The organism is Micromonospora sp. NPDC048063, assembly GCF_043202855.1.
Classification (GTDB): Bacteria; Actinomycetota; Actinomycetes; order Mycobacteriales; family Micromonosporaceae; genus Micromonospora.
In genome coordinates this window covers 112,035-223,662 of the sequence record NZ_JBIDBG010000001.1, presented here as the reverse complement: position 1 = coordinate 223,662, position 111,628 = coordinate 112,035, and the positions used below count along the sequence as shown (strand labels likewise).

At 74.9% G+C, this 111,628-nt stretch carries 101 protein-coding genes, 3 pseudogenes and 1 riboswitch (2 of these 105 only partly in view); of the genes and pseudogenes, 32 read left to right on the top strand and 72 right to left on the bottom strand.

Annotated features, from left to right (window positions below; genetic code table 11):
* Window positions 1-1,136: the 3' portion of an MDR family MFS transporter gene (locus tag ACGFZ2_RS01060; RefSeq protein WP_393448810.1), read on the top strand. Its footprint begins 121 nt before the window's first position; only the last 1,136 of its 1,257 coding nucleotides appear in the window; the start codon falls outside the window, past its left edge; it ends in the stop codon at window positions 1,134-1,136.
* A 36-nt stretch (window positions 1,137-1,172) separates the two neighbouring features.
* Here the strand turns inward: ACGFZ2_RS01060 and ACGFZ2_RS01055 are convergent, their stop codons facing one another.
* Entirely contained in the window at window positions 1,173-2,057 is an 885-nt protein-coding gene (locus tag ACGFZ2_RS01055; protein WP_393266160.1) for a hypothetical protein, read from the bottom strand.
* A 157-nt stretch (window positions 2,058-2,214) separates the two neighbouring features.
* Between ACGFZ2_RS01055 and ACGFZ2_RS01050 the strand changes: the two genes are divergently transcribed.
* Window positions 2,215-2,784, top strand: coding sequence for a GNAT family N-acetyltransferase (locus ACGFZ2_RS01050; protein WP_393266163.1), 570 nt, complete (start codon window positions 2,215-2,217; stop codon window positions 2,782-2,784).
* Window positions 2,785-2,818: 34 nt separating this feature from the next.
* On the top strand, window positions 2,819-3,547 hold the full coding sequence (locus ACGFZ2_RS01045) for a helical backbone metal receptor (protein ID WP_393266166.1): 729 nt from the start codon (window positions 2,819-2,821) through the stop codon (window positions 3,545-3,547).
* A gap of 41 nt (window positions 3,548-3,588) precedes the next feature.
* Here ACGFZ2_RS01045 and ACGFZ2_RS01040 read toward each other — a convergent pair whose 3' ends face one another.
* Entirely contained in the window at window positions 3,589-4,539 is a 951-nt protein-coding gene (locus tag ACGFZ2_RS01040) for a TerC family protein (protein WP_393448807.1), read from the bottom strand.
* Between the two features lie 324 nt (window positions 4,540-4,863).
* Window positions 4,864-5,562 carry a CBS domain-containing protein gene (locus ACGFZ2_RS01035; RefSeq protein ID WP_393448804.1) on the bottom strand — a complete coding sequence of 233 codons (699 nt, stop codon included), beginning with the start codon at window positions 5,560-5,562 and terminating at the stop codon, window positions 4,864-4,866.
* A 214-nt stretch (window positions 5,563-5,776) separates the two neighbouring features.
* Here ACGFZ2_RS01035 and ACGFZ2_RS01030 point away from each other — a divergent pair, with 214 nt between their 5' ends.
* Together ACGFZ2_RS01030 and ACGFZ2_RS01025 are read left to right on the top strand one after the other, a co-directional pair.
* Window positions 5,777-6,349, top strand: a complete 573-nt coding sequence (locus ACGFZ2_RS01030) for a hypothetical protein (protein WP_393448801.1) — start codon at window positions 5,777-5,779, stop codon at window positions 6,347-6,349.
* A 240-nt stretch (window positions 6,350-6,589) separates the two neighbouring features.
* The gene (locus ACGFZ2_RS01025; RefSeq protein ID WP_357699385.1) at window positions 6,590-6,982 is read left to right on the top strand and encodes an FKBP-type peptidyl-prolyl cis-trans isomerase; all 393 of its coding nucleotides are present in this window, start codon (window positions 6,590-6,592) and stop codon (window positions 6,980-6,982) included.
* 83 nt (window positions 6,983-7,065) lie between these two features.
* Here ACGFZ2_RS01025 and ACGFZ2_RS01020 read toward each other — a convergent pair whose 3' ends face one another.
* From ACGFZ2_RS01020 to pdhA, 6 genes are all read right to left on the bottom strand, one after another.
* Window positions 7,066-7,416 (bottom strand): STAS domain-containing protein, encoded by a 351-nt coding sequence (locus ACGFZ2_RS01020; protein ID WP_393266173.1) that lies wholly within the window; start codon window positions 7,414-7,416, stop codon window positions 7,066-7,068.
* Window positions 7,417-7,673: 257 nt separating this feature from the next.
* Window positions 7,674-8,939, bottom strand: a complete 1,266-nt coding sequence (locus tag ACGFZ2_RS01015; protein WP_393448798.1) for an Ig-like domain-containing protein — start codon at window positions 8,937-8,939, stop codon at window positions 7,674-7,676.
* A 319-nt stretch (window positions 8,940-9,258) separates the two neighbouring features.
* A complete protein-coding gene (locus ACGFZ2_RS01010) occupies window positions 9,259-10,923 on the bottom strand; it encodes a right-handed parallel beta-helix repeat-containing protein (protein WP_393266591.1) in 1,665 nt (554 codons plus the stop codon).
* A gap of 137 nt (window positions 10,924-11,060) precedes the next feature.
* On the bottom strand, window positions 11,061-12,428 hold the full coding sequence (locus ACGFZ2_RS01005) for a dihydrolipoamide acetyltransferase family protein (RefSeq protein WP_393448795.1): 1,368 nt from the start codon (window positions 12,426-12,428) through the stop codon (window positions 11,061-11,063).
* Window positions 12,425-13,441, bottom strand: a complete 1,017-nt coding sequence (locus ACGFZ2_RS01000) for an alpha-ketoacid dehydrogenase subunit beta (RefSeq protein WP_393448792.1) — start codon at window positions 13,439-13,441, stop codon at window positions 12,425-12,427. Before ACGFZ2_RS01000 ends, ACGFZ2_RS01005 begins: the two co-directional genes overlap by 4 nt.
* Window positions 13,441-14,607 (bottom strand): pyruvate dehydrogenase (acetyl-transferring) E1 component subunit alpha, encoded by a 1,167-nt coding sequence (gene pdhA, locus ACGFZ2_RS00995; RefSeq protein ID WP_393448789.1) that lies wholly within the window; start codon window positions 14,605-14,607, stop codon window positions 13,441-13,443. Before pdhA ends, ACGFZ2_RS01000 begins: the two co-directional genes overlap by 1 nt.
* Before the next feature lie 105 nt (window positions 14,608-14,712).
* Here pdhA and ACGFZ2_RS00990 point away from each other — a divergent pair, with 105 nt between their 5' ends.
* Window positions 14,713-15,219: an Lrp/AsnC family transcriptional regulator gene (locus ACGFZ2_RS00990; RefSeq protein WP_393448786.1), complete on the top strand. Its 507-nt coding sequence runs from the start codon at window positions 14,713-14,715 to the stop codon at window positions 15,217-15,219.
* 106 nt (window positions 15,220-15,325) lie between these two features.
* On the opposite strand, the gene ACGFZ2_RS00985 is transcribed toward ACGFZ2_RS00990, so the two are convergent.
* The 3 genes from ACGFZ2_RS00985 to ACGFZ2_RS00975 all read right to left on the bottom strand — a co-directional run bounded on the left by ACGFZ2_RS00985 (window position 15,326) and on the right by ACGFZ2_RS00975 (window position 17,083).
* A complete protein-coding gene (locus tag ACGFZ2_RS00985) occupies window positions 15,326-16,297 on the bottom strand; it encodes a DNA polymerase domain-containing protein (protein ID WP_393266189.1) in 972 nt (323 codons plus the stop codon).
* 96 nt (window positions 16,298-16,393) lie between these two features.
* On the bottom strand, window positions 16,394-16,720 hold the full coding sequence (locus tag ACGFZ2_RS00980; RefSeq protein ID WP_350707556.1) for a hypothetical protein: 327 nt from the start codon (window positions 16,718-16,720) through the stop codon (window positions 16,394-16,396).
* 132 nt (window positions 16,721-16,852) lie between these two features.
* Window positions 16,853-17,083 carry a hypothetical protein gene (locus ACGFZ2_RS00975; protein WP_357699478.1) on the bottom strand — a complete coding sequence of 77 codons (231 nt, stop codon included), beginning with the start codon at window positions 17,081-17,083 and terminating at the stop codon, window positions 16,853-16,855.
* Window positions 17,084-17,205: 122 nt separating this feature from the next.
* Here ACGFZ2_RS00975 and ACGFZ2_RS00970 point away from each other — a divergent pair, with 122 nt between their 5' ends.
* From ACGFZ2_RS00970 to ACGFZ2_RS00950, 5 genes are all read left to right on the top strand, one after another.
* Window positions 17,206-17,676 carry a hypothetical protein gene (locus tag ACGFZ2_RS00970; protein ID WP_393448783.1) on the top strand — a complete coding sequence of 157 codons (471 nt, stop codon included), beginning with the start codon at window positions 17,206-17,208 and terminating at the stop codon, window positions 17,674-17,676.
* 68 nt (window positions 17,677-17,744) lie between these two features.
* The gene (locus ACGFZ2_RS00965) at window positions 17,745-18,476 is read left to right on the top strand and encodes a histidine phosphatase family protein (RefSeq protein WP_393266194.1); all 732 of its coding nucleotides are present in this window, start codon (window positions 17,745-17,747) and stop codon (window positions 18,474-18,476) included.
* Window positions 18,460-19,329 (top strand): NAD(P)H-hydrate dehydratase, encoded by an 870-nt coding sequence (locus ACGFZ2_RS00960; protein WP_393448780.1) that lies wholly within the window; start codon window positions 18,460-18,462, stop codon window positions 19,327-19,329. Before ACGFZ2_RS00965 ends, ACGFZ2_RS00960 begins: the two co-directional genes overlap by 17 nt.
* Window positions 19,330-19,477: 148 nt before the next feature.
* On the top strand, window positions 19,478-20,956 hold the full coding sequence (locus tag ACGFZ2_RS00955; RefSeq protein ID WP_393266198.1) for a S8 family serine peptidase: 1,479 nt from the start codon (window positions 19,478-19,480) through the stop codon (window positions 20,954-20,956).
* Between the two features lie 114 nt (window positions 20,957-21,070).
* Window positions 21,071-21,571, top strand: coding sequence for a hemerythrin domain-containing protein (locus tag ACGFZ2_RS00950; RefSeq protein ID WP_393266200.1), 501 nt, complete (start codon window positions 21,071-21,073; stop codon window positions 21,569-21,571).
* Between the two features lie 42 nt (window positions 21,572-21,613).
* Here the strand turns inward: ACGFZ2_RS00950 and ACGFZ2_RS00945 are convergent, their stop codons facing one another.
* Window positions 21,614-22,465, bottom strand: a complete 852-nt coding sequence (locus ACGFZ2_RS00945) for a metallophosphoesterase family protein (protein WP_393266202.1) — start codon at window positions 22,463-22,465, stop codon at window positions 21,614-21,616.
* A gap of 129 nt (window positions 22,466-22,594) precedes the next feature.
* A riboswitch (ZMP/ZTP riboswitch) is annotated at window positions 22,595-22,684 on the top strand.
* Between the two features lie 17 nt (window positions 22,685-22,701).
* Between ACGFZ2_RS00945 and ACGFZ2_RS00940 the strand changes: the two genes are divergently transcribed.
* On the top strand, window positions 22,702-24,138 hold the full coding sequence (locus ACGFZ2_RS00940) for a glycine hydroxymethyltransferase (RefSeq protein WP_393448777.1): 1,437 nt from the start codon (window positions 22,702-22,704) through the stop codon (window positions 24,136-24,138).
* Between the two features lie 95 nt (window positions 24,139-24,233).
* Here the strand turns inward: ACGFZ2_RS00940 and araB are convergent, their stop codons facing one another.
* The 6 genes from araB to ACGFZ2_RS00910 form a co-directional block, all read right to left on the bottom strand.
* The gene (gene araB / locus ACGFZ2_RS00935; RefSeq protein ID WP_393448774.1) at window positions 24,234-25,904 is read right to left on the bottom strand and encodes a ribulokinase; all 1,671 of its coding nucleotides are present in this window, start codon (window positions 25,902-25,904) and stop codon (window positions 24,234-24,236) included.
* Window positions 25,905-26,123: 219 nt separating this feature from the next.
* Complete coding sequence (locus ACGFZ2_RS00930) at window positions 26,124-26,384, bottom strand: hypothetical protein (RefSeq protein WP_357699352.1); 261 nt, start codon at window positions 26,382-26,384, stop codon at window positions 26,124-26,126.
* Between the two features lie 125 nt (window positions 26,385-26,509).
* Complete coding sequence (locus ACGFZ2_RS00925) at window positions 26,510-27,463, bottom strand: carbohydrate kinase (protein ID WP_393266208.1); 954 nt, start codon at window positions 27,461-27,463, stop codon at window positions 26,510-26,512.
* Window positions 27,464-27,515: 52 nt separating this feature from the next.
* Window positions 27,516-28,355 carry an ATP-binding cassette domain-containing protein gene (locus ACGFZ2_RS00920; RefSeq protein WP_393266211.1) on the bottom strand — a complete coding sequence of 280 codons (840 nt, stop codon included), beginning with the start codon at window positions 28,353-28,355 and terminating at the stop codon, window positions 27,516-27,518.
* The gene (locus tag ACGFZ2_RS00915) at window positions 28,352-29,380 is read right to left on the bottom strand and encodes an ABC transporter permease (protein WP_393266213.1); all 1,029 of its coding nucleotides are present in this window, start codon (window positions 29,378-29,380) and stop codon (window positions 28,352-28,354) included. Before ACGFZ2_RS00915 ends, ACGFZ2_RS00920 begins: the two co-directional genes overlap by 4 nt.
* 86 nt (window positions 29,381-29,466) lie before the next feature.
* A complete protein-coding gene (locus tag ACGFZ2_RS00910; protein ID WP_393266216.1) occupies window positions 29,467-30,552 on the bottom strand; it encodes a substrate-binding domain-containing protein in 1,086 nt (361 codons plus the stop codon).
* Window positions 30,553-30,791: 239 nt separating this feature from the next.
* Between ACGFZ2_RS00910 and ACGFZ2_RS00905 the strand changes: the two genes are divergently transcribed.
* Both ACGFZ2_RS00905 and ACGFZ2_RS00900 read left to right on the top strand, forming a co-directional pair.
* Entirely contained in the window at window positions 30,792-33,350 is a 2,559-nt protein-coding gene (locus tag ACGFZ2_RS00905; RefSeq protein WP_393448771.1) for a GH32 C-terminal domain-containing protein, read from the top strand.
* Window positions 33,351-33,429: 79 nt separating this feature from the next.
* Window positions 33,430-34,485: a LacI family DNA-binding transcriptional regulator gene (locus tag ACGFZ2_RS00900; RefSeq protein ID WP_393266222.1), complete on the top strand. Its 1,056-nt coding sequence runs from the start codon at window positions 33,430-33,432 to the stop codon at window positions 34,483-34,485.
* Here ACGFZ2_RS00900 and ACGFZ2_RS00895 read toward each other — a convergent pair.
* The 5 genes and pseudogenes from ACGFZ2_RS00895 to ACGFZ2_RS00875 all read right to left on the bottom strand — a co-directional run bounded on the left by ACGFZ2_RS00895 (window position 34,463) and on the right by ACGFZ2_RS00875 (window position 40,518).
* Window positions 34,463-35,806 carry a PLP-dependent aminotransferase family protein gene (locus ACGFZ2_RS00895; protein ID WP_393448768.1) on the bottom strand — a complete coding sequence of 448 codons (1,344 nt, stop codon included), beginning with the start codon at window positions 35,804-35,806 and terminating at the stop codon, window positions 34,463-34,465. The two genes, ACGFZ2_RS00900 and ACGFZ2_RS00895, sit on opposite strands and share 23 nt — an antisense overlap.
* A gap of 3 nt (window positions 35,807-35,809) precedes the next feature.
* Window positions 35,810-36,937 (bottom strand): alpha-hydroxy acid oxidase, encoded by a 1,128-nt coding sequence (locus ACGFZ2_RS00890; protein WP_393448765.1) that lies wholly within the window; start codon window positions 36,935-36,937, stop codon window positions 35,810-35,812.
* Between the two features lie 73 nt (window positions 36,938-37,010).
* Window positions 37,011-37,955, bottom strand: a pseudogene (locus tag ACGFZ2_RS00885) (alpha/beta hydrolase); the annotation flags it as partial.
* On the bottom strand, window positions 37,952-39,172 hold the full coding sequence (locus ACGFZ2_RS00880; RefSeq protein WP_393448762.1) for a cytochrome P450: 1,221 nt from the start codon (window positions 39,170-39,172) through the stop codon (window positions 37,952-37,954). The gene ACGFZ2_RS00880 and the pseudogene ACGFZ2_RS00885, both read right to left, overlap by 4 nt.
* 68 nt (window positions 39,173-39,240) lie before the next feature.
* Window positions 39,241-40,518, bottom strand: coding sequence for an SGNH/GDSL hydrolase family protein (locus ACGFZ2_RS00875; protein WP_393266593.1), 1,278 nt, complete (start codon window positions 40,516-40,518; stop codon window positions 39,241-39,243).
* 343 nt (window positions 40,519-40,861) lie between these two features.
* Here ACGFZ2_RS00875 and ACGFZ2_RS00870 point away from each other — a divergent pair, with 343 nt between their 5' ends.
* Genes ACGFZ2_RS00870 through ACGFZ2_RS00860 form a run of 3 tightly spaced genes read left to right on the top strand, consistent with a single transcriptional unit; the run spans window position 40,862 to window position 44,094 of the window.
* A complete protein-coding gene (locus tag ACGFZ2_RS00870) occupies window positions 40,862-42,457 on the top strand; it encodes a class I adenylate-forming enzyme family protein (protein WP_393448759.1) in 1,596 nt (531 codons plus the stop codon).
* Complete coding sequence (locus ACGFZ2_RS00865; protein ID WP_393448756.1) at window positions 42,454-43,689, top strand: MFS transporter; 1,236 nt, start codon at window positions 42,454-42,456, stop codon at window positions 43,687-43,689. Before ACGFZ2_RS00870 ends, ACGFZ2_RS00865 begins: the two co-directional genes overlap by 4 nt.
* Window positions 43,690-43,698: 9 nt before the next feature.
* Window positions 43,699-44,094, top strand: a complete 396-nt coding sequence (locus ACGFZ2_RS00860; protein WP_393448753.1) for an MmcQ/YjbR family DNA-binding protein — start codon at window positions 43,699-43,701, stop codon at window positions 44,092-44,094.
* Between the two features lie 39 nt (window positions 44,095-44,133).
* Here ACGFZ2_RS00860 and ACGFZ2_RS00855 read toward each other — a convergent pair whose 3' ends face one another.
* Window positions 44,134-44,604 carry a dethiobiotin synthetase gene (locus ACGFZ2_RS00855; protein WP_393448750.1) on the bottom strand — a complete coding sequence of 157 codons (471 nt, stop codon included), beginning with the start codon at window positions 44,602-44,604 and terminating at the stop codon, window positions 44,134-44,136.
* A 67-nt stretch (window positions 44,605-44,671) separates the two neighbouring features.
* Window positions 44,672-45,694, bottom strand: coding sequence for a S1 family peptidase (locus ACGFZ2_RS00850; RefSeq protein WP_393448747.1), 1,023 nt, complete (start codon window positions 45,692-45,694; stop codon window positions 44,672-44,674).
* A gap of 198 nt (window positions 45,695-45,892) precedes the next feature.
* On the opposite strand from ACGFZ2_RS00850, the gene ACGFZ2_RS00845 reads away from it, so the two are divergent.
* Window positions 45,893-46,597: an SGNH/GDSL hydrolase family protein gene (locus ACGFZ2_RS00845; protein WP_393266248.1), complete on the top strand. Its 705-nt coding sequence runs from the start codon at window positions 45,893-45,895 to the stop codon at window positions 46,595-46,597.
* Between the two features lie 31 nt (window positions 46,598-46,628).
* Here the strand turns inward: ACGFZ2_RS00845 and ACGFZ2_RS00840 are convergent, their stop codons facing one another.
* Window positions 46,629-48,149 (bottom strand): flavin-containing monooxygenase, encoded by a 1,521-nt coding sequence (locus ACGFZ2_RS00840; RefSeq protein ID WP_393266250.1) that lies wholly within the window; start codon window positions 48,147-48,149, stop codon window positions 46,629-46,631.
* A gap of 319 nt (window positions 48,150-48,468) precedes the next feature.
* On the opposite strand from ACGFZ2_RS00840, the gene ACGFZ2_RS00835 reads away from it, so the two are divergent.
* Entirely contained in the window at window positions 48,469-49,431 is a 963-nt protein-coding gene (locus ACGFZ2_RS00835; RefSeq protein ID WP_393448744.1) for an AraC family transcriptional regulator, read from the top strand.
* A gap of 45 nt (window positions 49,432-49,476) precedes the next feature.
* Here ACGFZ2_RS00835 and ACGFZ2_RS00830 read toward each other — a convergent pair whose 3' ends face one another.
* The 13 genes from ACGFZ2_RS00830 to ACGFZ2_RS00770 all read right to left on the bottom strand — a co-directional run bounded on the left by ACGFZ2_RS00830 (window position 49,477) and on the right by ACGFZ2_RS00770 (window position 61,501).
* Complete coding sequence (locus ACGFZ2_RS00830) at window positions 49,477-50,070, bottom strand: hypothetical protein (RefSeq protein ID WP_393448741.1); 594 nt, start codon at window positions 50,068-50,070, stop codon at window positions 49,477-49,479.
* Window positions 50,071-50,259: 189 nt separating this feature from the next.
* A complete protein-coding gene (locus ACGFZ2_RS00825) occupies window positions 50,260-51,618 on the bottom strand; it encodes a hypothetical protein (RefSeq protein WP_393448738.1) in 1,359 nt (452 codons plus the stop codon).
* 3 nt (window positions 51,619-51,621) lie between these two features.
* The gene (locus ACGFZ2_RS00820) at window positions 51,622-52,590 is read right to left on the bottom strand and encodes an alpha-ketoacid dehydrogenase subunit beta (protein WP_393448735.1); all 969 of its coding nucleotides are present in this window, start codon (window positions 52,588-52,590) and stop codon (window positions 51,622-51,624) included.
* Window positions 52,591-53,562 (bottom strand): thiamine pyrophosphate-dependent dehydrogenase E1 component subunit alpha, encoded by a 972-nt coding sequence (locus ACGFZ2_RS00815; RefSeq protein WP_393448732.1) that lies wholly within the window; start codon window positions 53,560-53,562, stop codon window positions 52,591-52,593.
* The gene (locus ACGFZ2_RS00810) at window positions 53,559-54,356 is read right to left on the bottom strand and encodes a DUF3050 domain-containing protein (RefSeq protein ID WP_393266269.1); all 798 of its coding nucleotides are present in this window, start codon (window positions 54,354-54,356) and stop codon (window positions 53,559-53,561) included. The genes ACGFZ2_RS00815 and ACGFZ2_RS00810 overlap by 4 nt, the downstream gene beginning before the upstream one ends.
* 1 nt (window position 54,357) lies before the next feature.
* Window positions 54,358-55,287 carry a phytanoyl-CoA dioxygenase family protein gene (locus tag ACGFZ2_RS00805; protein ID WP_393448729.1) on the bottom strand — a complete coding sequence of 310 codons (930 nt, stop codon included), beginning with the start codon at window positions 55,285-55,287 and terminating at the stop codon, window positions 54,358-54,360.
* Window positions 55,284-56,396: a 4-hydroxyphenylpyruvate dioxygenase gene (gene hppD, locus ACGFZ2_RS00800; RefSeq protein WP_393448726.1), complete on the bottom strand. Its 1,113-nt coding sequence runs from the start codon at window positions 56,394-56,396 to the stop codon at window positions 55,284-55,286. The genes ACGFZ2_RS00805 and hppD overlap by 4 nt, the downstream gene beginning before the upstream one ends.
* Window positions 56,397-56,467: 71 nt before the next feature.
* Complete coding sequence (locus tag ACGFZ2_RS00795; RefSeq protein ID WP_393448723.1) at window positions 56,468-57,706, bottom strand: beta-ketoacyl-[acyl-carrier-protein] synthase family protein; 1,239 nt, start codon at window positions 57,704-57,706, stop codon at window positions 56,468-56,470.
* Window positions 57,703-59,319: a class I adenylate-forming enzyme family protein gene (locus ACGFZ2_RS00790; protein WP_393448720.1), complete on the bottom strand. Its 1,617-nt coding sequence runs from the start codon at window positions 59,317-59,319 to the stop codon at window positions 57,703-57,705. Before ACGFZ2_RS00790 ends, ACGFZ2_RS00795 begins: the two co-directional genes overlap by 4 nt.
* Window positions 59,316-59,831, bottom strand: a complete 516-nt coding sequence (locus ACGFZ2_RS00785; protein ID WP_393266595.1) for a beta-ketoacyl synthase chain length factor — start codon at window positions 59,829-59,831, stop codon at window positions 59,316-59,318. The genes ACGFZ2_RS00790 and ACGFZ2_RS00785 overlap by 4 nt, the downstream gene beginning before the upstream one ends.
* Window positions 59,832-59,914: 83 nt before the next feature.
* A complete protein-coding gene (locus tag ACGFZ2_RS00780) occupies window positions 59,915-60,997 on the bottom strand; it encodes a beta-ketoacyl synthase N-terminal-like domain-containing protein (protein ID WP_393448717.1) in 1,083 nt (360 codons plus the stop codon).
* Window positions 60,990-61,235: an acyl carrier protein gene (locus tag ACGFZ2_RS00775; RefSeq protein WP_350685990.1), complete on the bottom strand. Its 246-nt coding sequence runs from the start codon at window positions 61,233-61,235 to the stop codon at window positions 60,990-60,992. The genes ACGFZ2_RS00780 and ACGFZ2_RS00775 overlap by 8 nt, the downstream gene beginning before the upstream one ends.
* Entirely contained in the window at window positions 61,235-61,501 is a 267-nt protein-coding gene (locus ACGFZ2_RS00770; RefSeq protein ID WP_393266285.1) for an acyl carrier protein, read from the bottom strand. The genes ACGFZ2_RS00775 and ACGFZ2_RS00770 overlap by 1 nt, the downstream gene beginning before the upstream one ends.
* Window positions 61,502-61,516: 15 nt before the next feature.
* On the opposite strand from ACGFZ2_RS00770, the gene ACGFZ2_RS00765 reads away from it, so the two are divergent.
* Window positions 61,517-62,278, top strand: a complete 762-nt coding sequence (locus ACGFZ2_RS00765; protein WP_393448714.1) for a 4'-phosphopantetheinyl transferase family protein — start codon at window positions 61,517-61,519, stop codon at window positions 62,276-62,278.
* Here the strand turns inward: ACGFZ2_RS00765 and ACGFZ2_RS00760 are convergent.
* From ACGFZ2_RS00760 to ACGFZ2_RS00715, 10 genes are all read right to left on the bottom strand, one after another.
* Entirely contained in the window at window positions 62,209-63,600 is a 1,392-nt protein-coding gene (locus tag ACGFZ2_RS00760; protein ID WP_393448711.1) for a class I adenylate-forming enzyme family protein, read from the bottom strand. The genes ACGFZ2_RS00765 and ACGFZ2_RS00760 overlap by 70 nt on opposite strands.
* Window positions 63,601-64,242: 642 nt before the next feature.
* On the bottom strand, window positions 64,243-64,566 hold the full coding sequence (locus ACGFZ2_RS00755; RefSeq protein WP_393266293.1) for an antibiotic biosynthesis monooxygenase family protein: 324 nt from the start codon (window positions 64,564-64,566) through the stop codon (window positions 64,243-64,245).
* On the bottom strand, window positions 64,563-65,813 hold the full coding sequence (locus ACGFZ2_RS00750; RefSeq protein ID WP_393448708.1) for a beta-ketoacyl synthase N-terminal-like domain-containing protein: 1,251 nt from the start codon (window positions 65,811-65,813) through the stop codon (window positions 64,563-64,565). The genes ACGFZ2_RS00755 and ACGFZ2_RS00750 overlap by 4 nt, the downstream gene beginning before the upstream one ends.
* Window positions 65,810-67,078, bottom strand: coding sequence for a beta-ketoacyl-[acyl-carrier-protein] synthase family protein (locus ACGFZ2_RS00745; protein ID WP_393266299.1), 1,269 nt, complete (start codon window positions 67,076-67,078; stop codon window positions 65,810-65,812). The genes ACGFZ2_RS00750 and ACGFZ2_RS00745 overlap by 4 nt, the downstream gene beginning before the upstream one ends.
* Window positions 67,079-67,133: 55 nt before the next feature.
* Entirely contained in the window at window positions 67,134-67,538 is a 405-nt protein-coding gene (locus tag ACGFZ2_RS00740; RefSeq protein WP_357701335.1) for a cupin domain-containing protein, read from the bottom strand.
* Window positions 67,531-68,283, bottom strand: coding sequence for an SRPBCC family protein (locus tag ACGFZ2_RS00735; RefSeq protein WP_393266302.1), 753 nt, complete (start codon window positions 68,281-68,283; stop codon window positions 67,531-67,533). Before ACGFZ2_RS00735 ends, ACGFZ2_RS00740 begins: the two co-directional genes overlap by 8 nt.
* On the bottom strand, window positions 68,280-69,659 hold the full coding sequence (locus ACGFZ2_RS00730; protein ID WP_393266305.1) for an acetyl/propionyl/methylcrotonyl-CoA carboxylase subunit alpha: 1,380 nt from the start codon (window positions 69,657-69,659) through the stop codon (window positions 68,280-68,282). The genes ACGFZ2_RS00735 and ACGFZ2_RS00730 overlap by 4 nt, the downstream gene beginning before the upstream one ends.
* Before the next feature lie 11 nt (window positions 69,660-69,670).
* Window positions 69,671-70,168: an acetyl-CoA carboxylase biotin carboxyl carrier protein gene (accB, locus tag ACGFZ2_RS00725; RefSeq protein WP_393448705.1), complete on the bottom strand. Its 498-nt coding sequence runs from the start codon at window positions 70,166-70,168 to the stop codon at window positions 69,671-69,673.
* Window positions 70,165-71,898: an acetyl-CoA carboxylase carboxyltransferase subunit alpha gene (locus ACGFZ2_RS00720; RefSeq protein ID WP_393448702.1), complete on the bottom strand. Its 1,734-nt coding sequence runs from the start codon at window positions 71,896-71,898 to the stop codon at window positions 70,165-70,167. The genes accB and ACGFZ2_RS00720 overlap by 4 nt, the downstream gene beginning before the upstream one ends.
* Window positions 71,895-72,233 carry a TcmI family type II polyketide cyclase gene (locus ACGFZ2_RS00715; protein WP_350707477.1) on the bottom strand — a complete coding sequence of 113 codons (339 nt, stop codon included), beginning with the start codon at window positions 72,231-72,233 and terminating at the stop codon, window positions 71,895-71,897. Before ACGFZ2_RS00715 ends, ACGFZ2_RS00720 begins: the two co-directional genes overlap by 4 nt.
* Before the next feature lie 415 nt (window positions 72,234-72,648).
* Here ACGFZ2_RS00715 and ACGFZ2_RS00710 point away from each other — a divergent pair, with 415 nt between their 5' ends.
* From ACGFZ2_RS00710 to ACGFZ2_RS00695, 4 genes are all read left to right on the top strand, one after another.
* Window positions 72,649-73,455 carry a BTAD domain-containing putative transcriptional regulator gene (locus ACGFZ2_RS00710; protein ID WP_393448699.1) on the top strand — a complete coding sequence of 269 codons (807 nt, stop codon included), beginning with the start codon at window positions 72,649-72,651 and terminating at the stop codon, window positions 73,453-73,455.
* A gap of 124 nt (window positions 73,456-73,579) precedes the next feature.
* Window positions 73,580-73,927: a TcmI family type II polyketide cyclase gene (locus ACGFZ2_RS00705; RefSeq protein WP_393448696.1), complete on the top strand. Its 348-nt coding sequence runs from the start codon at window positions 73,580-73,582 to the stop codon at window positions 73,925-73,927.
* Window positions 73,928-73,940: 13 nt separating this feature from the next.
* Window positions 73,941-75,290 (top strand): FAD-dependent oxidoreductase, encoded by a 1,350-nt coding sequence (locus ACGFZ2_RS00700; protein WP_393448693.1) that lies wholly within the window; start codon window positions 73,941-73,943, stop codon window positions 75,288-75,290.
* A gap of 234 nt (window positions 75,291-75,524) precedes the next feature.
* Window positions 75,525-76,727, top strand: a complete 1,203-nt coding sequence (locus ACGFZ2_RS00695; RefSeq protein ID WP_393448690.1) for a hypothetical protein — start codon at window positions 75,525-75,527, stop codon at window positions 76,725-76,727.
* Between the two features lie 205 nt (window positions 76,728-76,932).
* Here ACGFZ2_RS00695 and ACGFZ2_RS00690 read toward each other — a convergent pair whose 3' ends face one another.
* Window positions 76,933-77,760: a hypothetical protein gene (locus ACGFZ2_RS00690; protein WP_393448687.1), complete on the bottom strand. Its 828-nt coding sequence runs from the start codon at window positions 77,758-77,760 to the stop codon at window positions 76,933-76,935.
* Between the two features lie 251 nt (window positions 77,761-78,011).
* On the opposite strand from ACGFZ2_RS00690, the gene ACGFZ2_RS00685 reads away from it, so the two are divergent.
* Window positions 78,012-78,218, top strand: coding sequence for a hypothetical protein (locus ACGFZ2_RS00685; RefSeq protein WP_393266324.1), 207 nt, complete (start codon window positions 78,012-78,014; stop codon window positions 78,216-78,218).
* An 83-nt stretch (window positions 78,219-78,301) separates the two neighbouring features.
* On the opposite strand, the gene ACGFZ2_RS00680 is transcribed toward ACGFZ2_RS00685, so the two are convergent.
* Complete coding sequence (locus tag ACGFZ2_RS00680) at window positions 78,302-79,483, bottom strand: Cmx/CmrA family chloramphenicol efflux MFS transporter (RefSeq protein ID WP_393448684.1); 1,182 nt, start codon at window positions 79,481-79,483, stop codon at window positions 78,302-78,304.
* 789 nt (window positions 79,484-80,272) lie between these two features.
* Window positions 80,273-81,106 (bottom strand): TetR/AcrR family transcriptional regulator, encoded by an 834-nt coding sequence (locus tag ACGFZ2_RS00675; RefSeq protein WP_393448681.1) that lies wholly within the window; start codon window positions 81,104-81,106, stop codon window positions 80,273-80,275.
* A 210-nt stretch (window positions 81,107-81,316) separates the two neighbouring features.
* On the opposite strand from ACGFZ2_RS00675, the pseudogene ACGFZ2_RS00670 reads away from it, so the two are divergent.
* Window positions 81,317-82,843 (top strand): annotated as a pseudogene (locus ACGFZ2_RS00670) (MFS transporter); the annotation flags it as partial.
* A 348-nt stretch (window positions 82,844-83,191) separates the two neighbouring features.
* Here ACGFZ2_RS00670 and ACGFZ2_RS00665 read toward each other — a convergent pair.
* From ACGFZ2_RS00665 to ACGFZ2_RS00650, 4 genes are all read right to left on the bottom strand, one after another.
* A complete protein-coding gene (locus tag ACGFZ2_RS00665; protein WP_393448678.1) occupies window positions 83,192-84,814 on the bottom strand; it encodes a right-handed parallel beta-helix repeat-containing protein in 1,623 nt (540 codons plus the stop codon).
* A gap of 195 nt (window positions 84,815-85,009) precedes the next feature.
* On the bottom strand, window positions 85,010-87,103 hold the full coding sequence (locus tag ACGFZ2_RS00660; RefSeq protein ID WP_393448676.1) for an amino acid transporter: 2,094 nt from the start codon (window positions 87,101-87,103) through the stop codon (window positions 85,010-85,012).
* A gap of 629 nt (window positions 87,104-87,732) precedes the next feature.
* Window positions 87,733-88,503, bottom strand: coding sequence for a DUF5995 family protein (locus tag ACGFZ2_RS00655; RefSeq protein ID WP_393448673.1), 771 nt, complete (start codon window positions 88,501-88,503; stop codon window positions 87,733-87,735).
* 107 nt (window positions 88,504-88,610) lie between these two features.
* A complete protein-coding gene (locus tag ACGFZ2_RS00650) occupies window positions 88,611-91,505 on the bottom strand; it encodes a helix-turn-helix transcriptional regulator (protein WP_393448670.1) in 2,895 nt (964 codons plus the stop codon).
* A 262-nt stretch (window positions 91,506-91,767) separates the two neighbouring features.
* Here ACGFZ2_RS00650 and ACGFZ2_RS00645 point away from each other — a divergent pair, with 262 nt between their 5' ends.
* Together ACGFZ2_RS00645 and ACGFZ2_RS00640 are read left to right on the top strand one after the other, a co-directional pair.
* Window positions 91,768-93,648: an AAA family ATPase gene (locus ACGFZ2_RS00645; protein WP_393448667.1), complete on the top strand. Its 1,881-nt coding sequence runs from the start codon at window positions 91,768-91,770 to the stop codon at window positions 93,646-93,648.
* A 108-nt stretch (window positions 93,649-93,756) separates the two neighbouring features.
* Window positions 93,757-94,650 carry an aldo/keto reductase gene (locus tag ACGFZ2_RS00640; RefSeq protein WP_393448664.1) on the top strand — a complete coding sequence of 298 codons (894 nt, stop codon included), beginning with the start codon at window positions 93,757-93,759 and terminating at the stop codon, window positions 94,648-94,650.
* Between the two features lie 66 nt (window positions 94,651-94,716).
* On the opposite strand, the gene ACGFZ2_RS00635 is transcribed toward ACGFZ2_RS00640, so the two are convergent.
* From ACGFZ2_RS00635 to ACGFZ2_RS00605, 7 genes are all read right to left on the bottom strand, one after another.
* Window positions 94,717-95,283, bottom strand: a complete 567-nt coding sequence (locus ACGFZ2_RS00635) for a dienelactone hydrolase family protein (RefSeq protein ID WP_393448661.1) — start codon at window positions 95,281-95,283, stop codon at window positions 94,717-94,719.
* Window positions 95,284-95,341: 58 nt separating this feature from the next.
* Window positions 95,342-96,451 carry a nucleotide disphospho-sugar-binding domain-containing protein gene (locus tag ACGFZ2_RS00630; protein ID WP_393266349.1) on the bottom strand — a complete coding sequence of 370 codons (1,110 nt, stop codon included), beginning with the start codon at window positions 96,449-96,451 and terminating at the stop codon, window positions 95,342-95,344.
* A gap of 73 nt (window positions 96,452-96,524) precedes the next feature.
* Entirely contained in the window at window positions 96,525-96,932 is a 408-nt protein-coding gene (gene paaI / locus ACGFZ2_RS00625; RefSeq protein ID WP_393266352.1) for a hydroxyphenylacetyl-CoA thioesterase PaaI, read from the bottom strand.
* A gap of 1 nt (window position 96,933) precedes the next feature.
* The gene (paaK, locus tag ACGFZ2_RS00620; RefSeq protein ID WP_393266354.1) at window positions 96,934-98,241 is read right to left on the bottom strand and encodes a phenylacetate--CoA ligase PaaK; all 1,308 of its coding nucleotides are present in this window, start codon (window positions 98,239-98,241) and stop codon (window positions 96,934-96,936) included.
* A 160-nt stretch (window positions 98,242-98,401) separates the two neighbouring features.
* The gene (locus ACGFZ2_RS00615; protein ID WP_393448658.1) at window positions 98,402-99,367 is read right to left on the bottom strand and encodes a zinc-binding dehydrogenase; all 966 of its coding nucleotides are present in this window, start codon (window positions 99,365-99,367) and stop codon (window positions 98,402-98,404) included.
* A gap of 92 nt (window positions 99,368-99,459) precedes the next feature.
* Entirely contained in the window at window positions 99,460-99,900 is a 441-nt protein-coding gene (locus ACGFZ2_RS00610; RefSeq protein ID WP_393448655.1) for a DUF6766 family protein, read from the bottom strand.
* Window positions 99,901-100,024: 124 nt separating this feature from the next.
* The gene (locus ACGFZ2_RS00605; protein WP_363707415.1) at window positions 100,025-100,474 is read right to left on the bottom strand and encodes a MarR family transcriptional regulator; all 450 of its coding nucleotides are present in this window, start codon (window positions 100,472-100,474) and stop codon (window positions 100,025-100,027) included.
* Between the two features lie 139 nt (window positions 100,475-100,613).
* Between ACGFZ2_RS00605 and ACGFZ2_RS00600 the strand changes: the two genes are divergently transcribed.
* The 4 genes from ACGFZ2_RS00600 (at window position 100,614) to crcB (ending at window position 103,665) form a co-directional block, all read left to right on the top strand.
* On the top strand, window positions 100,614-101,834 hold the full coding sequence (locus ACGFZ2_RS00600; RefSeq protein ID WP_393448652.1) for an MFS transporter: 1,221 nt from the start codon (window positions 100,614-100,616) through the stop codon (window positions 101,832-101,834).
* Window positions 101,835-101,973: 139 nt separating this feature from the next.
* Window positions 101,974-102,732, top strand: coding sequence for a class I SAM-dependent methyltransferase (locus ACGFZ2_RS00595; RefSeq protein WP_393266361.1), 759 nt, complete (start codon window positions 101,974-101,976; stop codon window positions 102,730-102,732).
* 67 nt (window positions 102,733-102,799) lie between these two features.
* Window positions 102,800-103,306 (top strand): fluoride efflux transporter FluC, encoded by a 507-nt coding sequence (locus tag ACGFZ2_RS00590; protein WP_393266363.1) that lies wholly within the window; start codon window positions 102,800-102,802, stop codon window positions 103,304-103,306.
* Window positions 103,303-103,665: a fluoride efflux transporter CrcB gene (gene crcB, locus ACGFZ2_RS00585; protein WP_393266365.1), complete on the top strand. Its 363-nt coding sequence runs from the start codon at window positions 103,303-103,305 to the stop codon at window positions 103,663-103,665. Before ACGFZ2_RS00590 ends, crcB begins: the two co-directional genes overlap by 4 nt.
* On the opposite strand, the gene cobA is transcribed toward crcB, so the two are convergent.
* From cobA to cobM, 8 genes and pseudogenes are all read right to left on the bottom strand, one after another.
* Window positions 103,635-105,356, bottom strand: a complete 1,722-nt coding sequence (cobA, locus tag ACGFZ2_RS00580; protein WP_393448649.1) for a uroporphyrinogen-III C-methyltransferase — start codon at window positions 105,354-105,356, stop codon at window positions 103,635-103,637. The genes crcB and cobA overlap by 31 nt on opposite strands.
* On the bottom strand, window positions 105,353-105,943 hold the full coding sequence (locus ACGFZ2_RS00575; RefSeq protein ID WP_393448646.1) for a precorrin-8X methylmutase: 591 nt from the start codon (window positions 105,941-105,943) through the stop codon (window positions 105,353-105,355). Before ACGFZ2_RS00575 ends, cobA begins: the two co-directional genes overlap by 4 nt.
* Window positions 105,940-106,932 carry a HoxN/HupN/NixA family nickel/cobalt transporter gene (locus ACGFZ2_RS00570; protein WP_393450177.1) on the bottom strand — a complete coding sequence of 331 codons (993 nt, stop codon included), beginning with the start codon at window positions 106,930-106,932 and terminating at the stop codon, window positions 105,940-105,942. The genes ACGFZ2_RS00575 and ACGFZ2_RS00570 overlap by 4 nt, the downstream gene beginning before the upstream one ends.
* 63 nt (window positions 106,933-106,995) lie before the next feature.
* Window positions 106,996-107,219 (bottom strand): annotated as a pseudogene (locus ACGFZ2_RS00565) (DUF362 domain-containing protein); the annotation flags it as partial.
* Window positions 107,207-109,057, bottom strand: a complete 1,851-nt coding sequence (cobJ, locus tag ACGFZ2_RS00560) for a precorrin-3B C(17)-methyltransferase (protein WP_393448643.1) — start codon at window positions 109,055-109,057, stop codon at window positions 107,207-107,209. The gene cobJ and the pseudogene ACGFZ2_RS00565, both read right to left, overlap by 13 nt.
* Window positions 109,054-110,295, bottom strand: a complete 1,242-nt coding sequence (cbiE, locus tag ACGFZ2_RS00555) for a precorrin-6y C5,15-methyltransferase (decarboxylating) subunit CbiE (protein WP_393448640.1) — start codon at window positions 110,293-110,295, stop codon at window positions 109,054-109,056. Before cbiE ends, cobJ begins: the two co-directional genes overlap by 4 nt.
* The gene (locus ACGFZ2_RS00550; protein ID WP_393448637.1) at window positions 110,283-111,428 is read right to left on the bottom strand and encodes a cobalt-precorrin-5B (C(1))-methyltransferase; all 1,146 of its coding nucleotides are present in this window, start codon (window positions 111,426-111,428) and stop codon (window positions 110,283-110,285) included. The genes cbiE and ACGFZ2_RS00550 overlap by 13 nt, the downstream gene beginning before the upstream one ends.
* A protein-coding gene (gene cobM / locus ACGFZ2_RS00545; RefSeq protein WP_393448634.1) for a precorrin-4 C(11)-methyltransferase crosses the window boundary here: on the bottom strand, window positions 111,425-111,628 show its 3' end. 678 nt of this gene lie beyond the right edge of the window; only the last 204 of its 882 coding nucleotides appear in the window; the start codon falls outside the window, past its right edge; its stop codon occupies window positions 111,425-111,427. The genes ACGFZ2_RS00550 and cobM overlap by 4 nt, the downstream gene beginning before the upstream one ends.

The following is a 111,628-nucleotide window of genomic DNA, read 5'->3' as shown; positions in this document are numbered from 1 at the left end:
TCTCGGTGCGGGGCTTCAGCCCCGCGTACGCCGGAGTGGTGATCGGGTTGCACGGGGCCGGCAGCGCGGCGGGGAGCGTGCTCGGCGGGGTCGTCGCGGACCGGTGGGGGCGGCGGCCGGCAATGCTGGCCGGCAACGTGGCCGCCGCCGCCGCGGCGCTGTCGCTGGGCCTGAGCAACCACCCCACGGCGGTCGCGGCGCTCACCCTCCTGCTCGGGCTCTTCCTCGGCGTCGCCCGACCGGCCTTCACCGCCACCATCATCGACGTGGTGGGCGAGCGGGACCGGCTGCGCGCCCTGACGCTCAACTACTGGGCGATCAACATCGGGTTCGCCGTCGCCGCGACCGTCGCCGGCCTGCTGGTCCGCGCCGATCCGCTGCTGCTGTTCCTGGTCAACGCGGCGGTGCTGCTCGGCACCGCCGCGCTGATCGGGTTGAAGGTGCCCGAGTCGCGCCCCGCCCCGGTCACCGTCGGGCAGTTCACCCGCGCCGACTCCGGCGGGCTCGGCACGGTGCTGCGCGACCGGGTCTTCCTGACCTTCACCGCCCTCACCGGGCTGGCCTGGCTCTGCATCCAGGGCAGCGTGATGCTCCCCGTCGCGTTGCAGGCCGACGGCCTGCCGGCGTCGGCGTACGGGCCGGTCATCGCGGTCAACGGGCTGATGATCGTACTGGGGCAGCTCTTCGTGCCCCGGCTGGTCGGCCGCTTCGACCGGTCCCGCACCATCGCCGCCGCCGTCGTGGTGGTCGGCGCCGGCTTCGCGCTGACCGCGCTGGCCGACGCGGTGTGGTTCTACGCGTTCACGGTCGCCGTCTGGACGCTCGGCGAGATGCTGATGACCCCGGCGAACTCGGCGCTGACGGCGGACCTGTCGCCGGCGGCGCAGCGCGGCCGCTACCAGGGGGTCTACTCGCTCGGCTACGCCTTCGCCAGCTTCGCCGGGCCGACCCTCGGCGGGCTGGTCGCCGCCCGGTTCTCCACCGACGCCCTCTGGCTGGGCCTGTTCGGTCTGGCCCTGCTGGTCGCCGCCGGCAACCTCCTCGCGGTCCGCCCCCGGGCCAGGCGGATCGAGGCCCTGCGGGCCGGTGCCACCTCGGCCGCCGCCCCCGGCCGGACGGCGGCAGCCGTGGCCTGACGACAGGCGGGGACCGCCGGGGTGCGCCGGGGCGGGTCAGTCCGCGCAGAGGTGCGCGAAGGCGAACCCGTGCGCCATCTCGTCGCGCCGCGACTCGAGCAGCCGGATGTCGGCGAGCAGCTCCTCGCGGGGCGTCAGGACCGGCTCGGCCGTCTCCAGCTCGCGCAGCCGCTGGCCGACGGCCATCGCCGCCAGGTCCTCGGCCAGGCGGGCCGGGTCCACGCCGGCGGAGACCCGCTGCTCGTGCACCGTCACCCGCTCCACGAGGCAGGCGCCGGGACGCACCTCGACCCAGCTCCACCCCTCGGCCGGCCCGCCCCGCCAGCTCAGGTGCAGCCCCCGGACGATCGGGTCCACCAGCCTCCGCGACACGTACGCGTCGACCGCCGCGGCCCGGGCCAGCGCGCCGAGGTCGTTGACGTGGCCCGTCCGCCCGTCGGGCAGCCGGCCGAAGATGTCGCGGAACCCGATCGGGGGCACCTCCCCCGCCTCCGGCTCCCCCGCACCGAGCGCCGCGTAGGCGCGGGCGTCGAGCACGTACGCCACGATCCGTCGCCCGTGCTCGTCGGCGCGTAACGTGGGCGACCCGATCCGCAGCACCGCCAGGCCGACCGCCTCGGCGACCACGTTCTTCATCCGCTCGGCGCGCTGCCCGGCGGAGCCGGCGGGCGCGACCGGGCCGACCTCCACGGCGAAGACCGGCCGGGCCGTGTCGGCGGCGCAGACGACGAAGTCGTAGCCCTCCCGGGTGGCCGTACTCCACTGGTGGCCGGTGATGCCGGTCGGACGCCCGTGTGCGAGTTCGCCGAGGCGGCGGGCGCCGTACACGAGCTGGCCGGCCCGGGTGAGCAGCGGGCCGCGACCGCCGTCCCCGGTCACCGCGCGCAGCCAGGAACCGTCCCCGCCACCGGTGCTCGTCATCCGCGTGATCCGTCCGTCCTGCCGTCGCCCGGGCCGACTCGTCGGCCCGGAGCGAGTCTAGGCCGTCGATCATGGCCGGAGCCGGGGTGGTGCGGCGGGGGCGGCACGAGCGGGGAATTCGGTTGAGCCGCCCGGGGCCGCCCGGTGGGATGGGCCGGTGACGCTCTTCCTGAGCACCGACCGGCTGGTGCTGCGCGAGTTCACCCCCGACGACGCGGAACTCCTCGTCGATCTGGACGGCGACCCCGAGGTGATGCGATACCTCACCGGCGGGCGTCCCACCCCGCCGGAGGTGGTCCGGCAGCGCACCCTGCCCCGGATCCTCGCCCACTACCGGCGGCCGCCGGGGTTGGGCTGGTGGGCGGCCCTGGGCCGGGGGTCGGGCGAGTTCCTGGGCTGGTTCGAGTTCCGCCCGACACGCGACGGCGACGCCCGCGAGGTGGAGCTGGGCTACCGCCTGCGCCGGGCGACCTGGGGCGGCGGCCTCGCCACCGAGGGCTGCCGGGCGCTGATCGACAAGGGCTTCACCGAGCTGGGCGTGCAACGGGTCACCGCGAACACGATGGCCGTCAACGCGGCCTCCCGCCGGGTGATGGAGAAGTCCGGGCTGCGCTTCGTGCGCACGTACGTCGGGGACTGGCCGGAGATGATCGACGGGGCGGAGCACGGCGAGGTCGAGTACGCGTTGACCCGGCAGGAGTGGCTGGCCCCCGCCGCCGGGGCATGATCGAGCGGGACCGGTTGTCGACAGGGGGTGCGCGGTGCGGGTCGTGTCGCTGGTGCCGTCGCTGACCGAGGCGGTGGCGCTGACCCTGCCCCACCTGCTGGTCGGGGCCACCGACTGGTGCACCCACCCGGCGGGGCTGGACGTGGCGCGGGTCGGTGGCAGCAAGTACCCCGACCTGGACCGGGTGCTCGCGCTACGACCGGACGTGGTGCTGCTCAACGTCGAGGAGAACCGCCGCGTCGACGCCGAGGCCCTGGCCGCGGCCGGCGTGCCGGTGCGGGTCACCTACCCGCGGACCGTCGACGAGGCGCTGACCGAGCTGGGCGACCTGCTCCGCGAGCTGGGCGCGCCGGCGGAGCCGGAGTGGCTGGCGGCGGCCCGCCGGGCGTGGGCCGCCCCGCCGGCGGCCGGGCCGCCCCGCCGGGCGGTGGTGCCGGTCTGGCGTCGCCCGTGGGTGGTGCTGGGCGCCGACACGTTCGCCGGGGACGTGCTGCGCCGACTCGGCGTCACCAACCTGTACGCCGACGACGCCGAACGCTATCCCCGTCCGAGCCTCGAGGAGCTGCGCGCCCGAAAGCCGGAGCTGGTGGTGCTGCCGGACGAGCCGTACCGGTTCACCGCCGACGACGGGCCGGAGGCGTTTCCCGGCATCCCGTGCGCGCTGCTCTCCGGGCGGCACCTGACCTGGTACGGCCCGTCCCTGGCCGCGGCGCCCGCCCTGCTCTCCGCCCAGCTCGCCGACCCGGTCGTCCGGCCGGGCTGACCGCCCGGGCACGTCGCCCGGCGGTCGACGCGCCCGTCGGGTCAGGCGCCCGCGTGCCGGCGCTCCCGACGGACGGCGAGCACGCTCCAGCCGATCGCGACCGACAGGGTCAGCACCACCACCGCGAGGGTGAGCCAGACCGGCAGCTTCCCCACCGGCGTCTCGGCCAGGATCAGCTTCGCCCCGGCGAAGGCCAGCAGCACGGCCAGCCCGTACCGCAGGTAGCCGAAGTGCCGCAGCAGCCCGGCCAGGCAGAAGTAGAGACTGCGCAGCCCGAGCACGGCGAACGCCGTCGCCGTCCAGACCAGGAACGTGTCGGTGGTGATGGCCAGGATCGCCGCCACCGAGTCGATCGCGAAGACCACGTCGGTGGCCTCGATCGCGATCAGCGCGACCAGCAGCAGGGTGGCTCTGCGCCGGCCGTCGACCCGGACGGTGAACCGGCCGCCGTGGTAGCGCGGCTCGGTGGGGACCAGCCGCCGGAACACCCGGACCGCGACGTTGCGGTCCGGTTCGACGTCCGGCTCGCCGCGCACCGCGAGCCGCCCCCCGGTCCAGACCAGGAAGGCACCGAGCACGACCCCGGCCCAGGCCAGCCGCTCCAGCAGCGCGGCACCGGCGAAGATGAAGGCCAGCCGGAACGCGAGGGCCCCGACGACCCCCCAGAAGAGCACCTTGTGCTGGTAACCGGCGGGCACCCGGAAGTAGCCGAACAGCAGCGCGAAGACGAAGACGTTGTCGACCGAGAGCGCCTTCTCCAGCAGGTAGCCGGAGAAGTACGCCACGGCGGGCTCGCCGCCCCACCAGAGCCAGACCACCAGGCCGAAGGTGAGCCCGGCGGTGATCCAGACGCCGCTCCACACCAGCGCCTCGCGCAGCTCGATCACGTGGTTGTCGCGGTGGGAGAGCAGGTCCACGGCCAGCATGACGGCGATGACCGCGCCGACCGCCGCCCAGGCCCACAGCGGCGCCGCGAACGTCGCCTCGTCCACCCGGCGCCCTCCGCATCCACGACGGGACAGGGCGGCTCCGCTCCCGGCGCGCGCCGCATGCCCGGCGGCTCCGGCGCGGGCGCGGTCCCCGCGGCGCGGGGCTCGGCGGCGGAGCCACCCCGCGCCCGCCCCCGAGCCTAGGCGAGCCGCCCACCGGCCGACGGCCGTCCGGGCAAGTCGGCGGACGCCGGCCAGGCCCGGTCGCCGCTACCCGGCGGCTCCCGGGCCCCGGGTGCCGGCGGCCGTCGGCCGAAGGGGTGCGCGGGCCGGGCGGGCGGCACGCCGACGGGCCCCGCCCGGACGGCGGGGCCCGGGCGTCGCCGGTCAGGCCACCGGGGTGGCCCGGCCCGCGTCCCGCTCGACCAGCGTGCGGTCGTCGACGTCGTACGCGATGGTGCTGGTCACCCGGACCACGCCGCTGACCTGCCCGGCCAGCCGCCCCGCCAGCTCGACCGCGCTGCGCCGGTCCAGCCGGCCGTCGAGCGTCACCTCACCGTCGCGCACCTGGACGGTGACCAGGCCGTCCCGCACCGCGAGCACCCGGCGCAGCACCTCCTGCACCACGTCCTCGCGGATCTCCGCGTCCGTACGCAGGTGCACCCGCAGCAGGTCGCCCCGGGTGACGATGCCGACGAGCCGGCCCAGATCGTCGAGCACCGGCAGCCGCTTCACCGACTCCCGGTCCATCTGCCGCGCGGCGGCGGAGATCGTCGCCTCCGGCCAGGTGGTCACCGGCGGCGCGGTCATCAGTTCGCGGGCCAGCAGCGCGTCGGCCTTCTCCCGGGCGCTGCGGCGCCGCCGCCCCTCGAAGATCCGCCGCTCGTCCGGGTGACCGGCCCGCTCCACCTTGTGCAGCAGATCCGACTCGGACACCACGCCGAGCACCCGGCGGAACCCGTCCACCACGGGCACGCCGCTGATGCCCCGCCGGACCAGCGCGTCGACGATCTCGCGGTAGGGGGTCTCCTCCCCCACCGTCGCGACGTCCCGCGTCATCACGTCGCCCACCTGCCACGTCCTCATCACGACCTCCCTGCCGTTGGCACCTGCGACGGTATGGCCACGACCGCCCGCCGGGTCAGGGTCGCGAGACCGGGTCGGCACGGCCGGGTGGACCGGTGTGGAAGGGGCCCAAGGTCCCGGTCCGACGGGGCCCGGTCGGCCCTGCCCGGCGAGCGTCGGCGGGTGTCCAATGAAGATGCCACCGGGAAGCGCGGTGCGAGGCACACGAAGGGACGTGGAGACAATGACCACGACCGAACGGATCACCGCCGGGACCATCGCCCCTGCGACACAGACCCGGCACCCCGCCGAGACCACCCGGGAGCGTGCCACCCGGTACGTCTTCGCCGGCATCCGCATCGCCCTCGGCTGGACCTTCCTCTGGGCGTTCCTGGACAAGGTCTTCGGCCTGGGGCACGCCACCGAGGCGAAGAACGCCTGGATCAACGGCGGCAGCCCCACCAAGGGCTTCCTGACCTTCGGCGCGGCCGGCCCCTTCAAGGGCTTCTACAACGGCATCGCCGGGGCCGCCTGGGCGGACGTTCTCTTCATGGCCGGCCTGGCCGCGATCGGCGTGGCGCTGCTGCTCGGCATCGGGATGCGCATCGCCGCCGTCGCCGGCGTGGTGCTCTACGTGATGATGTGGACGGTCGTCCTGCCCCCCGAGAACAACCCCTTCCTCGACGACCACCTGCTCAACGCGGCCCTGCTGGTCGGTCTCGCGCTCGTCAACGCCGGCGCCACCCTGGGCCTGGGCGCGGCCTGGGCGAAGCTCCCCCTCGTCCGGCGGTTCCCCTGGCTCCGCTGACCTGGTCCGGCACCTCACCCAGCGGGCGTCACCACCGGTGACGCCCGCTGGTCCGTGCGTACGCCCGAGTCGTCGCGCCTGGCCGGACCCGGCTCTCCGGCCCGGCGGCGCCGAGGGGCTCGCGCATCGCCGACACGTCGACGCACACGAGCGGCTCCCGGGACCGCCGCGCGCCGACCGGTCGCCATCCGGCAGGATGGTGACCGGGACATCAGGACCGAAACGGCAGGAGACTCCCGTATGAACCAGGCAGCAGGCGCCCGCTCCGGCAAGCCCGAGGTGGGCCCGATCGAGGGCGCGCCGCCCGCCGATCTCGTCATCGAGGACATCACCGTCGGCGAGGGACCGGAGGCCCAGCCGGGGCAGCTGGCCGACGTCCACTACGTGGGGGTCGCGCACTCCACCGGCCGCGAGTTCGACTCCTCCTGGAACCGGGGCGAGACGTTCGAGTTCGGGCTCGGCGCCGGGCAGGTCATCGCCGGCTGGGACCGGGGCGTGGTGGGCATGCGGGTCGGCGGCCGGCGCCGGCTGACCATCCCGCCGCACCTGGGCTACGGCAACCGGGGCGCCGGAGGCGTCATCAAGCCGGGCGAGACCCTGGTCTTCGTCGTCGACCTGGTCGGCGTGCGCTGAGCCGTTGAGCACGGGCCCGGGGCCGACCCGCCCGCGCGCGGTCGGCCCCGGGCCGCACACGCACCCCGATCGGTCGGGGGTGGTCAGCAGGCCACGAGCTCCCGGTCGGCGCAGGCGTCGACGATCGGGATGACCCGGTGCAGGCCGGTGGCCCGCAACACCCGCGCGACCACCGGGTCGGGGTGCAGCAGCACCAACTCGCCGCCCCGGGCGCGGATGCGCAGGTGCGCGGCGACCAGCGCCCGCACCCCGGCGGCGGAGAGCACGCGGACGCCCGAGAGATCCAGCCGGAGCACCGGCCGGGCGGGGGCCGCCCAGAGCGCGGAGCGGAACGCGGCGACCGTGGCGATGTCGACCTCGCCGATCGCCCGCACGTCCACCACGTAGTCGTCCACGCTGACCTCGACGTGGAACCTGTCCTCACGCTGCCCCATGCCGACGAATCTAGCCCCCACCACCGACATTTCCGCCCTGCCCAGGGACGGGATCCGGGTCCACCCAGGGTCACCCCCGAGGGCCTCCCTGATCCTCCTCAGGGAGGAGGACCGCACCGCCGCGGTGAGCTCCGGCCCACCCGCGCCGCCGCCCGGCGTCGAGAGCCGGCGGGTGCCACACCGTGTCCCGCCGGCTCGGCAGGTCGGGGACCGGCCCGCCTGGCGGCGGACCGGTCCCTGGTGTGCGTACGGCCGGGTCAGCCGCCGCGGACGGACGGCGCCGGCACCGGCGAGCCCCCGGCCACGGCGCCCGGGTGCGGGGCCTGCGACGGGGCCGGCCGGAGCCCGGCCGGCACGGGCAGCGCGCTGCCCTTGGCGAACTCGTCCCAGCCGACGTTCCACGCGGTCCAGCCGTTGCCCTCGTTCAGCCCGACCTCGGTGCCCTTGATGGTGACCAGGTCGCCGACCTGCGTGACGCCCATCAGCCAGTCCGCGGCCTCGTTCGAGACGTTGGTGCAGCCGTGCGAGACGTTGGTGTTGCCCTGGTCCCCCACCGACCACGGCGCCGCGTGGATGAACTCACCGCCCCAGGTGAGGCGTTGGGCGTCCTCGACGTCGACCACGTAGGGGTCGGCCGAACCCCGGGTGTCGAACGTCGTCTGCTCGTGCTTCTCCATGATCACCATCTTGCCGCTGGAGGTCGGCGTGCTCGGCTTGCCCATGCTGACCGGGATCTTGCGGACGACCTTGCCGTCGCGCACCACGGACATCTGCTTGGTCGCGTTGTCGATCTCCAGGGCCACCTGCCGGCCGATCTTGGACGTGGCGGTCCGGTCGGAGTCGCCGACCCGGTCCTTGCCGATCGGCAGGCCCTCCAGCCCGGCCCGGACGCTGATCGTGGTGCCCGGGCGCCAGAAATCGGGGGCCCGGTAATAGACCTGGCTGCCGTCGGACACCCACGACCAGGTACCCGGCTGCGGCGGGTCGGTCTTCACGAACAATCGGCGCTGCACGTCCGCCCTGGCCTCTTTCGGAATGGGCGGGTCGAAGGCGACGGTCACCGGCATGGCGGTGCCGTACGTCCGGTTGCCGGCGAAATACAACGTGCTGGTGATTTCCGGCTTCGACGATTTCGGCATCGTGGTGAAGGTGGTCTTCCGGGTGGTGGTCTTCCCCGAGTCGCCCGTGGCGGTCACCTCCGCGGTGTAGGTGCGCCGCGGCTGCAACGGCCTGCTCGGCACCCAGCCCGAGCCGTCCTCCCGGGGCTCCGCCTTGATCTCCGCGCCCTTGTCGTCGGTGATCCGGACCGACGTGACCCGTCCGCCCTTGACGACGGTCCCCACCTCGGCGCTGACCGGCACCTCGCGGGCGCGGTCGGCGGGCGTCACGGCCAGCTCCGGGGCCGCCGCCCGGCCCTCGGCCGACCCGGCACCCGGTTTGCGGTCGGCGGTGCACCCGCCGAGGGCCAACGGCGTGGCCGCGATGGTCACGGCCAGAACCGTCAGTCGCCGCCTCAACTTCATGATGCGTCCCCCCGTTAATTGGCGTCCTCCGCCACATTCTCTCCATACCGCCCGGATGGGCGCGCAATTTTCGGCGAAAAGGGAAACGCAATTATGGGGGGCATTTGCCGGACTGCGCGGAATGAGTCCGGGTGCCCCCGTTTCCGGATCCGTCCGGGATCGCCCGGACCCGCACCGCCGGAGCCCGGCCATGCCGCCGCGTCCCGGTTGCGCCGCCCCGCGCCGTTCCCACCCGACCCACCCCCGGTGCCCCGCCCCGGCCTCGTGCCGGTGGCGACGGCAACGGCCGGGCGACCTCGGCCACCTGTGTGGCGCCGGCTCAGGTCCAGTCGTCGTCGCCGTGGTTGCGTTCCCACCGGCCGCCGACCGGCGGGGTGTCCATGCGGATGGCGGAGTCGGCGTTGCCGGCGAGGTCGTTGTCCTCCACCCGGCAGTCCACGCAACTGCCCTCGTCGGTGATCCAGAGGCCGTGGTTCTGGGTGCTCGGGTGCTTGTTGTCCCAGATCCGGTTTCCCCGGATGGTGGCCGAGTCGACCGCCGCGTTGATCGTGATGCCGGCCCGCACCGGCGGGCCGGCCGGCAGCTCGTACGGCGTTCCCGGCAGCGGCGTGCCCCCGCTCCATCCGCTGGAGGCGTCGGGGCGAATCGGCGCGAGCGTCAGCTCGGTGTCGTCGTTGGCGGCCACCATGGCGATCCCGTCGCCGACGCGCACCACCTTGCCCCGGTGACCGTCGTTCGGCCAGGTCGCCCGCCGGTCCACCACCTTCCGCTCGCTGTAGCGCACCGAGTCGCCGTGCCCGCTCATCGCCGGCGCGCACTGCCGCCCGTTGTTGCGGATCCGGTTGCCGACCAGGATCATGTCGCGGAGCGGGCGGTCGATGCGGATGGCGTCGGCGCTGTTGCCGTAGAAGTCGTTGCTCTCGATGACGATCTCCTCGGCGATCCGCTGCTCCACGCCGCCGAGGTTGCGCTGGTGGTAGCCGTACCGGCCGTTGCCGCTGATCCGGTTGCCGCGGATCGTGTAGGGGCCCGGGGTGTTGCCGATGCTGACCCCGTCGCCCAGGTTGCCGTCGATCACGCAGTCGGTGAGCAGGCCACCCCGCCCGGCGGTGTGCGTGGTGCCCTTCGCCGAGACGTGGAAGCCCGCCTCCAGGTTGCCGGTCATCGTGCAGGCGGAGACGATCAGACCGTTCGCGCCCCAGTCGGAGATACCGAACCGGTTGCCCTGGGCGTGGCAGCCGATGATCCGCACCCCGCGCGGGCGCAGGTGATTCGCCTCCTGCAACTCCAGGAAGATCCCGTTCGTCGCGTTGGCCACCGCGCTGCAGTTGACGATGTTGAACCGTTCGACGCTGCCCCAGCCGCCGATGCCGATGCCGATGCCCGCGCCGCCCATCTCGGTGCCGTTGTCCAGCCGCCCGCAGCCGACCACCAGCACCCCGTCGATCAGGCAGTCCTGGAGGAAGTCGCAGCCCAGGCCGGTGGCGGCGGTGTGGTGGATGTACAGGTTGCGGAACATGCCCCGGACGACGTACTGCAGGCCGAGACCCTTGGCCAGCGGGTTGTAGTCCGCCGACGCCACGCCCGAACCGTCGATCTCGAAGTCGGCGAACGTGCAGTCGGCCAGGTGGCGCTCCCGGCCGGCCCCGTGCTGCTGCGCGGTGTGGAAGGCCAGCGGCGCGGGATCGGCCCGGTTGCCGGCGTTGCTGAGCACGAAGCGGGTCGCCCCCGGGCCGGCCCCGATCAGCGACACCCCGGAACGCCAGACGGTGCCCGAGTCCCGCATCGAGTACACCCCCGGCGGGCAGTAGATGATCCGGACCCGGCCGTCGGCGGCGTACGCGTCGCCGAGGCGGTCCACCAGCGCCGCCAGGGCCGGCTGGTCGTTGGTCTCGCCGTCGCCCACCAGGCCGTGCTCCCGGGCGTCGCAGAGCAGCGGGGCACCGGCGACCGCGTAGCGGCGCACGCCGCCGGCGGAGGGCATGTCCGGGTACGCCACCTCGTCCTCCCCTCGGCGGGACAGCCAGGCCCGCATTCCCGGACCGCATTCGGGGAAACGCCGGCCGCGACGGCGACGGCCCCGGCACCGCCGGGAGGCGGAACCGGGGCCGTCGCAGCGGGTCAGACGTTGGCGATCAGCAGCGCCGGCTGCTCGACGCAGTCGGCGACGTGCCGCAGGAAACCGCCCGCCACCCCGCCGTCGCAGACCCGGTGGTCGAAGGTCAGGCTGAGCTGGGTCACCTTCCGCACCGCGAGCTGCCCGTCCACCACCCACGGCTTGTCCACGATCCGCCCCACCCCGAGCAGCGCCGCCTCGGGGTGGTTGATGATCGGCGTGGAGCCGTCGACGCCGAAGACGCCGTAGTTGTTCAGCGTGAAGGTGCCGCCGGTGAGCCGGGCCGGGGGCAGCGTGCCGGCCCGGGCCGCCGAGGTGGTCGCGGTCAGCTCGGCGGCCAGCTCGGCGGTGGTGAGCCGCTGGGCGTCCCGCAGCACCGGCACGACCAGCCCCCGGTCGGTCTGGGCGGCGATGCCCAGGTGCACCCCGGCCGACTGGACGATCCGCTCGCCCTCGGTGTCGACGCGGGCGTTGAGCTGCGGGAACCGGCGCAGCCCGGACAGGCAGATCCGGGCGAGCAGGGCCAGGATGCCCACCGGCGCGTCCGGGGTCGCCGCGTTGATCGCGGCCCGGGTCTCCAGCAGCCCGGTGGCGTCGACGTCCACCCAGATGGTCACCTCGGGGATCTCCCGCCGGCTGCGGGAGAGCTTGTCGGCGATCGCCTTGCGGATGCCGGTCAACGGGACGACCACGTCCGCCGCCTCCGGCGCGGCCGGCCCGGCGGGCTGGTCCGGCACCGCGGCGAGCCGGGCGGCCGGCGAGGCGGCCTCGGCCGCGGCGGCCTCCACGTCGGCGCGGCGCACCACCCCGCCGGGGCCGGTGCCGCGCAGCGCGGCCAGGTCGAGGCCGTGCTCGCGGGCCAGCCGACGCACGATCGGCGAGATGACCAGGGGCGCCGCGTCGTGCGGGCGGTCCGCCGCCACCGCCGGGGCGGCGGGCGCCGCCAGGGGCTCGGCCGGGCGGGGGTCGGGGGCGACCGCGAGGCGGGGCCGGCGACGCCGCCGCCCCGAGCCGCCGTGGCCCGTGCCGTACCCGATCAGGACGTTGCCGGAGCCGGCGCGCTCCTCCTCGCGGTAGGTGGCGTGCCCGGCGGGCTCGTCGCCGGCCCCGCCGTCGCCGCCCACCGGCGCGATGGTGACCAGCGGCTGGCCGACCGGGCGGACCTCACCCGCCGCGCCGTGCAGCGCCACGACCCGCCCGGCGTACGGGCAGGGCACGTCGACGACGGCCTTGGCGGTCTCCACCTCGACGACGGTCTGGTCCACCGTGACCACGTCGCCCACGGCGACCCGCCACTCGACGATCTCGGCCTCGCTCAGCCCTTCCCCAAGGTCGGGCAGGAGGAAGACCTGCGTCCCGTCCACGGTGGTCACGCCGCGCTCCCCCGGGTCAGCCAGCGCCCGTCCGGCTGGTCGTCCCACTGGAGTCGGGCCACCGTGTCGAGGATCCGGTCCACCGACGGCAGGTGGGTGTGCTCCAGCATCGGCGCCGGGTAGGGGATGTCCAGGCCGGACACCCGCAACACCGGGGCGTGCAGGGCGTGGAAGCAGCGTTCCTGCACCCGGGCGGCGATCTCGGCGCCGACCCCGGCGAAGCCCTGCGCCTCGTGGATCACCACGCACCGGCCGGTGCGGCGGACCGAGGCGGTGACAGTCTCGTCGTCGAACGGCACGATGCTGCGCACGTCCACCACCTCCAGGTCCCAGCCCTCCTCGCGGGCGGCCTCGGCGGCCTCCAGCGCGACCGGCACCGCCGGCCCGTACGCGACGAGGGTGGCGTCGCGGCCCGGGCGGCGCACGACCGCGCGGCCGATCGGCGGGGCGGTCGCGGGCAGCTCCGCGTCGGCGCTGGAGAAGTAGAGCTTCTTCGGCTCCATGAACACGACCGGGTCGGGGTCGTCGATCGCCTGGCGCAGCAGCGAGTACGCGTCCTCGACCGTCGCCGGGGTGACCACCTTCAGGCCGGGGGTGTGGGCGTAGTACGCCTCGCTGGAGTCGCAGTGGTGCTCGACCCCGCCGATGCCGCCGGCGTACGGCACCCGGATGACGATCGGCACGCTGAGCGCGCCCCGGGTGCGGTTGCGCAGCTTCGCCACGTGCGAGGCGATCTGCTCGAACGCCGGGTACGCGAACGCGTCGAACTGCATCTCGACCACCGGGCGCAACCCGGACATGGCCATGCCGACGGCGAAGCCGACGATGCCGGCCTCGGCGAGCGGGGTGTCGAAGCAGCGCTTGTCGCCGAACCGGGCCTGGAGGCCGTCGGTGATCCGGAAGACGCCGCCGAGCGCCCCGACGTCCTCGCCGAAGACGACCACCCGGTCGTCGTCGAGCATCGCGTCGGCGAGCGCGGCGTTGAGCGCCTTCGCCATGGTCAGGGTGGCCATCAGCGCTCACCCTCCTCGTCTGCGGCGGCGGCCAGCTCGGCGCGGACCTGCTCGCGCTGCTCGACCAACTGGGGGGTGGGCTCGGCGTAGACGTGGTCGAAGAGGCTCATCGGGTCGACCGTCGGCTGCGCGTTCATCCGGGTACGCAGGTCGGCGGCGTACGCCTCGGCCTCGTCGGCGATCGCGGCGACCCGCGCGTCGTCGAGCACGTCCCGCGCCCGCAGGTACGTCTCCAGGCGGGCGACCGGGTCCCGGTCCCGCCAGGCGTCGACCTCGGCGCCGTCGCGGTAACGGGTGGCGTCGTCGGCGTTGGTGTGCGGCTCCATCCGGTAGGTGTGCGCCTCGACGAGGAACGGCCCCAAGCCTGCGCGGGCGTGCGCGACCGCGCGGGTGAGCACCGCGAGGACGGCGACCGGGTCGTTGCCGTCGACCTGCTCGCTGGGCACGCCGTAGCCGACGCCCTTGTACGCCAGCGACGGCGCGGCGGTCTGCCGGGACAGCGGGACGCTGATGGCGTACTTGTTGTTCTGCACGAAGTAGACGACCGGCGCCTTGAACACGGCGGCGAAGTTCACGCCCTCGTGGAAGTCGCCCTCGCTGGTGGCCCCATCGCCGATGAAGGCCAGCGCGACGGTGTCCCGCCCCTGGTACGCCTCGCCGTAGGCCAGCCCGGCGGCGTGCACGCACTGGGTCGCCAGCGGGGTGCACTGCGGGGCGGTGTGCCGGGCCGCGGGGTCGTACCCGCAGTGCCAGTCGCCGCGCAGCAGGGTCAGCACCTCGACCGGGTCGATGCCCCGGGAGACCAGCGCCATCGACTCCCGGTAGGTCGGGAAGACCCAGTCGTCCTCGCGCAGGGCGAGGATCGCGCCGACCTGGCAGGCCTCCTGGCCGCGCGAGGACGGATAGACCGCCAGCCGGCCCTGCTTGGTCAGGGCGGTGGCCTGGATGTCGAAGCGGCGGCCGATGACCATCCGCCGGTACATGTCGGCGAGCGCCTCGACGGGCGGCTCGGGGTAGTCGGCGTGGGCGGGCAGCGGCGTGCCGGCGGGATCGAGCAGGCGGACCGGCTCGGTGGCCGGCAGCAGCGGCTTGGCCGGGTCGGGCGGGGTGGCCGCCCGGCGCCTGCGCGGGGATGCCCTGCGGACCGCCTCGGGTGTGGTCGTCACGGCGGGACCTCCTGGGACGTGTGGTGGGCCTATGCTCCTGCCGTCGGATGATTGACTCAAGATCCATGACAAACGCGGGACGGATGGCATGCGGGAGGCATCGAGATGAGCCAGGAGTCCGGGCCGAGCGCGGAGTCGACCGCCGGAACGGGACGTTCGGCCCGCCCCCTGGACGAGGTCGACCGGCGGATCCTCGACGAACTGGTCCGCGACGGCCGCACCTCCGTGCGCACCCTCGCCGAACGGATCCACATCTCCCGCACCAACGCGTACGCGCGGGTGGAGCGGTTGCTGCGCGACGGGGTGATCACCGGTTTCCGGGCCCAGGTCGCGCCCGAGGCGGCGGGGCTGGGCACCTCGGCGTACGTTGCGCTCAAGATCGAGCAGAACACCTGGCGGGAGGTGTCGGCGGAGCTGGCCCGGGTGCGCTACATCGAGCACGCCGCGCTGCTCGGCGGCGACCACGACGTGCTGGCCCTGGTCCGGGCGCCGGACAACGCCACGCTGCGGGACGTGGTGCTGGGCCGGGTGCAGAGCATCGCCGGGGTGCTGTCCACCCGCACCTGGCTGGTCTTCGACGAGTTCGACGGCGACCGCAGCCCGTGGGAGTGAGCGTCGGGCTGGCCGGGCAGGCTCGCCGCTCCGGCGGCCCGCCGGCCGGGCCCGCGGCGGCCGGCGGGCCCGGCACTCCGGCCGCGGTCCGCCGTGGCCGGCGGGCTCAGCGCTCCGGCGGGGCCTCCAGCCCCTCCCGGTCGGCCAACTCCAGCAGCGGCTCGAGCGAGAAGCGCCGGTCGTCGAGGCCCGCGTGCGGGTCGCCTCGCTCGGCGAACCGGGCCGGCATCGTGGTGACGTCGAAGTCCTCCGGCCGCGCGTCGTCCAGCTCCGACCAGTCCACTGGCGCGGAGACCAGCGCCTGCGGGGTGGGGCGGATGGAGTACGCCGAGGCCATCGTGTGGTCCCGGGACATCTGGTTGTAGTCGACGAAGACCGGGCGGTCCCGCTGCTCCCGCCACCAGGTGGTGGTGACCAGCTCCGGCAGCCGGCGCTGCATCTCCCGGCCCAGCGCCAGCACCGCCCGCCGGCACTCGCCGAAGCTCCACCGGGGCTCGATCGACAGGTAGACGTGCAGGCCCCGCCCGCCGGTGGTCTTCGGATAGCCCGTCAGCCCCAGCTCGTCGAGGAACGCGCGCACCTCGTGGGCCACCGGCACCACCTGGTCGAAGCCCACCCCCGGCATCGGGTCGAGGTCGATCCGGAGCTGGTCGGGCCGCTCGACGTCGGCGGCGGAGACCGGCCACGGGTGGAAGCGCAGCGTGCCGAGGTTCGCCGCCCAGATCACCACGGCCAGCTCGCTCGGCGCGACCTCGTCGGCCGTACGCCCGCTCGGAAAGGTGATGTGGGCGGTGCGCACCCACTCGGGCGCCCCCGCCGGGAGCCGCTTCTGGTAGAAGGCGTCGCCCCGGTTGTCCTGCCGGGTGCCGATCTTCGCCCCCGGGAAGACGCCGCGCGGCCACCGCTCCAACATGGTCGGCCGGTCCCGCAGGGCGCGCAGGACGCCGTCGCCGACGGCCAGGAAATACCGCACCACGTCCAGCTTGGTCAGCCCCAGCTCGGGGAAGTACGGCTTGTCGGGGCTGGAGACGCGGACCAGCCGCTCCCCCACCTTGATCTCCTCGGCCGGCGTCGCCACGCCCCACACCGTAACCCGGCGGGCCGGTCGGCACGGCCCGTCGCGGCCCCCGGCGAAGCGCGTCTCCGACCCGGCCGGCGGCCGTCGGGCTCAGTCTCAGGCGATCAGCATGATGCCGACGGCCATGAGCGGCAGACCGACGAACAGGAAGATCCCGATCCCGGTGAGCACCCGCCCCTCGCCGGCGGCCTCGCGTTCGGGCGCCACGCCGAAGGTGGCGCGCGCCCCCATCATGCCGATTCGGCTCAGGGTGAGGTCACCGGTGATCCCGAGCAGCCCCCCGACCACCACGAGGGCGATGCCGAAGCGGTAGACGAAGTCGCCGCCGCCCAGGGCGACCCAGACCCCGGCGGCGGCCGCGACCACGACGAGCGCGATCACGAACAGCACCAGTGCTTCCCGCAGACCCCTGACGACCGTCATCGGCGGCTCCATCCCGTGCGACCCGGATGGACATTCTGCCGGTCGACCGCCGTCCGCGCTGCCCCGTACGCCGGGCGTACGCGAGATGGCCGGGCGGCCCGTCTCCGGCCGCCCGGCCACGTCGGGCCGAACTCAGCTCATCTCCTCCTGGAGGCGCGACATGAGCATCTTCTTGCCCTGCTCACCCGCCTTGCGGTTGTTCTCCTGCATCTTCCGGAACCAGGTGGCCAGTTCCGTGTCGCCCCGCGACTCCGCGTCGGCGATATACGTGTCCAGTTTCCAGATGTGCTGCAACGACATCTGCAGGACGTGGATCAGGTCGTAGTTCTGGTCCTTGACCGGGCTGATCATTTCCTTGGTCATGGTCGCCACGGACGTACCTCCCCATCTCGCTCTTCGCCGTTCGGTGGCAGCAGCGCTTACCCGGCCTGGTCCCGTTCACGCCCGACGGCGGGACTACCATGCCGGGGCGGAGGGGGGCGTTCGTGCGCGGACGGATGGGGTACGTGTCGCTGGCGTTGGTGCTTGTCGCCGCCGGCTGCGCGGGCGAGCCGCCGCCTACCGCCGCCGACGTCACCGGTGTCTGGTGCGGCCCGGAACGGGACGTGCTCACCCTCGACGCGGCCGGCGGATTCACCGTCACCGACGTCTCCGCCTCGCTGATCGACGAGGTTCTGCACGACGAGGACTTCGTGCCGGGCTACCGGCGGGAGACCGAACACGCGGGCGCGGTGCCGCGGCACGGCGCCGGCCGGTGGCGCGTCTTCGTGGACCACGGCGACATGTTCCAGGCCCGGCGCGACCACGTCGTGCTCGACTGGTCGAGCTTCGAGTCGGTCCAGGTGGACGAGGAGCTGGAGCTGACGATCGCCGGGGAGGGCGCGGGCCTGGTGCTCGGCGTGGAGCGCGTCGAGTCAGGCTTCACCACCCTCTTCGCCCGCTGCCCGGCGACCTGAGGGTCCCGCCGCCCGCCGCGGCGGCGGGGGGCGGTTATCCGGGGCGGGCCTCGGGTAGGGGGTGCCGCATGGCGGAACTGGCAGCGCTCTGGATCGTCCGGCACGGCGAGAGCACGGCGAACGTGGCGGCCACCGCGGCCGAGGCGTCCGGCGCCGAGCTGATCGACCTGACCCACCGGGACGCGGACGTGCCGCTGAGCCCGACCGGGGAGGAGCAGGCCAGGGCCACCGCGCGCTGGTTGGCCGGGCTGCCCGAGGCCCGCCGGCCCGACGTCGCGGTGGTGTCGCCGTACCTGCGGGCCGTGCGGACCGCCGAGTTGGCCCTGGCCGGCACCGGGATTCCACTCACCCGCGACGAGCGGCTGCGCGACCGGGAACTCGGCATCCTGGACGGGCTGACCGGGTACGGGGCGCGCCGGCGCCACCCGGAGGAGGCGGCGCGCCGGGACCGGCTCGGCAAGTTCTACTACCGGCCGCCGGGCGGCGAGTCCTGGACGGACGTGGCGCTGCGCCTGCGCGCCCTTCTCGGCGACCTGCGCCGCGACCACGAGGGCCGGCGGGCGCTGCTGTTCGGCCATGACGCCCTGGTCTTCCTGACCCGTTACCTGGTGGAGGGGCTGACCGAGGCGGAGCTGATGGCGCTGACCCGGGAGCACGTCATCGCCAACTGCTCGATCACCGGCTGGTCCGCCGGGGCCGACGGCCGGCTGAGCCTGGACGTGTTCAACGACGTCGGCCACCTGCGGGCCCAGGGCGCCCGGCCGACCAGGGAGGACGAGGTCCATGCCGAACCGGTCTGACACGCTGGTGATCACCCCCTGGCTGCTACGGGACTGGGCGCTGCCGGTGCCGACCGGGGGCAAGGAGGCCCGGGGCACGGTGCTGGTGGTCGGCGGCTCCCGGTTCACCCCCGGGGCGGTGCTGCTCGCCGGCGTGGCCGCGCTGCGGGCCGGGGCCGGGGTGCTCCAGCTCGCCGCCGCCGAGTCCACCGCCGCCGCGCTGAGCATCCAGGTGCCCGAGGCGCTGGTGGTGGGCCTGCCCGAGAAGGCCGACGGCGCGGTCGCGGGCGGGCCCGGCGAACTGCTGGGCGACCTGGTGGCCGAGGCGGACGTGGTCGCCCTCGGCCCCGGCCTGAAGGACATCGACGAGACGGGGGCGCTGCTGCGCCTGGTGCTCGACGCGGCCGCCCGGGAGACGGCGCTGGTGCTCGACGCGTACGCCCTGGGTGCGCTCAGCCACGCCCCGGACCTGCTGGTCGGGTCCGGACGGCCGGTGGTGCTCACCCCCAACCTCACCGAGGCGCGGCACCTGCTGGGCCGGGACCCGAGCGACGACCTGGACGCCGAGGCCATCGAGCTCGCCGGCCGGTACGACGCCGTGGTCTCGCTCTACGGCCACGTCTCCACACCCGACGGGCGGAGCTGGCGGGAGGAGAGCGGCGACGCGGGGCTCGGCACGTCCGGCAGCGGGGACGTCCGCGCCGGACTGCTGGCCGGGCTGCTGTCGCGGGGTGCCGAGCCGGCGCAGGCCGCGTGCTGGGCGGCGTTCGCCCACGCGGTGAGCGGCCAGCGGCTGGTGCCGCGGTTCGGCCGGATCGGGTTCCTCGCCCGGGAGCTGCTGGACGAGATTCCCCACACCCTCGCCACCGTCTGACACTTCCTTGTCTGGCCGAACGGATGTGTGTAACGCCACACTCCGCTCCTACGCTGGTGGGTCGGAGGAGGGCACCCCCGCCCGCCTCCCGCCGGCCGCTCCCCGCCAGGGGGCGTATCCGGCTGGAAACAGCCCCCTGGGAGTCTGTGTGAAGAACCTCCGTCGCAAGACACTGGCTGCCGCGTCCGCCGTGACACTCGGTGTCGGCCTCGCCGTCACCGGCGGGCTTGCCCCGGCGGCGTCGGCCGCCGGCCCGGACACCACGTTCCTGGTCCTCGCCCCGCAGGGCGCGAAGACCGACAAGGCGGCCGCCCGCGTGGCCGCCGCCAAGGGCACCGTGGTGGCCAGCTACGACCAGATCGGCGTGCTCGTCGTCCGGTCGGCCAACCCCGACTTCGTCACGGACGTGGCGGGCGCGGGCGTCGACTCGGTGGCGTCCACCGCCGGCCTGGGCACCGCCCTGGAGGAGGGCGAGACCCTGGAGGTCTCCGCGGCCGTGGCGGCGAACGCGACCGCCGACCCGACCAAGGAACCCATGTTCGGTCAGCAGTGGGACATGCCGATGATCGACGTCCCGCAGGCCCACGCCGTCAACGCCGGCAGCGCCAGCGTGGTGGTGGGCGTGCTGGACAGCGGCATCTCCTCCAGCCACCCTGACCTGAAGGACCAGATCGCCAAGGACAGGAGCGCGTCCTGCGTCGGCGGTGTCGCGGACACCACCGAGGCGGCCTGGAACCCGACCGTCTCCGACCACGGCACGCACGTGGCCGGCACCATCGCCGCCGCCGTCAACGGCGTCGGCGTGACCGGTGTGGCGCCGGGTGTCAAGGTGGCCGCCGTCAAGGTCGTCAACGATGACCGGTTCATCTACCCCGAGGCCGCGCTCTGCGGCTTCATGTGGGCGGCCGACCACGGCATGCAGGTCACCAACAACAGCTACTTCATCGACCCGTGGGAGCTGAACTGCCGCAACGACGCGCGCCAGCGCCCGGTGTGGCAGGCCGTGCAGCGGGCCATCCGCTACTCGCAGAGCAAGGGCGTGCTCCACGTCGCGTCGGCGGGCAACTCGAACTGGGACCTCGCCCACAAGATCACCGACACCGGCAGCCCGAACAACCTGCCGCCGACGGAGGACCCGGAGACCCGGGAAGACCTCACCAACTCCTGCCTCGTCCTGCCGGGCGAGGCGCCGGGCGTGGTGACCGTCTCGGCGGTCGCCCCGACCGGCAAGAAGAGCTACTACTCCTCGTACGGCCTGGGCGTCGTGGACGTCACCGCGCCCGGCGGTGACACCCGGTTCCGCACCAACGGCGTCAGCCCGACCCCGACCGACGGCATCCTGTCGACCACCTTCGACACGGCGACGAAGACCAACGGCTGGGGTTACAAGCAGGGCACGTCGATGTCGAGCCCGCACGCGGCCGGCGTCGCGGCGCTGGCCCTGTCGGCCCACCCCGGCATGACGCCGGGCCAGCTGGCGTCCTTCCTGGAGCGGACCGCCGAGTCGGTCCCCTGTGAGGAGGGGGTCTGGGAGCCGCGGCCGGGCTTCCCGGCCACCTGCACGGGGGGCGAGCGCAACTCGTTCTACGGCGCCGGCATGGTCAACGCGTACAACGTGGTGAAGTAGCAGCACGGCACGACCCGTGGTGGGGCCCGGCGGTGATCCGCCGGGCCCCACCCGTTTTCGCTGCTCACGGCCGGGGTACGGGAGGGGGCGTCCGACGAGCCGAGGAGGTCAACGGTGTCCACCGATGCCATCGTCCTGTTGAAAGAGGACCACAAGGAGATGCGCCGTCTGTTCAAGGCGTTCCAGGATGCCGAGGAGGGACCGGCCGCGCGGCGGCAGAAGCTGGTGAGCCAGATCCTGGAGGCCCTCACGGTGCACACCTACCTGGAGAACGAGGTGATGTACCCGGAGGTCCGCAAGCTCCTGCCCGACCTGGAGGACGACATCCTCGAGTCGTACGAGGAGCACCACGTCGCCGACGTGCTCTGCGCCGAACTGTTCGCCATGGACGCCGACGATGAGCGCTTCAACGCCAAGACCACGGTGCTGATCGAGAGTGTCCTGCACCACGTCGAGGAGGAGGAGCAGGAGTGGTTCCCGAAGGTGCGCGAGGCGCTCGGCCGTAAGCAGCTCCAGGAGATCGGCGAGCGGATGATCGAGCTGCGCGCGGACGCGCCGCGCAAGCCGACCGACCCGAAGGCGATCAAGAAGTCGCTCGACGCCGTGACGGCCTGAGCCGACCGCCTCCGACGGGCCCCGGTGCGCCGGGGTCCGTCGTCACGCCGGGGCCGCGGGCAGGATCCGCCGCAGCGCCGGCGGTACGGCCCGGGACCGCCACTCCCTCGGGTAGCCCACCGACACCTCCTCGAACCGCACCCCGTCGTGCCAGGTGGTGCGGGGGATGTGCAGGTGGCCGTAGACCACCGCGGCGGCGTCGAAGCGCAGGTGCCAGTCGGCGGTGGCCTCGGTGCCGCACCACTGGGCGAAGATCGGATAGCGCAGGATCCGGGTCGGCTCGCGCAGCAGCGGCCAGTGGTTGACCAGCACGGTCGGCAGCCCCGGCTCCCGCGCGGCGAGCCGGCGGGCGGTCTCGGCGACCCGGGCGGCGGACCACGCCGACCGGCTCGGGTACGGGTCGGGGTGCAGCAGGAACTCGTCGGTGCAGACGATCCCCGTCCGGTACGCCTCGGCCAGCGCCGCCTCCGGGGTGTCGAACCCCTCCGGGCGCCAGCTGTGGTCGTAGAGCAGGAACAGCGGCGCCACCAGCACCGGCCCGCCCGACCCCCGCCACACCGGATACGGATCCTCGGGGGTCAGCACGCCGAGGCGCCGGCACAGGTCGACGAGGTGCTGGTAGCGGGCGACCCCGCGCAGCGCCACCGGGTCGGCCGGCGGGGTCCACAGCTCGTGGTTGCCCGGCGCCCAGACCACCCGCGCGAAGCGGTCGCCGAGCAGCCCGAGGGCCCACTCGACGTCGGCCACGGTGTCGCCGACGTCCCCGGCGACGATCAGCCAGTCGTCCGGCGACCCCGGGCGCAGCCCCTCCACCACCGCCCGGTTGCCCGGGTGCCCCACGTGCAGGTCGCTGATGGCGAGCAGGCTGCCGCCCCCGCCGTCCTCCCCCGCCATGACCGCGATCCTATGCGCCGCCGGTGACGACCGCGAACCGCGCGGGCCGCGCGCCGATCGATGCACCGCACCGCGGGTGCGGCGGTCCCCAGGTGGGCCGGGGCGCGCCCGGCCGACCCGGTAGGATCGGCGGTGGGCCGTGACTGGCGCGTGGGGATGGAGAACCATCGGGAAGCGGTCCCGTCATGAGGACGCATGCCGAGCGCCTGGGCCTTCCGCACGTCACTGGAGGTCGCATGTCGCCGAACGCCGAATCCACCGCCTTCCGCAGCGCCCTCGAGGTGATCCGCGCCGTCGAGCCGCGGGTGGCCGACGCCATCGGCGCCGAGCTCGCCGACCAGCGCGAGTCGCTCAAGCTCATCGCCAGCGAGAACTACGCCTCCCCGGCCACCCTGCTGGCCATGGGCAACTGGTTCAGCGACAAGTACGCCGAGGGCACCGTCGGCCGCCGCTTCTACGCCGGCTGCCAGAACGTGGACACCGTCGAGGCGCTCGCCGCCGAGCACGCCCGGGAGCTGTTCGGCGCCGCCCACGCGTACGTGCAGCCGCACTCCGGCATCGACGCCAACCTGGTCGCGTTCTGGGCGATCCTGGCCGACCGGGTGGAGTCCCCGGCGCTGAAGAAGGCCCAGGCGCGGCACGTCAACGACCTCACCGAGGCCGACTGGTTCGCGCTGCGCCGGGAGCTGGGCAACCAGCGGATGCTCGGCATGTCCCTGGACGCCGGCGGCCACCTCACCCACGGTTTCCGCCCGAACATCTCCGGCAAGATGTTCGACCAGCGCAGCTACGGCACCGACCCGGCCACCGGGCTGGTCGACTACGACAGGGTCGCCGAGGCGGCCCGCGAGTTCAAGCCGCTGATCCTGGTCGCCGGCTACTCGGCGTACCCCCGGAAGGTCAACTTCCGGATCATGCGGGAGATCGCCGACTCGGTCGGTGCCACCTTCATGGTCGACATGGCGCACTTCGCCGGCCTGGTCGCCGGCAAGGTCTTCACCGGCGACTTCGACCCGGTGCCGCACGCGCACATCGTCACCACCACCACGCACAAGTCGCTGCGCGGCCCGCGCGGCGGCATGGTGCTCTGCCAGCCCGAGCTGGCCGACCAGGTCGACCGGGGCTGCCCGATGGTGCTCGGCGGCCCGCTGCCGCACGTGATGGCCGCCAAGGCCGTCGCCCTGGCCGAGGCCCGCCGCCCCGACTTCGCCGACTACGCCCAGCGGATCGTCGCCAACGCCCAGGCCCTCGCCGAGGGGCTGCTGCGCCGGGGCGGCAAGCTGGTCACCGGCGGCACCGACAACCACCTGGTGCTCATCGACGTCACCGGCTACGGGCTGACCGGCCGGCAGGCCGAGCAGGCCTTGCTCGACTCGGGCATCGTCACCAACCGCAACTCCGTCCCGCAGGACCCGAACGGCGCCTGGTACACCTCCGGCATCCGCGTCGGCACCCCGGCGCTGACCACCCGGGGGCTGGGCCCGGCGCAGATGGACGAGACGGCCGAGCTGATCCACACCGTGCTCAGCCAGACCCGGCCGGGCGCGAACCCGGACGGCACCCCGTCGAAGGCCAAGTACGTCCTCGACCCGGCCGTCGCCGACCGGGTCGGCAAGCAGGCCAGCGACCTGCTCACGGGCTTCCCGCTCTACCCGGCCGTCGACCTCGGCTGACCCGGGCACCCGCCCCGACGCCCCCGCCCGGCCCCGCCGCGCGGGGGCGTCCCCGTCCCGCCCTCGTCCCAGTCCGGCCGTGCGGGGTGGGAGCGTCAGGGGCGGTGGGTGCGGTGGCGGCGGGCGCGGAGGCGGTGCAGGACGTCGGTGCCGCCCCGGCCGAAGTGGTCGTGCAGCGCGCGGTAGTCCGCGTACAGCTCGTCGTAGGCGGCCGCCCGGGCCGGGTCGGGGTGCCAGGTCTCGCGGCGGGCGGCGCCCATCGCCGCCGAGGCGGCCGGCACGTCCGGGTACGCCCCGGCGGCGACCGCCGCGTGGATCGCCGCGCCCAGCGCCGCCGGGTGCGCGGAGTCGACCACGTGCAGCGGCCGGCCGATGACGTCGGCGTAGATCCGCAGCAGCAGCCGGTTGCGGGTCAGCCCGCCGGCCACGGTCAGCTCGTCGACGGCCACGCCGGCGGCGGTGAACGCGTCGACCACCGTCCGGGCGCCGAACGCGGTGGCCTCCAGCAGCGCCCGCCAGATCTCCTCCGGCCGGGTGGCCAGGGTCAGCCCCACCAGCACCCCGCTCAGCTCGTGGTCCATGAGCACCGACCGGTTGCCGCTGTGCCAGTCCAGCGCCAGCAGCCCGTGCCCGCCCACCGGCTGGTCGGCGGCGAGGGTGTCCAGCAGCTCGTACGGGCTCAGCCCGCGGCGGCGCGCCTCGTCGGCGTAGTCGGCCGGCAGGCCGGTGCGGACGTACCAGGCGAAGATGTCCCCGACGCCGCTCTGCCCCGCCTCGTAGCCCCACGAACCGGTGGTGACGCCGCCGTCGACCACGCCGCAGACCCCGGGCACCTCGTGGTACGCCGCCGCGTTCATGATCAGGCAGGTGGAGGTGCCGAGGACGGCGAGCATCCGGCCCGGCTCGACCGCGCGGGCAGCCGCGGCGGTGACATGCGCGTCGATGGACCCGGCCGCGACGGCGGTGCCCACCGGCAGCCCGGTCCACCGGGCCGCCTCGGCGGTCAGCCCGCCCGCCCGGGCGCCCAGCGGCGCGAGCGGGCCGTCGATCCGGGGCAGCAGCCCGTCGAGGCGGGGGTGCACGGCGCGCAGGAACTCCGCCGACGGGTACCGCCCGTCCTGCCGCAGCCCCTTGAAGCCGGCGGCGGAGACGTTGCGGGTCTCCCGCCCGCAGAGCTGCCAGACCAGCCAGTCCGCCGTCTCGATGAAGCGCTCCGCGCGGTCGAAGACCGCCGGGTCCTCCTCCAGCACCTCCAGCGCCTTGGCGAGCTGCCACTCGGCGGAGACCCGCCCGCCGTAGCGGGGCAGCCAGGTCTCGCCGCGCGCGGCGGCGACGTCGTTGATCCGGGCGGCCTGCCGCTGGGCCGCGTGGTGCCGCCACAGCTTCGGATACGCGTGCGGCCGACCGGCCAGCTCGGGCAGCTCGCAGAGCGGGGTGCCGTCGGCGCGGGTGGGCAGCATCGTGCAGGAGGTGGCGTCGACGCCGATGCCGCGCACGTCCTCGGGGCGTACGCCGGCGGCCCGCAGCGCGGCGGGCACCGCGACCCGGAGCACCTCGCGGTGGTCGTCGGGGTGCTGCAACGCCCAGTCCGGCGGCAGCGGCGTCCCGTCGGGCAGCCGCTCCGTGATCACCCCGTGCCGGTACGCGTGCACGGCCTCGCCGCGCACGACGCCGTCGGCGACGTCCACCACGACCGCCCGGCCGGAGAGGGTGCCGAAGTCGACCCCGACGACGTGCCCGGGCACCCCGGCTGCCGGCTGCGCCACCGCTCCTCCTCCCGCCGCGCCGCTCCGGCGCCCGGCGGGGCGGCGGTTCAGCGGCGGCGGGAGGCAACGCTACCGCAGTCGTTGATCCCAATACATCGACACACGTAGGCTCGGCGCCCCTCCACACACGCGTCACCCCATGGATCAGGAGCCGACAAATGCGCGAGAGCCCGGTTTCCTCAGCCAGGACCGCCGGGACTGACCGCCCGCCCCGCCCGGTCAGGCGATGGGCCGCTTCAGGTGGTAGCGGTGCACCTCGGTGCTGCCCTGGATGTTGTTCACGTCCTCGGCGGCGGAGACCAGCTCCCAGCCCTCCCGGCCGGCCCGGTTGAGGTGCGCGATCGCGGTGTCGCCGTACGCGGTGATGTCCCGACGCGTCCCGTCCGGGCCGTACCAGATGAAGCTGACATGGAAGTTGCGGCCCTGCCCCTGATAGCGGCGGACCAGCAACGCGTACTCCCAAGCGATCATGACGTCCATTATGGGTGTCCATCGAGGACGGCGAAACACAGGCAGTCGCGCTTTGCCGTGCGATGAACGCGGTGTGTCAGCGCCGAGATGCCGGGCCGCGACCGACTACTGTGGACGGCCCTGCGGGCAAGCTCTCAACCGACCCGCAGCGGTCCACCGGCGGATTCCCCGGCAGCCAGCTCGGCCCGCGTGGGCGGGTCGGCCCCCCGCCGACGGCAGGTCCAGGCGGCGACGTCGGCGGCGCGGCGGAGCACGACGGCGACGTCGTCCCGGCCCGCCGCCGCGAGTGCCCCGCGCCGCGCCGCGCCGAGCAGTCCCAGGTCACTCAGCGCGGCCAGCAGTCCCGCCGTGAACGCGTCACCGGCCCCGACCGTGTCCACCACCTCCACCGGCCGGGCGTCCACCCGCACCTCGCCGTGCCGGGTGGCCCCCCACGCCCCGCCGCGACCCCGGGTGACCACCACGAGGTGCGCGCCCAGGTCCAGCCACTCCCGCCCGACCTGCTCGTGCCCGCGCCCCGGATGGAGCCAGGCCAGGTCCTCGTCGCTGACCTTGACGATGTCGCTGGCCGCCACCAGGTCTTCGACCCGGCTCCGGACCGCCGACCGGTCCCCCATCAGCGACGGCCGGCAGTTCGGGTCGTAACTGATCATCGTGGTGGCCCGCCGGGCGTGCACCAGCGCCCGCACGTCGTCGGCGCCGGGCGGCAGGACCGCGCCCAGCGACCCGGTGTGCAGGCAGTCGGCGCCGACGCCGACGCCGGCCACGGCCGTCCGCGGGAAGGACCGCCACGCGATGCGGAAGTCGTACCCCGCCTGACCGTCCGCGTCCACATGCGTCCGGGCCACGCTGGTGCTCGGCAGGTCCGGCACCGAGGCGGGGTCGAGGCGCACGCCGTTGTCGGCCAGGTGGGCGCGGAGCAACCGCCCGTACGCATCGTCGCCGAGCTGGGTCAGCAGGGTCGTGGGCAGGCCGAGGCGGGCCAGGGCCACGGCGACGTTCGCCGGGCTGCCCCCGGGGTGGGCGACGGCCTCCCCCGGTGGGTCCTCGATCAGATCCACCAGGGCCTCGCCGACAACAGTGATCACAGTGGTCCTTTCCCGAGGCTGCGCCGAGCCCCGGCCATGTGCGGAGCGGCCCTCAGGCCGCGGTCCGGCCCGGGGTCTCCTCGAGGGTGGTCGCGCCCGTCATGATCGCCACCGCCTCCGGCATCGTGTGCGACGCCGGCGTCACCACGCCCGCGCAGCGACCCAGTCGCTGGATGTGGATGCGGTCGGCGACCTCGAACACGTGCGGCATGTTGTGGCTGATGAGGATGACCGGCAGCCCTCGCGACCGGACCTCCTCGATCATGCGGAGCACCTGGTTGGATTCCTTGACGCCGAGGGCGGCGGTCGGCTCGTCGAGCACGATCACCTTGCTGCCGAAGGCCGCTGCGCGCGCCACCGAGACCGCCTGGCGCTGCCCGCCGGAAAGCGTCTCGACCGCCTGCCCCACGTTCTGCAGGGTGCCGATGCCGAGGTCGGCGAGGGCCTGGGCGGCCTCGCGCCGCATGCCCTTCTGGTCGAGCATCCGGAAGATCGAGCCGAGGGGGCCGCGCCGGCGCTTCTCCCGGCCGAGGAAGAGGTTGGTCGCGATGTCCAGCGCCGGCGCCACGGCGAGCGTCTGGTAGACCGTCTCGATGCCGGCGTCCCGGGCGTCCTGCGGCCGCTTGAACTGCGTGGGCCTGCCCTCCAGGAACAGTTCTCCGGCATCCGGGGTCAGCGCGCCGGTCAGGCACTTGATCAGCGTCGACTTCCCCGCGCCGTTGTCGCCGATGACGGCCAGGACCTCGCCGGGATAGAGGTCGAGATCGACCCCGTCGAGACCGACGACCCTGCCGAACGTCTTGACCAGACCTCGCGCCGACAGCACCGGCGAGCGCCGCCGCGTGTCGGCCGCGCCGGTCCGCCCGTCGGGGGTGTGCGTGGTGGCGGTCATGCCCTCACCTTCCTGATCCACTGGTCGACGGCCACGGCGAGGATCACCAGCAGGCCCACGGCGAGGACGCGGTACTGGTCGTCGACCCCGGCCAGCGACAGTCCGCTGCGGAAGAACCCGACGATCAACGCGCCGAGCAGGGTCCCGAGCACCGCACCGCGCCCGCCGAACAGGCTGGTGCCACCGATGACCACGGCGGTGATGCTCTCCAGGTTCGCGTCGGTGATGGCGTTGGGGCTGGCCGCGCCGGCACGGCCGATGAGGATCCAGGCGGTGAGGCCGTAGATCGCGCCGGCGACGAGGTAGACGCTCAGCAGGACCCGGTCGACCCGGATGCCGGCGAGCCGTGCCGCCTCCTTGTCGTCGCCCACCGCGTAGACGTGCCGCCCCCAGGCCGTCCTGGCCAGCGCGTACCCGACCGCCAGGTAGAGCAGCACCACCGCGACGACGCCGGCCGTGATCCGGAACGGTCCCACCGGGAAGGACTCCCCGGTCCAGCTGAGCACCGGCGGAAGGTCGGTGGCCTGCACGCTCTGCCCGCCGGAGTAGAGCAGGCCGACGGCGGTGAAGACGCTGAGCGTGCCGAGCGTGACGATGAAGGGTGGCAGCTTCAGCCGGGTCACGAGTGCCCCGTTGAGCGCTCCCGCCGCCGCGCCGACCGCGATGGCGAGGAGGATCGCGAGCACGCCGGGAAGGCCCTGCCCCTCGGCCAGCTTGGCCGAGAGCATCATGGCCAGGATGACGATCGCGCCGACCGACAGGTCGATGCCCGCGGTCAGGATGATCAGCGTCTGGCCTACGGCGAGCGCGCCGATGACCGCCACCTGCTGCAGGACGAGCGACAGGGAGTTGGGCGAGGCGAACCGCGGGTTGATGGTGGAGAAGACGACGAACGAGACGACCAGCACGAGGAAGGGGCTGATCGCGGGGTGCGCGTGCAGCAGGTGCTGGACGCGTTGCAGCGGTGAGTGCCGGCGCAGGGCGAACTGCTGCGCGGCGGTGGTCGGTGGTGACGTGGTGGTCACGCGTACTCCTGCCGTTGTCGATGGCGGACGACCTGCCCGGCCGGGCCCCGGGATGCTTTCGGACACCCCGGCCGGGCGGCGGTGGCTCAGCCCCAGCAGCGCTGGGCGGCGTCGGTGCTGGTGATGCTCTCGACCCCGGTCGTCGCCTTGTCGGTGACCAGGGTGACGCCGGTGTCGAAGAAGTCCAGGCCGTCGGAGACCTTCGGCTTCTCGCCGCCGTTCGCGATCTTCTTGATCGCCTGCACGCCCAGCTCGGCCATCTTCAGCGGGTACTGCTGGGAGGTCGCGCCGATGACCCCGTCCTTGACCTGCCGTACGCCGTCGCAGCCGCCGTCGACGGAGACGACCAGGACGCCCTGGGTCCTGCCCGCGGCCCGGAGCGCCTTGTGCGCGCCGACCGCGGCGGGCTCGTTGATGGTGTAGACGACGTTGATGTCGGGGTTGCGGGTCAGGCAGTTCTCCATGGCCGTACGACCGCCGTCCTCGGCGCCGTTGGTCGGCTCGTTGCAGGCGATGGTGTAGGTGCCGCCGGAGTAGTTGCCCGTCTTCGCCTCGTCGCCGTTCTTCTTCCGGTCGGCGGTGTCGATGCCCATGCCGGTCAGGAAGCCCTGGTCCCGGTTGTAGTCGACGGAGACGACCTTGTCGTTGAACAGGTCCAGCATCGCGATGGTCGCCGGCTTGCCGCCGAGCTGGCTCGCGGTCCACTTGCCGATCAGCTCGCCGGCCTTGAAGTTGTCGGTGGCGAAGGTGATGTCGACGGTGTCGGCCGGGTCGGGCGGGGTGTCCAGCGCGATGACGTAGAGGCCGGCGTCCCGGGCCTTCTTGATGGCGGGGTTGACGCCGGGGCCGTTCGGGGTGATCAGGATGCCCTCGTCGCCGCGGGCGATGGCGTCCTCGATGGCCTGCACCTGGCCGGCCTCGTCGCCGTCCTCCTTGCCGGCGGCCAGGGTCAGCTTCACGCCCTCCGCCTCGGCGGCCTTCTTCGCGCCCTGCTGCATGGCGACGAAGAAGGGGTTGGTGGAGTTCTTGGTGATCAGGGAGACGGCGACGGTGCCGCCACCGGCGGAGCCCGCGCCGCCGGAACTGTCCCCGCAGCCGCCGGCGACCATGCTGGTGGCCGCGACGGCGGCGAGCAGCAGGGCGCCCCGACGGCGGCCCGTGCGCTGGATCATGTTCTCTCCTCGACAAGACATCCGGCCAGGATCGCCGGACCGGCTCGACAACGATGTCAGCGGAGTTTCCAGTGAGCAACGCCACGGTGTCAATACATCTTGATGCACTTTCTCGTAATCGTGTAGTAACACGCCGGGTGCCCTTGACAACGATGTCAGCTACCGCACAGCATTCGCTCCACGTTCGCCGCCCGGCGCGTCTCGACGGCGGGCGCCCCCCGAAGGACGGAGGAGTGTGGATGAGGGTCCGTCGATTGCTGGCCGCGGCGTTCACGACCGCGGCCCTGATGGCGACACTGCCCGGCACCACCGCCAGCGGCGCGCCGCCCGGCACCAGGGACGAGCCGCACCGACCGCAGATCCACTTCAGTCCCGAGCGGAACTGGATGAACGACCCGAACGGCCTGGTGTGGTACCAGGGCGAGTGGCACCTCTTCTACCAGTACAACCCCGAGGGCGCGCAGTGGGGCAACATGTCGTGGGGGCACGCGGTGAGCCGCGACCTTTTCCACTGGGAGGAGCTGCCGGTCGCGATCCCGTACTCGGCCGACGAGCACGTCTTCTCCGGCTCGATCGTGGTCGACGAACGGAACACCTCCGGCTTCGGCCGGCCCGGCGCACCGGCGATGGTCGCGGTCTACACCAGCGCGTACCCGGCGACCGGCATCCAGGCGCAGTCCCTGGCGTACAGCACCGACCGGGGACGCACGTGGACGAGGTACGCCGGCAACCCCGTGCTCGACCTCGGCTCGCGGGAGTTCCGCGACCCCAAGGTCTTCTGGGACGCCGACGCCGGCTACTGGGTCATGGCGATCGTGCTGGCCACCGAGCACAAGGTGCGCTTCTACCGCTCCGACGACCTCCGGTCCTGGACCCACCTGAGCGACTTCGGGCCCGCCAACGCGGTCGGCGGCGTGTGGGAGGTGCCGGACCTGTTCGAACTGCCGGTCGACGGCGACCCGAACCGCACGAAGTGGGTGCTGGTGGTCAACCTCAACCCGGGCGCCGTGGCCGGCGGATCGGGCGCGCAGTACTTCGTCGGCGACTGGGACGGCACCACCTTCACCGCCGACAACGTGGTGACGGGCGACCCGGCCCCGCCGACGGGGACGCTCCTCGCCGACTTCGAGGACGGCTACGCGGGCTGGACGGTCGAGAACGACCCGGCACTCGGGCCGGGGCCCTTCGGCGCCGCCCCGTACCCCGGCACGGTCCCCGGCCAGCAGCGGGTCAGCGGCTTCCAGGGCCGCGCCCTGGTCAACAGCTTCCTCGGCTTCGACGCCCCGAAGGGACGCCTGGTCTCCCCCGAGTTCACGCTCCGGCAGGACTACCTGAACCTCCTCGTCGGTGGCGGCGCGCACCCGCACCTGCCCGACACGACCACCGCGTTCGTGCCCGAGGACGCCGAGCCGGTGCTCGACTTCGAGTTCCCCGACGGCCGGACGTACGAGCAGGCGGGCTGGACGGCGACCGGCGGCCTGCGCAACCGCGCACCGGTGGTGGGCCCGGCTCGGTCCGAGCGGGGCCACGTGGGCGACAAGCTGCTCACCACCTTCTTCGAGGCGGACACGACCACGGGCACGCTGACCTCGCCGGCGTTCACCATCGGCCGGAACCACCTGAGCGTTCTCGTCGGCGCCGGCGGCCACCTCGGCACCGACACGCCCCGGACGGTGGTGGAGCTGCTCGTCGACGGCGAGGTGGTCCGCACCGGCACCGGAAACTTCTCCGGCTTCGTGAACTGGCGCAGTTGGGACGTGACCGAGTTCCGGGGCCGCAGCGCCCAGTTGCGCGTGGTCGACGAGCACACCGGCGGCTGGGGGCACCTGCTGGTCGACCACCTGATCGCCACCGACGCGCCGGTGCTGCCGAGGTCGGTGGAGACCGCGGTCAACCTCGTCGTCGACGGCGAGGTCGTCCGTACCGCGACCGGCAAGGACAGCGAACGCCTGGACTGGGTGGCCTGGGACGTGCGCGACCTGGCCGGCCGGCGGGCGCACCTGGAGATCAACGACTTCAACTCGGGCGGCTGGGGACACATCCTCGTCGACCACGTGATGGCCGGCGACCGGCCGGCGACCAGCGAGCTGGAGCGCTACGACTGGGTGGACCACGGCAAGGACTACTACGCCGCCGTCTCCTACCACGGCGTCCCCGGGGGCAAGCGGATCCTGATCGGCTGGATGAACAACTGGCAGTACGCCGGCAACGTCCCGACCTCGCCCTGGCGCGGCGCCATGGCCCTGCCCCGGGAGTTCGGGTTGTCCACGATCGACGGTGCGGTCCGGCTGGTCCAACGACCGGCGGCACAGGTCCGCGGCCTGCGCGGCGACGGAACGGCCTTCACCCTGCGCGACGCCACCCTCGGACCCGGCGTAACCGACCTGCCGCCCGCCGCCGACGGCGACGTGCTGGAGATCGAGGCAGAGTTCGAGCTGCGCGACGCCGACCGCTTCGGCCTACACGTGCGCGGCGGCGGCGACGAACGGACGGTGGTCGGGTACGACGTAGCGGCGCGACGCCTCTTCGTCGACCGGACCCGGTCGGGCCGGGTCGACGTCGGTCCGCTCTTCCCCGGCGTGCACAGCGGCCCGCTGACCGTGGAGGGGAACCGCGTGCGGATGACAATCTACGTGGACCGCTCCTCCGTCGAGGTCTTCGGCGGCGCGGGTCAGACCACGATCACCGACCAGGTCTTCCCGGCGGCGTCCAGCGACCAGACCCGCCTGTTCGCCGAGGGCGGTCAGGTGGTGGTGCGCTCGCTCACCGTGCGGCCGTTGCGCTCGGTGTGGCGATAACCTGGGAGTCGATCATCGGCGGCCGGGGGTACGGTCAACGGCCCCCGGCCGCCGCAGCACCCGTCCGGTAGGAGCGCTCATGCACGGTGCCGCCTCCGCTACGTCGACCGCAACCCGGGCGCGACCCACGCTGCGGGACGTCGCGCTGCTCGCGGGAGTGAGCCCCAAGACCGTCTCGCGGGTCGTCAACGGCGAGGCGGGCGTCTCCGCCCCGAAGACCGCCGCCGTCCAGCGGGCGATCGCCCAACTGGACTACCGGCCGAACTTCACCGCGAGCAGTCTCCGCCGCACCAGCGGTCGCAGCGCCGCGATCGCGGCGGTGCTGGAGGACGTGGCCAACCCGTTCTCGGCCGCCCTGCACCGGGCCCTCGAGGACGCCGCGCGGGAACGCGGGGTGTTGATCTTCGCTGGCAGCGTCGACGAGGATCCGGCGCGGGAGCGGGACCTGATCCACGCCTTCACCATGCGGCAGGCCGACGCCCTGGTCGTCGCGCCGGCCAGCGACAACCAGAGCTACCTGGCCGGTGAGGTCGACGCCGGCACCCCGGTGGTCTTCGTCGACCGCCCGCCGGTGGGGCTGGCCGTCGACGCCGTCCTGACCGACAACCACGAGGGCGCCGCCATGGCCGTCGGGCATCTCGTCCGGCACGGCCACCGCACCATCGCGTACCTGGGCGACCTGCGGACCATCCCGACGGCCCGACAGCGGTTCCAGGGCTTCAAGGAAGCGCTCAGCGACCACGGCATCCCGCCGACGCCCTCCCTCGCGGTGCACGACCTGCACACCGAGGAGCAGGCCGAGGAGGCCGTACGCCGGCTGCTGTCCGCACACCCCCGCCCCACCGCGCTGTTCACCTCCCAGAACCTCGTCACCATCGGCGCGATCCGGGCCCTGCAACAGCTCGGTCGCCAGCACGACGTCGCCCTGGTGGGCTTCGACGACTTCCCGCTGGCCGACCTGCTCCAGCCGGCGGTCACCGTCGTGGCGCAGGACCCGTCGGAGATGGGCCGCGTCGCCGCGTCGCTGATCTTCCGGCGGCTGGACGGCGAACAGTGGCCGCCCACCACCCACCTGGTCGCGAGCCGATTGATCCCACGCGGCTCCGGCGAGATCAGCGGGCCGTTCGCGGGGTGACGGCGAGCGCCCGCGACCGGGCGGTCGTCTCGTCGGCGACCAGCGCCGCCAGCCGGTCCAGGCCCAGGTCGATCTGCGCCGGGGTGACCGCGCTGACCGACAGCCGCAGCGAGTCGACCGGGGCGCCGTCGTCGTAGAAATGCGCCATCGGCGTCCAGAGCAGCCCGTACTCGCGGGCGGAGCGGTGCAGCAACGCGTCGTCGACCGCGAACGGCACCGTGACCACCACGAAGAACCCGCCGGCCGGCACGTTCCAGCGCACCGGCGACGCGCCCGGCGGGAAACGCCGGGCCAGGCCGTCGACGAGGTGGCGCAGGTTCCGGCCGTACGCGGCCCGCTCCCGGGCGGTGGCAGCCACCAGGCTGCACCCGTGCTCCAGCAGCGCGCCGCCGACCACCGCCTGGGCGATCGCCGAGGTGTTCACCGTGACCATGCTCTTGATCTTGGCGAGCTGATCGGCGAACAGGCCCACCGAGCCGTCGGAGCCGGCGACGCGCTGGTCGGCGACCACGTAGCCCACCCGCGCGCCGGGCAGCACCGTCTTGGCGAACGAACCCAGGTAGACCACCCGCCGCGCGGTGTCCAACGCCTTCAGCGTCGGCAGCCGCCCCGCGTCCCCGGCCGGAAAGAGACCGTACGGGTTGTCCTCCAGCAGCAGCAGATCCTCCTCGGCGGCGAGGTCGAGCAGCCGCCGCCGGTCGGCCAGCCCGATGCTCGTGCCCGACGGGTTGGCGAAGTCCGGCATCACGTAACAGGCGCGGGGGCGCAGCCCCGCCGCCCGGGCCCGGCGCACCTGCTCCCGCAGGTCGGCCAGGTCCACCCCGGCCGGGCCGCCGGCCACCGGCCGCACCGGCAGGTCCAGCAGCCGCGCGGCGCCGGTCAGCCCGACGTACGTCGGGGCGACGGCGAGCAGCACGTCGCGGGGGTCGGCCCGCAGCGCCCGCAGCACCAGGAACATCGCCTCCTGGCAGCCGACGGTCACCACGACCGCCTCCGGGTCGACCGTGATGTTCTCGTCGACGGCGAGGTTGCGGGCGACGAGGTGGTGCACGATGCCCTTGGTGCGGCCGTACTGGAACAGGGTCCGGTGCACCTGCGCGGGGCTCTGCCCGAGGTCGTCGGCCAGGTGCCGGCGGAACGTCTCCAGGTGCCGGTGCGGCGCGGCGACGTCGAAGAACTCCTCGTACGGCCGGCCGGCCGCCAGCGACACCGCGTCGGGATAGTGCTGGGCCACCTCGTTGAGGAAGTTCATCGAGTTCAGCGCCGGGTCGTCGACCGCCGGATGCAGGTCGGCGACGTGCAGGTCCACCGGTTCGGCCACCGCTCAGCCCTCCCTCAGCACGCGCAGCTCGCGGACAGCCGCCGGGTCGGCACAGCCGGCCAACGCCAGCGCGTCGCGGAACTCGCCGGCCAGCAACTCCAGCGCCGTCTCCGCCCCGGCCCGGCCCCCGGCGGCGAGCGCCCACAGCAACGGCCGGCCGACCAGCACCCCCCGCGCGCCGAGAGCGAGCGCGCGCAGCACGTCCACGCCGCCGCGCACGCCGCTGTCCAGCAGCACCTCGCACCGGTCGGCCACCGCCGTCACCACCTCGGGCAGCACGGTGGCAGTGGCCGGTGCGCCGTCGAGCTGCCGGCCGCCGTGGTTGGACACCACCACCGCGTCCGCCCCGGCGGCCGCCGCCAGCTCCGCGTCGCGCGGGTCCAGGATGCCCTTCACCACCAGCGGCAGGGCGGTACGGCCCCGCAGCCAGTCCAGGTCGGCCCAGCCCAGCGCGGGCGCGAAGACCTCGCCGGTGTGCGCCGCGACGGCCGAGACGCCCGGGGTGGCGGCGTGTGCGAGCGCGTCCCGCCCTACCGGCAGGTTGGCGGCGACGACGTGCGGCGGGATGGCGAAGGAGTTGCGGACGTCGCGCAGCCGCCGGCCCAGGATCGGCACGTCCACGGTGACCATCAGCGCGCCGCACCCGGCCGCGTACGCCCGGTCCAGCAGATCCGCGACGAGGGCCCGGTCCCGCAGCCAGTAGAGCTGGAACCAGACGGCCGCGCCGGTCGCCGCGATCTCCTCGATCGGCACGCTGCTCAGCGTGCTGGCCGCGTACGGCACACCGGCCGCGCCGGCCGCCGCCGCGAGCGCCGTCTCCCCGTCGGGGTGCACCAGCCGCTGGTACGCCATCGGCGCCACCGCCACCGGCAGGGCGCAGGGGGCGCCGAGCAGCCGCGCGTCGGTACGCGGGGCGGCCACGCCGCGCAGCACGCGGGGCAGCACGGCCACCCGGTCGAGGGCGCGCCGGTTGGCGGCGAGCGTGGTCTCCGTGCCGCTGCCGCCGTCGACGAAGTCCCACACCTCGGGCGGGAGCACCGCCCGGGCCCGCTCGGCGAAGTCGGCCAGGCCGGCGGGCGCGGGCGGCTCGCCGGGCGGCACGTCCTGCCGGGGCAGCACGGTCTCAGCCATCGCTCGCCCCCGTCCCCGCCGCCGGCCGGCTCGACGCCGGGCGGGAACCCGCGGCCGCCGCCACCGTTCCGGGGCCGGCATCGCCGGTCGGGAGGCCGAACCGCGCCCGCAGGAATTCGGCGGCCCGGTCCTGGGCGCGGCGGCCGTCGTCGAACGCCCCGGGCATGGCGAAGAAGCCGTGGATCATGCCGGCGTACCGGGCGAGGGTGGTGGGCACGCCCGCGTCGCGCAGCCGGTGGGCGTACCGCTCCCCCTCCTCGCGCAGCGGGTCGTGCTCGGCGGTGATCACCAGCGCCGGCGGCAGGCCGCTCAGGCCCTCGGCGAGCAGCGGCGAGGCCAGCGGGTGCCGCGCGTCGGCGGGGTCGGCGAAGTAGTGGCCGCGGTACCAGGCGACCGAGCGGCGGTTGAACAGCAGGGGGTCCTCGCCGTCGCCGCCGGGCTCTCCGGTCTGGTCGGTGTTCGGGTACACCAGCAACTGGGCGGCGAGCGCGGGCCCGCCGCCGTCGCGGGCCAGCAGGGTGACGGCCGCCGCGAGGTTGCCCCCGGCGCTGTCCCCGCCGACCGCCAGCCGCCGCGGGTCGACGCCGAACTCCTCGGGATGCGTGGCGATCCACCGGGCCGCCGCGTGGCAGTCGTACACGGCGGCCGGGAACGGGTGCTCCGGGGCCAGCCGGTAGCCGACGGTGACCACCTGGCAGGGCACCGCGTTGGCCAGCCGCCGGCAGATGCCGTCGGCGGTGTCGACGCTGCCCAGCGTCCAGCCGCCGCCGAAGAAGTAGACCAGGGTGGGCAGTGGCCCCTCCCCCGCCGGCCGGTGGATGCGCACCGGCAGGTCGCCGGCCGGGCCGGGCACGTGCGTGTCGCGTACCTCGTGCACCGGCTCGACCGCGCCGCCGCCGGCGCGGATCGCGGCGAGGTCGGCGGCGCGGGCCTCGGCGAGGGTCTGCGTGTACAGCGGCGGGATGCCGGCCGCCGCGCGGGCGGTCCGGTACGCCGCGACCTGCGGGTGGACGCTCACGCGGCCTCCCCTCCGGCGTGGACCAGCAGCTTGTCGATGCCGCGCAGGAACAGGCTGCCGCTGTACGTCGGCGGCTCGGCGACCGCGAGCCGGGGGAAGCGGGCCAGCAGCTTCGGCAGCGCGAGCCGGCCCTCCAGCCGGGACACCGCCGCGCCGAGGCAGAAGTGCAGGCCGACGCCGAAGGCGAGCGACGGCGGGCCGGGCCGGCGCGGGTCGAAGCGGTCCGGCTCGGGGAACCGGGCCGGGTCGCGGTTGGCGGCGGCGATGATCAGCAGGACGTTCTCGTCCCGCGCGACCGGCACCCCGCCCAGCTCGGTGTCCCGGGGCGCGGCGCGGGCCAGGAAGTGCACCGGGGCCTCCAGCCGCAGGATCTCGTCGACGGCGCCCCGGGCCAGCGCGTCGTCGCCGGGCAGCGCGGCGGCCACGTCGGGGTGCGCCAGCAGCAGCGGCAGGCCGTTGCTGAACATGTAGACGGTGGTGACGAAGGCGGCGTTGAACAGCACGATCAGGTTGCTGACCAGCTCGTCGGCGGTGAGCCCCACGTCGCCGGAGTCGACCGCCTCCACCAGCCCGCTGATCAGGTCCTCGCCCGGCTGGCGGCGCCGGTGGGCGATCAGGTCGGCGTAGAAGTCGCGCAGCTCGGCGGCAGCGGTGTTGGCGGCGGCGAGCCGCTGCGGTGTCTTGCCCGCCACGTCCAGGAACTCGTCGATCCGCTCCACCCGCTGCCGGTAGAAGTCCAGCTCACCGGCGGGGATGCCGATGAACTCGGCCATCACCAGGGCCGGCATCGGGTACGCGAACTCCGCCACGAAGTCGAACCCGGTCTCCCCGGCGTCGGCCATCCGGTCCAGCAGTCCGTCCACGACCCGGTGCACGACCGGTTCCAGCGCGCCCAGCCGGCGCGGCGTGAAGGTCTTCGCGAAGACCGCCCGCATCCGGGTGTGGTCGGGCGGGTTGACGAACATCATCGAGGTCTGGAGGGTGCGCAGCACCTCCTGCTCCTGCCAGCCCGGCGGCGGCTGCTTGTACCACTCCGGGTCGCGCAGCACCTGGCTGACCAGGTCGTAGCCGACGGCGACGGCGGCGACCGACCGGTGCTCGGCGCGCGCCGGCACCGGGCTGACCCGCCCCAGCTCGTGCAGCCCCGCGTAGCAGGGATACGGGTCCTGCCGGCCCTCGTCGCTGTAGAGACGGGTCAGCAGTTGCGTGACGTCCACGTCGATCGGTCTCCCCCCAGGAACGGTGGCGCGGACGGCGGGGGTGGCCCCGCCGCCCGCGCCGGATGTCACAAGCCGAGCAGTCGCAGCGGCACGGCGTCGGCCATCGCCTGGTTGCCGGCGTCGTTCGGGTGGATGTGGTCACCCGAGTCGTACGCGGGCAGCAGCCGGCTGGGCTGGGCGGGATCGCGCAGCACCCGGTCGAAGTCGAGCAGCCCGTCGAACTCGTCGCTGCCGCGCAGCCACGCGTTCACCGCCTGCCGGGTGGCCTCCTTCTCGGGCGTCCACACCCCCGGGTTGCCGTGCCCCTCGTACGGGGTGAGCGTCGACACCAGGCTGCGCAGGCCGCGCGCCTTCACCTGCTGGTTGACCTGCCGCAGCGAGGCGATGATGCTCTCGGCGGAGTCGCCCGACATCCAGATGTCGTTGATGCCCAGGTGGGTGACGACGGTCCGGGCGTCGGTCTGCGCGAAGACGTCCTCGTCGAGCCGGGCCAGGGCGTTGGGGCCCAGCTCGTGGTAGCCGGGGAAGCCGCCCGCGCCGGGCTCGGTGCCCTCGTGGTTGAGCCGGTTGCCGGCCAGGCTCAGGTTGAGCACGCCCGGGGTGCGTACGTCGGGGCGGGCGTCGACGAGGCGGTCGGCGAGCAGGTCCGGCCAGCGCCTGTTGGCGTTGACGGTGCTGCCGTTGCCGTCGGCGATCGAGTCGCCGAAGACCACCACCGAGCCGGGGCTGTGCCGGCGCTGCACGTCGATGCCGGACAGGAAGAACCAGCAGCAGTTCGGCCGGATGGTGAACCCGGCGCCGTCGGCGGCGGAGGTGAGGTCCGTGGCGCCGATGAAGTTGGTCTGCCGGGACTGGCCGTGGAAGGTCACCGGCCCGGTCGGCGTCGGGAAGTGCAGGGTCACCACCAGATCCTGCTGGTCGCCGACGGGCAGGGCGACCGGGTCGCTGAGCAGCTCGGCGCCACGGTTCATGGTGGCGGAGGTGGCCCCGTCGAAGGTCAGCTCCCGCAGGGTCGAGGTGTCGATGTCGGACAGGTCGTCGGGGGTCGCGGTGTTCGGCTTCGCCACGGTGGCGCGGCCGACCTTGACGGCCTGCTCGCCGTACATGTTGCTCAGTCGCACCCGGAACTGCGGTCCGCCCACGCTGGTGTGCACGACCATCCGGACGCTCTGGTTGTTGAGGCCATTGTTGGTCAGGCCGGTCGCGTTGCCCCGGGTGACCGCGGCCGCCCAACTGCCCGCCCAGACCGTCCGCTGCTGGCGGGCCGCCTCGGCGTCCGGCGGGCCGGCGCTGGCCACCACCGCCGGGGTTCCCGCGATCAACAGCGTGGCCGCGGACGCGATGACAGGCCATCTCTTCGGGGTCGACATTGAACCTCCATCGTTGGCAGCCCAGGGCCGTCCGCTGACGGCACCGCCTGGACGATGGTCCAGAAACCTAGCCGCCCCGTTTTACGGGCGTCAATCAACCTGATCGACGTGATCAAATGTCCTCCGGTCCGGCCGGAACGCCGTTCGGTCTCTGTCCCGTGACAGGCGGTGGTGCCTACGCTCACGGACGGCGGCGGTGCGGTCGCCGAGGCGCGCGCCCACCCGCCGCGCCGGCGATCTGGCCCGCCGACGCGGTGTACACGTCCCCGGGTTGGCCGGCGGACGGCCACTCCTCTTCGCCGATGGGGGCTGCGGGATGACTGACGGACCGGAGCGACGGGACGGCTACGTACACCGGGCACTGGAGCTGTTCGCCGACTTCGGTGACCGGGAGGCGCTGGTCGGCGACGGGCACCGGCTCAGCTACGCCGACGTCGCCGCCGAGGTGCGCCGGCTGGCCGCGACGCTGCGCGGGCACGGCGTACGGCCGGGCGACGGGGTGCTGGTCGCGCTCGGCGACCCGGTGGAGGCGCCGCTGGTGCAGCTCGCCCTGCACCTGCTGGGCTGCCGGACGATGTGGATCGCGCCGGTCACCTCCCGCCGCGAGGTGGACGAGTTCGTCCGGCTGGCCCGCCCCGACGCCTTCGTCTACGACGCCCGCGACCCCGCGAGCCTGGGCCCGGAACTGGCCGCCGGGCTGCCCGGCGTGCCGGTCTTCTGCCTGGGTCCGGGCGGCGCGGGCCGGGACCTGACCGCCGGCGGGCCCCCCACGGCGGGGGACGACCTGCCGGCGCGACCGCCGGCGCCGGAGTCCTTCCTCCAGACCAGCGGCACCACCGGCACGCCCAAGCTGGTGCACCACCGGGAGAGCTTCTACGCACAGATCCTCGCCCTGGCCGCCGACTTCCGCGCGGCCGGGTACCCGCTGCTGCGGCACCTGTCGCACTCGCCGATGTGGCTGGCCAGCGGCCAGATCACCACGCTGTTCAACCTGTTCACCGGCGGGGTGCTGTTCCCCCGCGACGGCTGGGACCCGGCGCGGTTCATCGAGACCGTCGGGCGGGAGCGGATCAACTCCACCTTCGTCACCCCGCCGATGCTCTACGAGGTGCTCGACCACCCGGCGCTGGACGGCGCGGACTTCTCCGCCATGTTCATGTTCAACGTGGGCGCCGGGCCCGCCGCGCCCGCCCGCCTGCGCCAGGCCATCGCCCGCTTCGGCCCGGTGCTGCGCATCGTGTACGGACTCAGCGAGGCGGTGGTGATCACCGCCCTGCCGGGGCTGACCGACGACCCGGAGCACCCGGAGCGGCTGCGCTCCTGCGGTCGGCCGTACGGGGACGTGCGCGTCGAGATCCGCGCCGAGGACGGCACCGTGCTGCCGCCCGGCGAGAACGGCGAGGTGTGGGTGCACACCGACCTGCGTTTCGCCGGCTACCACGGCCGGCCCGAGCTGACCGCCGAGACGCTGGTCGACGGCTGGGTCCGCACCCGCGACATCGGGCACGTCGACGCCGACGGCTACCTCTACCTCGTCGACCGGTTGCAGGACCGGATCCTCACCCGGCGGCGTAGCTGGCCGATCTACTCCCGCCCGATCGAGGACCTCCTGGCCGGGCACCCGCAGGTCCGCGCGGCGGCGGTGATCGGCGTGCCGGACGAGGTCGCCGGCGAGCTGCCGTACGCCTACGTGGTGCCGGCGCCCGACGCGACGGTGACCGCGCGGGAGTTGATCGACCTGGTCACCGCCGCGCTCAGCGACACCTGGGCGCCGGGCGGGGTGGAGTTCGTCGACCGGCTGCCGCTCAACCGCTCGAACAAGGTGGACAAGCGCGCGCTGCGGGCCCGGTACGCCGAGGCCCACCCGAGCGCGGTGGAGCACCCGGAGGCGTCGATCGGCAGCCTGGCGTGACGCCCCGGCGGGAACTGACCACCCTGGTCGCCGCCGACCTGATCTCGAACCTGGGCAGCCGGGTCTCGGTGGTGGCGATCCCGTGGCTGGTGCTGGAGACCACCGGCAGCCCCGCGAAGATGGGCGTGGTGGCCGCCGCCGAGACGCTGCCCTACCTGCTCTCCGGCGCGCTGGGCACCCCCTGGGCGGACCGGATCGGGCTGCGCCGCACCTCGATCCTGGTCGACGTGGGCAGCGCGGGGCTGATGGTCGCGGTGGCCCTCACCCCGTGGCTGGGCTTCGGCGCGCTGGTCGCGCTGGTCGCCGTGGTCGGCGCGCTGCGGGGCGTCGGCGACCGGGTCAAGCACGTCATGTTCCGCCCGGCCGCCGAGGCCGCCGGGGTGCGACTGATCCGGCTCACCTCCGTCTACGACGGGCTCGGCCGGGTGGTCACCCTGCTCGGCGCGGGGCTGGGCGGGCTGCTCATCTGGTGGTTCGGCGTGACCCAGGCGATCCTCATCGACGCCGCCAGCTTCGCCGTCTGCGCGCTGCTGGTCGGGCTCCTCGTCCGACCGCCGGCGCCCCCGGCGGCGCCCGGGCGGCCGGAGGGCTACCTGCGCGCGCTGGCGGGCGGGTTCCGCTACCTCGGCCACGACCGGATGCTGCTGACCATGCTGCTGGTGATCTCGGCGCTGAACATGGTGGTCAACGCCAGCGTCGCCGTCTACATCCCGCTCTGGGTGGCCGACGTGCTGCGCAGCCCGGTCGGGCTGGGCCTGGTGCTGGGCGCGTTCTCCGCGGGCGCCCTGCTGGGGAACCTGCTGTTCACCGCGTACGGCCCGCGGCTGCCCCGGTACCTGGCCTTCGTGGTCGGGGCGGCGGTCAGCGGCGCCCCGCGGCTGCTGGTCCTGGCGCTGAGCGAGGAGCTGGCGGTGGTGCTGGCGGTGACGTTCGCGTCCGGCATCGGCATCGCGGCGGTGAACCCGCTGCTCGGCGTGGCGATCTACGAGCGGGTGCCACCCGAGTTGCAGACCCGGGTGATCGGGCTGGCGGGGTCGCTGGCGTTCGCGGGCCTGCCGCTGGGCGCGCTGCTGGGCGGCTGGTCGGTGACCGCGCTCGGCCTCCGCCCCGCTCTGTTGGTGATGACCGCGTTCTGCCTGGTGGTCACCCTGCTGCCGCTGCTGCCCGGCCTCCGCCCCCGGTCGGCCCCCGCGCCGGCCGAGCGGGAACCGCGCGTCGTCGGTCAGGCGTAGGGTCCGGACATGGCCACGTGGGACGACGTACGCCGGATCGCGCTGGGGCTGCCGGAGACCAGCGAGCACCCCTCCTACCAGGGGGCCCCGGCGTGGAAGGTCCGGGACCGGGCGTTCGTCTGGGAGCGCCCGCTGCGCCGCGCCGACCTCGACGCCCTCGGGGCGGCGGCGCCCGACGGCCCGGTGCTCGGCGTGCGCGTGCCGGACCTGGGGGCGAAGGAGGCGCTGCTCGCCGACGACCCCGGCGTCTACTTCGCCACCCCGCACTTCGACGGCTGCCCGGTCGTCCTGGTCCGGCTCGACCGGATCGACCCCGACGAGCTGACCGAGCTGGTCGTCGAAGCGTGGCAGGACCGGGCGCCGAAGCGCCTCGCGGCGGCGTACCGGGCCGGGCAGCACGTCTGATCCGCCCCGGCGCGTCGGCCGCCAGCGGGCGGGGCGACGTCAACGCGGCAACGCCACCGAGACCGCCTCCTCGGGGGTGGAGACGTGCAGCGGGCCGTCGACGGCCACACCGTCGGCGTCGACGATCCGCCACCCGCCGAGCACCACCACCGGGATGCCGCCGCGCCGCATGCCCAGGGCCACCTCCGACAGCGTCCCCCACGAGCCGCCGACCGCGATCACCGCGTCGGCGCTCCACACCAGGACCGCGTTGCGCGCCTGGCCCATGTTGGTGACGACCGTGGCCGACACGTCCGCCACGGGGCCGGGCGCGGTGCCGTCGTCGGGGCGTACGCCGACGACCAGGCCGGCGCGGGAACGGGCGCCGGCGGCGACGGCGGACATCACCCCGCCACCGCCTCCGCAGAGCACGGTGGCGCCGCGCTCGGCGAGCAGCTCGCCCACCCGGCGGGCGTACGCCAGCTCGGCGCCCGACGCGGTCGCCGGCCCGCACACCGCCACCTGCACCATGCCGCCATGATGCCCGACGCGACGTGGCGCCCCGGCGGGATCCGCCGGGGCGCCACGGTCGGTCGGGTCAGAACACGGAGACGCCGTACTTGCTGAGCGCCTCGGTGACGGGCTGGAAGAAGGTGGTGCCGCCGGTGCGGCAGTTGCCGCTGCCGCCCGAGGTCAGGCCGAGCGCGATGCTGCCGGAGTAGAGCGGGCCGCCGCTGTCGCCGGGCTCGGCGCAGACGTTGGTGGCGATCATGCCCCGCACGGTGCCCTCGGCGTACCGGACGGTGGCGTTGAGGCCGGTGACCGTGCCGCTGTGGGTGCCGGTGGTGCTGCCCCGCCGGGTCACCTGCTGGCCGACGGACGCGTTCCCGGCGGCGGTGATGTCCTGCGAGCCCACCGAGCCGTCGATCGCGATCGAGGTGTTGGTGTAGCGGACGATGCCGTAGTCGTTGCCCGGGAAGCTGGTGCCGGTGCGGTCGCCGAGCTTGGTGCTCTGGGCCGAGTTGGCGTACCAGGCGGAGACCACGTCCGTGCAGTGCCCGGCGGTGAGGAAGTAGTAGGTGCTGCCGCTGCGCACGTTGAAGCCGAGCGAGCAGCGGTAGCCGCCGCCGTAGATGGCGTCGCCGCCGGAGATCCGCATGCTCAGTGTGCCGGCGAGCGGGGTGACCCGGGCCGTGCCGCCGGCGGCGGCCACCGCGGCGCGGATGCGGGCCGACTGGGCGGCGCCGACCGTGCTGTCCACGCCGACGACCACCTGGTTGCTGACCGGGTCGACCCAGAGGGCGGTGCCGGTGACGCCCAGGTCGACCCGGGACTGCGCGGCCTCCAGGGCGCGCGTGCTGTGGGTGACCAGGCGGGCGACGCCGCCGGCGGCGCGGACCCTGGCGGCGGCGGCCTCGTCGGTGACGGCGACGACCGTACGCCCCGAGGCGGCGTCCACGTAGGAGCCGGCGGTGCGGTCGGGACCGAGGCCGGCGGCGAGGCTGGCCGCTCCGTCGGCGGTCAGGACGGCGGGCGCGGCGTGGGCCGGCGACACGGCCATGGTGGCGCCGAGGCAGGCGACGGCGACGGCGGACATCACGCCACGTCGAGTGAGTCTCACGCGTTCCTCCAGGGAGGGCTGGACCGACTGTCTATCGATCGATGGACACATATTTCCATCGGCCGCACAGGAGGTAAAGGGCTCGACGCCGATCGTTGTCGCCACTCGTCACGAGGAGCGCACGAGCGTCCACCTGGCGGAGGCCGCCTGCCCGACGGGCCGCTGGCCGGCGGCGACCCGGTCGACTAGCGTGCGCTCATGCCATCGACGCTGACCGAATCGACGGATCCGTGGTGCCTCCGCGACGGGGAGAGCGTCGCCCTGCTGCGCGACCACCCGTGGCGGCGCTTCGCGGTGCTCGGCGACAGCGTGGCCGAGGGGCTCTGCGAGCCCGTCGACGGCTATCCCGAGGTGCAGTGGGCGGACCGCGTCGCCGCCGAGCTGCGGGCCGTCCGGCCGGAGCTGGCGTACCTGAACCTCGGGCTGCGCGGGCTGCGGGCGCACGAGGTGCGCGCCACCCAGCTCGCCCCGGCGCTGGCGTTCCGGCCCGACCTGGCGCTGGTGGTGTGCGGCGGCAACGACGCCTTCCACCCGGCGTACGACGCGGACGCGGTCGACGCCGAGCTGACCGCGATGATCGAGGCGTTGCGGGCCGCGGGGGCCGACGTGATCACCGTCGGCATGTTCGACGTCTCGCACAGCCCGGCCGTGCCCGAGCGGCACCGGGCCGGCCTGGCCGAGCGGATGCGGCGGCTCTCCGCGCACACCGGCGCGCTCGCCGAACGGCTCGGCACCCTGCACGTGCGGCTCACCGACCACCCGCTCACCGCCGACCCGTCGATCTACAGCAGCGACGGCCGGCACGGCAGCGCCCGCAGCGACGCCGTCGCCGCCGCCGAGACCGTCCGCCGCCTCGGCGCCCACCTCACGACCGCCCGAAGCGCGGACGGGGCGGCTCGGTGAGGATCCCCGCGGCTGCTGCTCCTTCCCCCTGTCAGGCCGGCTGGCTCACTGACTCCCGGGGCGCCGTCGCGGCGGTGCGCCGGATCATGCGGGGCGTGACCCTCCGATAGGCGCGCGGGTCGACGGGCAGCAGCCACTGGCGGGCGCGGGCCAGCGGGCCGAGGTTGAGCCCGAGGTCGTCGAGCACCTCGTCGATGTTGTGCATCGAGAACGGGATGATGCTCGTGCCGCGGGCGTGCTGCCCGTTGGTCCGCGCCGCCATCCAGGCCAGCCGCGTACGCACCTGCTCCCGCATCCGCTCCCTGGACGGCAGCGCGATCCCTCCCCGTAGATGGGCGGCCGTCCAGACCGCTGCCATCTCGGCGCTCAGCGGGCTGAAGAACGAGGAGTCGTAGCCGGCGAAGGTCAGGTGCGGGACGTCGACCGGCAGGATCTGGCGGTGGAGCATGAAGTTGCCGTCGTCGTCTTCGAGCCGGGCGTGCAGGGCGGCGTCGAAGAAGGGCACGTGCTGCCGGAACCCGGTGCCGCAGATGACCAGGTCGGCGGGGAGCACCGTGCCGTCCGTGAGCCGGGCGGCCGGCCGCCCCCCGTCGACCAGGAGTTCGCCGATCTGGCGATCGCGGTGGACGCTGATCCGACCGTCGGCGACCCGCTCGAAGAAACCGTCCGTCGCGAGGCTGACGGTGCTTCGCGCGATGTCCTCGAAGGTCCCGTTCGGCACGAGACCCAGCTCGCGCAGCTTGAGCTGCCGGGTCGCGACCGACCCCACGCTGTCGAGCATGCCGCGGCGCAGACCGTTGCCCGGGCCGTGCAGGAACCGCTCGAAGCCCTGCACGCGGATGTACCGGAACAGCGCCTCACCCATCCGGGTGAGCAGAAGGTACTTGTAGTTGACCGCTCCGCCGAGCTTCTTGGGCATCTTCCACAGCAGTTGGCGGGCGACGACGTGGGTCCGCGCGGCGACGTCGCTCAGCGGGACCGCCACGTCGCAGGACGACTTGCCGTACCCGACGACGAGGACGTGCTTTCCCCGCGCCGCCTCGAGATCGTGGAACTCCCCGCAGGCCAGAACACGTCCCCCCGCGGCGACGAAGTCCGCACGGCCCTCGAAGGGCGGGATGAGCGGCTCGGAGAAGATGCCGTTGGCGACGACGAGGTGGTCGTACCGCTCCCAGGTCGCCGGGTCCCGCCCACCCGTCGGTCGTGACGCGATCAGCCACGCGGTCTCGTCGTCCACGAGTTTCGCGGCGACGACCTCCGTGGAGAGGCGCAGGACGGGGCGGAGCCCGAACCGGTCCACGTAGCTCTCGACGTACTGCTGAACCTGCTCGCCCGACGGCCACTGCGGGTAGTGAGCGGGCATCGGCAGGTCGGAGAGGTGGTAGGTGCCCTTGTTGTTCTGCGTGCGAAGGCCGGGGTATCTCCGGGTGCTGCTCCAGACGCCTCCGACGTCGGGCGCCTTCTCGAACACGGAGACCTCGAAGCCACTCTGCCGCAGCACCTTCGCTGCGCTCAGGCCGGCGAATCCAGCACCGACGACGGCGATCCTCATGGCGAACCTCCACAGACTCTGCGACCCGTTGACGGGAGCCGCGACAGCGGGGCGCCGGCGGCGATCGCACGCTAACGAGCACGACGGCAGGGCTGCTATCCGCTGGACGCGCGCGGCATCCGCATCGCGCAACTTGGGCACTTTTCCCGGCGCCCTTGGTGTCGGGTTTGGAGCACGCCTCTGCTGATCACGCTGCCCCCGGTCCTAATCTCGGCACAGCAGGGCGTCTCGGCGCGGGGCCGCCGGTCCGGGCGAACCGACGGTTCCGTGCGGGTCACCGGCGATGCGCAGCCGCCCCGGCCCCATCAGGAGGTGCCAGATGGCTGCCACGACGGTCAGGACGGACGACATCGAGCGCGCCCGCACGGAGGTCGGTCGTGTCTTCTGTCCGCACCGGCTCACGCCCCAGCCGGGCGTCCGCAGCGTCCGCCTGCGAATGACGGCCCGCCGGTCGGGCGGCGTGGGCGTCGTCGACCTCGACTACGCGCAGGCGGTGCGGATCCAGCCGGCCGCGCTGGAGACCTTCTACCTGGTGCAGATTCCCCGTGGCGGCCGGGCGGAGGTCCGGCACGCCGGGCGTACCGTGGCCTCCACGCCCGACACCGCCTCCGTCCTCTCTCCCTATGACGCCTCGGACATGCACTGGTCCGAGGCGTCTCCGCACCGGATCTTCTACGCCGACCGGCAGACGGTCGACCGGGAACTCGCCCGACTGCTGGGCCGACCCGTGGACGGCCAGGTCCACTTCGACGTCGGCATGACCATGAGCACGCCCGCGGCGGTGGCCTGGGCCCGCGGGGTGGACTTCCTCGCCGAGGAGCTGTCCCAGCCGAAGGGCGCCTCCCTCCTCGACCACCCGCAGGTCGTCGGCCGCTTCGAGCAGGCGCTCATCGGCAAGTTGTTGCTGACCCACCGCCACACGTACACTGACCTGCTCGCCGGGCCGGCGAGGCACCCGGCACCCGGGCGCCTCGTCCGACGCGCCTGCGCACTGATGACGGAGCACCACGGCGAGGCACTGACGGTCGGCGACGTCGCGGAGGCACTTCGGGTGAGCGTACGGACGCTGCAGGACTGCTTCCGCCGCGAGCTACAGACCACCCCGATGGCGTACCTGCGCGCCCGCCGGCTCGACGCGGTCCACGCCGCGCTGCGCGCGGCCGGACCCGGGGCGTCCGTGACGACCGTCGCCCTCGACCACGGATTCGCCCACCTCAGTCGCTTCGCCGGCGAGTACCGGTCCCGCTTCGGCGAGTCGCCTTCCACCACCCTCCGTCGCTGACCACGCCCCGCCGGGCCCCGATCTCGCATCGGGGCCGGCGACCGGTCAGGGCATCGACAGGCTCCTGGGCCAGCCGTTCAGGTGGGAGAACTGACGGAGGTACCGTTCGCAGGCGCTGACGAAGTCGTCACTGCCAGGGGGTAGGCGGGTCGCGGCGATGACGTGGGCAGGATCGGACGAGCGGGGACGCAGCATGCCGATCTGTTCGTCGACGAACTCCCCGCCGGCGCTGCTGGCGACGGCCAGCGCCAGGGCCGTCGCCGTGACGACACCGACGCAGGTGCGGCTGGGGCTGAGGACGGCTTCGACTCCGCCGCCGGCCTCAGACAGGTGGTGGATGACCATCATCCACACCGTGTCGTTTCCGCCGGAGACGTCGACCTCGTAGTGGACCGAGTGCGACATCGCGTCGACCTCGTGGTCGACGGATTCACCGATGACGGTGGACCGCAGCTCCGCCCGATCCACCTGCCGGCCCTCGGAGAGGCGTCGCCCCTGCTCGTAACGCCGGTCAGCGATGAGACGCAGCCGCGGTGCCGCGTCCAGCCCGAGAAGCTCGGCGAGCGTGCCCTGCGCCGCGTCCATCACAGTGGCGAGTGTGAGTGGCCGCGGCAGGGTGGCCTCCAGGTCGACGGACATGCCGAGAGAGTAGCTACCAGGGGCGGACCCGTAACCTGAGCGGCCACGACGGCTCAGGCAAGCTGGGCCAGTGTCCGGGTGATGTTGTGCTCGACGATGGCCAGCATGCCGGCGGACGCTCGGTGACCATCGCACGACCGAGCACGGTGGGACGACCGGCAGCGGCCGTCCCACCGTCCGCCGCTCAGCTCAGTCGACCACCAGGAGGCCGGAGAGGAGGACGCCGCGGGCCAGGTTGAGCACCCCGTCGCAGCCGGGGAAGCCGGTGCGGATGCAGGCGCCGGCGGCCCGGCGGCCGAACAGGTACGGGGCGATGCTGTACGGCACCTCGGCGCTGACCGTCTCGCCGGTCTCGATGTGCACGAAGTCCAGCGGGACGTCGTCGGCCTTCACGTACTCCTGGAGGATGAAGCCGCCCCGCTCGACGGCCCGGGTCAGCCCGTCCCGCCACGCGTCGGTGTCGGTCTCCCGGCCGATCAGCACGTCCACCCCGGCGGAGCCGTCGGCCGGCTTCGCCACCAGGCCGGGCCGGTCGGCCACCGCCCGGTCGAGCAGGTCGGCGGTCAGCGACCAGGTCCGCGGCACGTACCGCTGGACCAGGTCCCGGTCCGCCGGCGCCAGCGCGGCGGCATCCTCCCACAGCCAGGCGAAGGCCCGCTTGTTGGCGATCAGCCAGGCCGCCGCCGACACCCACATCGGCACCGTCCCGGCCGCCAGCCCCGCCTCCAGGGCGTCCACCCCGGCGCTCGGGGTGACCCGGTTGGGCACGAAGAGGCGGAACACCCCGTCGACCGGGGCGCCCCCGGCGACGAGCCGCTTCCCGTCGTCGAGGGTCACCTGGGAGACCGGCGCGATGACCAGGTCCATGCCGGACGCGGCGGCCCGCTCGACCACCGGCGACAGCAGCCGGAAGAACCGCTGCGGGTCGTCCAGGCCCGGGTACTCGGCGTCGAAGTCGATCAGCATGGCGACCCGGGCGCCCTCGGGCAGGCCGAGCCCGGCGCGGATCGCGGCGAACCGCTGGTCCACCGCCGAGGGGGCCGCCGCCAGGCGGACCCGGTCGGTGAGGCCGCGCCGCCGGTAGACGTCGACGAAGCGACGCACGGTGGTGTCCGCGTCGAACGCCCCGCCGAGGCTGCTGTCGATGTTGTACTCCACGAACCGGGGCACCCCGTCGGAGAGCAGCACGTCCGGCCGGAACGCCTCCAGCAGCGCCTCGGTCAGCGGCTCGTCGTCGTCGAGCAGCCGGGTCTCGCCGTCGGGCACGTTCAGCAGCCGGCGCAGCTCCCCCGCCGTGCCGGCCCGCCGCCGGCACGCCTCGAAGACGAGCTGGGCGAGGCGGTCGGAGACGGCGTTGAGCACGCCGAGGGAGGTCTCGTCCATCACCGGCGGCCGGGCCAGCCGCCACTGCTTGTTGTACGTGGCCCGGCCGTCGAAGATCTCCCGCCAGGACTCCGCCCCGGCGGCGACCATCTCGGCGCGGATCGGCGCGGGCAGGTCGAGCCACGCCTGCGCGGCGGAGGGCCAGCGGTAGTCGACGTCGGTCATACATCAGTCCTTCATCACGTGTTGGATGGCGGCCAGGAGTTGCTCGCGGCTCGGCTGCACGGCCCGGTCCAGCGCCGGGGCGAACGGCAGCACCGCGCCGTCGGGGCGGGTGACGCGGCGCGGCGGCGCGACCAGGCGTACCCGCTCGACCATGGTCGCGATGATCTCCCCGGCGATGCCGCAGGAACGGTTGGAGTCGTCCACCACCACCAGCCGCCCCGTGCGCGACACCGACTCGGCGAGCCCGTCCCAGTCGAACGGGTACAGCGTGCGGGGGTCGAACACCTCCACCGACACCTGGTCGGCCAGCTCCTCGGCGACCGCGAGGGCGTCGTGCACCAGGTGCCCGACCGCCACCACGGTCACGTCGTCGCCGAAGCGGCGCACCCGGCCCCGGCCCAGCGGCACCGGAGCCAGCGCGGCGAGGTCCACGTCGTCGCGGACGTCGAGCGCCCCGGCCGGGGCGAAGACCACCACCGGGTCGTCGCACCGCACCGCCGACACCAGCAGCCCGTACGCGTCGGCCGGGGTGGCCGGCACCACGGTGGTCACCCCGACGTGGGCGAAGAGGCTGTACGGGTGGTCGGAGTGCTGGCCAGCCCAGCCCGTCCGGGAACCGGAGCCGGGCACCAGGTAGGTGACCGGTACGGCGCACTGCCCGCCGGTCATCAGCGGGAACTTGTGCGCGTGGTTGACGATCTGCTCGAAGACCAGGAACAGCAGCGACGGGATCTGGAACTCGACCACCGGCCGCATCCCGGCCAGTGCCGCCCCGGTGGCGAAGCTGGTGAACGCCTGCTCCGACAGCGGGGTGTCGAGCACCCGCTCGGGGCCGAACCGCTTGAACAGTCCGGCGGTGACGTTCGAGGCGGCCACCCGGATGTCCTCGCCGAGCAGGAACACCGACTCGTCGCGGGCCAACTCGTCGGCGAGCGCCCGGGTGAGCGCCTTGCGGTAGGACAGTCTGGGCATCTACCCACCTCCGGTGCGGGCGGTCAGCCCGCTGGCGTACAGGTGCGCCAGGGCGTCGGCCGGGTCCGGCTCTCCGCCGGCGAGGGCGAACTCGACGGCCGCGTCCAGCGTGACTTCGACCTCGGCGTCGACCTCGGCCCGCGCGTCGGCGGGCAGCCGCCCGCCCTGGATGTCCACCGGGTCCCGGGACCGGCCCCGGGCCACCTCGTCGGGCGGGCGGTAGTCGAGGCGTACCGCGTGCTCGAAGGTGTGGTGGGCGTCGAACCGGTAGGTCCGGGCCTCGATCAGCTCGGGGCCGCCGCCGACGCGCATCCGGTCGACGGCGGCCGCCGCGGCGTCGCGTACCGCCTCGGGGTCCTGGCCGTCCACGACGGCGGCCGGGATGCCGAAGGCGGCGGCGCGGCCGGGGATGCTGCCGGCGACCGCGCCCGCGACGGGCATGGTGGTGGCGTAGCCGTTGTTCTCGCAGACGAACAGGACCGGCACCCGCCACAGCGCGGCCAGGTTGAACGCCTCCAGCAGCATCCCCTCGTTGACCGCGCCGTCGCCGAAGAAGCTCACCCCGACGGTGTCGTCGCCGCGCCGTCGGCGCGCCCACACGGCGCCGGTGATGATCGCCCCGGACGCGCCGACGATGGCGTTGGCGCCGAGCACGCCGACGCCGAAGTCGGCGGCGTGCATCGAGCCGCCCCGGCCGGCGTTGAGGCCGGTGACCCGGCCGCACAGCTCGGCGAGCATCCGGGCCGGGTCGGCGCCCTTGGCGAGCACGTGCCCGTGCCCCCGGTGGGTGCCGGCGACGACGTCGTCGGCACCCAGGGCGGCGCACACCCCGGCGGCGATCCCCTCCTGCCCGAGGTACGGGTGGATGCCGCCGACGACGTGCCCGGAGCGGACCAGCTCGACGGCCCGCTCCTCGAACCGGCGGATCAGCCGTACCGTCCGGTAGAGCCGGACCGGGTCGGCGTCGGTCACCGCTCGCGCCCCTCCTTCACGGCGGCGAGGATGTCGTCCCAGAGCTTCGCCCGGGCGGCGAGCGCGGTGTTGACGGTGTCGGCGCACTCCTGCCACCTGGTGTCGTCGTCGCCGCACAGGTCGGCGAGCATCTGCATCGCCATCGGGGTGTGCTGCTCGCCGTCGACCTCGATGTGCCGCTCCAGGTAGTCGACGAACGTGTTCAGCTTGCGGCTGCGCTCGTTGACGGCGACGACCTGGGTGAACATGTCGGGGATCAGGTCCTCCCGGCCGAAGGCGAACGCCGCCGCCTGGCAGTGCACCGGGGTCTCCTCGATGATCCGCCAGGTGGTGGCGGCGAACGCGGCGGACGGCCCGGGCACGCCGGCCTCGACCAGCGACTCGGCCACCGGCCGGCCCGCCCGCAGCAGGTCGATCAGCCTCTCCACGGCCGTGGTGTCGGCGCCGGCCTCCCGCATGCCCTGCACGTACAGCTCGAAGTGGCTGATGTAGCCGTCGCCCAGCTCGTCGCTCTCCTCCACCATCACGATGTCGTTGATGAGCCGGCGACTGCCGGTCGGGCCGGTCGGGATCCACGGCACGGTGACGCAGGTGAGCTGCCGCTGCAACGACTTCAGCAGCGACATGAAGTCCCACACGGCGAAGACGTGGTGCTCCATGAAGGTGACCAGCGCCTCGTGGGTGTCGAGGTTGGCGTAGAGCGGGTGCCGGACCACCACGTCGCGGCGGTCGGTCACCGCCTTCTCCAACCGCTCGATGCCCGGGTGCGTCCTTCCCCAGTCGTACCGTGACATGTCAGCCTCCCTGTGGGGCGCGGTGGCGCCAGATGACGGGGCAGTATTCGGGGTCCGCGTAGTCCGGCCGCCCATCGGGGGTGCGGCGGACCAGCACGTCGTGGTTGTACGCGGCGCGCGTGCCGTCGGAGAGCGCGTACTCCCGCCAGGCGTTGTCGCCGTCCTGCAGGTGCAGCGAGATCGCCCGGCGCGGGCGGCCGCTGACGTTGGCGCCACTGCCGTGGTAGGTGCGGCAGTGGTGGAAGCTCACGTGTCCCTTGGGGATCACCATCGGCACCTTGCGGATCTCGGCGCCGTTGTGGGCCGCGTTCTCGGCGAGCATCTCCTCCAGCTGGTCGCGGTCGCGGTCGGCGAAGTGGCGCACCACCGTGTCGTCCGCGCCGATCTCCTGCCAGCGGTGCGAGCCGTCGACCATGGTGATGGTGCCCATCTCCTCCCCGCAGTCGTGGAACGGGATGAACGCGGTGAGCATGTTCTCCGACGACGACGACGCCCAGTAGTGCTTGTCGAAGTGCCAGGGCACGATGTTGGACGGCTCGCCGGAGATCGGCGGCTTGTAGATCAGCGTGGACTGGAAGACGCGGATCTCGGTGGCCCGCGCGAGCCGGGCGGCGACCGCGCCGACGAGCGGCTTGCGCAGGATCGCGCCCAGCCCGTCGTGCTCGTGGTGGACGTAGTCGTTGTGCCGCTGCACCGCGCCCTTCGACGGCTCCCAGTAGGCGAGCTTCGGCGGGCGCACCGGCAGGCGGCGGTGCCGCTCGCCGTCGTAGTAGCGGTCGGACGCCGCGGTGAGGGCGTCCACCTCGTCGTCGGTGAACAGCTTCTTCGACAGGTACCAGCCGTGCTCGGCGTAGAAGGCGACGTCCTCGTCGGACGGGAGCAGCGCCTCCTCCTCGGCGGTGAGTGTCGGCTCGAACTCGGTCGTGGTCACGCCCGCACCTCCTGCGGTGTCGCGGCCGCGACGGCGGTCCTCGCCCCCGCCGCGGCCAGTTCCCGTTCCTTGGCCTCGTAGAGCGCCTTGATGTTGCCGCTGCCGAACGTCCGGGCCCCGCGCCGCTCGATCAGCTCCAGGAAGAGCGTGCGGCGCACGTGCATGGACTCGGTGAAGATCTGCAGCAGCTGCCCGCCGTGATCGCGGTCGACCAGCACACCGAGGTCGCGCAGCCGGTCCAGCGGCGCGTCCACCCGGCCGACCCGCGCCTCGAGGGTGTCGTAGTAGCTGCCGGGGGTGCCGGCGAAGCGCACCCCCCGGTCGGCGAGGGTGCCGACGGCGGTGACGATGTCGTCGGTGCGCAGCCCGAGGTGCTGCACCCCGGCGCCGGCGTGCTGGTCGAGGAAGGCGTCGATCTGCCCCGGCCGGCGGCTGCGGTCCGGCTCCAGCAGCACCAGCGTGACCCGCCCCGACGGGCTCTGCACCACCTTGGAGTTCATCGCCTGCCCGGCGACCTCGATGTGCTCCTCGAAGATCTCCGCGAACCCGAACACCTCCCGGTAGTGCCGGACGGTCTCGTCGAGCTGGCCCGGCGGCACGCAGACCGCCAGGTGGTCGATCTCGGCGAGCAGCTTGTCGTCGCTGCCGCCGGCCGGGGGCGTCAACTCGACCGCCCCGGGCAGGAACTCGGTCCGGTCGCCGCGCCGCGACACCAGGCGGTGCAGCACGTCGCCGAAGCCGCCCACCTCGGCGGTCACCACCTCGGCGGCCGGCCCGGTCCAGGTGGTCGGCGGCGTCACCCCCGCCGCCCCGCGGCCCACCAGCTCGGCGTACGCGTCGGCGGCGTCGTCGACCTCCAGCGCGACCACGGCGATGCCGTCGCCGTGCCGCTGCACGTACCGGGACGCCGGGTGCTCGGCGGTGAGCCCGGAGGTCAGCACCATCCGGATGTCGGCGTGGCACAGCAGCAGCGACCGCTGGTCGGCCAGCCCGGTCTCGGGACCGCCTTGGCCGCAGAGGTGGAAGCCGACCGCCCGGCCGAAGTAGAAGGCCGCCTGCCGGGCGTCCCCCACGTAGAGTTCGATGTGGTCTATTCCACGGATGTCCATGTCCTCAGCCCTTTCCACGGGTCCCCCGTGGTCTGCCGCCCGGGCGCGCCCCGCCCGGGGTGGAGCGTGTCTCAGGCCCTCGGCCGGGCGGCCCGCGCGAGCAGCAGGCTCACGTTCTGGCCGCCGAAGCCGAAGGAGTTGGTCAGCGCGTAGCCGGTGTCCGTCGCCCGCGGCTCCTTGCGGATGTGGTCCGCCGGGCAGGCCGGGTCCGGGTCGTCGAGGTTGTGCGTCGGCGGGAGCAGGCCCCGGCCGAGTGCCAGCGCGGTGGCCGCCGTCTCCAGCACCCCGGAGGCGCCGAGCAGGTGGCCGGTGAGCGCCTTGGTGGAGCTGACCGGGACGCCGCCGTCGCCGAACACCTCGGCCAGGGCGGTGGTCTCGGCGATGTCGCCGAGCTTCGTGCCGGTGCCGTGCGCGTTGACGTAGCCGACCCGCGCGGCGGGCACGCCGCCGCTGGCCAGCGCGCGCCGCATGCACTCCGCCGCGCCGGCGCCGTCGGGCCGCGGGGCGGTCGGGTGGTACGCGTCGGTGGTCGCCCCGTACCCCGCGACCTCGGCGTAGCCGGTGACGCCCCGGGCGGCGGCGTGCTCGGCGCGTTCCAGCACCAGCAGGGCCGCGCCCTCGGCGAGGACGAACCCGTTGCGGCGGGCGTCGAACGGCCGGCTCGCCGCCGTCGGGTCGTCCCAACCCCGGGCCAGTGCCCGGGCGTTGCCGAAGGTGTCGGCGAACGTCGGGAACAGCGGCGCCTCGCTGGCCCCGCAGAGCACCACGTCGGCCTCCCCGGCACGGATCAGCCGGACCGCGTCGGCGACCGACTGGGCGCCGGAGGCGCAGGCGGTGCCGACCGAGGAGGTGTAGCCGCGGATGCCGTACGCGATGGCGATCCGCGCCGCCGGCATGTTCGGCAGGATTCCGGTGAGCAGGTACGGGCTGACGGCGGCGCGGCCCCGCTCGGCCCGGGCCAGCACCTGCGCCTCCAGGGTGGACATCCCGCCGACCCCGCCGACGATCACCCCGATCCGGCCCGGGTCCACGTCCCGGCCCACCTCGATGCCGGCGTCGGCGAGCGCGTCGGCGGCGGCGAGCAGGGCGAGCACGACGATCCGGTCCAGCACCCGGGTCTCCGGCCCGGAGGCGACGGTGCGCGGGTCGATCTCCGGGAGCAGGCCGGCGACCTCCAGCGACCCGGCGGCGGGGTGCCCGGCCGGCGGCCGGGTCAGCCCGGACCGCCCGGTGCGGAGCGCGTCGAACGTCGCCGCGACGCCCCGGCCGACGGGGGTGAACAGCCCCATCCCGGTGATGACGGCGGTCATGACGGCGCCTCGGTGAGATAGCGCTCCCGCAGGGCCACCTTGCGCACCTTGCCGGTGACGGTGACCGGGAGGTCGGCGGGCCGCACCGGCACCACCCGGCGCAGGGTCGCGCCGACGTCCGGCCCGAGGGCCGCCCGGACCCGCGCGGTGCGGTCCTCGGCGTCGTCGGCGCCGGCGGCGAGTTCCAGCAGCACGTCGGTGACCACCCGGCCGGCCTCGGCGACGATCACCACCGTGCAGTCGGTGACGTCGGGGCAGGCGGCGAGGATCCGCTCCTCCGACAGCGCGGTGTAGAACCGCCGGCCGTCGCCCGCGTCGACCGAGTCGACGGCCCGGTCCAGGTGGTAGTAGCGGCCCTCGTCGTCGGCGTACACCAGGTCGCCGGTCAGGTACCAGCCGCGCCGGCGGAAGCGGTGGGTGGTGACCGAGTCGTTCCAGTAGCCGCGGAACAGCGACGGCGAGTCGATGCCGAGCCAGCCCACCTCGCCGGTCGGCACCGGCTCGCCCGCGGCGTCGAGCACGGCGACCCGGGCGAACCGGTAGGGGCGGCCGATGCAGCGGCCGTACCGGTCGGTGTCGGTGCGGTGGGTGATGTGGAACATCGAGTGGCCCATCTCACTGGAGCCGAGCCCGTCGATGAAGACCGAGCCGGGCACCCGGGTGATCCCGTCGCGGGTCACCACGTCCCGGGAACCGACCGCGACCAGCCGGCGCACGTGCGGCTCGTGTGAGCAGTCGCCGGTGTTGAACCACAGCGACACCGAGTCCAGGTCGTACGCGGACAGGTCGAAGCGGGCCAGTTCCGCCCAGGTGACGGAGAAGCCGAACACCCCGTCGGGGCGCCAGCGCTGGATCGCGTCCAGCACCCGCTCACCGCCCTGGTCGGACAGCAGGAACATCTCCGCCCGGTTGCCGAGGGCCTGGTTGACCATGAGCACGGTGGCGGTGTGCGGGGCGGGCAGCGCGTTGAGGATGCGGCGGGTGCCCTGCGCCTGCGGCATGGTGAGCAGGTGCCGGGTGGCGGCGAACAGGCTCGCGTGCGAGTGCAGCACCGCCTTGGGCACCCCGGTGGTGCCGGAGGTGTGGGTGATGACGACCGGGTCGTCGGCGTGGTGCCGGTAGTGCGCCGGCGCGGCGGCCGGGTCGCCGGTGCCGGCCTCGGCGGGGGTGCCGATCACCGGCACGCCGAGGTCGTGCCCGGCCAGCAGCGCGGTGTGCGCGTCGTCGGCGAGCACCCCGACGCCGCGCAGCCGGCGGATGTACTCGGCGGCGATCTCCGGGCGCAGCCTGCCGTTCATCAGCGCCGGGATCGCGCCGAGCCGGGTCAGCGCGAGGTAGCTGAGCGCCATGTCGGCGGCGGCGGTGGCCCAGACGGCCACCGGGTCGCGCGGCCTGATCCCCCGCTCGTGCAGCCACGCGGTGCGGGCGGCGACCCGCTCGTCGAGCCGGCCCAGCGTGAGCGGCCGCTCGGCCGGGTGGCCGTCCACGGCGGTGTCGAAGGTGAGCCCCGGCCCCTGCGGGTCAGCGCCGTGCGCCAGCACCCGGGCCAGCACGTTGCCGGCGCCGATCCCCTCGTCGGTGGCCAGTGTCCCGCGTAGTCCCCTGGTCCTCATGGCGTTCCTCCCCCCAGCAGCACCGCGACGGCCCGGGCGCCGGGCTCCCCGCCCGGGCCCCGCGCACCGCCGTCGTCCGGTGCCTGTTCGATCAGGACCAGCAACGCCCGGTCGGCGTCACCGTCGTGCAGCAGCAGGTCGACCTCGGCGATCCCCTCGTCGCGCGGGTCCCCGGTCGGCGCGAGGCAGACCACGGGCCCGCCCAGCCCCCACCGGGCGGCCACGTGCCCGGCCACGCTGTTGGGCACCGACTGGAAGAAGAACAGCGGCCCGGGCCGGTTGCCGGCGGCGACCGTGGCGCGCACCTGCGCCGCGCTGGCCCGGTCCCCCGCCGCGCTGGCCAGCACGACCGCGGTCCGCTCCCCGTCGGGTGCGGGTCGCCCGTCGTACGCCCGGGTAAGGCAACGCTCGGCGACCGCCGCGACCAGGGGTGGGAAGCTGGAGTACACGAACCCGGGCACCGGCGGCGGCGCGCCGTCGCCCGGCTCGGGCCAGGCCGCCTCGGCCAGCACGGTGAGGCGGCCGGTGGCGACTGCCTGGCCGCTGTCCGGGCGCGTGCCGTCCGGGCGCGTGCCGGCGGACCCATTTCCGGCGTTCACGCGGCGCCCACCAGCAGGGCGGTGTTCGCACCGCCGAAGGCGGCGTTGAGGCTCAGCGCGTACCCGGTGGCGGCCGGCCGGGGCGCGTCGCGGATGACGTCGACCGGGCAGGCCGGATCGGGGCCGAGCCAGCCGGCGTTGACGGGCAGCTTCCCGCGCCGCAGGGCGAGCACGGTGACCACCAGTTCCAGCAGGCCGGAGGCCTCCAGGGCGTGCCCGTGCAGCGCCTTGGTGGAGCTGACCGGGGTCCGCGCCGCCGCCGCGCCGAGCGCCGCGCGCAGCGCCGCCGCCTCGGAGGCGTCGCTGTAGCCGGTGCCGGTGGCGTTGGCGTTGACGTACCCGATCGCCTCCGCCGCCAGCCCGGCCCGGCGCAGCGCCGCGGCGACGGCGCGGGCCAGGCCGCGCCCGCCCGGCTCCGGCTGGCAGGGGTGGAACGCGTCCCCGGCCCGGCCCCACCCGAGCAGGTCGGCCACCGGCGCCCGGGCGACGGCCGCCGATTCCAGCACCACCGCGGCAATCCCGTCGCCGAGCAGCAGCCCGGTGCGGCCGGCGCTGAACGGGCGCACCGCGCCGTCGGTGGCGAGGGCGCGGCCGGCGTCGAAGAGCGCGTACTGGTCCGGCTCGACCAGGTAGCCGGCCGCGACCACCGCCCGCTCGACGTCGCCCCGCCGGATCAGGGCCGCGGCGTCGGCCACCGCGCTGCTGGCCGAGACGCAGGCGGTGGTGTACGCCCGGGTCGGGCCGGTGAGCCCGGTCCGGGCGGCCAGGCCGGTGGTCAGCGCCGGCACGCCCGCGCCGCCGTGCACGGCCAGCAGCAGCGCCGTGCCGGCCCGGCGGCCGGCGTCGAGCCCGGCGGCTCGGCAGGCGGCGTCGACCGCCTCGGCCAGCTCGTCGGCCAGGTCGCCGACGTCGGGCAGGGTGGCGGCGGCGTCGACCCGCCGCGACGCCGTGTCGAAGCGGTCCACCGGCCGGAACGCGGGCGCCCCGGCCAGGACGCCGGTGAGCTGCGCGTCGGGTCCCCTGCCGAGCGCGCTGGTCGCGTGGACGCCGGTGAGCTGAACGGCGGCCCGCTCAGCCATCGGCGGGGGCGGTCAGGGAGGTCCGGAAGACCGCCAGGGCGTCGTCGACGGTACGGATGCCGGCGAGCTGGTCGTCGGTGAGGTCGAGCCGCCGGTCGTAGCGCTGCTCGACGAGGTGCACCAGCCAGGCCAGTTCCATCGAGCCGATCCGGTCGCCGACCTCGGCGGCCGGTTTCTCGGTGAGTTCGGCGAGCATGGTCACCAGGTCAGCTCGCCCCAGGTCGGGCTGACCGGCCATCAGGAGTCGTCGCTCGTCGCCCCGGCGACCCGGTCGGCGACCATCGTGGTGAACTCGCCGACCGTCATCAGGGCCAGCTTCTCCGACTCGTCGTCGGCGAACTTCAGGCCGTAGCGGTCCTCCACCCGCACGGCCAGGTCGGCGAGGGCCAACGACTCCAGGTCCACCCCGGACGGTCCGAGGGTGGTCTCGTCGTCGATGCCCTCGACGTCGTAGTTCATGTCCTCGAGCTGCTCGACGACGAAGGCGCGGATCTCGGCTCGCATGGTTAACCTCTCTCCGTGAGCCAGTTACCGGTGCCCGGTCGGGACACCGTGTACGTGTGGGTCGGCCGAGGGGACGGCGGTCGGCCGATCCCGGCCGGGCGGCTGCTGCGGCGGGCGGGTGCCACGCTGCTCGGCCGCGCGGAGGCGCAGATCGTGGTGGGCCACGGCCCGGACGGGCGACCGCTCGTCAGCGCGTCCGATGTGGACGCCCAGGTGTCGGTCAGCGTGAGCCGCGCCGACCGGGTGGTGGTGGTCGCCACCCGGCTGGCCGGCCCGGTCGGGGTCGACGTGGAGCGGTCCCGGCCGCTGCCCGCCCTGGCGCTGGCCCGGCGGTGGTACGCCCCGGCCGAGACGGCCTGGCTGGCCGGGCGGCCCGCCGGCGGCCGGGCGGCGGACTTCCTGCGGCTGTGGACCGCGAAGGAGGCGGTGGGCAAGGCGCTCGGGGTGGGGCTGCGCGACGGCGGCCTGCGCCGGCGGATGCCGGTGCCCGCCGCTGCCGGCACGCCCCGGCGCGCGGACACCGCACCGCCGGCGGGCGGCGAGCTGCGGCCGGTGCCCGGCGTGGCGGGGCTGCGCGTCGGGCACCCGCCGGTCGGCGGGGGCCTCGTCGTGGCGGTCGCGGTGGTCGGCGCCGACGCGCCGCCGGTCGAGGTGCTGGAGGTCCAGGTGGACGGGGACGGGACGATCGGGGCGGCGCCGCGGAGCGGTCACGTCGCCGCTGCCCGGAGCGTGTCGACCGAGCGGACCAGCTTGCCGGTCGTGGTGCGGGGCAGCTGATCCAGCAGGTGCAGGGTGCGCGGCCGCTTGTAGCCGGCCAGCCGCTCGGCGAGCAGCTTGTCCAGCACCTCCTCCGACAGCGGCCCGTCCGGCTGCACGTACGCGGTGATGCCGTTGTCCCAGACGACCACGGCGGCGGCGACGCCGGGCAGCCCGGCGACGGTCGTCTCCACCTCGGTGAGGTCGACCTTCAGGCCGCCGACGGAGACCTGCGAGTCGAGCCGCCCGCGCACGGTGACCAGCCCGGTGTCGGGGTCGACCGTGCCGGCGTCGCGGGTGTGCAGCCAGCCGTCGGCCCAGCGGGTCGGGTCGCTCAGCCCGACGTACGGCGACGCGGGGCAGCTGACCCGAAGCTCGCCGTCGACCTCGCGGACCTCGATGCCGGGGGCGGGGGCGATCGACGGGCGGTGCCGCCCGTACAGGTCGGTGCCGATGACGCCGACCTCGGTCATCCCGTACATGTTGCCCAGCGGCACGCCGTAACGGTCGGTGAAGGCGCGGGCGACGGCGGCCGGGACCAGCTCGCCGCCGGTGGTCATCCGCTTGAACTGCGGCAGCGGCCCGGCGGGCCGGGTGGAGGCGAGCAGTCCGATGTGGAACGGCACGCCGAGCACGGTGGCCGGTGAGTCGCCGGCGGCGATCGCGGCCAGCACGGCGTCGCCGCTGAGCCGCTCCGGGGGCACCAGCTCGACGCCGGCGTGCAGGCCGTAGAGCAGGCCGCCGACCAGGCCGAGCACGTGCACCATCGAGGGCAGCAGGATGATCCGTTCGCCGGGCAGCGCCACCCCGTCGATGCGGGTGTAGCGGTGCACCTCGGCGACGAGGTCGTCGGCGGTGCGACCGATCACCTTGGACGGTCCGGTGGAGCCTGAGCTGAGCTGGATCACCGCGTGCCCGCTGACCGCGGGGCGGTCGGCGTACGGGGTGACGCCCTCGGTGACGTCGACGAAGATGCGCAGCGCCCCGCCGCCGCTGCGCACCGGGGCCACGACCACCTGCGGGGTGAGCCGCTCCAGCGCCCGGTCCACCTCGTGGTCGGTGAGGCGGTGGTCGAGCAGGACGGCCTGCGCCCCGGTGCGCCAGGTGGCCAGCAGGTTCACCACGTACGCCAGTGACGGCGGCAGGCGGAGCGCGGCGGCCCCGCCGGGACGCAGTCCGGCGGCGGCGAGACGGGTCTGCGCATCGCCGACCAAACGCCGCAACGTGCCCCGCTCCACCGGTTCCGGAAGTCGCAGACAAATGTCGTTCGCAGGACCTGCGAGCAACACGTCGTCGACCCATTCCGGGGTCCCTGCCGCAGGATTTTCCGTCGGACGATCCATGCTCACCGCCGTCCACCGCCCAGCCTGAAATAGGGCGAGTACGCCCATAGGGTGCATCTTTCGGGGTGCTGCGGGAACACTACGACAGCCGCGAGAACCATTACTAGATGCAAATGGCTAGATCAAAAAAAGCGGCTGGCCGGATTGCAGACCCTCGATCGGACAGGCAGTATCGGGCGCGTACGGCAGCGCGCCGCTCACTATGGGTGAGCTGCGTCCGCAGCTCGGCATTGGCCCACCGGCCCGTCCGCACGGCATGCAGGCCCACGGGTCGCGTGGGGTCTCACCCGGCGACGGGACCCCGGCGACCGCCCGGGTTGCAGTAGCGCAGTAGGCACGCAACTACTGACAAACGGTCTCACCCGGCGACGGGAGCCCGGCGACCGCCGGGGGCCCACTCAGGCCCAGGCGGCCGAGGACCTGTCCGACCGACGGGCGTGCGGGCGCGCTCCCTCCGGTTCCGTCGCGCGTCGCCCTGGTGCGCGCCGCCGACGTTGAGCACGGCCAGGCCGAGCGCCGGCCAGAGCCGGGTGAACCCGTCGGTCGCCCTGAGCAGACTGGTGCCGAGGACCTCGGCACCAGATCGCGAGAAGCAGGAAGACGTACGCCGGTGATGCTGCGGCACGGCGTGCCGCCGGGCGGTCAGACGCGCGCCACCTCGGGGGTCTGCGCGTGGACGACGAAACGCAGCGAGCGGGCGTCGGTGAAACACTCCCGCATCGGCCGCACCAGCTCCCGGTGCCCGGGACTGCGTTCCCACGCCTCGAAGTCGGCCAGGGACTCCCACTCACTGGTGATCAGCCACTGCTCCGGGTCCGCCGCCGACCGGCACACCTGGTCAACCAGGTGCCCCGGCACACCGTCGGCGACCAGGTGACGCACCGCCTCGTACGCCCGCAGGAAGTCCGCCGTCCGCTCCTCGGCCACCCGCACGAGAAAGACGACCCGAGCCCGTGTCCCGCTCATTCCGCTGCTCCCCTCGGTGCCGGTGGCGCTCCGCGCAGCACCAGCGCGCTGTTGAAACCGTCGAAACCCCGGGCGCAGACCAGCGCCAGCCGGCTGTGCGGCTGCCGGGGCGCCCGCAGGAAGTCCAGTTCGCAGCCCGGCGCCGGCTCGCGGGGACCGGCGGAGGCGGGCAGCGTGTCGTGGCGGAACGCGAGCAGCGCGGTGGCCACGTCCAACGCGGAGCCGCCCTGGTGGGCGCGGCCGGTCAGCGCCTTGTGCGTGCTCACCGGCGGGGGCCGGTCGCCGAAGACCGCGCGCAGCGCCTCGGCCTCGGCGCGGTCGAAGCGGGGCACCCCGAGGGCGTCGGGGACCACCACGTCCACCTCGTCCGCGGTGACCCCGGAGCGGTCCAGGGCCAGCCGCATCGCCCGGGCGTACCGGGCGGAGTCGCCGCCGGCGTCCGGGCCGGTGTGCGCGGCGTCGTGGGTGGCGCCCCAGCCGGTCACCTCGCCGTAGACCCGGGCGCCCCGGGCCAGCGCGTGCCCCAACTCCTCCACCACGAACACCGCCCCACCCTCCGCCGGTACGTAGCCGCCGGCCGACCGGTCGAACGGCCGGTACGCCACCTCCGGGTCGGCGACGTCGCTGAGCAGCCCGGAGCGGAGCTGACAGGTCAGCGCGTACGGGCTCAGCGGGCACTCGGTCGCCCCGGCGATCACCACCGGCGTGCCCCGGCGCACGGTGCGCACCGCGTGGGCGAGGCTGTCCAGCCCACCGGCGGACTCGGCGACCAGCACCCCGCACGGCCCCTTGAACTGGTGGTGGATGGAGAGCTGCCCGACACTGGCGGCGTAGAACCAGGCGATCGACTGGTACGCCCCCACCGTACGGGTGGCGCCGCCCCACAGCCGTTGCAGTTCCCGCTGCCCGAACAGGTTCCCCCCGGACGAGCTGGCCAGCGTCACCGCCCAGCCGTAGGGCTCGGGGGCCCGCTCGGGCAGCCCGGCGTCGGCCAACGCCAGCCTGGTCGCGGCGAAGCCCAGGTGCGTCCAGCGGTCGGTCTGCACGAGCTGTCGGGTGTCGGCGTACGCCGCCGCGTCGAAGCCTGGCACCTCACCGGCGACCCGGGTCGGGTAGTCCGCCGGGTCGAACAGGGTGATCGGGCCGGTGCACCGGGTTCCCGCCGCGACCGTGCGCCAGTGGGCGTCGGCGCCGACGCCGCTGGGGGCCACCACCCCGATGCCGGTGACCACGGCCCGGGCGCTCACGCCGCCGCCGCCAGCCGCCGGAACACCATCGCGGACTGGAAGCCGCCGAAGCCGCTGCCCACCGACAGGGCCACGTCCACCGGGGTCTCCCGGGCCACGTTGGGCACGTAGTCCAGGTCGCACTCCGGGTCCCGGGTGGCCCAGTTGGCGGTGGGCGGCACCACGCCGTACTCGATGGCCAGGGCGCAGGCGGCCATCTCGATCGAGCCGATCGCGCCGAGCGAGTGCCCGACCATCGACTTGATCGAACTGATCGGCACCCCGTACGCGGCCTCGCCGAGCGCCCGCTTGAACGCCGCCGTCTCGTGCCGGTCGTTCTGCCGGGTGCCGGAGCCGTGCGCGCTGATGTAGGAGACGTCCTGCGGGGACAGCCGGCCCTGGCGCAGCGCGTCGGTGATCGCCAGGCCCATCTCCACCCCGTCCGGGCGCAGCCCGGTCATGTGGAAGCCGTTGGCGCGGCTGGCGTACCCGGCCAGCTCGCAGTAGACGTGCGCGCCCCGGCGGCGGGCGTGCTCCCACTCCTCCAGCACCAGCACCGCCGCGCCCTCGGCGAGGACGAAGCCGTGCCGGTCGGCGTCGAACGGGCGGGAGGCGTGCGCCGGGTCGTCGTTGTCCGGGCTGGTCGCCTTGATCGCGTCGAAGGAGGCGACGGTGACCGGGGAGATCGGCGAGTCCGACGCCCCGGCCAGCACGATGTCGGCCTCCCCGTCGACGACGAGCTGGTGGGCGTAGCCGATGGCGTCGATGCCGGAGGTGCAGCCGGTGGACACGACCTGGGCGGGGCCGTGCAGCCCGTGCCGGACGGCCACGTCGGCGGCGAGGGTGCTCGGCACCAGCGCCGGGTACAGGTACGGCCCGCCGAGGGCGTGGTCGACCAGCCACCGCCGGCCGGAGTCGCTGACCCGCACGTACTCCTGCTCCAGCGCCATGGTGCCGCCGACGGCGGTGCCCAGCACCACGCCGGTGACCTCCCGTTCGGCGTCGGTGAGTTCCAGGCCGCTGTCGGCGAGCGCCTCGATGGAGCAGGCCAGGGCGAACTGTACGTACCGGTCGGCGCGCTGCCGTTCGGCGAGGGTGATGCCGGCCGCGTCGGGGTCGAACTCGCACTCGGCGGCGATCTGGGAGCGGAACGGCGACGGGTCGAAGAAGGTGATCCGTCGGGTGGCCGTACGCCCTGCGGTCACGGTCTTCCAGAAGCTGTCCCGGGTGGCGCCGCCCGGCGCAACCACCCCGACGCCGGTGACGACCGTGCGGCGCCCGGTCACGACGCCACCTCGGTTCGCGACTGCGGGGCTCGCAACACCGGCTCACTCCTCGCGCTCACGACCCGCCCCGCTGCTCGACGAGTTCGGTGTCGACGTGGCCCAGTTCCGGCCGGGGTGCGAGGGGTCCCAGGTGGAAGACGACCTCGGCCGGCTCGTCGCCGGTGTTGCGCAGCCGGTGCCGGACGTTGCGCGGCACGAACAGCGCCTCCCCGGCGGCCAGCGGCACCGCCTCGTCGTCCAGGTCGGCGGTGATCGTGCCCCGGACGACGTACAGAAACTCCTCGCTGTAGGGGTGGTAGTGCTCGGCGATCCGCTCCCCCGGGCGCAGCGTCGCCACCCCCATGAAGCCGGAGGTGCTGCCGACGGTCTTCGGGCCGAGCAGCACCCGCAGCTCGCCGCCGCGGCGGCCGTCCGGCGCGACGTCGGCGGCGGCGACCAGCCGCAGGGTGTCCTCACTCATCGCCGGCTCCCGTCGACCCGTCGGCACCGGCCGGGGCCCGACCGCCGTCGGCGGCGGCCAACCGCTCGATCTTCTCCTTGATGACGGCGAGCTGCACGGCGCTGTTGGTATTGATCCGGTCGGTCATGCCGGCGTTGTCCACCGGCGCGGTCGGTTTCATCGCGAAGTCCTGCACCCAGGTCATCCGGGTGCCGCCGGGCTCCTCCGCGTAGCTCCAGTGGATGCGCATGTACTCGAACGGCCCGGTCTCCACCCGCCGGGCGCGCACCTGCCGGGTGGCCGGGTCGGCGGTGCGTTCGCTGACCCAGCTCCACGCCACCCCGTTCTCGTCGGGGTGCATGGTGAGCCGGAACCGCACCGTGTCGCCGTCGCGGTCCAGGATCTCCGCCCGGGCGTACTCGGTGAACAGCTCGGGCCAGCCGGCGACGTCGTTGGTGACGTCCCAGACCAGCGGCAGCGGCGCGGCGATGAGCACGCTGTTCTCGGTGTGTCCGGGCGGGTCGGCGCGGCGGGCCACCAGCTCGGCGACGCCCGCGATGCTGAGCTGCCCGGCCTGCTCGGGGATCTGCACCTGCCACCGGTCGGCGACCACGGCGGAGAGTTCGAGCAGCGCCAGCGAGTCCATGCCGAGTTCCTCCAGGGACGCGGCCGGGGCGCGGGCGGCCGCGTCGGCGTCCAGCCCGCAGTTGGTTACCAGGATGTCGGTGATCTCGGCGGTCAGCGGACGGCCATGGGTGACGGTCAACGGAGCCTCCTGTGGTGTGCGTCGGACGGGCCGGCGAGCAACTGGTCGACCAGGCCGGTGGAGTAGCGGCCCTTGCGGAACCCGGCGTCGTCGAGCACCCGCCGGACGAACGGGATGGTGGTGCGGACGCCGGGCCCGGCGATGTCGAACTCGTCGAGGGCGCGTTCCAGCCGGTTGAGCGCGAGCTCCCGGTCCGGCGCCCACACCGCCACCTTGGCCAGCAGGGAGTCGTAGTACGGGCCGAACAGGTAGCCGGCGTGGCCGTGCGTGTCGACCCGGGTGAACGGGCCGCCGGGCGGGACGAAGCGGTCCAGCCGGCCGGGGGTCGGCGCGAACCCGCGGTCCGGGTCCTCCACGTTGACCCGGCACTCGATGGCGACCCCGTGCGGGCGGACGTCCTCCTGCCGCCAGCGCAGCGGCACCCCGGCGGCGATGTGCAGCTGCTCGTGCACCAGGTCGATCCCGGTGATCATCTCGGTCACGGGGTGCTCGACCTGGATCCGGCAGTTGATCTCCAGGAAGTGGAACCGCTCGTCGGGGTCGACGAGGAACTCCACCGTGCCGGCGCCGGTGAAGCCGGCGGACAGGGCACCGCGCAGGGCGCACTCCGCGATGGCCTCCAGGGTGCCGGCGGACAGCGCCGGGGCGGGCGCCTCCTCCACCAGCTTCTGGTGCCGGCGCTGCACCGAGCAGTCCCGGGTGCCCAGGTGCACCCCGTTGCCGTGGGAGTCGCACAGCAACTGCACCTCGACGTGCCGGGCGCCGGTCAGGAACCGCTCCACGTACACCCGGTCGTCGCCGAACGCGGCCTGCGCGGCGGCCCTCGTCCGCGCGTACGCCCGGGGCAGCTCGGCCGGGGTGGCGACCACGGTCATGCCCCGGCCGCCGCCGCCGGCCGCCGCCTTGACGATCACCGGGTAGCCCGCCTCGGCGGCCACCTCCGCCGCCGCGGCCGCGGTGGGCACCGGCGCGACGCTGCCCGGCGGCAGCGGCAGCCCGGCCCGGCGCATCAGCGCCCGCGCCGAGGACTTGTCCGCCAGCGCGGCCATCACCTCCGGCGGCGGACCGATGAACGTCAGCCCGTTGTCGGCGCAGATCTCGGCGAAGTCGGCGTCCTCGGAGAGGAACCCGTAGCCGGGATGCACCGCCTGCGCGCCGACCTGCCGGGCCGCCTCCACGATCGCGGCGGCGTTGAGGTAGCTGCGCCGGCTGGCCGGCGGACCGATCAGGACGGCCTCGTCGGCGAGGCGCACCACGGCGGAGTCGGCGTCCGCCGTGGAGTAGACGACGGCGGTACGCACCCCCAGCTCGCGGCAGGCGCGCAGCACCCGCAGGGCGATCTCACCCCGGTTGGCGATCAGCACCTTCTCGAACATCACGCACCGCCTCAGACCGGGTCCAGCGCGACGAGCGGCTGGTCGTACTCGACCGGCTGCCCGTCGGCGGCGAGGACCTCGGCGACCCGGCCGCCCCGGTCGGCGGTCACCTCGTTCATCAGCTTCATCGCCTCGACGATGCCGATGACCTGGCCGGGGCGGACCAGGTCGCCGACGGCGACGAAGGGCGCGGCGCCCGGCTCCGGCGCCCGGTAGAACGTGCCGACGATGGGCGAGCGCACCGCGTACCGGCCCGGCTCGCCGTCGGCCACGGGCGGCGGCGCGGGCCGGGCGGGCACCGTCTCCGGCGTCTCCGCGGGCGGCCCGCCGTGCCACTCCACCTCCAGCACCGTGTCGCCGCTGCGCAGCCGCACCCGGCGGACCGGGCCGGCCAGCTCGGCGACCAGGTCCCGGGCGTGCCGCCGCAGCCCGGCCAGCACCGCGTCCACCCCGGACGCCGACTCCGCGCCGGCCGGCGCGGTGTCGACCGGGGCACCGCCCGCGCTCACCGGACACCCGCCCGGGCGCCGAGGCGGGCCGCGCCGAAGCGCCGGAACCGCTGCCGCCGGCGCCGGACCAGCGTGGCGGGGGGCACGTCCAGCAGCGGCAGCAGGGCGGCCGACACCGCCGCCCCCAACGCCCGCGCGGCCGCCTGCGGGTCGTGGTGCGCGGCCGGGGCCGGCTCGGGCACGAGGTCGTCGACCACCCCCAGGCGGCACAGGTCGGGCGCGGTCAACCGCAAGGCGCGCGCCGCCTGCGGGGCGGCACCCCGATCCGGCCAGAGGATGGCGGCGCAGCCCTCGGGGCTGATCACCGAGTAGACGGCGTGCTGGAGCATCAGCACCCGGTCGGCCACCGCGAGGGCCAGCGCGCCGCCGCTGCCGCCCTCCCCCGTGATCACCGCGACGACCGGGGTGGGCAGCACGGCGAGCGCGAGGATGTTCTCCGCGATGGCCGCCGCCTGCCCCTGCTCCTCGGCGCCCACGCCGGGATCCGCCCCGGGCGTGTCGACCAGGGTGACCACCGGCAGGCCGAGGCGGGCGGCCAGCCGCATCAGCCGCAGCGCCTTGCGGTGCCCGGCCGGGCTGGCCATGCCGAAGTTGCGGGCGACCAGCTCGGCGGTGGTGTGGCCCTTCTGGTGCCCGATCACCATGACGGGCCGGCCGTCCAGCCGGGCCAGTCCGCCGACCACCGCCGGGCAGTCCGCGCCGAGCCGGTCGCCGTGCAGCTCGACGAAGCCGTCGAACGCCGACTCCAGGTAGTCCAGCGTGGTCGGCCGGCCCGGGTGCCGGGCCAGCCGCACCGTCTCCCAGGCGTCGCCGCCCGGCGGGTCGGCCGGGCCCGGCGCCGTCGCGGCACCCGCCTCGCCGGCCGGCCGCGCCACGACCGGCGACGGCTCCTGCCGGGGTACGGCGGGACGCACCGCCGGCCGACGTCCCGCCCGGGCCGCGGCGAGCAGCGCCGCCAGCCGGCCCCGCAGGGCGTGCCGGGGCACCACCATGTCGACCTGCCCGTGCCGCAGCAGGAAGTCGGCCGTCTGGAAGCCCTCCGGCAGCGGCCGGCCGGTGACCTGCCGGATCACCCGGGGACCGGCGAAGCCCATCCGCGCCCCGCTCTCGGCGAGCACCACGTCGGTGTTGGTGGCGAACGAGGCCGCCACTCCCCCGTACGTCGGGTCCGTGAGCACGCTGACGGTGAGCAGCCCCGCCTCCCGCAGCGCGGCGATCGCCTGGCTGACCGTGGCCATCTGCATCAGCGACAGGACGCCCTCCTGCATCCGCGCGCCGCCGGAGGCGGTGACCAGGATCAGCGGCGTGCCGTCTTCCAGCGCCCGCTCGGCGGCCCGGGTGATCAGCTCCCCGACGGCGCAGCCGAGGCTGCCGCCGAGGAAGCGGAAGTCCATCACCGCGAGCGCGCACCGATGCCGGCCGATGGTGGCGGTGCCGCAGACGACCGCCTCGGCCAGCCCGGTGCCGGCCCGGGCGGCGGTGAGCCGGTGCGGGTACGGCAGCAGGTCGACGAAGCCGATCGGGTCGACCTCCGCCGGCCGGTCCGGCAGGGCGGTGAACGACCCCGGGTCGACGAGCTGGAGCAGCCGCTCCGGCGCGTCGAGGCGGGCGTGCGTGCCGCACTCGGGGCAGACGTCGAGGTTGCGGCGCAGCCGCTTGCGGTACAGCAGGGTGGCGCAGCCGCCGCAGCGGGACCAGAGCTGCCCCTCCCGGGGCGCGGTGGCGGTCACGACGGCCGCCCGGCGGGCGCGGCGTCGAAGCGGTAGAAGCACCGGGCCATGGCGTCGCGCGGCTCCCGCCACGTCGGCAGGTACGGCGAAACGTACGGGCGCAGCCGGGCGCTCACCCGCACGAACTCGGGGTGCCCCCGGGCCGCCTCGACCGCCGCCCCGGCCGGCGCGTCCGTCTCCAACAGGTGCACGTAGAGGTCACCCAGCCGGTACAACGACCGGTGCCGCACCCCGACCAGGTGCGGCAGCTCCGTCGCGTCGGACTCGGCGAAGATCTCGGCGACGCGCGCCTCGGCGCTCGGCACCACCTTCGCGACGATCAGCGAACGGTCCATGGGTGGACCTCCCTCCACGGCGTCCGACGTCGGTGACGACGGCGCCGGCCGAGCCGGACGACTGCCGACACGATGCGGCCACGGGCGTCACGGCGGCGTCACCGCAGCCCGCCGCCCGGCGACGCCACTTCGTGACGCTGCGTTGACGCAGGCTGTGTATCCGCTGTACAACAACCGCCCACCACGGTGGACTATCCGCAGTTCAGAACCGTTCTCGTGGACGCGTCGCCGACAGTCGGATCTCGCCTGAAATATTGACCGAGAGTGACCGCGATTGATAATCTTCGTCACGGTCAGCCCGGCGACCGCGGCGCGCGACGCCGCGCCGCGGCGGAGCGACCCGACAGTGGGGTCAAGGGCAGCCGCGCCGGGACAGCAGAGGAGTCGGGACGAGCGTTCCGCAGGGGGTGCCGCCGTGGCCGCTGATCCGTCGATGCCGACCACCGGGCGCCGCCCCGGCACGCAGATATCGCTGCACCTGCTCGGCGGCTTCCGGCTGCTGCACGGCGACACCCCCGTCGTGGTGCCACGCGGCCTGCAACGGGTCATCGCCCTGATCGGCCTGCGCCCCGGCGCCACCCGCAGCCACCTCGCCGGGCTGCTCTGGCCCGACGCCCCCGAGGACCGCGCGCTGTCGTCCCTGCGGACCGCGCTGTGGCGGCTGCGCCAGGACCCCTGCTGCCCGCTCACCACCGCCGGCGACACCGTACGCCTCGGCCCCACCGTCCAGGTCGACGTCGACGCCCTCATCGGCACGGCCGCGCGGGTGCGCGACGGCGACGACCCGTGCGCCGCCGCCCTCGCCGCCGGCCGGCACGACCTGCTCCCCGGCTGGTACGACGACTGGGTCCTCGCCGAGCGGGAGCGGCTGCGCCAGCTGCGCCTGCACATGCTGGAGGAACTGGCCGGCCAGCACCTGGCGGCGGGCCAGCACGGGCAGGCCCTGGAGGCCGCCCTCGAGGCGATGGCCGCCGAGCCCCTGCGCGAGACCCCGCACCGGCTGGTGGTGCGCATCCACCTCGCCGAGGGCAACGCCTTCGAGGCCGTGCACGCCTTCTACGTCTACCGCGACCTGCTGCTGCGGGAACTTCGACTCGAACCCTCCGCAGCCATGACCGCGCTGCTCGACGACACCCTCGCGCCCATCCGGGAGGCCACCCGGGACACCCCGACGCCGCCGCGCCGCACGCCGTCCGCCCGGGTCGCGCCCCGCGCCCGCTGAACCGGCGTCACCGGCGCGGCCGCGCGCGTGACGGGCAGGTGACAGCCGCCCGGGCAGGGTTGGCCGCACAACAGTCCGTGGCCTCCGACACCGCTCGGGGAGCGCCACCGGCGAGAGGGGTCCCATGAGCCGTCTACTGATCGTCAGCAGGATCATCCCGGGCGCGGAGGGTCGGGTCGCGCAGATCTTCGCCGAGTCCGACGCGACCGAACTGCCCGCCCTGACCGGGGTCCAGCACCGGTCCCTGTACTGCCTGCACGACCTGTGCGTCCACCTGATGGAGACCGCGGACGTCGACCCGGACGCCCTGGCCGGCGCCCGCAACCACCCGCTGTACCGCCAGGTCAACGAGCGCCTGTCCGCGCACACCTCGCCGTACCTGCCGACCTGGCGCTCGCCACGCGACGCGATCGCCGGCTGCTTCTACCGCTGGGACGCCGCCGACGCGCCGTCCCCGCACACGGCCGGCTGAGCGGAGGCGGCCCATGTCACCCAGGCCACCCCACGTCCTGATCATCGGCGCCGGCACCGGCGGGCTGTGCCTGGCCCACGGCCTGCGTCGCGCCGGAATCAGCGTCGCCGTCTACGAGAAGTACCGCACCCGCGGCGAGGGACTGCTCGGCTACCGCGTCGGCATCGGCCCCACCGGCAGCCGCGCCCTACGGGAGTGCCTGCCGCCACGGCTGTTCGACACCTACCTGGCCACCTGCGCCCGATCCCCCCGCTACTTCAACGTCATCACCCAGCGGATGCGTCAGACGGCCTCGTTCACCCTGCGCCCCGACACCGACCCGGTGGACACCGAACGGTCCGTGGCCCGGATGACCCTGCGCCAGGTCCTGCTCACCGGCATGGAGGACGCGGTCCACTTCGACAAGACCTTCACCCGGTACGAGCAAGGCGACGACGGCACCGTCACCGCCCACTTCGCCGACGGCAGCACCGCCACCGGCGACCTGCTCGTCGCCGCGGACGGCACGCACTCCGCCGTGCGCCGCCAGTACCTGCCGCACGCGGTCACCCGCGACGCCGGCACGATCAACATCGCCACCCGCATCCCCCTGACCCCGCACACCCGCCAGCTGCTGCCGCAACGGATCGAGCAGGGCATCTCGCTGATCTTCGGCACCGGCGGGATGATGGGCGTGCTGCACGTGATGGAGTTCAAGTGGAACGGCGACGGCACGCTGAAACCCGGCGTCGACCCCGCCGACGCCGTGCTGCTGCGCGACTGGCCCGGACTGCGCCACGACACCACCCGCGACAACATCAACCTGGTCATCTGGAGCACCGCCCGCCGGTTCCCGCCCGACGTCATGCAGCGCCGCGGCGAGGACCTCGTCCTGCTCGCCCTCCAACTCACCCGCAACTGGCACCCCCACCTGCGCGAACTGCTCGCCCGCAGCGACCCGGGCAGCGCCCTGCCGATCCGGGTGTCCACCAGCGAGCCGGTGCCGCCGTGGAAGAGCAGCACCGTCACCCTGCTCGGCGACGCCATCCACACCATGACCCCGGGGCGCGGCGTGGGCGCCAACACCGCGCTGCGCGACGCCGCCCTGCTCTGCCGGCAGCTCCGGCTGGCCGCGGCCGGCGACAAGACGCTGCTCCAGGCGGTGGCCGACTACGAGGCCGCGATGGTGCCGTACGGCTTCGCCCGGGTCGCCGACTCGCTCAACCGCAGCGGCACCAACGGCGACGACCGGATGTACAAGCCCGTCGTCGGCCGGCTCGCGCTGCTCGGCGCACGCGGCTACTTCGGCGTCACCAGCCGGGTGCCCCGACTGGCGCGCAAGTTCGTCAACGACTTCTACACCTACCGCGGCGAGGAGGACTGATCGTCCGACCCGGACCCCGGCGCCCGCCCGGCGCCGGGGTCCCCGCGTGCCCACCCCGCCCCGTGCGTGGACGGCGCCGGGCGACGACGGTCCGTCGCCCGGCGGACACCGCCGGTGCAACCCGTCCCACATGCGCCGTGACCGGCCGATCCTGCCTGCCGCCCGAACGACGCGTGTGCGAAGCTGCGGCGAGTTTTTCTCGAAGTTTCGACGCGAACGAATAGGAGGTCTGCCGTGGCGTGGTCTTTCGGGCACTGGCTGATACTGATCGTGGCCCTGCTGGTGGGTGTGGCGGCCGGTTGGTTCTGGCGCGGCCGGCAGGGCGCGGCAGCCGGGCACGGCTCGCCCACGGTGGAGGGTGATCCGGTCGCCGGCATGACCGCCGTGGTGGTCGACCCGCCGCCCGCCGCCACCACCGACGAGGTACGCCCCGAGGCGACCCTCGACCGGGCCCCGGACGCCGTCGCCGACCCCGTGCCCGCCCCCGACGCCCCGGCCGACGCCGACGCCGCCCCGGTCACCGTCGTCACCACCGACGCCGGGCGGGCCGACAAGATCGACCCGGCCGACATGGCGCTCACCGGCGACCCGGTGCCGGCGCCCGACACCGACTCCGTGGCGACGGCCGCGCCGAGCGACACCGCCCCGGGTGACCGGCCGGACGCCGAGGTCGTGCTGCCGGCCGCTGCCGGGGTGACCGGCCCCGTCGACCGCGAGCCGGCCGAGGAGCCGACCACCGCCACCGAGCCGGAACCGGTCGCCGCGACCGAACCGGAGCCGGTGCCGGCCGCCGCCGCCCCGATCGAGGCCCCGGCCGCCGAGCCGGAGCCCGCGCGCACCGGCGGGGCGGAGCCCGTCCCGGCCACCGAGCCGGAACCCGTCCGGACCGTCGCCGTCCCCGCCCAGGCGCAGCCCGAGGCCGAGCCGGTCCCCGCAGCCGCCGGCCCGGCGGAGCCGGCCCCCGCCGCCCCGGCCGGGCCGGACGCGACGCCGGCGGCGACCACGCCGGCCGAGCCGGTGGACGAGCCGAGCAAGGCGGCCGACCCGGTGGACGAACCGAGCAAGGCGGCCGACCCGGTGGACGAACCGAGCAAGCCGGCCGACCCGGTGGACGAACCGGCCGAACCGGTGGTCGTGCCCGCCGCGCGCGGCGCGGTGGCGACTCCGCCGGTGCGGTCGGCGGCCGACGTGGACGCCGACGACTTCCGCCGCATCCAGGGCGTCGGCCCGAAGATGGCGGCGGCGCTGCAGGCCGCCGGCATCCGCACGTACGGGCAGCTCGCGGAGTTGGACGAGGCCGCGCTGCGGGAGACGATCCGGGGAGCCGGGCTGCGGGCCGCGCCGAGCCTGGCGACCTGGCCCCAGCAGGCGAAGGTGCTCGCGGGCGCCCCGCAGGAGGCGGCCGCCGCGCTGCCGACCGGCGGCGACGACGCCTGACCCCGGGGCCGCCGCACCGACGGCGGCCCCGGACGCCGCTCCCCGGCGAGCCGGGACGGCGCCACGACAGGATCCACCCGATGCCACCGACGTCGCGACGTCCGCTCACCCGGACGCCGCGACGTCGGGCATTCCGGACGGAGGCCGACCAGCCACCGGGCGGCATTCGTGGGAGCCGGACACCACCGGCCGATCCGGTGCCCGGTCAGACCAGCGCCTCCGCGTACCCGCGGACCCGCAGGCGCCGACCGGCGGTGGGGCCGAGCCGCACCTGGAGGCCGAGCGGCGCGGCGGCCCGGCGCACGTCGTCGACGTGCAGCGAGCCGTGCCGGTCGACGGTGAGCACCGGCGGCTCCTCCGGCTCCCCGGCCGGGGCGTGGAACGACAGCAGCGTCACCGAGGCCGGCAGGTGCCCGGGGTGCGCCGCCCGGGCCGCCGCCTCGTCCCGGTGCGCGAGCACCACCAGGTCGTCGAGGTGGGCGAAGTCCTCGGCGATGCCGTCGGCCTTCCAGTGCGCCGGCTCCTCCGCGACCCCGGTCAGGTGCCGGGAACGGTTCGCCGAGGTGATGTGGAGGTGGTCCACCCCGGTCTCGGCGACCGCCCGCGCGAAGAACACGTTCGACGGGCAGGCCAGCCCCGGCGCGATCACCTGCGTGGTGCGTACGCCCCGGTCGTGCCGGGTGAGGTGGGCGGGCAGCCGGTCGACGGCCGGGCCACGGAAGCCGAACGGGCCCGCGCCGTAGAGGACGCCCATCAGCTGCCGCACCCGGTGCGCGGGCAGCCGGTGCGGCAGCCGCGCCCAGTCGAACATCGCGGGGATCCGCCCGAAGGCGGTGGTGATGCTGCCGACCTGGTCGGCCGGCCGCCCCTTGGCGACGTTGACCCGGCGCACGGTGGCGGCGTCCGGGCGGGTCACCAGCGCGTAGAAGTTCCCGAAAGCCACCGCCACCACCGCGCCCCCGGCCAGTGCGCGGGCCGCGACGGCGACGTCCTCGGGGCGGTCGACGTACAGGTGCGGGGTCGGGGCGTCCATGGTGTCCTCCTGTGCGGTGCTTCTGACGCAGTTGTACGCCCGCCGGGCTGCCGCGCGCGGCCGTCGGTCGCCGATCCGATAGCGCACCGGCGCGCCCCGGTCCGGGCGGTCGGCCGGGGGCGGGCCGTCAGGCCGGCGGGGCCTGCCGGGCGGCCGGCGGGTCGGTCGATCGGCGGCGTCGTTAGCCGTTCCACGCGACTGGGTACAACGTTCGACACCTCGAACCACCACACCCCTTTCTGGAGGCAGCGATGCGCGGCACGTCGATATTCGGAGTCATCGTCGTCATCTGGCTGATCATCGGCGCGGTCGCCGCCGGCCAGCGCGGCTACTACAACGGCGACGACACCAACTGCGCCGAGGCGGGCACCATCCTGGTGACCATCGTGGCCGGGCCGCTGAACTACATCGGCGCCAACCCGAAGGTCGACTGCGAGCTGCCCCAGCCCTCCGAGTAGGACGGACCCCGGCCCGCGCCTGGCGGGTGGCGCGGGCCGGCCCCGTGGACGACCTTCGTGCGGTGACGGGACCGCGACGCGGGCTAGGAAGCGACCGTCCGCGTGGGCGACTCCGTCCCGGCATCCCGCCACACCGTCCAGGTGGGTACGGCGGCGACGAACGCCAGTGCCACCAGCAGCGCGCTGACCCACAGCGGGGACCGGTAGCCGAGCCCGGCGCCGATGGCTGCCCCGCCCAGCAGGGGGCCGACGGTCGCGCCCACGTTCAGGGCGGCGGTCGCGAAGGAGCCGCCCAGGGACGGCGCGTCGACGGCCGCGTACAACGCCCGGGTGATCAGTGTGGATCCGACCGCGAACGAGAGCGTCCCCTGGACGAAGACGAGCAGGAACGCGGCGGGCGCGCTGGCCGCGGTGGCCGCGAACAGGAGCCAGCCGACGAGCAGGGCCACCCCACCGGGCACCAGGACCCGCATGGGCTGTGAGTCCGACACGCGACCGCCGACCGTCACACCGACGAATGACCCCAGGCCGAAGAGGGCCAGCAGGACCGGCACCCACCTCCGGTCGTAGCCGCTGACGTCGGTGATCAGCGGCGCCAGGTAGGTGAAGGTGCAGAAGGTCGCCCCGTTCACCAGGGCGCCCAGGAGCAGGGTCACCAGCAGGCGGGGACGGCGCAGCGCCCGAATCTCGTGCTTGGCGCTCGGTACGGCCGCGTCCGGTGGCGTGGCCGGGACCGCGCGCCGGATGGCCACGACGGCGGGCAGCGAGACGACGGCCACCGCCCAGAACGCCGAGCGCCATCCCCACAGCTGGCCGAGGAACGCCCCGGCCGGCACCCCCGCGACGCAGGAGAGGGTGAGACCCCCGAGCAGCACGGAGGCGGCCCGGCCCTTGGCCCCGGGTCCGGCCAGGTCGGTCGCCGTGGCCAGGCCCACCGCGAGGAACCCGGCGTACGCCAGCGCTCCGACGACCCGGGTGGCCAGCAGCATGCCGAAGCTGTCGGTGACCGCCCCGACGACGTGCACGACGACGACGGCGGTCAGGAAGACCAGCAGCGCCCGACGTCTGGGCCACCGCAGACTGAGGGCGGCCATCAGCGGCGCTCCGATGATCATCCCTACCGCGAAGGCCGACGTCAGCGCGCCGGCGGCCGGGACGGGCACGTGCAGGTCCCGGGCGATGTCCGGCACCAGGCCGGACAGCATGAACTCAGACGTTCCCTGGGCGAAGACCGCCAGTCCGAGCAGGTAGATGGCGAACGGCATGACACTCCACATTCCGCGTCGTGGATGGATGAAGAGGACGCGGGTGGGTCACGGCGGCCACGGCCGGGCGGCGCACGGGACAACCGTCCAGCCGGGCGCGGAGACCACCGCGCGAGGGCCTCCCGGGTGCGTGGACGCGGCACGACGTGGTGACGCGCAGGTGACGCCCGGGAGCAGCCGGTATGACGGCGATCGGTGGCGGGGACGCCCGAGGGACGCTGTCCGGTTCCGACAGCGCCTAGTGCGACGTCAACGAGGGCCAGCCACCGGACACCGGTGGCTGGCGTCTGGACGCCTCGGGGCTGGACACGACGCAAACCCTAGTGACGGCGCGGAGCAATCGTCAACGCGATAACCGCCGGCGGCGCGGGCGCGGCAGCGACGACGTCCGTAGACCAACCTAGGAACGTCACCGGGGTGGGCGACGGGCGGGCATCCGAGGGGCAGCCAAGCCGCCCGCCTACCGCACATCCCTAAGGCATCCTAGGAGGATGGGCTGTCAGGTCGACGGGACCGAACCCGCGCCGGAGGCGGGGCACGTTTGCCGGAGCGGGCGGCGGGAACAGTCGGCAGATCCGCACCTCGGTGGCGTCCATCAAGGCGCACGGGTGATGGTCCAGGTAGGCCACCACGTCGGCGAGGGTCCGTATCCGCACTCCGTCGTGCACCCAGCAGCCACGCTCGGCCAGCAGCGGCCGCACCTCGGCGACACTGCGGGTGATCGCCGGGCGATGGACTCCGAGTTGCTCGGGAGCGATCCGGGCCGCGTGACAAACCGCCCGCCGCGACTCAGGCCTCGATGCCCCGCCGTGCAAGATCGGCCGCGATGCCGTCCAGGACTCCGGCGAGGCCCGAGGCGAACAGGGCGTCGAGGTCCCAGGGGGCGGCGCCCGCGCGCATCGCGGAGCCGAGCCGCGGGTACGCGCCGGACTCGAAGAGCGGGCTGCGTTCCTCGTCCGGGGCGTGCGCCGTCCGCTGCGTGGTGCTTTCCGCCTGCCGTTCCGCCTCCACGTCGCTGACGTAGGTCAGCGCCACACCCTGCACGTAGGAGGCGAACATGAACATGTACCGGAAGGCGTCGGCAGGTTCGAGGCCGAGTCCGTCGAAGGAGGAGAAGGTGCTTTCGCTGTCCGCCGCGAGTGCCGGGCTGAAGTGTGCGCGGGTTGTCACCAGGACCCTCGACAGGATCCACGGGTGGCGGTGGTACAGCTCCCAGTCGCGGTAGGCGGCTCGTTCGAGGCCGTGCCGCCAGTTCCGCGGCGGCGCGTCGGGCAGAGGGACGTCGGCCATCGCCGCCTCCACCATCAGGGCCACCAGATCGTCCTTGGACGCCACGTGCCGGTACAGGGCCATGGTGCTCGCGCCGAGGTCCGTGGCGACCCGGCGCATCGACAGCGCGTCGAGCCCCTCCGCGTCCGCGACGTCGATTCCGGCCCGCACGATGCGCTCGACGGTGAGGTGGGGTGCGCTGTCGCTCTCCTCCAGGACGTCGGCCGGCGCCTCCGTCCTACGGCCCCGGTAGGCCCGCGCCTGGCAGGCGCGGGAGCAGTAGCGCCGCGGCCGCCCCCGTTCCGCATGCTCCAGCGTCTTTCCGCAGGACGCGCAGGCCGACTGCTCCGACATCACCACACTCCTTTTCGTCACACCCGGCGAAGGTGTGTCGAAATTCTATCCCGCCATCGAAGCGAGCGCATGAAGCAGGGAAAATAGCAGGCCCGAAACACATTTGCAGCCACCCGCACGCGTGTGCGTATCCTGTACACAGCTACGCGCGTACTAAGTACGCACTGCGTGACGGAATCCGTCCCAACCGAAAGAGCAGGAGCGAAGGACATGACCGAAGAACGTAAGAGAGCCGGAACCAGACAGTGGGTCGGGCTCGCCGTTCTGGTGGTGCCGTGCGTACTGGCGTCCATGGACATGTCCGTCATGTTCGTCACGCTCCCGTCCCTGACGGCCGACCTCCAGCCGAGCAGCTCCGAACTGCTGTGGATCATGGACGCCTACGGCTTCCTGCTGGCCGGCCTGCTGATCACGATGGGCACCCTCGGTGACCGGATCGGACGGCGGCGGGTGCTGCTGACCGGTGCTGCGGCCTTCGGTCTCGCCTCGGTCCTCGCGGCCTACGCGTCCAGCCCCGAGATGCTGATCGCGACCCGCGCGCTCATGGGCATCGCCGGAGCCTCGCTGGCCCCCTCCACCCTCTCCCTGATCCGGAACATGTTCCACGACGACCGGCAGCGGGCCACCGCCGTCGGCGTCTGGACGGCCGGCTTCGCGGGCGGTGCCGTCGTCGGCCCCATCATCGGCGGCCTGCTGCTGGAGCACTTCTGGTGGGGCTCGGTCTTCCTGATCAACGTCCCCGTGATGATCCTGCTGCTGCTCCTCGGGCCGCTGCTGCTGCCCGAGTACCGCGATCCCAAGCCGGGCCGCTTCGACCTGCTCGGCGCCCTGCTGTCCCTGGTGGCCGTCCTCGCCGTGATCTACGGCATCAAGCTGACGGCGAAGCACGGCTTCGGATGGACCCCGGCTGCCTGCATCGCCGCCGGACTCGCCGTGGGAGCACTGTTCATCCGCCGCCAGCGCACGGCCGTGAACCCGATGATCGACCTCGCGCTGTTCCGCACCCGCCGGTTCAACGTGCCGCTGCTCATCGACGCCCTGGTGACCTTCGCGATGATCGGCTTCTCGCTGTTCAACTGGCAGTTCATGCAGCTCGTCCTGGGCATGAGCCCGTTCGAGTCGGCCCTGTGGTCGCTGCCCACGTTCCTCGTGCTGCCCGTGGGTGTCGCCCTGGCCACCGCGATGGCGCCGCGTATCGGCAAGCCCAACGTGATGATCGCCGGGCTTTTGGTGGCGACCGCCGGATACGTCGCGCTGTCCCTGATCCGGACCGACTCGGGCATCGTCTACCTGGTCAGCGCACTGGCCGTGGTCTCCATCGGCATCGGCGGTGTGTCCGCCGTCGTCACCGAGGTGATCTTGTCCGCCGCGCCGCCGGAGCGAGCCGGAGCGGCCTCCGCCCTGGCGGAGACCTCCGCCGAGTTCGGCGGAGCGCTGGGCATCGCGGTCCTCGGCAGCATCGGCACCGCCGTCTACCGCTCGCAGATGGAGTCCCAGGCCCCTGCGGGCCTCACCTCCAAAGAGCTGGCCGCGGCGGAGGAGACCCTCGGCGGCGCCGTCGACACCGCCGCGGCCTTACCGCACCAGACCGCAGAGGCGCTGCGGAGCGTTGCCTTCGACGCCTTCACCCACGAGATGCGGATCGCCGCGATGGTCAGCGTCGTCCTGACGGCGGGCGGGGCCATCCTGATCGCCACCATGCTCCGCGCCGCACGCAACCGGCCCGGACCCGCCTCACCGAGGGCGGTCCCGGGGCGGACGGCACAGCACGGCGGTCGCGACCAGGCCGACGAGCTGCCCGTGACGACGCCCACGTCGTGAACCCGGTCCCGTGGACCGTACCGGTGTAGCCGCGCCCTCTCCCGGGCAGCGGCTACACCGCCAGCGGCTCCACCTCCCGGTAGGGTCGCTGGGCCCGGCCGGAGCGGCCGACCGCCGAGCTCGCGCAGGCGAGCTCGGACGGACGGCGAGCGGAGGGGCGCGTCCGGACGGCGGGCACGCGACGAGGGGCGCACCCGGCCCGCGCCGCCGAGGATCCTCACGATCGTCGGGAGCGGGGCCGGGTGCGCCCCTCGGGGCGGCCGGTCAGCGGAAGCAGTTGGCCACCGGCACCCGGCTGCCCTCGCAGTTGGTGGGCTCGTTGTCGACGATGTCGGTCTCGTCGTCGACCCTGACCCGGGCCTTGTCGGCGAAGAGACCGCCCGGCTTCCCCGTGGCGGTGTTGTCGCTCACCCGGCTGCGGTAGAGGGAGACCTGACCCTGGGTCGCGAACACCCCGCCGCCCGTCGACGCGGCGCCGACGGCGTGGTTCCGGTCGACCTCGCTGTGGCGGACCAGCAGGTTGGACTTCGCGGCGTAGATGCCGCCGCCGGCACCCCGGGCGGTGTTGCCGGCGACGACGCTGTCGTCGAGCGGAAGCAGGCCCTGGGAGGTCGAGATGCCGCCGCCGTTGCCGGTGGCGGTGTTGTCGCGCACCTCCAGGCCGCGCAGGAAGATCAGGGCGTCCGAGTTGGCGATGCCGCCACCGGTCTGGGCGGTGTTGCCGAGCACCTTGCTGTCGGCCACCCTGGTGCGGGCCGAGAAGCTGGCGATGCCGCCGCCCTGCGCCGCGTTGTTGTGCGCGAAGGTGCTCTTCCGCACCTCGGCGGCCCCGCGGTAGTTGCCGAGACCGCCGCCGTACGCGACGGCGGTGTTGTTCCGGAAGTCCGACGTGCGCAGGGTCAGCACTCCGCCGTTGAGCAGGCCCCCGCCCTTGCCCGCCTTGCCGGCGGCGTGGTTGTCGACGAACGTGCTGTCGACGACCACCATGTTGCCGTCGTTGAAGATCCCGCCACCGCCGCCCTCCGCGGAGAGGGAGGTGCTGCCGACGACGGCGGTGCGCTCGACCACCGCCGACGCGCCGTGCACGACGTGGATGCTGCCGCCCTCGGCGGCGGAGAGGCCGTTGCGCAGCACGACGTCGGAGAGGGTCAGTTCCCCGCCGTCGCGGACGGTGAAGAACCGGAACGCCTCGGCGTGCACGTCCCGCTCGATCGTGGCGCCCTCGCCCCGGATGGTGATCGGGTGGTAGATGACCGGCAGCCCCGCCCTGTCGTGCTGCGGGTTGCGCGGCGGGGCCTCGGCGTCGCCCGGGTTCTCCGCGCTGTCGGCCGCCTCCCGGGCGTCCCGGATCCCGCCGTCGTAGTCGTCGGGCTGCTGGAAGGCGTGCGTCAGCTCGTACGTGCACTTCGGCGCGAGCCGCAGGTGGGCACCGCCCTCGGCGTTGGCGCGGACCAGCGCGGCGATGAGCTTCGTCGAGTCGCACGGCACCGCGACCTCCGCGCGGCGCCCGGCCCCGGGCCCCGGGTCCGGGTACCCGTCCCGGCCCTCCTCCCCGCCCCGGTGCTCCCCGGCGGAGTCGCCCGACCGGTCGCCGGAGGGCTCCCCGGCGGCAGCCCCGGAGGGCTGCCCGGCAGGATCGCCGGAGGGCTGCCCGCCGAGGGCGGCGCGGCCCTGCTCGCGGCGGTCGTCGCGGTGCTCCGCGCCGGAGTCGTCGCCGCGCAGCACCAGGGACGGCGTCTCCGGCGCGACGGGCAGCGCTCCCGCGGCCACCGCGACGCCGCCCGCCACCCCGGCCACCAGGGTGCCCGCCACGAGCCCACCGGCTAAGAACCACCGGGACCGTCGCCTGGTTGGTGCCGCTCGCCGGTTCCCTTGATACGTCGACATCAGGCTTCCCCTGCCTCTCGGTGCATGACACGGCCGGCCCGAACCGGGCGCGGGGTGACTGACATCCCGACAGCCACCGAAGGCCACGATACGAGCGAAACTCGGGCAAGTCAGTCGAAGATGAATAAACGTACGATTCATCTTGAGACGGTCGAGAACGGCTGTCCGGCCCGAGGCCGGCGCGGGGTGCCGGGGTCAGCCGCCGACGTGGATGCCCGGCCGACGCGCCGGGTCCGGCTCGGACTTGCGGAGGATCTCCCGGACCACCGGCGGGGTGTCGCCCCGACCGAGGATCAGGTAGCGCAGCAGGTGCGCGAGGGGGTTCCCCTCGGACCACTCGAAGTGGGCGTGCGGGCGGACGCCGGTGGCGTCGCGCAGCGCCAGGAGGATCGCCGCGATGGCGTTCGGCACCGCCGGGCTGCTGGCCCGCAACACCCGGAAGCCCCCGACCTCCACGCCGTGGACCCGCAGCACCTGGCTGAACTCGGACGGGTCGACCACCTCGATCTCCAGGAACAGGATGTCGCCCTCGCCGGGGACCGGGTTCATCCCCCGCTGCGCCCGCTCCTTGATCGTGTACTCCTTCACCGCGCCCCGGGCCCGCTTGTGGGCGATGAGGTGCAGCCGGCCGTCGTGCGCCAGCGAGTCGGCGACGAACCGGCGGGCCGGCTCGTCGAACTCGATCCGCTCCGTGCGCAGCTCGGTGGTCCGGCTCACCCGCGAGACCAGCGAGACCGCGACGATGCCGAGGATGAACAGGACCGAGATGGTGATGCCGTCCGGTTTGGCGATGGCGTTCTCGGCCAGGGCGTACAACAGGACCAGGGTGAGCACGGCGAAGCCGACGGCGGCGACGCGCTCCCGGCGGCCGGCCGCGGAGATGGTGACCGCCACGGCGGCGGAGACCATCATGGCGAGGATCCCGGTGGCGTACGCCCCGGCCTGTTCGTTGACGTCGGCCCGGAACACCACGGTGATCGCGATGCTGACCAGCGTGTAGACGATCACGACCGGCCGCACCGCGCGGGCCCACTCCGGCGCCATGCCGTAGGTGGGCAAATAGCGGGGCACGATGTTGATCAGGCCGGCCATCGCGGAGGCGCCGGCGAACCAGAGGATGAGCGCGCTGCTGACGTCGTAGACGGTGCCGAAGACCTCGCCGACGTGCTCGTGGGCGAGGTACGCCAGCGCCCGGCCGTTGGCGGCCCCGCCCGGCGCGAACTCACCGGGCGGGATCAGGACCGTGGTCACGAGCGAGGTCGAGACCAGGTAGACCGACATGACGAGGGCGGCGGTGGCGAGCATCCGGCGGGTGTTGCGGATCCGCGCGGCAAACCGGGCCGCGCGGTCCAGCCCCTCCCCGGCCACCAGCGGCATCATGCTGACCCCGGTCTCGAAACCGGAGAGCCCGAGCACCAGCAGCGGGAAGGCCAGCACGGCGGTCACCACCACCTCGCCGGGACCCCGACCCGCGCTCAGCGCCGAAGTCCAGCCCGCCAGCGCCCCCGGGTTCGCCGCGATCTCGGCCACCGAGACCGCGACGACCACCGCGTTCAGCGCCAGGAAGACGGCGACCAGCGGAATGGCCACCGCCACCGCCTCCCGGAAGCCGAGCAGGAAGACGCCGCCGAGGACCAGCAGCAGCACGACGGTGACGCCGACGGCGACCGCCGTTCCGCCGACGCCCTCGGGCAGCAGCGGGTTCTCCAGCAGGTGCACCGTGGCGTCGGCCGAGGAGAGGGTGATCGTGATGATCCAGGAGGTGGCCACGAAGCCGAGCAGGACCAGCACGAAGACCTTGCCCCGCCAGAACGGCAGCAGCCGTTCCAGCATCGCCACCGAGCCCTGCCCGTGCGGGCTCTCCCGGGCCACCCGCCGGTACATCGGCAGCATGCCCAGCAGCGTCAGCGCGACGATCAGCAGGGTGGCCAGCGGGGAGAGCGCCCCGGCCGCGACCGCCGCGATCCCCGGCAGGTACGACAGGGTGGAGAAGTAGTCCACCCCGGTCAGGCACATGACCTGCCACCAGGCGTGCGAGCGGGCCTGGCCCTCCGCCGACTCGGGGCCCACCGGCTGCACCCGGTGCGTCAACAGCCACCGTCGCAGCGGGCTGGGCGGCGCCACCGGCCGGCTGGGACTGGCCACGACCTCCGGAACGGCGACCGGGCGACCCGCGCGGCGGCCGGGGTGGGTGGGATCGCGCGCGGCGCGCAGCTCCCGGTCCATTCCGCCGCGCGGCGGGCGGCGGCCGCGCGTGCGCCGCGGCCCCGCCCCGTGCTCGTCAGCCATCCCCCGTCCCCGCCCCTCGGCCGTCCTGACCCGACCGTAGGCGGTCTCCCGCCGGCCGCCCGCCGGAACGGCGAACCCGGAGCGCCCTTCCACGAGGCGGGAGGCCTCCCGGACGGACGGGCCGGCCGGGGACGCCGGCCGGACCGGCCGACACCGGCCGGCGCGGGCGTACCCCGCGCGGACCGGCCGACACCCCCCGAGCCGGCCGGCCCTCCCCCCAACCCCCGACCACGGCCCGCCCGCCGGGCGGCCACGGCGGCCGGGCACCCCCCGGACCCGCCCGCCGCGCGCCGACTTCGGCCGGGCACCCCCCGGGCCCGGCCGCCGTCGGCGCCGCCCTCAGCCGGCCGGTGCCAGCCGCCCGGCCAGCCAGGCCGCCCGGTCGTCCCGGGTGTCGGCCCGGCAGCGCGTCTGCTGCGAGCTGTAACCAACCGGGCAGCCGCCGCGGCGTACCGCAGCAGGTCGAAACGCCCCTGAGCGCGCCACCCGGCGCGGCCGGCGGCGCGCCCGACCGGCCTCGGCGGATGGCGGGCGGGGCGGCGACGGGCGGCCGTGCGCGCGGCGCGGCGCGGACGCGTCCCCGCGCTCCGCCGTGTGCCGGTGCGGAGCGCGGGGACCCCCCGTCCCGGCTACTGCAGGAACGCCCCGAGGGGCGAGAGCAGCAGCCGGCCGAGCGCCGCGGCGGTGTCGTCCAACCGCGCGCGCTCACACTCGTGGGCGGCCGGGTCGTGCCGGCACCGCCAGATCTTCTGCGCGTTGCGCCAGGCGACGTCGCGGGTGTACTCGACCAGTTCCCCCTGGTACCAGTCGTCGATGTCGCCGTTGAGCATGTCGATGAGCAGCTGCCACCGCTCCAGGTAGCCGCGCCGCAGGCCGGGGATCTTGTCCGCGAAGATGTTGTTGATCTCGAGGTAGTCGCGATGCTGCTCGGTGCCGTCGACCGGCTCCGACTCCAGGCTGTCGAACGTGGTCACCAGCGCGAACGGCAGGTCGAAGTTGATGTGCGCGTTCACCCCGGCCGCCGCCGACGGCAGCGGGCGGGCGTCCGGCCCGCGCATCCGCTCGAACAGGCACGTCCAGGCCTTCGGCGTGCCCGGGCTGGAGTCGGTCCACAGCCGCATCGCGTCGAAGTAGCGCGCGGCGAACTCCACGTCGAGGCGCGACAGGAACACGGGGTCGGAGAACCGGTCGTCGTAGAGCCCGTTCAGCACGTTCTCGGTGATCGTCAGATAGAGCTTGTTGAAGTCGGCCAGCGGGCAGCTCGCCTCCAGCGGAGGCAGCCGGACCAGCAGGTCCTGGAGCTTGGTGAGGTGGTCGACCACCGCCGGCACGTCGGCGGGGTGGTCGGCGAGCAGGTCGACGACGTCCCGATGCACGGGCCCCCACACCGGTTCCGTCATCTCTCCTCCACAGTGGTTCCCGGCACCCCGTGCCGTCGGCGACGCTGCACAGCCTGCCAGCCGACGACCGTCGGCCGGATCAGTAGAACGACGTATCCGTACGCGCGTCAGGTGGGCCGGTTGCGCAGGAAGATGGCGCTGGCCTGCACCCGGGTGCGGACCTGGAGCTTGTCGAAGATGTGCGAGACGTGCACGCCGATGGTCCGCTCGCTGATGAACAGCCGCTGGCCGATCTCCCGGTTCGTCAGCCCCTCGGCGACGGCGGCGAGCACCTCCCGCTCCCGCGCGGTCAGCACCGCCAACTCGTCGCCGTCCGGGCCGGCGGTCGGCTCACCCGCGACCGGCCGGTCCTCCAGCGCCACCCGGGCCCGGCCCGCGAGGGTCCGGATCTCCGAGGTCAACGGCACCGCGCCGAGCCCCTGCGCCACCTGGTACGCCTGCCGCAGCAGCTTGCCCGCCGTGGCGCTGCGGCTGCGCCGGGCCAGCAGCGCCTCGGCCTGACGCAGCCGCGAGTAGGCCGCCGGGTAGGGGTGGTGGCGCCGGTCCCACTGCGCCACGGACCGGGCCCACAGCTCCGGGTCGCTGCCGTCGAGGCGGCTCACCTCGGCGGCGCACAGCGCCAGGAACCCGTCGACCACATCGCGCACCGGGCGGGCCGCGTGCTCGCTCTTGCGGGCCACCCGGTCGGCCACCTCCCGCAGCCGCCGCACCGCGGTCTCGTCCACCGCGATCGTCCGGCTGGCGTGCGCCTCCGCCTCGGCCCGCAGGCCGTGCCACACCAGCGCGGCGAGGATGCCCACGTCGTCGGAACGGCTCTCGGTCAGGCCGCGCTGCACCGCCTGCCGGGCGAGGTCGTGCCGGCCCTGCCACATGGCCAGCCCCGCCCGCAGTGTGAGCAACGGAATCACGTGCCGCGCCCCGCCGCCGGCGAGCACCGTGGCCACGGCATCCAGGTCGCGGTCGGCGGCCGCGATGTCGCCGTAGCCCACCGACAGCCGGCAGCGGGCCAGCAGCAGCTCGACCGCGTCCGCGCCGGAGGGGCGGTGCCGCAGCGCCGCCGCGACGACCTTCTCCGCCTCCGCCCACTGGCCCACGCGGAACAGCCCGTTGGTGGCGATGGCCAGCAGCCGGGTCTCCCAGGTGCGACCGAGGCCCAGCTCGGCCACCCGCTCGGCACCCCGGCGGGCGACGACGACGCCCTCCTCCAGCACGTTCAGCGGCCCGGTCAACAGCTCGGCCAGGTGTAGGTACGCGCAGGCCACGTCCTCGGGGCGGCCGGAGCGCTCGGCGGTCTCCAGCGCCCGGCGCATCACCGCCAGCCCGGCGTCCGGGTCCTCCAGGTACGCCTCGGAGAACCCGAGGGCCGCGCTGGCCAGCACGACCTCCGACGTGGAGCCCTCGACCGCGGCGGACAGCTTCAGCGCCTCCCGGGCCCGCCGGCCGGCGTCGGCGTACCGGCCGAGGTGCAGCAGCAGCTCGGCCAGGTGGGCGGCGGCGGTGGCGCGTTCCCGGGGCGTGCAGTCGGCGGCCTCCAGGGCCCGCCGGTATTCCGCCTCGGCGAGCGCCGACCGGCCGGCGGCGGCCAGATAGCGGGCCCGCCGGATGTGCAACGCACAGGTCGACCGGTCGGCGCCGGAGCCGGCCAACTCCTCGAGCAGGGTCAGCGCGCGGGCGTGCTCGCCGCAGTGGTGGGCGGCCTCGGCCGCGCGCTCCAGCAGGGTCACCCGGTCCACGTCCAGCGGACCCACACCGGGCGAGCCGGCCAGCTGCAACGCGACCGACCAGTGCCGGTGCGCCTCGGCCCAGCCGTGCAGCCGCTCGGCCTCCCGGGCCGCCGCCGTCGCCGCCGGCAGCGCCCGCGCCGGCTCACCGGCCAGCCGCCAGTGGTGCGCCAGGCGGGCCTGGTGCAGCTCCGCCGGGGCCGAGGTGAGCGCCTCGGCGTAGCGGCGGTGCAGGGCGGCCCGCTCGGCGGGCAGCAGCTCGTGCTCCAGCACCTCGGCGACCAGCCGGTGCCGCAGCCGGTAGCCGTCGTCCGCGCCCACCAGCAGCCGGTGCGCGACGGCCGCGCGGACCGCCTCGATCAGCTCGTCCTCGGGCAGCCGCGTCACCCGCGCCAGCAGCCAGTGCTCCACCGGCTCGACGCCGGCCGCGACCGCGTGCACCACGGCGTGCGCGTGCTGGGGCAACGCGTCGACCCGGGCCAGGAAGATCTCGCGCAGCGTGTCGGAGAGGCCGTCCCGGCCGTCGCGCAGGTCGCGGGCCAACTCCTCCACCACGAACGGGTTGCCGCCGCTGCGCCGCCACACCAGCTCCGCCGCCTCAGGCGCGAGCGGTCGGCCGACCACGGCGGCGGCGAGCTGGTCGGTGCCGACCCGGTCCAACGGAACCAGGTCGAGCACCCGCACCGAGCGCAGCCGACGCAGCTCGGTGAGCACCCGGCGCAGCGGGTGCGCGCCCTGCAACGACTCGGCCCGCACCGCGGCGAGCACGGACAACTGGAGGTCGCCGAGGCCGGCGAGCAGATAGAGCAGCAACTGTCGGGTGCTGCGGTCGACCCACTGGAGGTCGTCCAGCACGAGCACCAGCGGGCGCCCCTCGGCGATCAGGTGCAGCCCCCGGGAGACCCGCTCCAGCAGCGCCCCGGCGCCGTCCGGACCGGCGGTCTCGTCGGCGAACATCTGCAGGAGGCCGCGGACGGCCGAGGACGTCCGGGCGTGGGAGCCGGTCAGCTCGGCGTCGAAGCGGCGCAACGCCTGCAGCAGCGGGTGCAGCGGGGACGCGTCGCCGATGTCCAGACAGGAGCCGGTGAGCACCAGGGCACCCGCGTCGCGCAGCCGGGCGCCCACCTCGCGCAGCAGCCGGGTCTTGCCCACGCCGCTCTCGCCGGTGAGGAAGACGGCGGCGGTGTGCCCCTGCGCGACCTCGTCGAGCAGCGCGGACCGTACCGTCGTCACCAGGTCGGCCCGGCCGACGAGCGGTGCGGCGTCCACATCGCTGGCCATGGCACGCAGCCTAGTCACACGTCCGCGCACCGTTCTACGGGTCTTCTGCCCCCGTGGTACTCGTCGCGTCGACAATGCGACCGGAGGTTGCGGCTGGCCGACATACGTCGTTCTGCAGATCCCCCGTCGACCCACAGGTGACAGTCTCCGAGGCGTCGGCAGGCAACGGGGGGGAAAGGCGGGTGCGATGCCCATGCTCACCATCGTCGCCGGTCCGCAACGTGTCGCGTCGGCAGGCTGGCCGGCACCGGAGGAGAGACGCATGGTCACCGTGCTGTTCGCCGACATCGTCGGGTCGACCGCGCTCGTCGACCGGCTCGACCCCGAGGACGTACGGGCCCTGCAGCGCGCCTACTTCGCCACCGTCTCCGGGGTGCTGCGCCGGTGGCACGGGGTGGTCGAGAAGTACGTCGGCGACGCGGTCATGGCGCTGTTCGGGGCGCGCGAGTCCGACGGGTTCGACGCGTACCGGGCGGTGCGGGCGGCGCTGGACATCCAGCGGGCCCTCGACCGGCGTCCCGTGCCCGGCGCGCCGCGGCTGCGGGTCCGGGTCGGGGTGGCCACCGGTGAGGCGCTGGTGGACCTCGCCGCGACGCACGACGGCGGGCACGGCGCGGCCAGCGGCGCGGTGACCAGCACCGCCGCCCGGTTGCAGGAGTACGCCCCGCCGGGCGGGGTGGCGCTCTGCGCGGCCACCCACCGGGCCACCGTGGGGCTGATCGACCAGCGCCGCGTGCCGCCGGTGGCCCTCGCGGGCAAGGCGCTGCCGGTGGACGTGTGGCACGCCACCGGCGCCGCCCGGCCGGCCCCGGCCCCGCACGAGGGCCCGCTGGTCGGGCGACGGCGGGAACTCGCCACCGCCCGGGACCTGATCGTCCGCGCCGTGCGGGACCGCAGCCCGCGCTGGCTGTCGCTGGTCGGTCCCGCCGGCAGCGGGCGCAGCCGGCTGCTGCAAGAGCTGCGGCACGCCGTCCCGACCGTGGACGACGTGCCGGTGCGCTGGTGCGTCGCGCACTGCCCGCCGTGCCCGGAGGCCCTGGCGCCCGTCGCCGACCTGGTACGCGGGGCCGCCGGCCTCCGCGCGAACGACCCACCTCCGGTCGTACGCCGTCGGCTCGCCGCCGCCCTCGCGGGCCTGGTGCCGCCCGCCGGCCTGACCGAGGCGGTGTCCGCGCTGGAAGGACTCCTGGCGGGCCCGGACGCCGCCGGTGAGGCCGCGCGGGGCACCGAGGTGGCGCGGGAGGTGCTGCTGTCGCTCGCCGCCCGGGAGCCGCTGGTGGTGGCGGTGGACGACCTCGACCGGGCCACCGGGGAGCTGAACCGCTTCCTGCACCGGCTCTTCACGGCGGCCACCGCCCGGTCCCTGCCGCTGGCGGTCGTGGTGCTGCACCGTCCCGAGTGGGCGGACGTGCTGCCCGGGGCCCGGGACCGCCGGCACCGGCTGGACGTGCCGCCGCTGCGCCCGGTGGAGACCGGCCGGCTGCTGCGTCACCTGCTGCGCCGGGCCGACCGGCCGGCGGCGGAGGCCGCGCGCCTGCTGCCGCTGGTCGGGGGCAACCCCGGCCGAGCCGCCGCGTACGTGGCGTCGCTCGACGTGGCGCCGACCGACGTGGCGCCGACCGCGGTGCCGCCCGTGCCCGAGCCGGTGCGCCGGGAGGTGGACGCCCGGCTGGACCGCCTCGACGGCGTCCGGCGGGCGGCGCTGACGGCGGTGGCGGCCCTCGGCGTCGCTGCCCTCGGCGCGGGGGTCACCGCGTCGGCGGTGGGGCACCTGCTCGGCTGGTCGCCCGCCCGCGCGGTGCCGGAGCTACGCGCCCTCGCCGCCTCGGGCCTGCTGGTCGGCCGCGCCGGCGGCGGGTACGCGGTCGCCGACCCGGTGCTGCGCGAGGTCGCATGCGCCCGGCTGCCGAGGGCGGTGCGGGCCGCGATCGCCGGGTGGGCCGGGCAGCCCTCGGATCCGGTGGCGCCGGCCCGCCGGCTCGCCGCGGCGGCCGTAACCGCGTCGGGGGCCGCCCCGTCCTCCGCCGTGCCCGTCGAACGCGACCGCGCCCCGTCGGCCCGGCCGGCACGGTCGGACTGGCGGAGGCGCCGCGAATGGCGGTCGGCGTGGGGGCTGCCGCGCGGGGCGTCGGCGGCGGCGTGACGGAGGGCCTTCTTCCCCCACGATCCATGTTAAGCCGGTGCCGGCCCCGGGCGGTATCGGGCGGCTGACCGAGTGCGCGGGCCGGATCCCCTTGGCTAGCTTCGCCTGATGCCTGTCGAAGAGATCACCGCCTCCGCCGCCGGCACCTGGACCCTCGGCGACCGCACCGTGCACCGGATGGGCTTCGGGTCGATGCGGCTGACCGCCGACCCGGACCGGGCGCGCGCCCTCCGCGTCCTGCGCCGGGCGGTCGAGCTCGGCGTCAACCACATCGACACCGCCGCCTTCTACGTCTCGCCGGGCGGGCCCCTCGGCGTCGGCACCGGACCGCGCCGGTACGCCACCGAACTCATCCGGGAGGCGCTCGCGCCGTACCCGAACGACCTGGTCATCACCACGAAGGTCGGGCCGTCGTTCGACGCGGCGAACCGGCACCGGGAGCTGACCCCGGCCGAGCTGCGCCGGGAGGTGGAGGAGAACCTGCGCCGCCTCGGCCGGGACCACCTGGACGTGGTCAACCTGCGGATCGTCCGGCGCGAGGGGCGGGACTCGGTGGCGGAGCGCTTCGCCGCCCTCGCCGAGCTGCGCGACGCCGGGCTGATCCGGCACCTCGGCCTGTCCAACGTGCGGGTGGACCACCTGGACGAGGCGCAGGCCGTCGCACCGGTGGTCTGCGTGCAGAACGCGTACGCCCTCGACACGAACCGGTGGGCCGACGACCTGCTGCGGGTCTGCGGCGAGCGCGGAGTGGCCTTCGTGCCGTTCTTCGCGATCGCCGGCGCCGGGCGGGAGGCGGGCGCGACCGGCGAGCACGACGACGCGGTGCGCGCGGTGGCCCGCGCCCACGGGGTGACCCCGCACCAGGTCCGCCTGGCCTGGACGCTGCACCGGGGGCGGCACGTGCTGGCCATCCCCGGCACCGGCGACCCGGAGCACCTGGCGCAGAACGTGGCGGCCGGCGCGATCCGGCTCTCCGCCGACGACCTGGCCCGCCTCAGCTGAGCGGCCCGGTCTGGCCCAAGCCCGGGGCGGCTCAGCGGGCCGACGGCCCGCCCCGCCGGGGTCCGGTCAGCGGTCGGCGAGGAAGGCGATGGCCCGCTCCCAGGTCTGCGCGGCGGCCGTCGCGTCGTGGTCGGGCAGGTGCGGGTCGGTGTAGAGGTGCCCGACGCCGGGATAACGGTGGACGGACAGCTCCGCGCCGGCGTCGGTCATCGCCCGCCGCCACTGCGCGACCTCCGGTTCCGCGTCGTAGTCGTCCGGGTCGCCCAGGTGCAGCTGCACCGGCAGGCCCGGCCGGACCGACTCCGGCTCGCCGCCGACGCCGGAGAGCAGCAGCAGCGCCGCCGCGTCGGGGCGCTCGGCGAGCATCGCGCCGGCCACCCCCGCGCCCATCGAGAAGCCGGCCAGCACCGCGTCGGCCGGCGCCTCGCGCAGGGCCTCCCGGGCCCGGTCCAGCACGGCCTCCTGGCCGATCTTGCCGAGCAGGGCGAAGCCGTCCTCCACCGTCGCCGCGGCCGGCGCGCCGTAGAGGTCGGGGGTGACGACCGTGTGCCCGGCGGCGCGCAGCCGGTCGGCGGCGGTCAGCACGGCCGGCCGCAGCCCGTAGACGGAGTGAAACAGCACGACATGTCCCATGGAGGCATCCTGCCTCACACCCCCGACCGGAACGGGCCGCCGCGCGGGCGGGACGGCGTCAGCCCAGCGACTCCAGCCGGCGCACCAGCTCCGCCGGCCCCGGCATCGCGGCGATCTCGGCGCTGACCTGCCTCGCCGCGTCGCGCAGCGCCGGATCGCCGACCAGCCGGGTCAGGGTGTCGGCGGTGATGTCGCGGGCCCGGACCGCGATTCCCGCGCCGCGCGCCGCCACCAGCTCGGCGTTGTGCCGCCGGTCGCCGGGCCCGACGGTGGCCAGCTGCGGCACCCCCGCGGTCAGCGCGGTGAAGACGCTGCCCGCGCCGCCGTGGTGGACCAGCGCCGCGCTCGCCGGCAGGGCCTCGGCGAGCGGAATCCAGTCGACGGTGCGCACGTTGCCGGGCAGCGCCCGGCGGGCCAGCCGTGCGTCCGGGCGGACCAGGACGAACTCGGCGTCGACCCGGTCGGCGGCGGCGACGACCGCCGGCATCGGCCCGGCGCTGCCGGGGCCGGCGACGGTGCTGCGGCTGACCAGCACCCGCGGGCGCTCCCCCGGCTCGCGCAGCCAGCCCGGCAACTCGCCGCCGCCGGCGTGGGCGGCGTAGCGCATGGGCCAGCCGTCCTGGTGCCGCACGCTGGGCGGGGCGACGGCAATCGCGGCGGCCGGGGGCGGCAGCTCCGTCAGGCCGTGCCGGCGCAGGGCCCCGCCCAGGCGCGCGAGGGTGACCCGGACCAGCTCCCGGCCGTCGAAGAGGGCGTTCTCCTGGCGTACGGCGGGCACCCCGCGCGTCGCGGCGGCGAGCGCGCCGGCCACCGCGAACGGCTCGTGGACCACCAGGTCGGGCTTCCACCCCGCGGCGACGGCGACCACCCCGTCGGCGATCTGGTCGTTGACCGCGCCGAAGAGCAGCGCCGCGCCCCGGGTGCCGGCCGTGCCGGCCAGCTCGGCCCGGGCGATCAGCGGGTGGCGCAGCATGACGCCCCGGGCGATCCGGCCGAAGTCGAACGCCGGCGCGACATCGCGCACCGGCAGCCCGGACTGCTCCGCCCGCAGGCCGTCGGCGGCGGTGGCGACGAGCACCTCGTGCCCGGCGGCACGCAGCGCGGCGGCCAGCGGCAGCAGGGGGAAGACGTGCCCGATCAACGGCGCGGAGACCACCAGAACTCGCACCGCCCCGATGCTAGCCGCGCCGGTAACGCTCGTGGGGGCGGCGAGGTGGGGCGCATCGGCGGCGGCGCGAGGCTCAGCCGGCGGGCGTCGGCAGGGTGCGGCTGCGGCCCCGGAACTCGGCGACCACCTCGCCGCCGTCGCGGGTGACGGTGACGTCGTAGATGCCGCTGCGGCCGTACCGGGTGCGTTCGGTGGCGCGGGCGGTCAGCAGGTCGCCCTCGCGGGCGGGACGGACGAAGGTGATCTCGCCGCCGGCGGCGACGGTGACCGGACCGTGGCTGTTGCAGGCCAGCGCGAAGGCGGTGTCGGCGAGCAGGAAGACGAAGCCCCCGTGGGCGATCGCGTGGCCGTTGACCATCGCACCGGTCACCCGCATCCGGGCCACCGCCGCCCCGTCGGCGGCGTCCACCAGCTCGATGCCGAGCCCCTTCGACGCCGCGTCGGCGTCGAACATCTCGTACGCGGCGTTGCGTCCCGCCATGTCAGGCGCCCCGCCGCTGGTCGACGATCCGCCGCATCTTGCCCATCGACCGCTCCACCCCGTCCGGGGCGACCACCTCGACCGCCACGCTCACTCCGATCGTGTTCTTGACCAGCCCGACCAGTGCTCCGCCGGCCCGCTCGGCGGCCTCGGCGGCCACCCCCGCCCGCCGCTCCACCCGGACGGTCAGCGTGTCCATCCGCCCCTCCCGCCCGAGGACGCACTGGAAGTGCGGCGAGAGCTGCGGCGTACGCAGGATCAGCTCCTCGATCTGGGTGGGGAAGACGTTCACCCCGCGCACGATCATCATGTCGTCGCTGCGTCCGGTGATCTTCTCCATCCGGCGCATCGGGCGGGCGGTGCCGGGCAGCAGCCGGGTCAGGTCGCGGGTGCGGTAGCGGACGACCGGCATGGCCTCCCTCGTGAGCGAGGTGAGCACCAACTCGCCGCGCTCGCCGTCGGGGAGCACCTCCCCGGTGACCGGGTCGACGATCTCCGGATAGAAGTGGTCCTCCCACAGGTGCGGCCCGTCCTTGGTCTCCACGCACTCGTTGGCCACGCCCGGGCCCATCATCTCGGAGAGGCCGTAGACGTCCACGGCGTGCATGTCGAGGCGCTGTTCCATCTCCCGGCGCATGTCCTCCGTCCACGGCTCCGCGCCGAGGACACCGACCTGGAGCGAGGTGGCGCGCGGGTCGATCCCCTGCCGCTCCATCTCGTCCACGATCGCGAGCAGGTAGCTGGGGGTCGCCATGATGACCTCCGGCTCGAAGTCCCGGATCAGCATCACCTGGCGTTCGGTCATCCCGCCGGAGACGGGGATGACGGTGCAGCCCAGTTCCTCCGCGCCGTAGTGCGCACCGAGCCCGCCGGTGAACAGCCCGTAGCCGTACGCGACGTGCACGCGGTCGCCGGGGCGGCCGCCGGCGGCCCGGATCGACCTGGCCATCAGCCGGGCCCAGGTCCGCAGGTCGTCGGCGGTGTAGCCGACCACCGTCGGCCGGCCGGTGGTGCCGGAGGAGGCGTGCAGCCGGGCGATGCGTTCGCGCGGCACGGCGAACATGCCGAACGGGTAGTTCTCCCGCAGCTCCGCCTTGCCGGTGAACGGGAAGCGGGCCAGGTCGGCCAGGTCCCGGCAGTCGTCGGGGTGCACCCCGGCGGCGTCGAAGGCGCGGCGGTAGTGCGGCACATTGTCGTACGCGTGCCGCAGCGACCAGCGCAGCCGCTCCCGCTGCACCGCCCGCAGCTCGTCGACGCTCGCCCGCTCGATCGGCTCCAGGTCCTCGGGACGCGGGGTGCGGTCCTGCATCGGTGCCTCCTGCACGTCACGCTGGCGCGGCGGCGGCGGTCGCGTGCCGACACCTCCGGATCGCCCCGGAACCGGGCCGCCCCGCCTGCCGATCTTGGTACCGTACGCCGGCCGGCGGCGCGGCACCACCGGTGGCCGGGACGGCCGGCGGGCCCGGCGGTCAGACGGTGAGCAGCGTCTTGCCGATCGCGGCACGCTCCTCGATCGCCCGATGGGCGTCGGCGGCCCGGTGCAACGGGAAGGTCTGGCCGACCAGGGGCGCGATCCGCCCCGCCGCCGTGGCGTCGAGCGCGGCCCGCAGGTGCCGGCGCGCCTGCTCGGGGGTAAACTGGACGTCGCCGATGCCGGTGACGGTGATGCCCCGGGCGCGCGCGGCCTCGGCGGCGGGCACCGCGAACTCCCCGGCCGGGGTGCCGTGCGCGGAGAACCGCCCGCCGTCGCGCACCAGGTCGAACGCCGCCCGGCCGTAGTCGCCGCCGGCACCGTCGAAGACGACGTGCGGGCCGTCCGTCGTGGCCCGGACCCGCAGCGTCCAGTCCGGCTCGGCGTAGTCCACCACGACGTCGGCGCCCAGCCGGCGCAGCGCGTCGAGCTTGGCCGCGCCCCGGGCCGCCGCGACGACGAACCCGCCTCGGGCGCGGACCTCCTGCACGAGCACCACGCCGAGGCCGCCGGCGGCGGCGGTGACCAGCACGTGGTCCCCGGGGCGGACCGGCACCAGGTCGAGCAGGCCGAACGCGGTCGTCCCGTCGTGCAGCAGCGCCGCCGCGGCCGGCAGGGAGACCCCGTCGGGCACCGGCACCAGCCCCTCGGCGGGCACCACGGCGCGCTCCAGGTAGCCACCCCGCTCGTCGGTCCTGGTGACCACCCGCCGGCCGATCCAGCCCGGGTCGACCCCCGCGCCGACCGCGCCGACGGTGCCGGCGACCCCGACCCCCGGCCGGTACGGCGGCCGGACGGGAAAGTATTCGCCGCCCTGCCCGCGTCGGATCATCGTCTCCACCCAGAGCACGTCCGCGACGGACACCTCGACCACGACCTCGTCCGGACCGGGTACCGGCTCGGGGGCCTCGGTCAGGGCCAGCACCTCCGGCCCGCCGAACGCCGCCACCTCGATCACCCGCATGTCAACCCTCCACATCGCTCGCCGACGCGGTCAAGCCTCGGAGGTGAAGCGAGGTTGAGGTCAACGGGCGGCGCCGTGGCGCCGCCCACACGTCACGGGTTCTCCGGGTCCAGGTCGCGCTCGCGCAGCAGCGCGTCCAGCTTGGCTTCGATCCGCTCGTCGGACTCGCGGGACTGGGAGGAACCCCAGTAGTAGAACAGGGCCAGGCCGGCCGCCTGCCAGATCAGCTGGAGGAACTCGGACTGCCAGTTCTCGAAGGTGGAGGCGAGGAACTGCGGCAGGAAGTCCGCCCAGGCGAAGGACTGACCGTGCTGGCTCGCCTCGTTGCTCTCCGCCACCGCCTGGAAGACGAACTGGCCGATCCAGGAGAACAGGAACAGCGCCCCGGTCACCAGCGCGAACGCGTACGCCCGGGGCCAGCGCGGCTTCCGGAACGGCGGCCCCCCGGCCCGCCTGGCGTTGCGGCGCGGACCTCCCCCGTCGGACGCTGGACCGGACGGACGCACCTGTGCCGGCGTCGTCGTATCCGCCATCACGACCCCCTCTCGACGATCCCCTGTCGGGCATGTGCCCCGGCTCGGCGCTGCCGAAACGGCGGGTCGGCGGGTCGGCGCGGCGGAACGGCGCGGCGAAACGGCGGATCGGCGGATCGGCGGGTCAGCGGGACGCCGGGAGCCGGTGCAGCGCGTCGACCAGCGGGGCGAGTTCCGGTGCGGCCTCGGCCTCGGCCAGCGCCTCGGCCAGCACCCGGTCGTGGGTGGGCCGGGCCTGGGCGAGCAGCTCGCACCCGGCGGGGGTGAGCTCGGTGTAGATGCCGCGTCGGTCGTCGGCGCAGAGGACCCGGGTGAGCAGGCCGCGGTCCTCCAGGCGGGTGACCAGCCGGGTGGTGGCGCTGTCGGAGAGCGCGGCGGCCCGGGCCAGCTGCCGCATCCGCATGTGCCAGCCGTCCTGGCGGGAGAGCGCGTCGAGCACCGTGTACTCGACCACGGAGAGCTGGTGCCCGGCCTGGAGCGCGCGTTCCAGGGACGCCTCGATGAGGCCGTGCAGCGCGGCGAGGGTGCGCCAGCCCTGTGCGCGGACCTCCACGGCGTCGTCGCCGATGCCCATCCGACCTCCTCGCGGTGTGACCTGGTCGACCCCCAGCCTAGCAGGCTTGCGCCGTTATCCCGCGCGTGCAACTATTTCGTTGCTTCCGCGTGTAGTTGCATGCGCCAGCTATTCTGCCTCTCTCCTGGAACGGAAGACCATGTCTGGACGGAACCGGTCCCTGCCCGGTGGACTGCTCGCGCTGGCCGTCGGCGCCTTCGGCATCGGCCTCACCGAGTTCGTGATCATGGGGCTGCTGCCCCAGGTGGCCGCCGACTTCGCGGTGACCGAGTCGGTCGCCGGGTGGCTGATCTCCGGCTATGCGCTCAGCGTCGCGATCGGCGGCGTGGCGCTGACCGCGGCGGTCACCCGGCTGCCGCGCAAGCCGGTGCTGCTCGGCCTGATGGTGCTCTTCATCATCGGCAACCTGCTCTCCGCCCTGGCCGACGGCTACGGCGTGATGATGGCCGGCCGGATCGTGGCCGCGCTCTGCCACGGGGCGTTCTTCGGCATCGGCGCCGTGGTCGCCGCCGGACTGGTCGCGCCGGCCCGGCGCGCGGGCGCCATCGCGCTGATGTTCGCCGGGCTGACCACGGCCAACGTGCTCGGCGTACCGTTCGGCACCTTCCTCGGCCAGCATCTCGGCTGGCGGTCGACGTTCTGGGCGATCACCGGCATCGGCGTGGTCGCGCTCGCCGGCCTGGCCCTGCTCGTCCCGGCCCGCCCGACCGGCGACGCCGACCGCCCCGCCGACGGGCTCCGCGGCGAGCTGCGCGCCTTCACCCATCCGCAGGTGTGGCTGTCGCTCGCGGTGACCGTCCTCGGCTTCGGCGGCATGTTCGGCGCGTTCACCTACATCGCGTACACCCTGACCGAGGTCAGCGGCTTCGCCACCGGGACGGTGCCGTGGCTGCTGGTGCTCTTCGGGGTGGGCCTGTTCGTGGGGAACCTGCTCGGCGGTCGCGCCGCCGACGTGTCGCTGTCGCGCACCCTGGTCGTCGTGCTCGCGGCGCTGACCGTGGTGCTCGCGTTCTTCGCCCTGACCGCCGGCAGCCGGCCGCTCACCGTGGCCTCGCTGCTGCTGATGGGCGGGTTCGGCTTCGCCACCGTTCCCCCGTTGCAGATGCGGATCATGAGGTACGCCCACCAGGCGCCGACGCTGGCCTCCGGGGCGAACATCGCGGCCTTCAACGTCGGCAACGCCCTCGGCGCGTGGGTGGGCGGGACGACGATCGCGGCCGGGCTCGGCTACACCGCCCCGATCTGGGCGGGCGCGGCGGTCACCCTGGCCGGCCTGGGCGTGCTGCTGGCCGCCCTGCGACTGGCCCGCCGGCAGGCCGCGGCGCGGCCGGCGGAGCGGGAACTGGTCGCCTCGACCTGACCGACCGGCGGCAGCGGGGCCGGTCGGGCCGGGCCCCGCCGCCCCGACCCGGACCATCCCGCTGCAATCTTCTCGCTGTTGCAAATTATTGGCAACAAGGTCTGGACAGCGCTCCGGAACGGTAACTAGCCTCATCGCTATGAGTCCTTACATCAGCAACGTCGCCGCCTGGCAGGAGAGCTGGGACCGGCAGCAGGAGGCGTACCTGCCGGACCGGGAGCACCGGTTCACCGCGATGCTCGACGCGGTCGAGGCGATCCTCGACGGCGGGCGACCCCGCCTGCTCGACCTGGCCGGCGGCACCGGCACCATCTCGGCCCGGGCGCTGCGCCGCTTCCCCGACGCCGAGATCACCCTGGTCGACCTCGATCCCGCGCTGCTGGCCATCGCCAGGTCGACGTTCGGCGACCGGGTCACCGTGGTCGAGGCCGACCTCGGGCAGCCGGAGTGGACGACCGCGCTGCCGGTGCGGGAGTACGACGCGGTGCTCACCGCCACCGCGCTGCACTGGCTGCCGGGCGACCGGCTGGCCCGCCTCTACGCCGAGCTGCACGGCGTGCTGCGCCCGGGCGGGATCCTGCTCAACGCCGACCACATGCCCGACGACGCGCTGCCGGAGCTGACCAAGCGCCTGCTGGACAGCGCGCGGACCCGGCGCGAGGCCCGCTACGCCAGCGGCGCCGTGCTCTCCTGGTCGGACTGGTGGGAGCGGGCGGCGGCCGACCCGGCGCTCGCCCCACTGGTGCAACGGCGGCGCGAGATCTACCCGACCGGGCACAGCCCGGAGTGGAACCCGCCGGCCTCCTGGCACCTGGCGGCGCTGACCGACGCCGGCTTCACCGAGGCCGGCGTGGTCTGGCGCGGCGGCGCCGACGCCGCCGTCGCGGCGGTGCGCTGACGGCGGGGCACCACGGCACGGGTCGGCCGTCCGCGGCCGACCCGGCGTATGCTGCGGCGACGGCCGGATGGCGGCCGACGGCACCGTGGGAGGAGACGTGACCGGCCCGTCCGAGCCGTCGCGCGTCGACCCGGACGTCGACCTTCGGGTCCCGGCCGACCGCGACGAACTCACCGCGCACCCGGCGGCGGTGCTCGCCGCCGTCTCCGCCGGGGGTGTGCTCGGCGCGCTGGCCCGGGCCGGCCTGCAGGCCGCCGTCCCGCACTCCCCCGCCACGTTCGGCTGGGCCACCTTCTGCGTCAACGTGAGCGGGTGCCTGCTGATCGGTGTCCTGATGGCGGTGCTCGGCCACGTCGGCGGCGGCCGACCGCTGGCCCGCCCGTTCCTCGGCGTGGGCGTGCTCGGCGGGTACACGACCTTCTCCACCTACGCGGTCGACGCGCACCAGGCGCTGCTCGCCGGCGCCCCCGGCACCGCGCTGGCCGCCCTCGGCGCCACGCTGGTCGGCGCGCTGCTCGCGGTCTGGGCCGGCGAGGCCGCCGCCGGGCGGCTGCTCGCCCGGAGCGGCCGTTGACCGCCCTGCTCGTGGCGCTCGGCGCGGCGCTCGGCGCCCCGCTGCGCTACCTCACCGACCGGGCCGTGCAGGCCCGCTTCGGCACCGGGTTCCCGTGGGGCACGCTGACGGTCAACGTAGTCGGGTCGCTGCTGCTCGGTGCGGTCACCGGCCTGCCGGCGGACCCCGCACTCACGGCGCTGGTCGGCACCGGCTTCTGCGGGGCGCTGACCACCTGGTCCACGCTGAGCTACGAGACGCTGCGGCTGGCCCGGGCGGGACGGCGGCACGCCGCGCTGGCCAACATGGCCCTCAGCGTCGCCGCCGGCCTCGCCGCGGCCACCGCCGGCTACGCCCTCGCCCGCGCGGCCACCGGCTGACCGGCCGCCATGCCGGTCTCCCGCAGCCGCACCACCGGTCCGAGCACGAACACCGCCGGCGGCCGGACGTCCTCCCGCGCGGCCAACCCGCCCACCTCGTCCAGCCGGGACGACCAGGTGCGCTGCTCCGGCTGGCCGCCGTCGGCCACGACGAGCACGGGGGTGTCCGGGGCGCGGCCGTGCTCCACCAGCACCGCCGCGATCTTGGCGATGGTGTCCACCGCCATCAGCAGCACCACGGTGCCCCGGGACCGGCCCAGCGCCACCCAGTCCACCAGGGAGTCGGGGTGCCCCGGCGGCAGGTGCCCGGAGACGACGGTGACGTCGTGGGCGACGCCCCGGTGGGTGACCGGGACGCCGGCCAGGGCCGGCACGGCCAGCGCGCTGCTCACCCCGGGAACCAGCACGGTCTCGACCCCGGCCGCGGCGCACGCCTGGACCTCCTCGTGGCCCCGGCCGAAGACGTACGGGTCGCCGCCCTTGAGCCGGACCACGCGCTTGCCCGCGCGGGCGTACGCGATCAGGGTGTCGTTGATGGTGTCCTGCGGCATCGACGGCCCGCGCGGCACCTTGGCGGCGTCGACCACCACCACGTCCGGGCGCAGCCCGGTGAGCAGCCCGCGCGGGGCGAGCCGGTCGGCGACCACCACGTCGGCGCTGTCCAGCAGGGCCTTCCCCCGTACGGTGATCAGGTCGTCGGGGCCGGGGCCGCCGCCCACGACCGCGACCTGTCCCGGGCGCAGGCCGGGCCGCTGGTCGCGGTGGTGGTGACGGCCACCGTGGTGGTGGTCCCCGTGCTGGTGGTGGTCCCCGTGATGGTGGTGGCCGTGGCCGTCGACCGGGTCGTCGGGGTGGTCGTGCGGGGTCTGCGGCCGGCCCACCTTGTCGGCGAAGCCCGGCATCAGCACCCGGTACGCGCAGGTGTCGCAGTTCATCCGGATGTCGCCGCGGCGCGCCTCGGCGTGCCGTTCGAGGACGAGGTCGGCGAGGGCGTCGCAGTCGCCGATCAGGTCGGCCACCCGCACGTCCAGCTCGGGGTGGGCGGCGGCGAAGTCGGCCGACTGGGCGACGATCCGGTCGGGCAGCACGCCGGCGAAGAGGAAGTACGGCGCGACGACGATGCGCCGCGCGCCGAGCCGGCGCAGCCGGTCCAGCACCGCCGGCACCGACGGCTCCGCGAGCGAGATGAAGCCCGGCTCGACGCCGGCGTAGCCGCGCCCCTCCCAGAGCAGCCGGGCCACCTTGGCCACCTCGGCGTTGGCGTCCGGGTCGGTGGAGCCGCGCCCGATCAGCGCCACCCAGGTGCCGGCCCGATCGGCGCCGGCCAGCGCGGCGTCGATCCGCTGCTCCAGAGCGGTGTGCAGCAGCGGGTGCGGGCCCAGCGGCCGGCCGTAGGCGTAGCTGAGCCCGGGGTGGCGCTGCCGCTCGCGGGCCAGCGCGGCGGGGATGTCGCCCTTGCCGTGGCCGGCGGCGGTCAGCACCAGCGGCAGCGCCACCAGCGACCGGTGTCCCCGGTCGACGAGCGCGCCCACCGCGTCGGTCAGCGGCGGCCGGGACAGCTCGATGAAGCCGCCCTCGACGTCGCCGACGGCGCCGGCGGCGCGCCGGCGGACCCGCTCCACGAACGCCACAAACTGGTCGACCCCGGCCGCGCTGCGCGTGCCGTGCCCGACGATGACCAGAGCGGTCATTGCTCCTCCTCCACGTACAGCAGGGCGTTGAGGGCGGCGGCGGCGACCGCCGAGCCGCCCTTCTCGCCCCGGTTGGACACCCCGGGTAGGCCGCTGGCCCGCAGCGCCGCCTTCGACTCGGCGGCGCCCACGAAGCCCACCGGCAGCCCGACGACCAGCGCCGGCCGGGCGTCCAGGGTGATCAGTTCCTCCAGCGCGGTCGGTGCGCAGCCGACCACCCACACCGCGCCGGGGCCGACCCGCTCCAGGGCGAGCCGCACCGCCGCCGCCGACCGGGTGATCCCGGCCGCGCGGGCCAGGTCGGCGGCGGCCGGCTCGGCGACCGGGCAGACGGTCTGCCGACCGGTGATGCCGGCGGCCACCATCGCCACGTCGGTGACCACCGGCGCGCCCGCGCGCAGGGCGGCCAGCCCGCCGGCCAGGGCCGCCTCGTCGCAGACCAGGTCGGTGACGTAGTCGAGGTCGGCGCTGGCGTGCACCACCCGCTCGGTGACGGCCCGGGTCAGCGGCGGCAGGTGCGCGAGGTCCACCCGGGAGCGCAGGATCCGGTACGACTCCCGCTCGATGGGGTGCACGACCCGGCTCACGGCCGCACCGCCCCGGCACCGTAGCGCTCGTCGTAGCGGCGCAGCTTCCACAGCGCCACCGCGCCGGCCCAGGCGAACACGAAGAGCGCCACGACGGCGTACCCGAGCTGCTCGAAGTGGTCGGCGATCCCCGCGTACCAGGACAGCGCCGACAGCCCGAGGTGGTCGACCAGCAGGCCGGCGGCGTAGACGCTGGCGACCAGGCCGCCGACCAGCACGGTCACCGCCGTGGTGGCCAGGTTGTAGTAGAGCCGCCGGGCCGGGTGCCGGTACGCCCACGAGTAGGCGCGGCTCATCAGCAGGCTGTCGGCGGTGTCCATGGCGGACATCCCGGCGGCGAAGAGCAGCGGCAGGGTGAGCAGGGCGAGCACGGGCAGCCCGCCGGCGGCGGCGGTGCTCGCCGACAGGGCGAGCAGGGTCACCTCGCTGGCGGTCTCCAGGCCGAGGCCGAAGAGGAACCCGACCGGCGCCATGTGCCAGGAGGAGCGCACCAGCGCGCGGGCCCGGGAGCCGAGCACCCGCTGCACCAGACCCCGGTTGAGCAGGTGCAGGTCCAGCTCGCGCTCGTCCAGGTCGCCGTGGCGCAGCCGCCGCCACAGCCGCGCCAGGCCGGCCAGCACCGCCGCGTTGAGCACCGCGACCAGGGCGAGGAACAGCGTGGCGGTGAGGATCGCGACGGTCGCGCCCACCTCGCGGGCCTCGGCCAGCCCGGGGCCCGCGAGGTTGGCCGAGGCGAGGCCGACGACCAGCGCCAGCAGCAGCACCACCCCGCTGTGCCCGAGGGCGAAGAAGAAGCCGACGCCGACCGGGCGCCGACCGCGCAGCAGCATCAGCCGGGTGGTGTCGTCGATCGCCGCGATGTGGTCGGCGTCGAAGGCGTGCCGCACCCCGAGCAGGTACGCCAGCGTGCCGGCCCCGGCGAGGCCGCCGGCCGCGGCGGGCTGGTTGTTCCAGTACAGGTAGAGACTCCAGCCGGCGACGTGCAGCACGGCGACGGCGAGCACGATGCCGCCGAGGCGTACCCGCTCGGCACGGCTCCACCGGCCGGCCGGGGGTGCGGCGCTGACCGCGGTCGGACTCATCGGCTTCCTCCACGTTCGTCGGTGCCGGTGGCGCGGATGGCGTCCACCGGGCAGATCTCCAGGCATTCCAGGCAGCCGGTGCAGCGGTCCGCGCGGACGGCGAGGCCGCCGGGCACCGGTCGGATGGCGTGCGTCGGGCAGGTGAGCAGGCAGGCGCCGCAGCCCTGGCAGGCGCCGATGGTCACCGCCGCCACCGGTACCCCCGAGGGGTGACCATCCGGCCGGCGACCACCCGGGTCTGGCTGCTGCCCACCACCACGACGCTGTACATGTCGACCAGCGCCGGGTCGAGGTCGGCCAGGGTGGCCAGGTGCACCCGCTCGTCGGGTCGGCTGGCGTTGCGCACCACCCCGACCGGGGTGTCCGGCGGCCGGTGCGCGGCGAAGACCTCCAGCGCCGCGCCGAGCTGCCAGTCGCGGGCGCGGCTGCGCGGGTTGTAGAGCAGCGCCACGAAGTCGCCCTCGGCCGCGGCGGCCACCCGGCGCGCGATGACCTCCCACGGGGTGTGCAGGTCGGACAGGCTCAGGTAGGCGTGGTCGTGGCCGAGCGGCGCGCCGAGCAGGGCGCCGGCGGCGAGGGCGGCCGTCACCCCGGGCACCCCGACCACGTCGATCCGCTCGTCGGCGTACTCCAGGGCGGGGCTGGCCATCGCGTACACGCCGGCGTCGCCGGAGCCGACCAGCGCGACGGCGTGACCCGCCACGGCCTCGGCGACGGCGGCACGGGCCCGTTCCTCCTCGGCGCCCAGGCCGCTGGCGAGCACCCGGGTGCCGGGGCGGAGCAGGTCGCGGACCTGGTCGACGTACTGGTCGAGGCCGACGACCACGGCGGCGCGGCGCAGCTCGGCCGCCGCGCGGGCGGTGCGCAGGTCGGGCGCGCCCGGGCCGAGGCCGACGATCGCCAGCCGGCCGCGCGGGGCGTGCCGGGCGACCGCCACGGTGGCCATCGCCGTCGCGGTCTTCGGCACCAGCAGCGCCGCGTCGCCGCCGAGCAGCGCCGCCGCCTCGGCGACGCTGGGGGTGCCGACGGCGGCGCGGACCACCTCGCTGGGGTGCGGCACGTCGACCGCCGCCAGCTCCGCCGCCGGATGCGTCACCAGGGGTACGCCGAGCGCGTCGGCGGTCGCCCGGATGCCCGCCTCGTCGGCCTTGATATCGGCGCTGGCCAGGTGCCGCAGGCTGGCCGGGCTGAGGCCGGCCTCGGCGAGCACCCGGTCCAGCAGGCCGCGCACCTCGGCGGCGGGCACGCCCCGGCTGGCCCCCACGCCGGCGACCAGCGACGGAGGCCGCAGCACGGCCGTCCGGTCGTCGAGCGGCACCACCCGGTCGCTGACCAGCAGCCGGTACCCGCCGACCGTCGGCCCGGCCGGCGCGGAGCCGGCTTCGACCCGCTCGCCGGGCGGGACCGGGCCGGCCGGCGGGGCGGACCCGGCCGGCTCAACCGGTCCGGCCGGCTCGGCGGACCCGGCCGGCTCAACCGGTCCGGACGGCGTCGGGGCGGGGCGCACGTTGTCGGGCAGGGCGGGCAGCGGCCAGGCGGCGTCGGCGACGAGGGTGACCGGCTCGCCGTCGAGGATGGCGCGGCTGACGGCGGCGACGGCACCCTCGACGGGCCAGCCGAGCGTGTCCAGCCCGGGCAGGCCGACGGCGTCGGTGGCGGTGGTGACCACCGGCCGCGCGTCGAGCACCGCGCCGGCCCGCCCGGCGAGGTCGTTGGCGCCCCCGGCGTGCCCGCCGAGCAGCGCGACCGCGTGCCGGGCCGCCTCGTCGACCACCACCACGGCCGGGTCGGTGTGCTTGTCGCCGAGCAGCGGCGCGAGGATGCGCACCACCGCCCCGGTGGCCAGGAACGCCACCACCGCGTCGCACTCGGCCCAGGCGGCGCGCAGCGCGTCCGCGACGGTGTCCGCCGTGACCAGGCGGGCGTGCGGCCAGGCGTCGGCGAGGGTGCGGGCGTGCCGCCGCCCGGCAGCGGTGGCGGCGACCAGGCCGATCCGGGTCGGCTGGTCCGTGGCGGTGGGCGGGTGGTTCACGGGCGCTCCCCGGTGAGGACGACCACCGGGTTGGTGGCCGCGAGTCGGATGGATCCGCCGGGCAGGTCGGCGAGGCGGGCGGCGGAGAGCTGGACGCCCTCCACGGCGTAGCCGCCGGCGCGCAGCAGCCCGACCGCCGGGGCGACCCGGTCGACGGCGGCGAGGGTCACCACCACCCGGTCCGGCCGGCGGTGCGCCACGGCGGCGAGCACGTCGGTGCCGCCACCCCCGACGAAGACGGCGTCCGGGTCGGGCAGCCCGTGCAGCGCCCCGGGGGCGGCGCCGACCACCACCCTGACGTCGACGCCGTGCCGGGCGGCGTTGGCGCGCACCGGCGCCGCCGGGTCGCGGTCGACGGCGACCACGGCTGCGCCGAGCAGGGCGCACTCGATGCCGACCGAGCCGCTGCCCGCGCCGACGTCCCAGACCAGTCGGCCGAGGCGGGGGCGCAGCCGGGCCACGGCGAGGGCGCGTACCTCCGACTTGGTGATCATCGAGTCGCGGTGCGCGTAGGCGGACTCGGGCAGCGCCCACCCGCCGGCCGGCGCGGCGGCCGGCTGGTTGTCCGCCCGCATCCCGGCGGCCCCGGGCTCCCCGGCGAGGCTGAGCAGCACGTGCGGGTCGGCCCAGACGCGGGCGGCGGCCGCCTCGGGGGTGGTCTCGGTGAGCCGCTCGGCGTCGGTGCCGAGGTGCTCGGCGACGACCAGCCGGCGGGCCCAGCCGACCAGACCGGCACCCAGCTCGGCGGCCCCGGCGCCGGGCGCGGTGAGCACCGCGACGGCGGGCAGCGCCCGGCAGGCGTTCAGCGCCGGTCGCGGGTCCCGGCCGTGGGCGGTGACCACGGCCGCGCCGTCCCAGGGCAGCCCGGCGCGGGCGAACGCGGCGGCCACGCTGGACACGGCCGGCAGCACCCGCAGCGGCAGCCCGGCCGCCCGCAGCCGCCGGACGACGCCGAACAGCCCGGGATCCCCGCTGGCCAGCACGACCGCCTCCGTTCCGGCGGCGACGGCGGCGGCCAGCCGGTCCAGCGCCGGCGCGAGCGGCCCGAGGGCGACGGTGTCGGCGCCGGCCGGCAGGCGTACGGCGGCCAGGTGCCGGGCCGCGCCCACCACCAGCCGGGCCCCGGCGAGCGCGGGCGCGGCGGCGGGGTGCGGCGGCCCCCCTCCGGCGTCGATCCCCACCACGGTCACGGCCGGCCCGGTGCCCCCGGCGGGCGGGCTCCCGGTCACGCCGCCCACCGGCCCGACGAGGCGACGACCCGGTCGCCCGCGAAGTCGACCATCGCCACGTCGACGGTGACCGCGTTCCCGGCGAACCGGAGCAGCACCTGGCGTACCCGCCGACAGAGCAGGTCACCGGCGGCGCCGAGCAACCCGGCGGTCTCCCACAACTCGTACGCGTGCCGCCCGGTGTTCGCCGCGGCGACCGCCGCCACCAGGTCGGGGTCGCCGCCCGCCTCGGCGGTGACGTCGCCGAGCAGGGACAGGTCCACCTTGGACCGCGTGTAGTGGGTCATCAGGATGCCGGCGGCGAGCTTCGCCAGCTTGCCGGCCATGCCGACGAAGACCACCCCGGTCATCCGGTCGCCGACGGCGGCGGTGACCGCCGCGCCGGTGAAGTCGCCGACCTCGACGAAGCACACCTCGGGCAGCTCCGGCAGCAGCGCGCGGGCGGCCCGCTCGGTGCGCCCGCCGGTGCACAGCACCACCGTCCGCTCCCCCTGGGCGGCCATCACGTGCACCGCCTGCACCACGCTGGCCCGCCAGGAGGCGGTGGAGAACGGCCGCACGATGCCGGTGGTGCCGAGGATGGAGATGCCGCCGAGGATGCCGAGCCGCCGGTTGGTGGTCTTGCGGGCCATGATCTCGCCGCGCGGCACGCTGACCACCACGCAGACGCCCACCTCGGCCAGGTCGACCACCTCGGCGACGGCCTGGCCGATCATCCGGCGCGGGGTCTCGTTGATCGCCGGCCCGCCGACGGGCAGCCCGAGTCCCGGCCTCGTGACCGTGCCGACGCCCGGCCCGCCGTCGAGCCGCAGCCCGGGCACGTCCCGCCAGCCGACGGTGACGGTCAGCTCGGCGCCGTGCGTGACGTCGGGGTCGTCGCCGGCGTCCTTGACCACCACTGCCTCCGCCGACGTGCCGGCGTGGACCTCGCAGCGGGCCACCGGGAAGCGGACCCGGCGGCCGGCGGGCAGACCGATCTCCACCTCCCGCTGCGGCACGCCGGTGACCAGGGCGGTCACCGCCGCCTTCGCCGCCGCCGTCGCGCAGGCGCCGGTGGTCCAGCCCGTGCGCAGCGCGGTGGGCCGGACCTTCGCCGTACGCGGCAGGTCCGGCTCGCGCAGCGGCGGCTCGGCGTACGTCATCCGGTGTGCCCGTCCCCCGCCGTCCCGCCGGTGGCCCGGGCGCGGCGCAGGTCGGCGCGGGCGGCCGGCTCGGCCCGCCGGAACGTGTGGAAGTGCCCGGGGTGGTAGAGGTGCGAGCGGGTGCCGGCGGCGGCGAGCGCCGGGCCGACTAGGAAGAGGGTGTGCTTCCAGAGCTTGTGCTCCTTGACCGTGGCCTCCAG

What these genes read in the sequence shown, in the direction of transcription:
- ACGFZ2_RS01055 (WP_393266160.1), bottom strand. Translation starts at nt 2,057, where the DNA reads ATGACGAGCACCGGTGGCGGGGACGGTTCCTGGCTGCGCGCGGTGACC.
- ACGFZ2_RS01035 (WP_393448804.1), bottom strand. Translation starts at nt 5,562, where the DNA reads ATGAGGACGTGGCAGGTGGGCGACGTGATGACGCGGGACGTCGCGACG.
- ACGFZ2_RS01025 (WP_357699385.1), top strand. Translation starts at nt 6,590, where the DNA reads ATGAACCAGGCAGCAGGCGCCCGCTCCGGCAAGCCCGAGGTGGGCCCG.
- ACGFZ2_RS01020 (WP_393266173.1), bottom strand. Translation starts at nt 7,416, where the DNA reads ATGGGGCAGCGTGAGGACAGGTTCCACGTCGAGGTCAGCGTGGACGAC.
- ACGFZ2_RS01015 (WP_393448798.1), bottom strand. Translation starts at nt 8,939, where the DNA reads ATGAAGTTGAGGCGGCGACTGACGGTTCTGGCCGTGACCATCGCGGCC.
- ACGFZ2_RS01010 (WP_393266591.1), bottom strand. Translation starts at nt 10,923, where the DNA reads ATGCCCTCCGCCGGCGGCGTGCGCCGCTACGCGGTCGCCGGTGCCCCG.
- ACGFZ2_RS01000 (WP_393448792.1), bottom strand. Translation starts at nt 13,441, where the DNA reads ATGGCCACCCTGACCATGGCGAAGGCGCTCAACGCCGCGCTCGCCGAC.
- ACGFZ2_RS00990 (WP_393448786.1), top strand. Translation starts at nt 14,713, where the DNA reads ATGAGCCAGGAGTCCGGGCCGAGCGCGGAGTCGACCGCCGGAACGGGA.
- ACGFZ2_RS00980 (WP_350707556.1), bottom strand. Translation starts at nt 16,720, where the DNA reads ATGACGGTCGTCAGGGGTCTGCGGGAAGCACTGGTGCTGTTCGTGATC.
- ACGFZ2_RS00975 (WP_357699478.1), bottom strand. Translation starts at nt 17,083, where the DNA reads ATGACCAAGGAAATGATCAGCCCGGTCAAGGACCAGAACTACGACCTG.
- ACGFZ2_RS00965 (WP_393266194.1), top strand. Translation starts at nt 17,745, where the DNA reads ATGGCGGAACTGGCAGCGCTCTGGATCGTCCGGCACGGCGAGAGCACG.
- ACGFZ2_RS00960 (WP_393448780.1), top strand. Translation starts at nt 18,460, where the DNA reads ATGCCGAACCGGTCTGACACGCTGGTGATCACCCCCTGGCTGCTACGG.
- ACGFZ2_RS00945 (WP_393266202.1), bottom strand. Translation starts at nt 22,465, where the DNA reads ATGGCGGGGGAGGACGGCGGGGGCGGCAGCCTGCTCGCCATCAGCGAC.
- ACGFZ2_RS00940 (WP_393448777.1), top strand. Translation starts at nt 22,702, where the DNA reads ATGTCGCCGAACGCCGAATCCACCGCCTTCCGCAGCGCCCTCGAGGTG.
- ACGFZ2_RS00930 (WP_357699352.1), bottom strand. Translation starts at nt 26,384, where the DNA reads ATGGACGTCATGATCGCTTGGGAGTACGCGTTGCTGGTCCGCCGCTAT.
- ACGFZ2_RS00920 (WP_393266211.1), bottom strand. Translation starts at nt 28,355, where the DNA reads ATGACCGCCACCACGCACACCCCCGACGGGCGGACCGGCGCGGCCGAC.
- ACGFZ2_RS00910 (WP_393266216.1), bottom strand. Translation starts at nt 30,552, where the DNA reads ATGATCCAGCGCACGGGCCGCCGTCGGGGCGCCCTGCTGCTCGCCGCC.
- ACGFZ2_RS00905 (WP_393448771.1), top strand. Translation starts at nt 30,792, where the DNA reads ATGAGGGTCCGTCGATTGCTGGCCGCGGCGTTCACGACCGCGGCCCTG.
- ACGFZ2_RS00900 (WP_393266222.1), top strand. Translation starts at nt 33,430, where the DNA reads ATGCACGGTGCCGCCTCCGCTACGTCGACCGCAACCCGGGCGCGACCC.
- ACGFZ2_RS00890 (WP_393448765.1), bottom strand. Translation starts at nt 36,937, where the DNA reads ATGGCTGAGACCGTGCTGCCCCGGCAGGACGTGCCGCCCGGCGAGCCG.
- ACGFZ2_RS00870 (WP_393448759.1), top strand. Translation starts at nt 40,862, where the DNA reads ATGACTGACGGACCGGAGCGACGGGACGGCTACGTACACCGGGCACTG.
- ACGFZ2_RS00860 (WP_393448753.1), top strand. Translation starts at nt 43,699, where the DNA reads ATGGCCACGTGGGACGACGTACGCCGGATCGCGCTGGGGCTGCCGGAG.
- ACGFZ2_RS00855 (WP_393448750.1), bottom strand. Translation starts at nt 44,604, where the DNA reads ATGGTGCAGGTGGCGGTGTGCGGGCCGGCGACCGCGTCGGGCGCCGAG.
- ACGFZ2_RS00845 (WP_393266248.1), top strand. Translation starts at nt 45,893, where the DNA reads ATGCCATCGACGCTGACCGAATCGACGGATCCGTGGTGCCTCCGCGAC.
- ACGFZ2_RS00840 (WP_393266250.1), bottom strand. Translation starts at nt 48,149, where the DNA reads ATGAGGATCGCCGTCGTCGGTGCTGGATTCGCCGGCCTGAGCGCAGCG.
- ACGFZ2_RS00835 (WP_393448744.1), top strand. Translation starts at nt 48,469, where the DNA reads ATGGCTGCCACGACGGTCAGGACGGACGACATCGAGCGCGCCCGCACG.
- ACGFZ2_RS00830 (WP_393448741.1), bottom strand. Translation starts at nt 50,070, where the DNA reads ATGTCCGTCGACCTGGAGGCCACCCTGCCGCGGCCACTCACACTCGCC.
- ACGFZ2_RS00825 (WP_393448738.1), bottom strand. Translation starts at nt 51,618, where the DNA reads ATGACCGACGTCGACTACCGCTGGCCCTCCGCCGCGCAGGCGTGGCTC.
- ACGFZ2_RS00820 (WP_393448735.1), bottom strand. Translation starts at nt 52,590, where the DNA reads ATGCCCAGACTGTCCTACCGCAAGGCGCTCACCCGGGCGCTCGCCGAC.
- ACGFZ2_RS00810 (WP_393266269.1), bottom strand. Translation starts at nt 54,356, where the DNA reads ATGTCACGGTACGACTGGGGAAGGACGCACCCGGGCATCGAGCGGTTG.
- hppD (WP_393448726.1), bottom strand. Translation starts at nt 56,396, where the DNA reads ATGGACATCCGTGGAATAGACCACATCGAACTCTACGTGGGGGACGCC.
- ACGFZ2_RS00795 (WP_393448723.1), bottom strand. Translation starts at nt 57,706, where the DNA reads ATGACCGCCGTCATCACCGGGATGGGGCTGTTCACCCCCGTCGGCCGG.
- ACGFZ2_RS00790 (WP_393448720.1), bottom strand. Translation starts at nt 59,319, where the DNA reads ATGAGGACCAGGGGACTACGCGGGACACTGGCCACCGACGAGGGGATC.
- ACGFZ2_RS00780 (WP_393448717.1), bottom strand. Translation starts at nt 60,997, where the DNA reads ATGGCTGAGCGGGCCGCCGTTCAGCTCACCGGCGTCCACGCGACCAGC.
- ACGFZ2_RS00775 (WP_350685990.1), bottom strand. Translation starts at nt 61,235, where the DNA reads ATGGCCGGTCAGCCCGACCTGGGGCGAGCTGACCTGGTGACCATGCTC.
- ACGFZ2_RS00770 (WP_393266285.1), bottom strand. Translation starts at nt 61,501, where the DNA reads ATGCGAGCCGAGATCCGCGCCTTCGTCGTCGAGCAGCTCGAGGACATG.
- ACGFZ2_RS00760 (WP_393448711.1), bottom strand. Translation starts at nt 63,600, where the DNA reads ATGGATCGTCCGACGGAAAATCCTGCGGCAGGGACCCCGGAATGGGTC.
- ACGFZ2_RS00755 (WP_393266293.1), bottom strand. Translation starts at nt 64,566, where the DNA reads ATGAGCGGGACACGGGCTCGGGTCGTCTTTCTCGTGCGGGTGGCCGAG.
- ACGFZ2_RS00740 (WP_357701335.1), bottom strand. Translation starts at nt 67,538, where the DNA reads ATGAGTGAGGACACCCTGCGGCTGGTCGCCGCCGCCGACGTCGCGCCG.
- ACGFZ2_RS00730 (WP_393266305.1), bottom strand. Translation starts at nt 69,659, where the DNA reads ATGTTCGAGAAGGTGCTGATCGCCAACCGGGGTGAGATCGCCCTGCGG.
- ACGFZ2_RS00715 (WP_350707477.1), bottom strand. Translation starts at nt 72,233, where the DNA reads ATGGACCGTTCGCTGATCGTCGCGAAGGTGGTGCCGAGCGCCGAGGCG.
- ACGFZ2_RS00705 (WP_393448696.1), top strand. Translation starts at nt 73,580, where the DNA reads ATGAGCCGTCTACTGATCGTCAGCAGGATCATCCCGGGCGCGGAGGGT.
- ACGFZ2_RS00700 (WP_393448693.1), top strand. Translation starts at nt 73,941, where the DNA reads ATGTCACCCAGGCCACCCCACGTCCTGATCATCGGCGCCGGCACCGGC.
- ACGFZ2_RS00690 (WP_393448687.1), bottom strand. Translation starts at nt 77,760, where the DNA reads ATGGACGCCCCGACCCCGCACCTGTACGTCGACCGCCCCGAGGACGTC.
- ACGFZ2_RS00685 (WP_393266324.1), top strand. Translation starts at nt 78,012, where the DNA reads ATGCGCGGCACGTCGATATTCGGAGTCATCGTCGTCATCTGGCTGATC.
- ACGFZ2_RS00680 (WP_393448684.1), bottom strand. Translation starts at nt 79,483, where the DNA reads ATGCCGTTCGCCATCTACCTGCTCGGACTGGCGGTCTTCGCCCAGGGA.
- ACGFZ2_RS00675 (WP_393448681.1), bottom strand. Translation starts at nt 81,106, where the DNA reads ATGTCGGAGCAGTCGGCCTGCGCGTCCTGCGGAAAGACGCTGGAGCAT.
- ACGFZ2_RS00665 (WP_393448678.1), bottom strand. Translation starts at nt 84,814, where the DNA reads ATGTCGACGTATCAAGGGAACCGGCGAGCGGCACCAACCAGGCGACGG.
- ACGFZ2_RS00660 (WP_393448676.1), bottom strand. Translation starts at nt 87,103, where the DNA reads ATGGCTGACGAGCACGGGGCGGGGCCGCGGCGCACGCGCGGCCGCCGC.
- ACGFZ2_RS00655 (WP_393448673.1), bottom strand. Translation starts at nt 88,503, where the DNA reads ATGACGGAACCGGTGTGGGGGCCCGTGCATCGGGACGTCGTCGACCTG.
- ACGFZ2_RS00650 (WP_393448670.1), bottom strand. Translation starts at nt 91,505, where the DNA reads ATGGCCAGCGATGTGGACGCCGCACCGCTCGTCGGCCGGGCCGACCTG.
- ACGFZ2_RS00645 (WP_393448667.1), top strand. Translation starts at nt 91,768, where the DNA reads ATGGTCACCGTGCTGTTCGCCGACATCGTCGGGTCGACCGCGCTCGTC.
- ACGFZ2_RS00640 (WP_393448664.1), top strand. Translation starts at nt 93,757, where the DNA reads ATGCCTGTCGAAGAGATCACCGCCTCCGCCGCCGGCACCTGGACCCTC.
- ACGFZ2_RS00635 (WP_393448661.1), bottom strand. Translation starts at nt 95,283, where the DNA reads ATGGGACATGTCGTGCTGTTTCACTCCGTCTACGGGCTGCGGCCGGCC.
- paaI (WP_393266352.1), bottom strand. Translation starts at nt 96,932, where the DNA reads ATGGCGGGACGCAACGCCGCGTACGAGATGTTCGACGCCGACGCGGCG.
- paaK (WP_393266354.1), bottom strand. Translation starts at nt 98,241, where the DNA reads ATGCAGGACCGCACCCCGCGTCCCGAGGACCTGGAGCCGATCGAGCGG.
- ACGFZ2_RS00615 (WP_393448658.1), bottom strand. Translation starts at nt 99,367, where the DNA reads ATGCGGGTGATCGAGGTGGCGGCGTTCGGCGGGCCGGAGGTGCTGGCC.
- ACGFZ2_RS00610 (WP_393448655.1), bottom strand. Translation starts at nt 99,900, where the DNA reads ATGGCGGATACGACGACGCCGGCACAGGTGCGTCCGTCCGGTCCAGCG.
- ACGFZ2_RS00605 (WP_363707415.1), bottom strand. Translation starts at nt 100,474, where the DNA reads ATGGGCATCGGCGACGACGCCGTGGAGGTCCGCGCACAGGGCTGGCGC.
- ACGFZ2_RS00600 (WP_393448652.1), top strand. Translation starts at nt 100,614, where the DNA reads ATGTCTGGACGGAACCGGTCCCTGCCCGGTGGACTGCTCGCGCTGGCC.
- ACGFZ2_RS00595 (WP_393266361.1), top strand. Translation starts at nt 101,974, where the DNA reads ATGAGTCCTTACATCAGCAACGTCGCCGCCTGGCAGGAGAGCTGGGAC.
- ACGFZ2_RS00590 (WP_393266363.1), top strand. Translation starts at nt 102,800, where the DNA reads ATGGCGGCCGACGGCACCGTGGGAGGAGACGTGACCGGCCCGTCCGAG.
- cobA (WP_393448649.1), bottom strand. Translation starts at nt 105,356, where the DNA reads ATGACCGCTCTGGTCATCGTCGGGCACGGCACGCGCAGCGCGGCCGGG.
- ACGFZ2_RS00550 (WP_393448637.1), bottom strand. Translation starts at nt 111,428, where the DNA reads ATGACGTACGCCGAGCCGCCGCTGCGCGAGCCGGACCTGCCGCGTACG.